The 115,343-nt window shown below is 47.4% G+C and carries 108 protein-coding genes and 1 tRNA gene (1 of these 109 running past the window's edge); 60 read left to right on the forward strand and 49 right to left on the reverse strand.

Annotated features, from left to right (window positions below; genetic code table 11):
* Window positions 1-61: 61 nt before the first annotated feature.
* The 4 genes from ACP7H9_RS10400 to ACP7H9_RS10415 are packed head-to-tail and all read right to left on the reverse strand — an operon-like array spanning window position 62 to window position 2,887.
* Window positions 62-466 carry a DNA-binding protein gene (locus ACP7H9_RS10400; protein ID WP_439222737.1) on the reverse strand — a complete coding sequence of 135 codons (405 nt, stop codon included), beginning with the start codon at window positions 464-466 and terminating at the stop codon, window positions 62-64.
* Between the two features lie 57 nt (window positions 467-523).
* On the reverse strand, window positions 524-1,438 hold the full coding sequence (locus ACP7H9_RS10405; protein ID WP_114981805.1) for a hypothetical protein: 915 nt from the start codon (window positions 1,436-1,438) through the stop codon (window positions 524-526).
* Window positions 1,439-1,488: 50 nt separating this feature from the next.
* Window positions 1,489-2,667 (reverse strand): tyrosine-type recombinase/integrase, encoded by a 1,179-nt coding sequence (locus ACP7H9_RS10410; RefSeq protein WP_114981806.1) that lies wholly within the window; start codon window positions 2,665-2,667, stop codon window positions 1,489-1,491.
* A complete protein-coding gene (locus tag ACP7H9_RS10415) occupies window positions 2,660-2,887 on the reverse strand; it encodes a hypothetical protein (protein WP_227016335.1) in 228 nt (75 codons plus the stop codon). The genes ACP7H9_RS10410 and ACP7H9_RS10415 overlap by 8 nt, the downstream gene beginning before the upstream one ends.
* Window positions 2,888-3,044: 157 nt before the next feature.
* Between ACP7H9_RS10415 and ACP7H9_RS10420 the strand changes: the two genes are divergently transcribed.
* The 3 genes from ACP7H9_RS10420 to ACP7H9_RS10430 all read left to right on the forward strand — a co-directional run bounded on the left by ACP7H9_RS10420 (window position 3,045) and on the right by ACP7H9_RS10430 (window position 6,159).
* A complete protein-coding gene (locus tag ACP7H9_RS10420; RefSeq protein ID WP_114981808.1) occupies window positions 3,045-3,248 on the forward strand; it encodes a helix-turn-helix domain-containing protein in 204 nt (67 codons plus the stop codon).
* 173 nt (window positions 3,249-3,421) lie between these two features.
* Window positions 3,422-5,044 carry an AAA family ATPase gene (locus ACP7H9_RS10425; protein ID WP_114981809.1) on the forward strand — a complete coding sequence of 541 codons (1,623 nt, stop codon included), beginning with the start codon at window positions 3,422-3,424 and terminating at the stop codon, window positions 5,042-5,044.
* A 206-nt stretch (window positions 5,045-5,250) separates the two neighbouring features.
* Window positions 5,251-6,159 (forward strand): HNH endonuclease signature motif containing protein, encoded by a 909-nt coding sequence (locus ACP7H9_RS10430; protein WP_114981810.1) that lies wholly within the window; start codon window positions 5,251-5,253, stop codon window positions 6,157-6,159.
* A gap of 215 nt (window positions 6,160-6,374) precedes the next feature.
* Here ACP7H9_RS10430 and ACP7H9_RS10435 read toward each other — a convergent pair.
* Window positions 6,375-6,451 (reverse strand) — tRNA-Arg (locus ACP7H9_RS10435).
* 82 nt (window positions 6,452-6,533) lie between these two features.
* On the reverse strand, window positions 6,534-7,478 hold the full coding sequence (locus tag ACP7H9_RS10440; RefSeq protein ID WP_439222738.1) for a helix-turn-helix transcriptional regulator: 945 nt from the start codon (window positions 7,476-7,478) through the stop codon (window positions 6,534-6,536).
* A gap of 126 nt (window positions 7,479-7,604) precedes the next feature.
* Between ACP7H9_RS10440 and ACP7H9_RS10445 the strand changes: the two genes are divergently transcribed.
* Window positions 7,605-8,243 (forward strand): glutathione S-transferase family protein, encoded by a 639-nt coding sequence (locus ACP7H9_RS10445; RefSeq protein ID WP_034819318.1) that lies wholly within the window; start codon window positions 7,605-7,607, stop codon window positions 8,241-8,243.
* A gap of 45 nt (window positions 8,244-8,288) precedes the next feature.
* Here the strand turns inward: ACP7H9_RS10445 and ACP7H9_RS10450 are convergent, their stop codons facing one another.
* The 5 genes from ACP7H9_RS10450 to alr all read right to left on the reverse strand — a co-directional run bounded on the left by ACP7H9_RS10450 (window position 8,289) and on the right by alr (window position 15,001).
* Window positions 8,289-9,848, reverse strand: a complete 1,560-nt coding sequence (locus ACP7H9_RS10450) for a serine hydrolase (RefSeq protein ID WP_286823874.1) — start codon at window positions 9,846-9,848, stop codon at window positions 8,289-8,291.
* A 27-nt stretch (window positions 9,849-9,875) separates the two neighbouring features.
* Window positions 9,876-11,234, reverse strand: a complete 1,359-nt coding sequence (locus ACP7H9_RS10455; RefSeq protein ID WP_286823873.1) for an amidohydrolase family protein — start codon at window positions 11,232-11,234, stop codon at window positions 9,876-9,878.
* 149 nt (window positions 11,235-11,383) lie between these two features.
* Window positions 11,384-12,385: a cytochrome d ubiquinol oxidase subunit II gene (gene cydB / locus ACP7H9_RS10460; protein WP_011233306.1), complete on the reverse strand. Its 1,002-nt coding sequence runs from the start codon at window positions 12,383-12,385 to the stop codon at window positions 11,384-11,386.
* A gap of 3 nt (window positions 12,386-12,388) precedes the next feature.
* Window positions 12,389-13,777 (reverse strand): cytochrome ubiquinol oxidase subunit I, encoded by a 1,389-nt coding sequence (locus ACP7H9_RS10465; protein WP_273025464.1) that lies wholly within the window; start codon window positions 13,775-13,777, stop codon window positions 12,389-12,391.
* Between the two features lie 132 nt (window positions 13,778-13,909).
* Window positions 13,910-15,001, reverse strand: coding sequence for an alanine racemase (alr, locus tag ACP7H9_RS10470; RefSeq protein WP_034819326.1), 1,092 nt, complete (start codon window positions 14,999-15,001; stop codon window positions 13,910-13,912).
* A gap of 139 nt (window positions 15,002-15,140) precedes the next feature.
* Here alr and ACP7H9_RS10475 point away from each other — a divergent pair, with 139 nt between their 5' ends.
* Genes ACP7H9_RS10475 through ACP7H9_RS10485 form a run of 3 tightly spaced genes read left to right on the forward strand, consistent with a single transcriptional unit; the run spans window position 15,141 to window position 18,648 of the window.
* Window positions 15,141-17,180: a S9 family peptidase gene (locus tag ACP7H9_RS10475; protein WP_439222739.1), complete on the forward strand. Its 2,040-nt coding sequence runs from the start codon at window positions 15,141-15,143 to the stop codon at window positions 17,178-17,180.
* Window positions 17,177-17,998, forward strand: coding sequence for a prephenate dehydratase (locus ACP7H9_RS10480; protein ID WP_286823868.1), 822 nt, complete (start codon window positions 17,177-17,179; stop codon window positions 17,996-17,998). The genes ACP7H9_RS10475 and ACP7H9_RS10480 overlap by 4 nt, the downstream gene beginning before the upstream one ends.
* Entirely contained in the window at window positions 17,998-18,648 is a 651-nt protein-coding gene (locus ACP7H9_RS10485; RefSeq protein ID WP_439222740.1) for an alpha/beta hydrolase, read from the forward strand. The genes ACP7H9_RS10480 and ACP7H9_RS10485 overlap by 1 nt, the downstream gene beginning before the upstream one ends.
* Before the next feature lie 36 nt (window positions 18,649-18,684).
* On the opposite strand, the gene ACP7H9_RS10490 is transcribed toward ACP7H9_RS10485, so the two are convergent.
* Together ACP7H9_RS10490 and purE are read right to left on the reverse strand one after the other, a co-directional pair.
* A complete protein-coding gene (locus ACP7H9_RS10490; RefSeq protein ID WP_286823866.1) occupies window positions 18,685-19,773 on the reverse strand; it encodes an ATP-grasp domain-containing protein in 1,089 nt (362 codons plus the stop codon).
* Window positions 19,770-20,261: a 5-(carboxyamino)imidazole ribonucleotide mutase gene (purE, locus tag ACP7H9_RS10495; RefSeq protein WP_439222741.1), complete on the reverse strand. Its 492-nt coding sequence runs from the start codon at window positions 20,259-20,261 to the stop codon at window positions 19,770-19,772. Before purE ends, ACP7H9_RS10490 begins: the two co-directional genes overlap by 4 nt.
* Before the next feature lie 199 nt (window positions 20,262-20,460).
* Here purE and ACP7H9_RS10500 point away from each other — a divergent pair, with 199 nt between their 5' ends.
* From ACP7H9_RS10500 to ACP7H9_RS10510, 3 genes are all read left to right on the forward strand, one after another.
* Entirely contained in the window at window positions 20,461-21,006 is a 546-nt protein-coding gene (locus ACP7H9_RS10500; RefSeq protein ID WP_034819335.1) for a hydrolase, read from the forward strand.
* Between the two features lie 183 nt (window positions 21,007-21,189).
* Entirely contained in the window at window positions 21,190-21,396 is a 207-nt protein-coding gene (locus ACP7H9_RS10505; RefSeq protein ID WP_011233297.1) for a cold-shock protein, read from the forward strand.
* Between the two features lie 168 nt (window positions 21,397-21,564).
* On the forward strand, window positions 21,565-23,136 hold the full coding sequence (locus ACP7H9_RS10510; protein WP_439222742.1) for a methyl-accepting chemotaxis protein: 1,572 nt from the start codon (window positions 21,565-21,567) through the stop codon (window positions 23,134-23,136).
* Here the strand turns inward: ACP7H9_RS10510 and cysE are convergent.
* The 4 genes from cysE to ACP7H9_RS10530 form a co-directional block, all read right to left on the reverse strand.
* Window positions 23,133-23,960: a serine O-acetyltransferase gene (gene cysE, locus ACP7H9_RS10515; protein ID WP_439222743.1), complete on the reverse strand. Its 828-nt coding sequence runs from the start codon at window positions 23,958-23,960 to the stop codon at window positions 23,133-23,135. The two genes, ACP7H9_RS10510 and cysE, sit on opposite strands and share 4 nt — an antisense overlap.
* A 9-nt stretch (window positions 23,961-23,969) precedes the next feature.
* Window positions 23,970-24,428, reverse strand: a complete 459-nt coding sequence (locus ACP7H9_RS10520) for a DUF2489 domain-containing protein (protein ID WP_439222744.1) — start codon at window positions 24,426-24,428, stop codon at window positions 23,970-23,972.
* Window positions 24,428-24,841, reverse strand: a complete 414-nt coding sequence (locus ACP7H9_RS10525; RefSeq protein WP_439222745.1) for a GTPase-activating protein — start codon at window positions 24,839-24,841, stop codon at window positions 24,428-24,430. The genes ACP7H9_RS10520 and ACP7H9_RS10525 overlap by 1 nt, the downstream gene beginning before the upstream one ends.
* 612 nt (window positions 24,842-25,453) lie before the next feature.
* Window positions 25,454-26,080 (reverse strand): c-type cytochrome, encoded by a 627-nt coding sequence (locus tag ACP7H9_RS10530; RefSeq protein ID WP_034819357.1) that lies wholly within the window; start codon window positions 26,078-26,080, stop codon window positions 25,454-25,456.
* Between the two features lie 195 nt (window positions 26,081-26,275).
* Between ACP7H9_RS10530 and yihA the strand changes: the two genes are divergently transcribed.
* Window positions 26,276-26,896 carry a ribosome biogenesis GTP-binding protein YihA/YsxC gene (gene yihA, locus ACP7H9_RS10535; protein WP_439222746.1) on the forward strand — a complete coding sequence of 207 codons (621 nt, stop codon included), beginning with the start codon at window positions 26,276-26,278 and terminating at the stop codon, window positions 26,894-26,896.
* Entirely contained in the window at window positions 26,883-27,794 is a 912-nt protein-coding gene (locus tag ACP7H9_RS10540) for a DMT family transporter (protein WP_439222747.1), read from the forward strand. Before yihA ends, ACP7H9_RS10540 begins: the two co-directional genes overlap by 14 nt.
* Window positions 27,795-27,921: 127 nt before the next feature.
* Here the strand turns inward: ACP7H9_RS10540 and polA are convergent, their stop codons facing one another.
* The 7 genes from polA to dprA all read right to left on the reverse strand — a co-directional run bounded on the left by polA (window position 27,922) and on the right by dprA (window position 35,444).
* Window positions 27,922-30,687 carry a DNA polymerase I gene (gene polA / locus ACP7H9_RS10545; protein ID WP_439222748.1) on the reverse strand — a complete coding sequence of 922 codons (2,766 nt, stop codon included), beginning with the start codon at window positions 30,685-30,687 and terminating at the stop codon, window positions 27,922-27,924.
* Window positions 30,688-31,086: 399 nt separating this feature from the next.
* Entirely contained in the window at window positions 31,087-31,926 is an 840-nt protein-coding gene (gene aroE / locus ACP7H9_RS10550) for a shikimate dehydrogenase (protein ID WP_439222749.1), read from the reverse strand.
* Window positions 31,923-32,837, reverse strand: a complete 915-nt coding sequence (gene hemF / locus ACP7H9_RS10555; RefSeq protein WP_439222750.1) for an oxygen-dependent coproporphyrinogen oxidase — start codon at window positions 32,835-32,837, stop codon at window positions 31,923-31,925. Before hemF ends, aroE begins: the two co-directional genes overlap by 4 nt.
* Window positions 32,830-33,390 carry an L-threonylcarbamoyladenylate synthase gene (locus tag ACP7H9_RS10560; RefSeq protein ID WP_439222751.1) on the reverse strand — a complete coding sequence of 187 codons (561 nt, stop codon included), beginning with the start codon at window positions 33,388-33,390 and terminating at the stop codon, window positions 32,830-32,832. The genes hemF and ACP7H9_RS10560 overlap by 8 nt, the downstream gene beginning before the upstream one ends.
* 27 nt (window positions 33,391-33,417) lie before the next feature.
* Window positions 33,418-33,930, reverse strand: coding sequence for a DNA topoisomerase family protein (locus ACP7H9_RS10565; protein ID WP_034819369.1), 513 nt, complete (start codon window positions 33,928-33,930; stop codon window positions 33,418-33,420).
* A complete protein-coding gene (locus ACP7H9_RS10570) occupies window positions 33,930-34,403 on the reverse strand; it encodes a DUF494 family protein (protein ID WP_439222752.1) in 474 nt (157 codons plus the stop codon). The genes ACP7H9_RS10565 and ACP7H9_RS10570 overlap by 1 nt, the downstream gene beginning before the upstream one ends.
* A gap of 3 nt (window positions 34,404-34,406) precedes the next feature.
* Window positions 34,407-35,444: a DNA-processing protein DprA gene (dprA, locus tag ACP7H9_RS10575; protein ID WP_439222753.1), complete on the reverse strand. Its 1,038-nt coding sequence runs from the start codon at window positions 35,442-35,444 to the stop codon at window positions 34,407-34,409.
* Between the two features lie 62 nt (window positions 35,445-35,506).
* On the opposite strand from dprA, the gene def reads away from it, so the two are divergent.
* From def to trkA, 4 genes are read left to right on the forward strand one after another with little or no spacing between them, the layout of a single operon-like run.
* Window positions 35,507-36,031 carry a peptide deformylase gene (gene def / locus ACP7H9_RS10580; protein ID WP_153849346.1) on the forward strand — a complete coding sequence of 175 codons (525 nt, stop codon included), beginning with the start codon at window positions 35,507-35,509 and terminating at the stop codon, window positions 36,029-36,031.
* Entirely contained in the window at window positions 36,031-36,981 is a 951-nt protein-coding gene (fmt, locus tag ACP7H9_RS10585) for a methionyl-tRNA formyltransferase (protein ID WP_439222754.1), read from the forward strand. Before def ends, fmt begins: the two co-directional genes overlap by 1 nt.
* Window positions 36,978-38,306: a 16S rRNA (cytosine(967)-C(5))-methyltransferase RsmB gene (gene rsmB, locus ACP7H9_RS10590; protein ID WP_439222755.1), complete on the forward strand. Its 1,329-nt coding sequence runs from the start codon at window positions 36,978-36,980 to the stop codon at window positions 38,304-38,306. The genes fmt and rsmB overlap by 4 nt, the downstream gene beginning before the upstream one ends.
* On the forward strand, window positions 38,303-39,679 hold the full coding sequence (gene trkA, locus ACP7H9_RS10595) for a Trk system potassium transporter TrkA (protein ID WP_011233279.1): 1,377 nt from the start codon (window positions 38,303-38,305) through the stop codon (window positions 39,677-39,679). Before rsmB ends, trkA begins: the two co-directional genes overlap by 4 nt.
* Here the strand turns inward: trkA and ACP7H9_RS10600 are convergent.
* From ACP7H9_RS10600 to ACP7H9_RS10610, 3 genes are read right to left on the reverse strand one after another with little or no spacing between them, the layout of a single operon-like run.
* Window positions 39,676-40,293, reverse strand: a complete 618-nt coding sequence (locus ACP7H9_RS10600; RefSeq protein ID WP_417438761.1) for a YigZ family protein — start codon at window positions 40,291-40,293, stop codon at window positions 39,676-39,678. The two genes, trkA and ACP7H9_RS10600, sit on opposite strands and share 4 nt — an antisense overlap.
* Window positions 40,286-41,644: a Xaa-Pro dipeptidase gene (gene pepQ, locus ACP7H9_RS10605; RefSeq protein ID WP_439222756.1), complete on the reverse strand. Its 1,359-nt coding sequence runs from the start codon at window positions 41,642-41,644 to the stop codon at window positions 40,286-40,288. The genes ACP7H9_RS10600 and pepQ overlap by 8 nt, the downstream gene beginning before the upstream one ends.
* 11 nt (window positions 41,645-41,655) lie before the next feature.
* Complete coding sequence (locus ACP7H9_RS10610; RefSeq protein WP_439222757.1) at window positions 41,656-43,605, reverse strand: transglycosylase SLT domain-containing protein; 1,950 nt, start codon at window positions 43,603-43,605, stop codon at window positions 41,656-41,658.
* A 135-nt stretch (window positions 43,606-43,740) separates the two neighbouring features.
* Between ACP7H9_RS10610 and fadB the strand changes: the two genes are divergently transcribed.
* The 3 genes from fadB to tusA all read left to right on the forward strand — a co-directional run bounded on the left by fadB (window position 43,741) and on the right by tusA (window position 47,591).
* Window positions 43,741-45,897 carry a fatty acid oxidation complex subunit alpha FadB gene (gene fadB / locus ACP7H9_RS10615; protein ID WP_439222758.1) on the forward strand — a complete coding sequence of 719 codons (2,157 nt, stop codon included), beginning with the start codon at window positions 43,741-43,743 and terminating at the stop codon, window positions 45,895-45,897.
* A 20-nt stretch (window positions 45,898-45,917) separates the two neighbouring features.
* The gene (fadA, locus tag ACP7H9_RS10620; protein ID WP_439222759.1) at window positions 45,918-47,081 is read left to right on the forward strand and encodes an acetyl-CoA C-acyltransferase FadA; all 1,164 of its coding nucleotides are present in this window, start codon (window positions 45,918-45,920) and stop codon (window positions 47,079-47,081) included.
* A gap of 270 nt (window positions 47,082-47,351) precedes the next feature.
* On the forward strand, window positions 47,352-47,591 hold the full coding sequence (gene tusA / locus ACP7H9_RS10625) for a sulfurtransferase TusA (protein ID WP_414019036.1): 240 nt from the start codon (window positions 47,352-47,354) through the stop codon (window positions 47,589-47,591).
* Window positions 47,592-47,609: 18 nt separating this feature from the next.
* On the opposite strand, the gene ACP7H9_RS10630 is transcribed toward tusA, so the two are convergent.
* Both ACP7H9_RS10630 and ACP7H9_RS10635 read right to left on the reverse strand, forming a co-directional pair.
* Window positions 47,610-48,101: a GNAT family N-acetyltransferase gene (locus ACP7H9_RS10630; protein WP_034819400.1), complete on the reverse strand. Its 492-nt coding sequence runs from the start codon at window positions 48,099-48,101 to the stop codon at window positions 47,610-47,612.
* 16 nt (window positions 48,102-48,117) lie between these two features.
* Entirely contained in the window at window positions 48,118-48,717 is a 600-nt protein-coding gene (locus tag ACP7H9_RS10635; protein WP_439222760.1) for a DNA-3-methyladenine glycosylase I, read from the reverse strand.
* Between the two features lie 93 nt (window positions 48,718-48,810).
* Here ACP7H9_RS10635 and glyQ point away from each other — a divergent pair, with 93 nt between their 5' ends.
* Window positions 48,811-49,731, forward strand: coding sequence for a glycine--tRNA ligase subunit alpha (gene glyQ / locus ACP7H9_RS10640; RefSeq protein WP_317498365.1), 921 nt, complete (start codon window positions 48,811-48,813; stop codon window positions 49,729-49,731).
* Window positions 49,732-49,743: 12 nt separating this feature from the next.
* Window positions 49,744-51,810, forward strand: coding sequence for a glycine--tRNA ligase subunit beta (gene glyS, locus ACP7H9_RS10645; protein ID WP_286823836.1), 2,067 nt, complete (start codon window positions 49,744-49,746; stop codon window positions 51,808-51,810).
* 90 nt (window positions 51,811-51,900) lie between these two features.
* Here the strand turns inward: glyS and gyrB are convergent, their stop codons facing one another.
* From gyrB to dnaA, 4 genes are read right to left on the reverse strand one after another with little or no spacing between them, the layout of a single operon-like run.
* Entirely contained in the window at window positions 51,901-54,318 is a 2,418-nt protein-coding gene (gene gyrB, locus ACP7H9_RS10650) for a DNA topoisomerase (ATP-hydrolyzing) subunit B (RefSeq protein ID WP_110012847.1), read from the reverse strand.
* Between the two features lie 15 nt (window positions 54,319-54,333).
* The gene (recF, locus tag ACP7H9_RS10655; protein WP_286823835.1) at window positions 54,334-55,398 is read right to left on the reverse strand and encodes a DNA replication/repair protein RecF; all 1,065 of its coding nucleotides are present in this window, start codon (window positions 55,396-55,398) and stop codon (window positions 54,334-54,336) included.
* A gap of 13 nt (window positions 55,399-55,411) precedes the next feature.
* Window positions 55,412-56,515, reverse strand: coding sequence for a DNA polymerase III subunit beta (dnaN, locus tag ACP7H9_RS10660; protein ID WP_011233266.1), 1,104 nt, complete (start codon window positions 56,513-56,515; stop codon window positions 55,412-55,414).
* 31 nt (window positions 56,516-56,546) lie between these two features.
* Window positions 56,547-57,911: a chromosomal replication initiator protein DnaA gene (gene dnaA, locus ACP7H9_RS10665; protein WP_114981832.1), complete on the reverse strand. Its 1,365-nt coding sequence runs from the start codon at window positions 57,909-57,911 to the stop codon at window positions 56,547-56,549.
* 405 nt (window positions 57,912-58,316) lie between these two features.
* On the opposite strand from dnaA, the gene rpmH reads away from it, so the two are divergent.
* Genes rpmH through ACP7H9_RS10695 form a run of 6 tightly spaced genes read left to right on the forward strand, consistent with a single transcriptional unit; the run spans window position 58,317 to window position 63,888 of the window.
* Window positions 58,317-58,451, forward strand: coding sequence for a 50S ribosomal protein L34 (gene rpmH / locus ACP7H9_RS10670; RefSeq protein ID WP_011235863.1), 135 nt, complete (start codon window positions 58,317-58,319; stop codon window positions 58,449-58,451).
* The gene (gene rnpA / locus ACP7H9_RS10675; RefSeq protein WP_110012843.1) at window positions 58,444-58,821 is read left to right on the forward strand and encodes a ribonuclease P protein component; all 378 of its coding nucleotides are present in this window, start codon (window positions 58,444-58,446) and stop codon (window positions 58,819-58,821) included. Before rpmH ends, rnpA begins: the two co-directional genes overlap by 8 nt.
* Window positions 58,773-59,084, forward strand: coding sequence for a membrane protein insertion efficiency factor YidD (yidD, locus tag ACP7H9_RS10680; protein WP_011235861.1), 312 nt, complete (start codon window positions 58,773-58,775; stop codon window positions 59,082-59,084). The genes rnpA and yidD overlap by 49 nt, the downstream gene beginning before the upstream one ends.
* Entirely contained in the window at window positions 59,081-60,742 is a 1,662-nt protein-coding gene (gene yidC, locus ACP7H9_RS10685; RefSeq protein ID WP_286823830.1) for a membrane protein insertase YidC, read from the forward strand. The genes yidD and yidC overlap by 4 nt, the downstream gene beginning before the upstream one ends.
* 55 nt (window positions 60,743-60,797) lie before the next feature.
* Window positions 60,798-62,174: a tRNA uridine-5-carboxymethylaminomethyl(34) synthesis GTPase MnmE gene (gene mnmE / locus ACP7H9_RS10690; protein WP_153849336.1), complete on the forward strand. Its 1,377-nt coding sequence runs from the start codon at window positions 60,798-60,800 to the stop codon at window positions 62,172-62,174.
* Between the two features lie 34 nt (window positions 62,175-62,208).
* Window positions 62,209-63,888, forward strand: a complete 1,680-nt coding sequence (locus tag ACP7H9_RS10695) for an FUSC family protein (protein ID WP_255801543.1) — start codon at window positions 62,209-62,211, stop codon at window positions 63,886-63,888.
* Here the strand turns inward: ACP7H9_RS10695 and ACP7H9_RS10700 are convergent.
* Window positions 63,871-64,122, reverse strand: coding sequence for a GIY-YIG nuclease family protein (locus ACP7H9_RS10700; protein WP_110012838.1), 252 nt, complete (start codon window positions 64,120-64,122; stop codon window positions 63,871-63,873). The genes ACP7H9_RS10695 and ACP7H9_RS10700 overlap by 18 nt on opposite strands.
* Window positions 64,123-64,198: 76 nt before the next feature.
* Here ACP7H9_RS10700 and gloA point away from each other — a divergent pair, with 76 nt between their 5' ends.
* Window positions 64,199-64,753, forward strand: coding sequence for a lactoylglutathione lyase (gene gloA / locus ACP7H9_RS10705; protein WP_153849335.1), 555 nt, complete (start codon window positions 64,199-64,201; stop codon window positions 64,751-64,753).
* A gap of 51 nt (window positions 64,754-64,804) precedes the next feature.
* On the opposite strand, the gene ACP7H9_RS10710 is transcribed toward gloA, so the two are convergent.
* Window positions 64,805-65,299 (reverse strand): serine/threonine protein phosphatase, encoded by a 495-nt coding sequence (locus tag ACP7H9_RS10710; protein ID WP_439222761.1) that lies wholly within the window; start codon window positions 65,297-65,299, stop codon window positions 64,805-64,807.
* 58 nt (window positions 65,300-65,357) lie between these two features.
* Between ACP7H9_RS10710 and ACP7H9_RS10715 the strand changes: the two genes are divergently transcribed.
* The 16 genes from ACP7H9_RS10715 (at window position 65,358) to glmS (ending at window position 80,872) form a co-directional block, all read left to right on the forward strand.
* The gene (locus tag ACP7H9_RS10715; protein WP_439222762.1) at window positions 65,358-65,807 is read left to right on the forward strand and encodes a flavodoxin domain-containing protein; all 450 of its coding nucleotides are present in this window, start codon (window positions 65,358-65,360) and stop codon (window positions 65,805-65,807) included.
* 393 nt (window positions 65,808-66,200) lie between these two features.
* Window positions 66,201-68,096 (forward strand): tRNA uridine-5-carboxymethylaminomethyl(34) synthesis enzyme MnmG, encoded by a 1,896-nt coding sequence (gene mnmG / locus ACP7H9_RS10720; RefSeq protein WP_287830269.1) that lies wholly within the window; start codon window positions 66,201-66,203, stop codon window positions 68,094-68,096.
* A 9-nt stretch (window positions 68,097-68,105) separates the two neighbouring features.
* Window positions 68,106-68,726, forward strand: a complete 621-nt coding sequence (gene rsmG / locus ACP7H9_RS10725; protein ID WP_034819462.1) for a 16S rRNA (guanine(527)-N(7))-methyltransferase RsmG — start codon at window positions 68,106-68,108, stop codon at window positions 68,724-68,726.
* A 48-nt stretch (window positions 68,727-68,774) separates the two neighbouring features.
* Window positions 68,775-69,566, forward strand: coding sequence for a ParA family protein (locus tag ACP7H9_RS10730; RefSeq protein WP_011235851.1), 792 nt, complete (start codon window positions 68,775-68,777; stop codon window positions 69,564-69,566).
* Between the two features lie 19 nt (window positions 69,567-69,585).
* The gene (locus ACP7H9_RS10735; RefSeq protein WP_011235850.1) at window positions 69,586-70,461 is read left to right on the forward strand and encodes a ParB/RepB/Spo0J family partition protein; all 876 of its coding nucleotides are present in this window, start codon (window positions 69,586-69,588) and stop codon (window positions 70,459-70,461) included.
* A 169-nt stretch (window positions 70,462-70,630) separates the two neighbouring features.
* Window positions 70,631-71,017 (forward strand): ATP synthase subunit I, encoded by a 387-nt coding sequence (locus tag ACP7H9_RS10740; RefSeq protein ID WP_011235849.1) that lies wholly within the window; start codon window positions 70,631-70,633, stop codon window positions 71,015-71,017.
* 12 nt (window positions 71,018-71,029) lie between these two features.
* Entirely contained in the window at window positions 71,030-71,827 is a 798-nt protein-coding gene (atpB, locus tag ACP7H9_RS10745) for a F0F1 ATP synthase subunit A (protein WP_011235848.1), read from the forward strand.
* A gap of 64 nt (window positions 71,828-71,891) precedes the next feature.
* The gene (gene atpE, locus ACP7H9_RS10750; RefSeq protein WP_011235847.1) at window positions 71,892-72,149 is read left to right on the forward strand and encodes a F0F1 ATP synthase subunit C; all 258 of its coding nucleotides are present in this window, start codon (window positions 71,892-71,894) and stop codon (window positions 72,147-72,149) included.
* A 37-nt stretch (window positions 72,150-72,186) separates the two neighbouring features.
* Window positions 72,187-72,657, forward strand: coding sequence for a F0F1 ATP synthase subunit B (gene atpF / locus ACP7H9_RS10755; protein WP_011235846.1), 471 nt, complete (start codon window positions 72,187-72,189; stop codon window positions 72,655-72,657).
* Between the two features lie 17 nt (window positions 72,658-72,674).
* A complete protein-coding gene (atpH, locus tag ACP7H9_RS10760) occupies window positions 72,675-73,208 on the forward strand; it encodes a F0F1 ATP synthase subunit delta (protein WP_011235845.1) in 534 nt (177 codons plus the stop codon).
* Window positions 73,209-73,222: 14 nt separating this feature from the next.
* On the forward strand, window positions 73,223-74,764 hold the full coding sequence (gene atpA / locus ACP7H9_RS10765; protein ID WP_011235844.1) for a F0F1 ATP synthase subunit alpha: 1,542 nt from the start codon (window positions 73,223-73,225) through the stop codon (window positions 74,762-74,764).
* Between the two features lie 54 nt (window positions 74,765-74,818).
* On the forward strand, window positions 74,819-75,682 hold the full coding sequence (atpG, locus tag ACP7H9_RS10770; RefSeq protein ID WP_011235843.1) for a F0F1 ATP synthase subunit gamma: 864 nt from the start codon (window positions 74,819-74,821) through the stop codon (window positions 75,680-75,682).
* A gap of 42 nt (window positions 75,683-75,724) precedes the next feature.
* The gene (gene atpD, locus ACP7H9_RS10775) at window positions 75,725-77,110 is read left to right on the forward strand and encodes a F0F1 ATP synthase subunit beta (protein ID WP_011235842.1); all 1,386 of its coding nucleotides are present in this window, start codon (window positions 75,725-75,727) and stop codon (window positions 77,108-77,110) included.
* Window positions 77,111-77,127: 17 nt separating this feature from the next.
* The gene (locus tag ACP7H9_RS10780) at window positions 77,128-77,544 is read left to right on the forward strand and encodes a F0F1 ATP synthase subunit epsilon (RefSeq protein WP_011235841.1); all 417 of its coding nucleotides are present in this window, start codon (window positions 77,128-77,130) and stop codon (window positions 77,542-77,544) included.
* 121 nt (window positions 77,545-77,665) lie between these two features.
* Window positions 77,666-79,036, forward strand: a complete 1,371-nt coding sequence (gene glmU / locus ACP7H9_RS10785; protein WP_286830339.1) for a bifunctional UDP-N-acetylglucosamine diphosphorylase/glucosamine-1-phosphate N-acetyltransferase GlmU — start codon at window positions 77,666-77,668, stop codon at window positions 79,034-79,036.
* 3 nt (window positions 79,037-79,039) lie between these two features.
* Window positions 79,040-80,872, forward strand: coding sequence for a glutamine--fructose-6-phosphate transaminase (isomerizing) (gene glmS, locus ACP7H9_RS10790; RefSeq protein ID WP_034819476.1), 1,833 nt, complete (start codon window positions 79,040-79,042; stop codon window positions 80,870-80,872).
* A gap of 132 nt (window positions 80,873-81,004) precedes the next feature.
* Here glmS and ACP7H9_RS10795 read toward each other — a convergent pair whose 3' ends face one another.
* From ACP7H9_RS10795 to ACP7H9_RS10805, 3 genes are all read right to left on the reverse strand, one after another.
* On the reverse strand, window positions 81,005-81,487 hold the full coding sequence (locus ACP7H9_RS10795) for a hypothetical protein (RefSeq protein WP_034819479.1): 483 nt from the start codon (window positions 81,485-81,487) through the stop codon (window positions 81,005-81,007).
* A gap of 71 nt (window positions 81,488-81,558) precedes the next feature.
* Window positions 81,559-82,029 (reverse strand): hypothetical protein, encoded by a 471-nt coding sequence (locus ACP7H9_RS10800; RefSeq protein ID WP_034819481.1) that lies wholly within the window; start codon window positions 82,027-82,029, stop codon window positions 81,559-81,561.
* Window positions 82,030-82,140: 111 nt separating this feature from the next.
* Complete coding sequence (locus ACP7H9_RS10805; RefSeq protein WP_011235821.1) at window positions 82,141-82,692, reverse strand: hypothetical protein; 552 nt, start codon at window positions 82,690-82,692, stop codon at window positions 82,141-82,143.
* Between the two features lie 200 nt (window positions 82,693-82,892).
* Between ACP7H9_RS10805 and ACP7H9_RS10810 the strand changes: the two genes are divergently transcribed.
* Window positions 82,893-83,795: a polysaccharide hydrolase gene (locus ACP7H9_RS10810; protein ID WP_011235820.1), complete on the forward strand. Its 903-nt coding sequence runs from the start codon at window positions 82,893-82,895 to the stop codon at window positions 83,793-83,795.
* 56 nt (window positions 83,796-83,851) lie between these two features.
* Here the strand turns inward: ACP7H9_RS10810 and ACP7H9_RS10815 are convergent, their stop codons facing one another.
* The 3 genes from ACP7H9_RS10815 to ACP7H9_RS10825 all read right to left on the reverse strand — a co-directional run bounded on the left by ACP7H9_RS10815 (window position 83,852) and on the right by ACP7H9_RS10825 (window position 88,994).
* The gene (locus tag ACP7H9_RS10815) at window positions 83,852-84,520 is read right to left on the reverse strand and encodes an HAD family hydrolase (protein ID WP_011235819.1); all 669 of its coding nucleotides are present in this window, start codon (window positions 84,518-84,520) and stop codon (window positions 83,852-83,854) included.
* A 26-nt stretch (window positions 84,521-84,546) separates the two neighbouring features.
* Window positions 84,547-86,586 (reverse strand): phosphocholine-specific phospholipase C, encoded by a 2,040-nt coding sequence (locus ACP7H9_RS10820; RefSeq protein ID WP_011235818.1) that lies wholly within the window; start codon window positions 86,584-86,586, stop codon window positions 84,547-84,549.
* A 62-nt stretch (window positions 86,587-86,648) separates the two neighbouring features.
* Window positions 86,649-88,994, reverse strand: a complete 2,346-nt coding sequence (locus ACP7H9_RS10825) for a TonB-dependent receptor (RefSeq protein WP_011235817.1) — start codon at window positions 88,992-88,994, stop codon at window positions 86,649-86,651.
* Window positions 88,995-89,259: 265 nt separating this feature from the next.
* On the opposite strand from ACP7H9_RS10825, the gene ACP7H9_RS10830 reads away from it, so the two are divergent.
* From ACP7H9_RS10830 to ACP7H9_RS10840, 3 genes are all read left to right on the forward strand, one after another.
* Window positions 89,260-90,015, forward strand: a complete 756-nt coding sequence (locus ACP7H9_RS10830) for a DeoR/GlpR family DNA-binding transcription regulator (RefSeq protein ID WP_034819484.1) — start codon at window positions 89,260-89,262, stop codon at window positions 90,013-90,015.
* Between the two features lie 91 nt (window positions 90,016-90,106).
* Window positions 90,107-91,408 (forward strand): DUF5690 family protein, encoded by a 1,302-nt coding sequence (locus ACP7H9_RS10835; protein WP_011235815.1) that lies wholly within the window; start codon window positions 90,107-90,109, stop codon window positions 91,406-91,408.
* Between the two features lie 193 nt (window positions 91,409-91,601).
* On the forward strand, window positions 91,602-92,831 hold the full coding sequence (locus ACP7H9_RS10840; protein WP_286825239.1) for a permease: 1,230 nt from the start codon (window positions 91,602-91,604) through the stop codon (window positions 92,829-92,831).
* Here the strand turns inward: ACP7H9_RS10840 and ACP7H9_RS10845 are convergent.
* From ACP7H9_RS10845 to ACP7H9_RS10855, 3 genes are read right to left on the reverse strand one after another with little or no spacing between them, the layout of a single operon-like run.
* The gene (locus ACP7H9_RS10845; protein WP_273025260.1) at window positions 92,828-93,187 is read right to left on the reverse strand and encodes a MerC domain-containing protein; all 360 of its coding nucleotides are present in this window, start codon (window positions 93,185-93,187) and stop codon (window positions 92,828-92,830) included. The genes ACP7H9_RS10840 and ACP7H9_RS10845 overlap by 4 nt on opposite strands.
* Window positions 93,188-93,204: 17 nt before the next feature.
* Window positions 93,205-94,350 (reverse strand): DUF1624 domain-containing protein, encoded by a 1,146-nt coding sequence (locus ACP7H9_RS10850; RefSeq protein WP_286825237.1) that lies wholly within the window; start codon window positions 94,348-94,350, stop codon window positions 93,205-93,207.
* Entirely contained in the window at window positions 94,340-96,421 is a 2,082-nt protein-coding gene (locus tag ACP7H9_RS10855) for a TonB-dependent siderophore receptor (RefSeq protein WP_286830271.1), read from the reverse strand. The genes ACP7H9_RS10850 and ACP7H9_RS10855 overlap by 11 nt, the downstream gene beginning before the upstream one ends.
* Before the next feature lie 121 nt (window positions 96,422-96,542).
* On the opposite strand from ACP7H9_RS10855, the gene ACP7H9_RS10860 reads away from it, so the two are divergent.
* Both ACP7H9_RS10860 and ACP7H9_RS10865 read left to right on the forward strand, forming a co-directional pair.
* Window positions 96,543-97,421 carry a cation diffusion facilitator family transporter gene (locus ACP7H9_RS10860; RefSeq protein WP_034819486.1) on the forward strand — a complete coding sequence of 293 codons (879 nt, stop codon included), beginning with the start codon at window positions 96,543-96,545 and terminating at the stop codon, window positions 97,419-97,421.
* Window positions 97,422-97,433: 12 nt separating this feature from the next.
* Entirely contained in the window at window positions 97,434-98,006 is a 573-nt protein-coding gene (locus tag ACP7H9_RS10865; protein ID WP_286825222.1) for a glutathione S-transferase family protein, read from the forward strand.
* Here the strand turns inward: ACP7H9_RS10865 and ACP7H9_RS10870 are convergent.
* Both ACP7H9_RS10870 and ACP7H9_RS10875 read right to left on the reverse strand, forming a co-directional pair.
* Entirely contained in the window at window positions 98,003-99,661 is a 1,659-nt protein-coding gene (locus tag ACP7H9_RS10870; RefSeq protein ID WP_255801549.1) for an acetolactate synthase large subunit, read from the reverse strand. The two genes, ACP7H9_RS10865 and ACP7H9_RS10870, sit on opposite strands and share 4 nt — an antisense overlap.
* Window positions 99,662-99,780: 119 nt before the next feature.
* The gene (locus ACP7H9_RS10875; protein WP_286825220.1) at window positions 99,781-100,158 is read right to left on the reverse strand and encodes a DUF4168 domain-containing protein; all 378 of its coding nucleotides are present in this window, start codon (window positions 100,156-100,158) and stop codon (window positions 99,781-99,783) included.
* Between the two features lie 168 nt (window positions 100,159-100,326).
* Here ACP7H9_RS10875 and ACP7H9_RS10880 point away from each other — a divergent pair, with 168 nt between their 5' ends.
* From ACP7H9_RS10880 to ACP7H9_RS10890, 3 genes are all read left to right on the forward strand, one after another.
* A complete protein-coding gene (locus tag ACP7H9_RS10880) occupies window positions 100,327-101,814 on the forward strand; it encodes a sensor histidine kinase (RefSeq protein WP_286825215.1) in 1,488 nt (495 codons plus the stop codon).
* Window positions 101,811-103,151 carry a sigma-54-dependent transcriptional regulator gene (locus tag ACP7H9_RS10885; RefSeq protein ID WP_153849311.1) on the forward strand — a complete coding sequence of 447 codons (1,341 nt, stop codon included), beginning with the start codon at window positions 101,811-101,813 and terminating at the stop codon, window positions 103,149-103,151. Before ACP7H9_RS10880 ends, ACP7H9_RS10885 begins: the two co-directional genes overlap by 4 nt.
* 63 nt (window positions 103,152-103,214) lie before the next feature.
* The gene (locus ACP7H9_RS10890) at window positions 103,215-103,901 is read left to right on the forward strand and encodes a type 1 glutamine amidotransferase domain-containing protein (RefSeq protein WP_011235804.1); all 687 of its coding nucleotides are present in this window, start codon (window positions 103,215-103,217) and stop codon (window positions 103,899-103,901) included.
* A 5-nt stretch (window positions 103,902-103,906) separates the two neighbouring features.
* On the opposite strand, the gene ACP7H9_RS10895 is transcribed toward ACP7H9_RS10890, so the two are convergent.
* Both ACP7H9_RS10895 and ACP7H9_RS10900 read right to left on the reverse strand, forming a co-directional pair.
* Entirely contained in the window at window positions 103,907-105,940 is a 2,034-nt protein-coding gene (locus tag ACP7H9_RS10895; RefSeq protein ID WP_286830269.1) for a TonB-dependent receptor family protein, read from the reverse strand.
* Between the two features lies 1 nt (window position 105,941).
* A complete protein-coding gene (locus ACP7H9_RS10900) occupies window positions 105,942-107,075 on the reverse strand; it encodes a PQQ-dependent sugar dehydrogenase (protein ID WP_286825207.1) in 1,134 nt (377 codons plus the stop codon).
* 131 nt (window positions 107,076-107,206) lie between these two features.
* Between ACP7H9_RS10900 and ACP7H9_RS10905 the strand changes: the two genes are divergently transcribed.
* A complete protein-coding gene (locus tag ACP7H9_RS10905) occupies window positions 107,207-108,718 on the forward strand; it encodes an FMN-binding glutamate synthase family protein (protein WP_286825202.1) in 1,512 nt (503 codons plus the stop codon).
* Window position 108,719: 1 nt separating this feature from the next.
* On the opposite strand, the gene ACP7H9_RS10910 is transcribed toward ACP7H9_RS10905, so the two are convergent.
* Window positions 108,720-109,634: a hydrogen peroxide-inducible genes activator gene (locus tag ACP7H9_RS10910; protein ID WP_034819509.1), complete on the reverse strand. Its 915-nt coding sequence runs from the start codon at window positions 109,632-109,634 to the stop codon at window positions 108,720-108,722.
* Between the two features lie 143 nt (window positions 109,635-109,777).
* On the opposite strand from ACP7H9_RS10910, the gene ACP7H9_RS10915 reads away from it, so the two are divergent.
* From ACP7H9_RS10915 to ACP7H9_RS10940, 6 genes are all read left to right on the forward strand, one after another.
* A complete protein-coding gene (locus ACP7H9_RS10915; RefSeq protein ID WP_011235799.1) occupies window positions 109,778-110,323 on the forward strand; it encodes a peroxiredoxin in 546 nt (181 codons plus the stop codon).
* Window positions 110,324-110,408: 85 nt separating this feature from the next.
* On the forward strand, window positions 110,409-110,936 hold the full coding sequence (locus ACP7H9_RS10920) for a carboxymuconolactone decarboxylase family protein (protein ID WP_011235798.1): 528 nt from the start codon (window positions 110,409-110,411) through the stop codon (window positions 110,934-110,936).
* Window positions 110,937-111,063: 127 nt separating this feature from the next.
* Entirely contained in the window at window positions 111,064-112,296 is a 1,233-nt protein-coding gene (locus ACP7H9_RS10925; RefSeq protein WP_286825196.1) for a Zn-dependent hydrolase, read from the forward strand.
* Between the two features lie 66 nt (window positions 112,297-112,362).
* Window positions 112,363-113,793, forward strand: coding sequence for a cytochrome c oxidase accessory protein CcoG (ccoG, locus tag ACP7H9_RS10930; RefSeq protein ID WP_286825192.1), 1,431 nt, complete (start codon window positions 112,363-112,365; stop codon window positions 113,791-113,793).
* A complete protein-coding gene (locus tag ACP7H9_RS10935; RefSeq protein ID WP_439222763.1) occupies window positions 113,786-114,790 on the forward strand; it encodes a serine/threonine protein kinase in 1,005 nt (334 codons plus the stop codon). Before ccoG ends, ACP7H9_RS10935 begins: the two co-directional genes overlap by 8 nt.
* Before the next feature lie 38 nt (window positions 114,791-114,828).
* Window positions 114,829-115,343, forward strand: partial view of a thiol:disulfide interchange protein DsbA/DsbL gene (locus ACP7H9_RS10940; RefSeq protein WP_439222764.1) — the 5' portion only. Its footprint extends 103 nt past the window's final position; the window shows 515 of its 618 coding nt (coding positions 1-515); the start codon lies at window positions 114,829-114,831; its stop codon lies beyond the right edge, outside the window.

Genomic DNA, 115,343 nt, shown 5'->3' on the forward strand with positions numbered 1-115,343 from the left:
CCTCGTTGGTTAGAACGTGGCGATAAATTAGGCTATCTGCAAAGTGGTGACTAGGCGTGGTTTATGTGACGCTTACAGAGCGTTCACTTTCCTTATAATGCTCTAGTGCCTGTTCGTGAGTCGCTTCAAGGCTTTTAAGGCGTCGCTCGAAAAGCTGCTGCGCATCGTGGTAAGCAGCAATTGCCATATGCTCCATTGCGTGAGTGACTTTACCGATTAAGGTCTGGACGTTTTCGGCATAAACATTAGGAAGCGAATCAAACGTTAAGTTCTCTCGGTTGCAGTCATAAAGTGGGTCATCTCGATTATCGCAGTACGCCTGCCAAATACTCTTAATGCGAGCGAGCCCGCCACGGTCGCCAAGCTCTTTGCGGATAGCGCCCGGATTCGGGCGCTTTCCTCGTTTTTCCAACGCTAAGCCAGCGTCGATAATTTCCTGCTCAGTAACTTCCGCGTGGCGAGCCATAACAGTCTCCTTTCAACGAAATTAATTTAATTAATGAAATTAAAGTTTCGTGAGCACTTAGACGAAAGCCGGTGTATCAATCTCGGCCTCAGCAAGAAATGCCATCGATTGCTGACTGATCACACTACTCTTGACTGATCGAGCCAGGACGTCATAGAGCAAGGCATGGTTTTGACTGCATGTGTGCTCGCGAAAAACGCCAGACGTCCAGATATGGCGCAGCTGATTAGCCAAAGATGGTGAGTGGCTTTCAAGGTTATGTAACGCATCAGCACATACCTCGAGGGTCAGCAGCTCAGGCTCAACCAGAGTACCCAGAGCGGTTTTCGTAGCACCAGCACTTAGCGTTCGCGTTTTACCGATACCATGTAATAGCGCAGCGACAACCGCAACATCACGCTCAATATCAGTCAACGCATGAACACCTGACACATTCCACGCAACCTCAACAGCATGCTCAAGTAACCCACCGACATAACTGTGATGGTCTCGTAACGTGGCTGGGCATTGCAGGAATGAGATTCCGACTTTTGGCTGGAGCAACACATCATCTACAAAGCTCCGCATTAACGATGACTGGATACGAGCATAAAGCACCAAAAAGGCTTGAAATACCGCGGGCTGAGGGCACTGAGAAATAGGGAGCACTGATAAGCTATTACCCAGGCGTTTGCTGGCAGCTGCGCAAGTTAAATTCTTACACACCCGGACAATTCCAACGCGAGTTGGTAGCGCTGCAACTTCAACATGAACCATGCTGTGCTCAAGAATCACCTCATCGGCAACTTGGTCATGTCGGGCAATAACAGTAAGGTCGCCAGAGCTATCAGATAGAGTCAGTTCAAACGCTTCGTTATCTCGTTCGGAAGACACCGGCGTTATCGTCGAAAGGTAATAACGTCCGATAAAACGTCGATAAATGGCAGCATCAATCAAAAGCGGCTGTACAGTTTCATGAGTTGTTGTATTCATAGTCATTCTCCAAGAAATATTAAATCGTTAACGTGACTAGAGCGAAGCTCTTACGCACCATCTGGCTTAAAGTCGTTGAAATTAGATTTGAGCAGCCGCTCGAAAGCTGAGCCGTCCTGGCGGGTCAGGTTCGGGACATAGCGCGAGTACACTCGAAACAGCATTTCGGTCGTCGAGTGGCCCATTTGGCGAGCAATCCATTCAGGGCTCTCCCCCGCTGCCAACCAAAGCGTGGCCGCCGTGTGGCGCGTTTGATAAGGTCGGCGTTTACGTAACTCCAAATGCCGTAGCAGTGGGTACCAGACGCGTTTGGTGACGTTGTTATGAGACAGTGGCGAGCCATTGCGGGTACAAAAGACAAACTTCATGTCTCCTGTTGCCTTCTGCTGTCGCTTAAGCGCATCAAGCACCAGCTGACTCATTTCAATCGCGCGGAACGAGCCATCAGTTTTGGTGCTCTGTATTTCACCGTTAACGATCGTGCTTCGAACCATGATTTGCCGACGCTCAAAGTCCACCGCATCCCACTGCAAGCCATCGATTTCCGCTGTTCGCATACCGGTGAAAAAGCGCACCGTGTAGTAGTCCCGAAAATCGGGACGTACCTTTTCGATGATGAGGCGAACCTCATCGATGGAGAATGGTTCAACATCCGTACGCGCAACTTTAAGCGATTTAATTCCCTGGTAAGGTGAGCTAAAATTGCAGCGGTTGGCTGCTTCATTCAAAATCATGCGCAATGGCGTCATGATGTGGTTTATCCGCGACGGCGATAACGGTTTTTTGCTTCGGGTTGTAACTTTGGCGAGTGAGGCCCGAAACTCAAGAACTTCCGCTTTGGTGATGCGGCCAACTTCCCTTTCCCCAAAGGCTGGTACTAAATACTTATCTAATGTATTTCGCACCGTGTCAGCGTGGGACGTTCGCCACTGAATACGCATTTCAGCGAACCAGGTATCCACAAACTCACTGAAAAGGGGCGTATCCAAATGCTGACTGCGCACTTGCATCTCCTTGAATTGCTGCGCCTTGGGGCTACCTGGGAAATGCTTGCCATAATCAAAGGTGCCGAGAGTGATTTCCGCTTCAATCCGATCGAGCAACTTCTGCACCCGTTTACGATTTTCCCGCGTATCCTCAAGCGAGGTTTGTTCGCGACAACGCTTGCCCTTGTAACGGAAGTCGATGAACAACTTACCGGTCTCAGGGCGTGCATTAACACTACCCATGAGCCATGCCCCCTTTTACCATCGGAATAGCAAGTGAACCTGACGATGCCTGACCTATGTCACGCTGAATGGCTTCCCACAGAAACAAGATCTTTCTGCCTCCAAAAGGACGGATATAGTGAATGCCCTCATGCAGCACCGAATCTTTCAGCTGTTCCCGAATAGTGCGAGGATCATATTTAATCCTCTCTGCCAGTTCGGCAGTTGTTAAAAGTGTCATGTCATTTAACATGGCAAACTCCCCAGTTGGTTGATACACTGAATGGCATAACGTATTCCTAAAGTTCAAATTGCCATCCTTAATGACATATTAACACGCAAAATATCATTTGCAATGTTTTTTTGTCATTTAAGATGACATTTCTTGAGAGGTAGTCATGATTAAGTGTCATTTAGCGCGAATGATGGGCGAGCGAAAGCTCAAGATAATGGACGTTGCACGCGATACTGGATTGAATCGCAATACCGTGACATTGTTGTATAAAGAAACCGCTCAACGAATTGATTTCGCTGCTTTGGAAGGGCTCTGTCGGTATTTTGATTGTGAGGTTGGTGATATGTTACAGGTTAGCGACGAGTGAACTCTCTCACCCAACTGAGTACGTTGCCCGTTGGAAGACCTCTGGTAGCTCAGTACTTCTCTTGCTTACGTTGGGTGTTCTAAAAAGGTGAGTAATAAAGCTTGTGAACTCAATATACATTAGCGAGCAAATCCGCGTAGCTTGACCCACCATGATGGAGACGAATATCTAATATGTCATTTAATTTATCAATTCCCACGACATCGAAAGTTCCTTTAGAGCTCACAGTAGACGCTGGAGAAATGCTTTTTATTCTAGGCGCAAACGGCACCGGTAAATCGAGCCTCATGCAAGCTTTTGCCTCTGCTAACAGCGACAAAGCCCGAAGAGTTACAGCTCATCGGCAAATTTGGTTTAGGTCGGGATCGCCAGAGTTCACAGGAAAGCAGCGTACAGACTATGAGGGAAGGATATTTCACCATGATCAGCAGGCAAACGCGCGTTGGATGGATGAGTACGCGGAGCAGCGCGCTCAGATGGCGATCTACGATTTAGTTAATTCGGAGAACAAGCGTTCTCGGAGTATCGCGCGAGCCGTCGACGAAAAGGACACAGCCGAAATCAATGACCTTTCAAATCAAGACGGAGCATTTAGGATACTGAACCGCATACTCCGGCTTGCTAATCTCGACATCGCTATATCTATCGAAGAAAACGACGAGATTGTGGCGACCCGAAGCGATAGCAAGCCATATAGTATCGCAAAACTCTCTGATGGAGAGCGCAATGCAATCCTGATTGCCGCTAATATTTTAACCGTGTCCCCGGGAACACTCCTCCTTATAGACGAACCAGAGAGACACTTGCATCGTTCAATCGTGTCTCCGCTCCTGTCGCTTCTACTCAAAGAGAGACCAGATTGCGCATTAATCGTATCTACACATGAGCCTTTACTTCCAGTGGACAATCCAGGCTCAAGCGTTCTCCTAACTCGTGCTTGTGTTTACGAGAGCAAGAGCGAGAACGAGAACAGCGCTTTTTACGACATTGATTTTCTCAAAAGCTCCGACGGCATTGATGATGACTTAAAAAGCAATATTTTAGGCGAGCGTCGGAAGATTGTGTTCGTCGAGGGGGTAGAGCATAGCCTTGATAAACCGCTTTACAGCCTTCTGTTTCCAAATGCATCAGTCGTGGCTAAGGCAAATTGCCGAGACGTTGAGAATGCAGTTGTCGGCATCAAAGGCACGTCTGAACTCCACTGGGTGAAACCGTTCGGGTTGGTGGACAATGACTCTTCAGAGCCAGAACGAATTATCGACTTACAAGCTAAAGGCGTGATTCCGTTGACCGTATATTCGGTCGAATCAATCTACTATCATCCTGAGCTGCAGAAACTGGCGGGTGAAAAACTTGCTGCAGTCGTCGATGGAAATCTCTCGGAAATGTTGGATAAAGCAAATCGAGATGCCATCAAAGCTATCCGTGCTAGCGCTGGACACCTGAGTTCAAAAATCGCTGAAAAGTCTGCGAGAGAGCAAGTATTTTCGCTTCTCCCAAAGAAAGGCGAAATAGCGAACGGCGGTAAGCGTTCCGTGGAAATAGATTTCGCTAAGTGTGCTGACGATGAAAAAGCACGTATTATGGCATTAATCGATGCGAACAACTTCACGGGTATTCTGCAGAGATACCCAATACGAGAATCGCCAGCCCTCGACGCCACTGCCAAGGCGCTTAACTACACAAATCGCACACAGTACGAGGCAGCAGTTAGAAACCTCTTAGTAAACGACTCGAAAGCGGTAAAGCTTGTACAATCTTTGCTCGGTCCGCTTCCAAGTGATCTGGTCGCGTAAACGATACAGTGGTCGCTTAACAAAGCAGCCCCAGAGAGGAACATGCACAAGCAACCTCATTATTTCGAAAGATCACAAGCCAGCGTGACACTTAAACATCTATGAATGAACAACGCGAAATGATTAAGTACCATGAGCTCGCTAAAGAAGCCAGAAGGAAACTGGCTCAGACATTAGACATACCTCACGAAGAAGAGACGCATTAAATGGCAATTAAGCAAAAAGATATAAAACTTCTCTGGGGGCGTTCGGGGAATCGGTGCGCAGTTTGTAAAGTAGAGCTTACCCAAGATAAAAATGCCGTAAACTCTTCTTTTGCATTAGGCGAACAAGCTCATATTGTCGGAGAGAAGTCTGGTTCGGCAAGGAGTCAAAGTTTACTTGACGTTGACAAGCGGAACTCTTACCACAACTTAATCCTTCTTTGCCCTAATCATCATACTGAAGTAGATAATAACGAAGACGATTGGCCCGTGGAAAAATTATTCCATATCAAGTCAAAACATGAGCTCTGGGTTAACGAAACATTAAGTGAAACGGTGAATCAAGCCAAGCTTGCTAGTGCAACAGCTGTTACAAGCATCATTGATGCTGCCGTTACTATGTGTCGACTCGAAGAATGGGATATTTGGACCAGCCATAGTTTAAGCGCCGACCCGAACTGGGATAGCAACTTTCCCTCTGAAATATTTGAATTCAGCCTCAGGGTAAAAAAAGCTATTTGGCCAGAAGAATTTGATGAGCTGAAAAGAGCTACAACTACTTTAGCTTTATCCTTAAATTTTGCAGCACAAACTTTTCTTAGACATGGCGAACTTCACGGCGAGAGATATTTCCCTAATAAGTTTTATAAGTCTGGTGGTTGGAACTCCAATTATAACAAAGATTTATCTCGGTATGAGGAATGGATTTATACATGTCATGATGCTATTCGGGAAAGCACAAATGCTGCTAATTGGTTTGCTGATGTCGTAAGGAGAGATATAAATCCAATGTTCTTCGCTGAAACAGGTAAGTTTCTAGTTGTTGAAGGAGATGTTATGGGATTTGAAGGGAAAATTTTGGAGTATACTAAAGAGGAAAAGGATTCTTTACCGCAATCAAAATTCGCTTGATCTCGCACCATCACCAAAAAACTTTGGCTAGAGGTCACAAAATAGCGCCAACGAAATCTTTCACGTATTTGCGGCCACAATCTGGACACAGAATGGACACAGCCCTGATCCGCAGCAAAATCAGCCACAACAGCTAACAGTCACACCGAAAAAGTATCAAAGAGAGGGCTTAAGAATAAATACGAAAGGGAGAAAATCGCTACAAGCCAAGGAAATGGCGCGCCCGACAGGAGTCGAACCTGTGACCTCCGCCTCCGGAGGGCGGCGCTCTATCCAGCTGAGCTACGGGCGCGTAGTTAGGAGTCTTCAGAGCAGGCGTGGATTTTAGGGAATATCCGCTGCAATGTCCAGTGCTGCAAACCGCGCATGTACCACTAACAATAACCTATAAGCTGCTCGGCTCGGCGCCGCAAGGCTTGTTTTAAGCTGTCGGGGCTTATAATGGTGAAGTCGAAAGGTAAGCGAACCAGCCACCAGGCAAACCATTCTGTGCTGTCTACCACGGTTTCAATAAATATCGCGTTGTCTTCCTGGGTTAAAATACTGGCGCTTGTGCCTAGCTCGCGGGTCGCTGTGTCCAGGTCCGTATGTAATAAAACTCGCACTTTCAGGTTGCCTGGCATGGCGCACAGGCTTTGTTTGAACTGCTCGGCAGCGTTGTAGTTTAAAGGCCTTTCAAAGGTTGCTTTAAGTAATGTCACTTCGGCTAAACGGTCTAATCGAAAGGTACGGAGCGCTTGGCGCAAATGGCAGAATCCGCCTATATACCAATGCCCGAGTCTATAGAACATACCATATGGGTCTAGCTTGCGCGGCTGCTCGGGCTCGGCTTTGCCCACATACACAACTTGTACCCGCCGCTGGCTCTCTATGGCTTCCATTAACGGCATCAATAACGACTGCTCCTGCGGCAGTCCAGAGTCGGGCAATAACAGGTTTGTATGCTGACTAATGGAACGAGCCCTTGCCTGAATATGCTCTGGCATAACGCGCTCAAGTTTCGCCTGAACGCTGGTCAGCGCAGGCGAGGTATCGGTCAGCTGAAGACTCTTCGCGGCCAACAAGCCTAGCGAGAGCGCCAGCGTTTCTTCATGAGTAAACATCATCGGCGGCAGCTTAAAACCGGCAACCAACATATAGCCTCCATGAGGGGCATGCTCTGTGGTAACCGGAATACCCAACTCCTCAAGCGCACTGATATAGCGCCTGACCGTGCGTTTATCCACGCCTAGCATTTCAGCAATTTCAGTGCCACTCAAACGTTTGTGAGACTGCAATAACTCCAGTAAGGCGAGTACTCGTGTTGTTGGGCCGGTCATAATTTTCCTGATAAAAGGCGATGAAAATAAATTTAGATAAATATTTTTATATAGGCCTAATTATGACCTATATAGCCAATATAGTTCTTATCAGAAATAAAACCCATAATAAAAAGGAGCTGAGCTATGAAAGAAAATATGTCTAAAAACAACAAAGAAATCGTTTTCTATACTAACCCTGAGTCCCGGGCACGCATTGTTCGTCGTATGCTGGAAGAGGTTGGCCAGCCGTATACGGTCAAAGTACTTAACTACAATGGCGAGATGAAAACGCCCGAGTATCTGAAAGTTAATCCGTTAGGAAAGGTGCCGGCAATACAACACGGCGATTTGGTTGTTACGGAAACCGCCGCCATTTGTGCCTACCTTGCCGATCAGTTTCCGGAAAAGAACTTAGCGCCACCGCTGGACAGCCCGGAGCGAGGAACTTACTACCGTTGGTTATTCTTTGCGGCCGGTCCGGTGGAAATGGCCAACAGCGCCAAAGCCTGTGGCTGGAACCTTGAAGATAACCTGCAAATGGTTGGCTCTGGTAGTCACGACGATGTTCTGAAAGCTCTTGAATTAGCCGTTTCTAAAGGACCTTATATTTGTGGCGAGCAGTTTACCGCGGCAGATGTATACGTTGGTAGTCATATTAGCTGGGGCATGCAGTTCAAAACGCTGGAGGAGCGCGACTCATTCAAACGTTATGTTGAACGAATTGAGAAGCGCCCCGCTTTCCAGCGAGCAACGAAACTCGATGACGAATTAAGTAAAGGCTAGAGCGTCTGAAAATAAGCAGCCAGAAGGCTCTGGCTGCTGACTCTTTTAATCACCGGTTTCCTGCTTCTGTTTTTTCAAATTCAGGTTATGGAAATCGAAGCTGAAATCGGTATAAGGCGCTACGGCTTCCAGCGTTGCACTGTGCACTTCATTATTGCGGTTCACGCTAAAGTCGATAAACGCATCAGCCTCCAGTAAAGGCTCGTCCCAGCGCACGATAAAAGTGTCGTCGTTATAATGCTCTAAGGTGCCTTGCAGCATAGGAGTGTGAGTAAAATTGATGCGCAGTTTGTCCTGCTCGTAGCTAATTTTTACGTCACCATACCAGGCGTCATTATAAGTACCGGCGTAGCTTTCCAGCGGCAGCGCGGCTCTTACTTTTTCAGGCTCTTCTACCTCGAACTCGGCTTTTCTTTTCATAAAGGCCTGATATTTTTGCTGCTCTTCCTCCACCCAGTCGCGGTCGGGCAAATCTAACAAGTCTTCTAGGGCTTCTTCGGTAATTGCGGTTAAACCACCAAAAGCCTGCTGGTTACTCAGAACTACCATGCCAAAGTTCTTTTCAGGTATCAGTGTGGTCAGCGACAACATGCCCAGAATGCCCCCGCTGTGATACACCCGCTTCACGCCCTGGTAGTCTTTTACGAACCAACCCATGCCGTAGCCACCAAAATACGTTCCTTGTTCAGCAGCTTCAGGTGATGTACCCAACGGTGTGGTTAACTGCCACATGGCCTGTTGCGAGTCTTCTGAAAAGAGGCGTTCACCCGATGGGCTCACGCCGCCCTGCAGCTGAGTGATCAACCAGTTACTTAAATCATCAACACTTGCTGCGGTCGCACCTGCTGCACCAAAATCTTCAAGAAAATCTAGCGGGAAACGATGCAGCTCACCGTTCATTTCAATAGTGCCTACCGCAACGTTGTCATTACTTTCAGGTATATGCGAAAAACCAATAACACTCTCGTCCATATTCAAAGGCTGAAAAAAGGTTTTCTCAACGTATTCTCTGTATGGCATGCCCGTAACCCGGTGGATAACTTCACCGGCCGTTACGAACATCAAGTTGTTGTAGGCGAAACGCTCGCGCAAACCGTGGTCAATAGGTACGTGCGCCAGCCCGGCAAGAATATCGCTGGTGGACTTATCGGTGTTAGGCCAGATCATTAGGTCGCCCGCTCCCAGACCAAGGCCCGAGCGGTGACTCAGGATATCGCGAATTGTTAGAGATTGAGTAATAGCCGGGTCGGCCAAACGAAACTCAGGAATGTAGTCTATAACTTTGTCGTCCCAGTTGAGTTTCCCCTGCTCTACCAGCGTTGCCATAGCCGCTGCGGTAAAAGCTTTGGTGTTTGAAGCAATACCAAACAGTGTATTGGCATTTACCGGCTCACCGCTGTCTATATCACGCACGCCGAAACCCTCGGCTAAAATCACTTCGCCGTCTTTAACCGCAACAACGGCCAGGCCCGGAATGTTAAACGCCTCCAGCGTTTCCTCGGCGGTATTGCGAATGCTGTCTGCGCTTTGCGCCCAAACAGGTGCACTGGCCAGCAAAGTAACGCCAAGCGAAACTGAACTTAATATTTTAAATAACGGTTTCATTTATCGGTTCCTTATTATCAATAGCCCTTAGTCAGCGTAAGCCGCCCGAATTTCCTCAACTTTTTTATCAATAGCTTCACGACTAAGCCACTGTCCGCGCACCATAACCCCTTGGTTCTCACGCAGGGTATCGGCGTTCTCCAGAGGATTATCCTTTAACAAAATAAAGTCAGCCCGGTGCCCGGCAGCAATGCGTCCAAAGGTATCCTCATCAGCAAAGTAATCACCTGCCGCTACCGTGGCGGAACGCAGAATATCAGCCATAGGTATACCCGCTTCTGACATCAGCTGTATTTCGTGGTGTATGGAGTAACCCGGAACACTGAATAACTGGGGTGCGTCGGTTCCAAAAATGATTTCCGCGCCGCCTTCGTGCAGGGCGTGCAACAGCTTTTGCCTATTTTCCTGCTGCACTTGCGCCTGTTCCTTATTAAAGTAACTGCTGGGGTTATCGTAATAGTTTAGCCAGCCTTCACGAACCGCCTTTGGTACCAACTGAATTTCCGGGTAGTCTTTCAGTTTGTCGGGATCAGCCGCACCTATCAGGGTTTTCCATAAGGCCTGGGTGGGCACAACCGCAACGTCTTTTTCCAGCGTCATAGAAACCAGCAAATCGAGTTCATCCTGCGTTATTTCTCTGTTCATAGCATCAACGTAAGCGAGATAACCGTCCAGGTGATCAATGGTTCTCTGGCCTGCCTCCATGGCGCGTTTTAATCCGACATCTGCCGGCACATGTCCGGCAAAGTCCATGCCCGCCTGGCGAGCCGTACTTGCCATGGCCTCATACTCTTCAAGGGTTAACCCGGGGTGCACTTTCAGTAAGTCCCACCCTTCATCGCGTTGTGCAATGACCCGCTTCGTCACCTGCTCAACCGACTCAATGGTATTGCCACTGAAGCTGGGGCCAGCTAAATACAACGTTGGACCCTGGCGCTTGCCCGACTCAATATCGGACTTAAGCTGCAACTGGTGCGGATAACCCAGCATGCCACGCACCGTTGTTACACCATTGGCAACGTACAAAAACAACATGTCGTCGGCGTAGCGTTTGGGGAAGTCACCAAAGTCTGTTGCCGGCGGCACATGACCGTGCATTTCTGCCATGCCTGGCAAAACGTATTGCCCTTCGGCATCAATGACCTGCGTATTGTCGTCAAAAGCAGGGGCTTCAGCGTTCGCAAACACACCGCTGATGTATCCGTCATTAACCACTAACGTCTGCTGCTCACTAACATTGGGCTCGCCCTTAAGCCAGTCAACAAGGGTCACGTTTTTAATGACATAATCAGCACTACGAGTTTCATTGTTCTGGGGCTCTGCATTGTTACACGCAGATAAAAATAAGGCCGCAACAGTTGCGGCCAGAAGGTGAGTCAATTTCATTTTGGTTGCCTCCGGCGTCAAGTCTGCCTTTAGCCTAGCGCAAGCTTACAATAAAGCCCAGCGGATAAGGCCGCCAACTAAAGTGACGGCCAGAACACCCAGACACCATAAGCCAACAAACCACAACCACTTCTTAAGTACAGCTTTCATCAGTCGTGGTATCCGCTGTCAGGGTCAACCTTGCCTCGGAACACCCAGTAGGTATAGCCGGTGTAAGCGAAAATTATCGGCAACAGGAACACGGCACCCACGAGTAAGAACTTCAGGCTGTTGTCCGGTGCGGCGGCTTCCCACAGGGTAATGCTGCGGGGCACCAAATAGGGGAATATGCTGACTGCAAAGCCGGTGTAAGCCAACAGGAACATACCCAAACCCCAAAGGTAGGGCCGTCCTTCCTGTTTTCTATGCAGCGAACGCAGCAAACCAATGGTCATCACCGCCAGCAGTATTGGCAAAGCCCACAGGCCAACAGAGGCCGGGTAAGTGAACCAACGCTCGGCAATAAACATATCGACATAAGGTAAGTAAAGGCTCACAAACGCAATGCAGGCCACCAGCAATATCGTGGTGTACCAGCCGGCACGGTAGCTTTGACGCTGCAGATCGCCGCTGGTTTTCATCACCAGCCAGGTCGCGCCCAGCATCATGTAGCCAATAACTACCGCCACACCACAGAAAATAGTAAATGGCGTCAGCCAGTCGAACCAACCTCCGGAATAAGCGCGGTCTGTTACCTGAATGCCCTGCAGCATAGCGCCCAGCATAATGCCCTGACTCATTGCCGCTATCAGCGAGCCGGTAATAAAGGATAAATCCCAGATACCTTTGGCGCGTTTGGTTTTAAAACGGTACTCAAAGGCCACGCCGCGGAAAATAAGCCCCAGCAACATGGCAATAACAGGCATATACAGCGCCGGCATCAGCACCGAGTAAGCCAGCGGGAACACCGCCAGCAGACCACCACCGCCCAACACCAGCCAGGTTTCGTTACCGTCCCAGACCGGCGCCACGGTGTTCATCATCACGTCACGGTCTTCTTCTTTTTTGAACCAGGGAAACAGCAGCGCTATCCCCAGGTCAAAGCCATCAAGTGCGACGTAAGCAAATACGGCGACCGAAATTAATATTGCCCAAATCAGTGCGTAATCCATAGCTTACACCTCCTCATCGTAGATGCGCTCAGCGGCCATAGTGGGCTTGTGTTTAGCGTAATCGGGAATGGCGACCTGTTCAGGGTTCCCCGCCATTTTGCGCAGAATGTAGAAGGTACCCGCACCAAAAACGAGGAAGTACACCACAATAAAGGCTATCAGGCTGCCCGCCACACCGGCTTTGTCGATGGGCGATGCCGCATCGGCGGTGCGCAGCAGGCCATAGACCACCCAGGGCTGACGCCCCACTTCGGTGACAATCCAGCCGGCAATGACCGCGACAAAGCCCATAGGTCCCATAAATAAACTGAAACGTAGCAAGGTTCTATTGTCGTACAGTTTGCCGCGCAGGCGCTGGAAGCCTGACCAGAGTCCGGCAAGTACCATCAGCATGCCCACGCCGACCATTATCCGGAAGGCCCAGAATACGGTAGCCACCGGCGGCCAGTCTTCCCGTGAATATTGATCAAGACCGGTCACTTCTGCGTCTATGTCGTGTTTCAGAATGATGCTGGCAAGACCGGGAACTTTCAGAGCATAATCCACTTCCGCAGTTTCCTGGTTCGGCACCCCGAATAAATACAGCGGTGCCCGGGCTTCAGTATGGAAGTGCCCTTCCATTGCCGCGACTTTCGCCGGCTGATGCTCCTGCGTATTTAGTCCGTGGAAGTCTCCGACAAGAACCTGCAGCGGAGCGACAATTAACGCCATCCACATGGCCATGGAGAACATTTTACGAGCTGCGGCGTTGGTTTTGTCTTTCAGCAAATGCCAGGCACCCACTGCGCCGACCACAAAAGCCACGGTTAAATAGGCTGCCAGCAGCATGTGCGCCAGCCGATAAGGGAAAGACGGGTTAAACACCACCTCAAACCAGTCGGTGACCACGAACTGCCCTACGTCATTCATCGCGTAACCGGCGGGCGTCTGCATCCAGCTGTTTACCGATAAAATCCAGAAGGCAGAAATAGCAGTGCCCACTGCCACCATCAGGGTAGCGAAGAAGTGCAGTTTCTCGCCCACCTTATTCATGCCAAACAGCATGACGCCAAGGAAACCTGCTTCAAGGAAGAACGCAGTGAGAACTTCGTAACCCATTAGCGGGCCAATAACCGGACCGGCTTTATCGGAAAATACCGACCAGTTAGTGCCGAACTGGTAGCTCATAACAATACCGGAGACCACGCCCATACCAAAGGCCACAGCGAAGATCTTCACCCAGTAACGGAACAGCTGCTGGTAAACCGGGTTGCGGGTTTTGAGGTACAGGCCTTCGAGAACCGCCAGGTAACTAGCAACCCCGATAGTAAAGGCAGGAAAAATAATGTGAAACGCGATGGTAAACGCGAACTGGAAGCGCGCTAAAAACAGTGCGTCAAAACTTTCAAACATAGCAAGCACCCTTAATTAAGGTTTGTCTCAAGTATACGCTTTTGTTGACAAAGATCAGGGGTGCCGATGTAAAACTTGTAGGATAAATACTAATAAATGCCATACTTTTTGTATGGCTAATGAACGAAAAACCTATACAAGTACTCTGGGAACCCGGCCGCTAACGCCGGTCAGCAAGTGCCAGGAAATAGTATCAGCACAGGCGGCGACTTCTCGCACGTCAATATTAGGGCCCCAAAGCTCGACATCATCGCCTAACTGCAGATTTTCAATACCGGTAACATCAATCGTCAGCATGTCCATAGAGACTCGTCCGGCCAAACCCACACGCTTTCCACGAACCATTGCCGGTGTGCCATTTTCCGCCTGCCTTGGGTAACCGTCAGCGTAACCCATAGCAACTGTCGCTATAACACTGGGTTTATCGGCACTCCAGCCGCTGCCGTAACCTACCGACTCGCCTTTTTCCAGCTGGTGCAATGCAATAACCGGAGCAACTAAGCGCATTGCAGGCTTCAGTTCTGCCTGCACTTCAGTCACCGTAGACGGATTCACACCATAAAGCAGTAAACCCGCTCTGGCCCAGTCATTATCCTGAAGTGACCACTGAGTATCCGGGTTTAAAAGTCCGGCTGAGTTGTGGAAGCTCCGTGCCTGATAGTCTTTAAGGGTTTCCGACAACTGGCAGAACTGCTGTTTTTGACGGGCGTTTAAACGATGCTCGGCATCGGCGTTGGCTAAGTGCGACATTAAGGTCACACCGGCGACATTCTTGCTCGCACGCAGGCGCTTTAATGCTTGCGGAGCCTGCTCTTCAGACCAGCCAAGCCGGTGCATACCGGTGTCCACTTTTAACCAGACCCACAAAGGGCTAGTCAACTGCGCTTGCTCAATACTCTCAAGTTGCTGTTCGCAATGCACCACCGGGCTCAGCTGATGTTCACAACACAGGTTCAGTTCAGTAGCTGAGAAGCAGCCCTCCAGTATTACCAAGGGCCCTTTATAACCGCTTTCCCGCACCGCCAAGGCCTCTTCCATAAAACCCGCAGCCATACCATCAACCAACTCTGTCAACGCCTGAACGGCGGGAGCTACACCGTGTCCGTAACCGTCAGCTTTCACTACACCCAGAAGTTTTCCACCCGCCATTTTACGACGTACCCACTTAGCGTTGTGCTGTATAGCGGAGGAAGAAATCTCAGCGCGAGTTTGCCGGTAATGCATGGGGTTTCCTTTTTAATTTTCGTCCAGCCTTTGGAAAAGGCCTTCAGTTTACCGTATTTTCCAACAACTTGAACGGAACTCTTTGCATCGCTCCGCAAGCTTGAGTAACGTAAAGCCATAACCCAAAAGGAGAATAACAATGTGGTTAAAGCACTCAGTCATTGCCGGTAGCTTAGCGCTACTTTTCACTTCCGTTCCAGCCTTATCACAAGAAACATTCCAGGCGGACGATATTTTCCAGCTTGAATACGCTAATCAGGTCAGTATTTCACCCGACGGCAAATACATTGCGTATATCCGCAACAGTTTTGACGACATGAAAGACAATACCCGGCGCTCATTATGGCTAATTGATACCGAAACCGGTCAACATTTACCGATTTTTGACGATCAGTTTAACTACGGCAGCCTCGCCTGGTCGAATGACGGTACTCGCCTTGCCTTTGCCTCTAACCGTTCTGAAAAAAACCAAATTCATGTGCACTGGATTAAAGAGCAACGCACCGCCAAAGTCACTCACGTAAGCGAAAGCCCCGGCAGTATTAGCTGGTCTAACGACGACACCCAACTGGCTTTTACTATGTCGGTTAAAGCCGAGCCTACGCCTTTTGCTAAAAGTGTGAAAAAGCCAACAAAACCTAAAGGCGCTAAGTGGTCTGACTCTCCCATTATTGTTCAGGAAGCCTATTATCAACGCGACGGCACCGGCGTTTTAGAGCCTGCGCACACACAAATTTTTGTCGTACCTGCAGACGGCGGTAGCGCGCGCCAGTTAACCGACGGCCCTTACCGACATGGCGGCCCACTTACCTGGGCAGCCGACGATAAGCATTTGATTTTTTCTGGCAACCGCTCTGAAGACTGGGCCTATCAGGTGAATGAAAGTGACCTTTACAGCGTAAGCCTGAGTTCAAAAGAAGTGACTCAGGTAACTAACAAACCCGGCCGCGAGTCATCACCACAGTTCTCACCAGACGGCGAACATTTAGCTTACTTACACAGCTCTAACGAGCCGGTGCCTTACCATAAGTCACAATTATGGATAATGGACTGGAGTGAGAGGTCGGAAACAGAGTTACAGGCTGACTTCGATCGTTCTTTCAGCTCGCCACAATGGACAGGCAATGAGTCGCTTGCGGTTTCATACGCCGATCAGGGCAAAACCGTAGTTGCTGATGTCACCTTGAGCAATGAGCTGACGAATCGGGTGGATGATGTTTCCGGTGTTTACGTCAGCCGTCCTTATACCATGGGCTCTTTTACGGCCTCAAAAACCGGTGCTATTGCCTACACAAAAGGGTCTGAATATCGCCCCGCCGATGTCGGTTATCAGCCACAAGATGGCGAAGCGGTTCAGTTTACTCAGCTTAATGAAGACCTGCTAGGTCACCGTGAGCTGGGTGAAGTTCACGAGATTCGCTATGAGTCGCGCTATGACGGCAAGGAGATTCATGGCTGGTACATTACTCCGCCAAACTACGATGAAAACAAAGAGTACCCGTTACTGTTAGAAATACACGGCGGTCCTCACCTGTCTTACGGTCCGCATTTTGCCGCAGAACACCAGCGCTATGCAGCCGAAGGCTATGTGGTGCTTTATGTAAACCATCGCGGCAGTACTTCATACGGTAAAGACTTTGCCATGCTGCTGGACGGCAACTACTCGTCACCTTATGACTTTGCTGACCACATGACTGGCATTGATTTACTCATTGATAAAGGCATTGCCGACTCAGACAACCTGTTTATTGCCGGCGGCTCGGCAGGCGGTATCGCCACAGCCTATGCAGTCGGACTGACCAATCGCTTTAACGCCGCGGCAGCCACTAACCCCGTTATTAACTGGGTGAGTAAAGTACTGACAGCTGATAGCTCTATTGGTCAAATTACTAACCAGTTCCCGGGTATGCCATGGGAAGAACTGGAGCATTACTGGCAACGCTCCCCGCTGTCTATGGTGGGTGACGTTGAAACACCGGTATTGTTGTTCACTGGTGAAGAAGACCGCCGTACGCCAATATCGGAAACCGAGCAGTTCTATCAGGCGTTGAAGCTGCAAAAAGTCGACACCGCTATGGTACGTGTTCCAGGCGCTTTTCACGGTGTTACGGCTCGCCCTTCTAATATGATAGCCAAAATTGAACACGCGCTGGCGTGGTTTGAGCAGTATAAGAAATGAGAATAGCGACACTGGGCCCTGCCGGCACCTTTTCCGAGGTTGCGGCAGGGCTTTATCAACCCGAAAGGCAACACCAAATTCAGTTACTGGACAGTCTGGTGAGTTGTCTGGACGCAATTGGTAATGACTGCGACGCTGCAGTTGTGCCTATTGAAAATTTAACCGAGGGCTTTGTCTCTCCTGTTGTGGACTACCTGGTTCAGCGCCCACTACATATTCAGGCGGAAATTCGCATTCCGGTTGGTTTTCAGTGCCTGGCCAACAGTGCTGAACCGCAGCAAATATGGGCACAGTTCGTAGCCGCCGGTCAATGCAATCAGTATCTGAATGGATTGGGGCTTCCGGTTATACACACTGCGAGTAATGCGTTGTCGCTCGATGCGTTGCTGGCCACCGAAAAGCCATCTGCGGCGGTGGTTCCCAAGCACGTAAGCTGCCCCGCTTCATTACAGATTCTGAACAGCAACATCGCTGACAACCCACGTAACGAAACGCGCTTCGTGGTATTATCCGCAACATCTGAAACGCCGGAATTTGATAAAAGTACGCATTGGAAAAGCAGTTTGCTGCTCATTGACGACAACGATCACCCGGGCTTATTGGTCGACAGCTTACAGGTTTTTGCAAAACAGCAAATTAACTTAACCTCCATTGTTTCAAGACCGGCGGGAAGTCAGTTTGGTGACTATCATTTCTTTATTGATTTTGACGGGCACCTCAGCGAGCCAGGTATAGCAGCCGCTTTGCAGGAACTGGCGAAAATGAACAACATTCACTGGCTGGGTTCGTACCCGGCCGCAGCTATAGGGAATCAGTAATGTCTCTGGAAGTTATTAAACATGAGCCTGCGGGTAACGCCGATGCGGTTATTATTTGGCTTCACGGCTTAGGTGCGTCGGGTAACGACTTTGTACCCATGACAGAACACATAAAAATTAATAACGCGCAGATTCGCTTTTTATTTCCGCACGCTCCGCAAATGCCGGTCACCATAAACCAGGGCATGGTCATGCCAGCCTGGTATGACATTACCGACATGAGCATTGACCGCCAAATTGACAGCCAGCAGTTGCGCGAGTCAGTAGCGAAAGTGCACGCTATGATCGACGAACAAGTTGCTCAGGGCATCGACAGTAAGCGCATTATTATTGCCGGGTTTTCACAAGGTGGCGCAGTGGGTTATGAAGCAGCTTTGACTTACCCTAAACCACTGGCCGGTTTAATGGCGCATTCCACTTATTTTGCCACCGCGGGTGACATTGAGGTAAATGAAGCCAACGCGCAACTGCCTATTTTGGTTCAGCACGGCACACAGGACCCGGTTGTGCCGGAAGTTCTGGGACAAAAAGCCTGCGCGGCATTAAAAGAGAAAGGTTTTAAAGTGACATATCAGACCTACCCAATGCCACATTCACTGTGTATGGAGCAGGTTCAGGATATGCAGAAATGGCTGAATGAGCGGTTCTAGCCGCTCATTCACAGAATTGTGACCGCTCTAAAAAGTTTAGCCAGCCAGCAGTTGCAGCTTTTCCGCCCAGCTGCTGGCCAGATTCTCGCCCCGTTCAAACGAGTCAATCATAATGTTCACGTGACCCACTTTACGCCCGGGACGTGCCTCTTTACCGTACCAGTGACAGTCGGCAGCGGCGGCTTCCCACAAGGCTTCAGGGATTCCGGCAACACCAATTACATTAACCATTAGCGTTGGCGCAATCAGCAAGTCCGGTAATGGCAAGCCGGTAATAGCACGTATATGCAAATTAAACTGATCGCAGTTAGCACCGCTCATGGTCCAGTGACCGGAGTTATGAACCCGCGGCGCCACTTCGTTCACCAGCAAGTGTTGGTTGTCTCCTTCACCGACTACAAAGAACTCAATGGCTAATACACCGACGTAGTCCAGCGCATTCGTCAGTTTCTGGTGGTGTTCTTTGGCTAAGGCTTCCAGTTCTTTAGAAAAGTGCTCAGCACCCGCCAGGCTATACGACAAAATGCCTTGGGTATGCACGTTCAACGTCAGTGGGAAGCAGCGCTGCTCACCTTTATGTGAACGCGCACCGACAACCGACACTTCATCGGTAAAATCGATCATATCTTCAACAATACCCGGACGCTGTCCGGCGTCTTCTGCAACGGTCGCAATGTCGTCACCCGGGCGCCAGCGCCACTGGCCCTTGCCATCGTAACCGCCTTTTGCCGATTTAATGACAACTGCATGGTCGCAGGCGTTTAAAATAGCGCTTAACTCAGCTGCGTTTTCGTATGCCTTCCAGGCCGATGTTGGTATATCCAGCTCATCGCACAGGGCTTTTTGAGAACGACGGTCAACCAGTTGATTAAAGCGTTCAGGTTGCAACAGAAACTTGTCGGCAGCTTTAGCCACCAACTCTTCACCTAAGTGCTCGTGTTCCCAGGTAGTGACATCAGCCCATTCATTCGCTTCCGCTAACGTAATCGATAACGGCTGCTGGCTACCCAATGCCATGACCTGATCTTGTCTGTCGCTGTATAAAACGCATTCATGACCCTGCTGAATAACCGCTTTACCCAGCATTTGCCCTAACTGGCCGTTACCAAGGATCAGAATTTTCATTTTGGTAGTTCCAGGTCTGAGTTAGCCATCACTTTTTCTTTTTGCGCTATGCGGAATTCGTGTACTCGTTTGCGCACATCGCTGTCAAAGCTGCCAATAACCTGTGCCGCTAGTAAGCCTGCGTTTGCCGCTCCGGCATCGCCAATAGCCAGAGTACCAACAGCCACACCCTTAGGCATTTGCACAATGGACAACAAGCTGTCTAAACCTTTTAACTGCTTGCTCGGAACTGGCACACCAAACACCGGTATGGCCGTATAAGCCGCCAGCATACCCGGTAAATGAGCAGCACCACCGGCTCCCGCAATAACCACAGGTACACCATCTTGTTCCGCTTGTTCCATGGTGGATTTAAGTAAGTCCGGCGTGCGGTGTGCAGATACCACTTTAGCCTGCCATTTAATGCCCAGAGACTCGAGCATTTCTGCCGCTTTTTGCATTACCGGCCAATCGGACTGGGAACCCATTAGAATCAATACCGGAGCCATGGTGTCACCTTTTATTTACTGTTTGGATGTGCGTGCGCATTTGGAAAGGCGGGGATTGTAGCCATTGACCGCCTTAACTGCAAATTTCACGCATAATTATTAACCAGATTTATTAACTCAGTTTAGACTTTTTGCTGATGGTAGTGTTAATCAGCTAGAGTTAGTATCTGTTATCACTTAGTACCAACAGGAATACATCATGCTACTTTCTGCGAAAGACTCTTTACTACTGATTGTTGATGCTCAGGAGAAGTTACTGCCAGCCATTCACCAACGCGATGTGGTTACTTCTCGTATGCGCTGGCTAGGCGAAATTGCCATGCAACTGGATTTGCCTATTCTTATTACCGAACAATATCCGAAAGGTTTAGGCTACACCGTTGATAGCCTGCAAGATATTATTGAAGCGGCACGAGTGGTTGAAAAAACGCACTTTAGTGCGCTGCGTGACGACACTTTCCGTGATGTGCTCTCCGAGTACAATAAAAAGCATGTGGTTATTATGGGCATGGAAACCCACGTCTGCGTTTTACAAACCGCAATAGAGCTTCAGGCTTCGGGTTATCAGGTCTTCTTACCCGCTGACACAGTAGGCTCGCGCCGCCCCACAGATAAAGACAGTGCCATTGAGCGAATGCGAAACGCCGGCGTTGAAATTATTACTTCCGAAATGGCCGCTTTTGAATGGTTAGAGAAGTCAGGAACCGATACTTTCCGCCATATCAGCCGTAACTGGTTAAAATAACGCAAGGTATTGTTGACTCGGGTTATATTAAGCGTATACTCGAAACCGCTGAGAAAATTTCGGCTATTGATTTGAGATTTTTTACGAAGTCCTTTTTGCTGTACCTCGTTTTGTAAGTCCAAGTAATACCTAAGTTTTTTGAGCAATACATTGATTTCAACATGCACTACGAGGAATATCAGCATGTCTACTACTACTGGTAAAGTAAAATTCTTTAACGAAGCTAAAGGCTTCGGTTTCATCGAACAAGAAAACGGCGCAGACGTTTTCGTACATTTCAGCGCTATTCAGTCTGACGGTTTTAAAACTCTGGCAGAAGGCCAGCAGGTTTCTTTCACCGTAGCTCAAGGCCCTAAAGGTCCACAAGCTGAAAACGTAGTTCCTATGTAAGGAACCTTCGTTGCCCTTTCGGGTACCGAACGTTTACACAAAGAATTTCAAAAACGTCGCTTTTAGCGGCGTTTTTTTATGCCTAAATCCCTGCTTCGCTAAACTTTTTCTAGAAAATCACGATAACCTTACTAATATTGATGTTAATCAAACAACTTAAAGGCGCTTATGAAAAATAACGGTCCGGTAACAGGAAAGGAGAGCCGCTTTCCCGACCACTATCGGTTGATATCGTCAACCGACCTAAAAGGGGTCATCAGACATTGTAACGACGACTTCGTTAATATTAGTGGTTATACCCGTGATGAATTAATTGGTTCACCGCACAACCTCTTACGTCACCCCGATATGCCGGGCAGTGTTTTCGAGCATATGTGGAAAACCATTAAACGCGGCAAACCCTGGATGGGCTTAGTTAAAAACCGCTGTAAAAATGGCGACCATTATTGGGTCAGTGCTTATGTCACACCAATAATGGAAAACGATAAGCCAGTGGGTTTCGAGTCCGTGCGGGTTGCCACCTCAGATGAGTTAAAACAGCGCGCACAAGGCGTTTATGACAGGCTGAATGCCGGAAAACATGCCATTCCATTCGGCAAACGTGTATGGCTGGGCTGTAAAGATTTAATACCTGTAATAGTTCCCGGTGTGGTAGCCAGTGCCATTATAGCCGCGCTAGGTGAACCCGCAGCGGCACTTATCACTTTAGCAGGTACCGCAATATCAACTCTTGCTTATGGCGCCTACGTTGGTCGTATGCTGCAAGGGCTATTAACTTTGCGCACTGATGCTTTCGACTCTGAGTTAGTCGGCATGACTTATTTCAACAAGCAGGGTCGGGAAGCCAGGCTTGCTATGCAGCTCATTAGCGAAGGCGCACGTAACCGAACCGCTTTAAGTCGCATGAAAGACGCGGTCGGCGGTCTTCTGAAAGTCACCGAAGATACATACAATCAGGCGCAGCTAAGCAGTCAGTATGTTGATAAACAAACAGCCTCTACTCAGCAAACGGCAACCGCAATGAACCAGATGGCGACCGCCATTCAGGAAGTAGCCGACACAATAGAGCGTAATGCGGAGCAGGCCGAATCAGCCAAGGCCAACATTGACGAAAGCGTCGGGCTGGCAAGAGAAGCCAGTGAAGTTATTATCAGACTGCATGACGCAGTAAAAGAAATCGCCAAAACGGTCGAAGAGCTTGATCAGTCTACCGGAGCTATCGGCGAAGCCGCCGATTTAATCTCTTCTATTGCGGACCAGACCAATTTATTAGCATTGAATGCCGCAATTGAAGCAGCTCGTGCCGGTGAACATGGCCGTGGCTTTTCCGTGGTCGCGGACGAGGTCCGCTCGCTGGCCTCAAGAACCACTCAATCTACCGAGGGTATTCATAAAGTTATTCAGCAACTGCGCGATCGTGCCCGTAATGCTGTAGAAGTATCGAAACAAGGCGAGCAGGCAGCATCTGAAGGGGTTGAGAAAGTTCGCCTGGCAGACAGTGCGTTGGGTGAAATATCAGTGGCTATTCAGGAAATTTCTGATATGTCAGCGCAAATGGCATCGGCTGTCGAAGAACAAAGTGGCGTTGCCGACCATATCAGTGAACAGATTACTCAAATTGCTGATACCGCTCGCGAGACTCAGAAAACGGCAGAGCAAACTCAGCACTCAAGCAACGAACTGCAAAATACCAGCAAAGAGCTGTATTCATTGATTGAGCGCTTTAACTTAAAAAGTTAATGGTTTTGCTCATCTGATGCAGAAGCATCATCTTTGTGGGTGCGCCGTTTAGCGGCGCGCTCGCTTTCTTCCAGAAACTCGACGTCGTCCATATCAACTTCGGGGATCTCGCCGCAGACATCGCCACCGAGCTTATTAACCGCCTGGCATAGGTCAGAAACCTTGTTATCCAATACCTGCACATGATCCAACATTCGACCTATTGCGGTTGCCACCGGGTCAGGATTATCTGCCGAGATAGCGTAAGCGTCGAAACCATATTCCTGAGCCATTTTCTTGCGTCGCTCAGTCGTTTCTTTATCAACACCAGACTGAGCCACACGAGCCGGAATGCCTACAACCGTTGTTAACTCAGGTACGTCGCGGACAACAACAGCGTTAGAACCAATGCGGGCAGACTTTCCAACCGTAATGGGACCCAGTACTTTAGCGCCGGCACCAATAACCACACCGTCCTTTAATGTCGGGTGTCGCTTACCTTTATGCCAGCTTGTACCACCAAGAGTGACACCATGGTAAAGAGTAACATCGTCACCAATTTCCGCAGTTTCACCAATAACCACACCCATACCATGATCGATAAAGAATCGACGGCCAATTTTAGCCCCGGGATGGATCTCAATACCGGTAAGCCAGCGTGAAATATTAGAGACAAAACGGGCAAGCCAGTACAGTTTCCAGCCCCAAAGCTTATGGCTTACGCGATGAAACCAGGTAGCATGAAGCCCGGGATAGTGAAATAACACTTCCATGGTATTGCGCGCAGCCGGGTCTCTTGCAAAAACGCTGGCTATATCTTCTTTTACACCTTTAAAAAACGCCATGCCGCCTCCTCAGGCCGCCGGAAATTGCTTTAATAGCTTATCAACGTCAGCAAGAATAATATCGCGCATGGACTTCTCATAGCCTTCTCGCTCGTCGTCCATTTCCTTCACTTTCTTCTTAGGAAACTTCTTACGCGATTCATGCGTTGGCATATGTTTAATTTTCTCATACATACCGTGCATTGCAGGGTAGTCATTAGAGTAATCGTAATCGACCGCTTCGGGTCGATGATCAAGCAATACCACGATTCTCAGGCATCCTTCAGACAGCGGACATTGCTCCTGCTGCATTGCTTTAGCTATGGTAATAATGCTTTCATCAATACGGTCAACGCGCTTTTGCACCGCTGCTTCGCGAACTTGAGTCTGAGTACGCAGGCGCAACAGTAAAGTCGAAGCGTACCAACCCAGAGCGACAATAATCAATACGCCTACAATGGCGATAATCCAATAGAGTTCGCTGGACATTAGCTCTCCTCGTCGTCCCATTCTTCATCGAGTTCATAACCCAGTTTGGCAATCAGCTGCTCGTAACGCTCAGATTTCTCGTCAAGGTAGCTTTGCTCTTCTGCTGTCAGAGACTCATCGTTTTCAAAGCGTTCAGCCAGTAGCTGCAGTTTGCTATCTTCCTGCAACTGCTTCAGCTCCTGCTCAGGTGTCATTACCAAAGCTATTTTACGACGACTTCCATGGCGGGGATCTTTCTCATCTCCTTTTGTTTTGCTTTGTTGCAAAACTTTAGCCGATGAATGTCGCTGACCAGGCGCTTGTCCCTTTCCTTTTTTCTTGCCCTTGGATGCCGCATCTGTTGCGCGTGCATCTCTCGGAGTTTTAGGCTGTGCCAATGGTCCGGCTTTACGTGTCTTTTTCTGGCGAGTCATGGTCGCTCCTGAATAACAACTAATGTGGTCTATTGTAACGCAATAACGTGGATTACGTCAGTGGGGAGCAACGAATTACAAGTCTGAGATGATTTTTAGGCAAGAAAAAAGGCGATGCTTTCACATCGCCTGATTCTCTCATAACATTGGCAGCGCACTGCAACTATGAGAATGGTTGTCACTGTTTCCGAGTTTTTATTGCGGTTTTCCGTAACCTGTTTGCTTTTTATTATTGTTATTATTAAGTGGAGCAACCGCGAGCCTGTTGGCTTTACTCCCTGGATTATCGAGAAATAAGATAACATCTGACTTTTCGATAACCTCTCGACCTCTTGTTATTTTTTTGTGTCGAGTCAGCTGTATTTTTACAGTCTTTTTATTATTTTCTCAAGGGCTTTTAACATCTTTTTTTTTATTTTTTTCTGTCTGGAAGCTCCCCGAGCGTTGTTAAGACTACTTGAACCAAATATTAATTCAATGATTTTATTGATCTAAAAAAACACTTTTTTATTACTTTTTGTTAACAAGGCATGAAAAGATACGTTACTCATAACATTTTTCATAGCTATAAAAAAAGCGGCCGAAGCCGCTTTCCTATTCGCAAATACGAATTTAATACAAGCCACTCAAGAACTTAGACAGCAGCTCAATTTCTTCATCTGTCATTTTCTCTGTAACGCCCTGCATCATTCCATTCGGGTCGTTTGCACGCTCCCCACTACGGAACATTTCTAGCTGAGACTTGGTGTATGCGGCATGCTGACCTGAAATGTCAGGAAAAGCAGCTAACCCCATACCGTTTCCACGAGGGCCGTGACAACCCGCACATGAAGGCATATTGGTTTCAGGGTTTCCACGGCGGAACAAGTCTTCACCTTTGGCAATAAGATCTTTAGGTGTTTCGCCTTTCGGTGAGTCCTTCGATGCATAAAACGCGGCAAGATCGGCCATGTCTTGTTCTGACAATGAAGCGACCTGCCCCATCATAATCGGGTTATTACGGCCTTCTTCACCGCCTGTTTCGGAGGCCCGTTTGAAATCTTTCAGCTGTTTCAACAAATATTTTTCGTGCTGACCGGCCAAATGCGGGTACATATCGGTCGGAGATTCACCATTGGGTCCATGGCAAGCCGCACAAACTTGCGATTTCTCTTTTCCGGCTTCAGCGTCGCCGCTTTGTGCTACTGCGATACCGGCGGTACCGAAGAAAAGTCCCAAAAAGATTGCGAATTTTTTCATGTTTGCTTCTCTTCTGTTCTGGATGGCGCCACGCGCCCCAATAAATCACCTTAAGCAGGTTGCTATTTTACACAAAACTTGTGTGGATTAAATGATTAAAACCGAATCAATTGCTAAATGATCATTGGAGATACTGTCCGGATACTTCATAATGCGCGTAGATGTTCCGTTTTTTCAATAAAAGTGACCTTAATAGTGGCAGATCAGCAATTAGATTACGCATCGGCAAAATTTGTGACCAGTGCACCAGATATCAGCAAACTGCCGCCGGACTCAGGCATTGAAGTTGCTTTCGCCGGCCGTTCTAACGCAGGGAAATCCAGTGCGTTAAACACTCTGACGCGTCAAAAAGCGTTGGCCCGCACCAGTAAAACGCCCGGACGGACTCAGTTAATTAACGTTTTTGAACTTACCACAGGTCAGCGACTGATAGATTTACCCGGCTACGGATTCGCTAAGGTTCCATTAGCTGTCAAAGAAAAGTGGCAACGCTCTTTAAGCGAGTACCTTCAGCAACGCGACAGTTTAAAAGGTATCGTGGTATTAATGGATATCCGCCACCCGTTCCGCGAAACCGATCAGGAATTAATATACTGGGCGGTTAACTGTGACCTGCCGGTACTGGCTTTATTAACTAAGGCAGACAAACTCAAACAAGGCGCTCGCAAATCAACCGTTTTAAAAGCTAAGCAAGCGGCAATAGCCTTCAACGGCGACGTCCAGGTTGAAGCCTTTTCCTCATTGAAGCGCATAGGTGTCGAGCAAGTCGAAGAGAAACTCAACCAGTGGTATAGCAAAGAGTATGACGACGAATAACACGCCACCGCTTAGTGCCTGGTTATTATTAGGGTTACTCGCATTAATTTGGGGTAGCTCTTTTTTGTTGATTAAAAAAGGCTTACTGGCCTTTGGTCCAATGGAAGTTGGCGCGCTACGCATTAGCTCAGCAGGGCTTGTACTTGCCCCTTTCATTGCCCGCCGACTGAATAAAATTACCCGCAAACATTGGTTAAAGCTTGCCAGTGTCGGGCTGGTTGGCAGTCTTATTCCGGCTTTTATGTTTGCCATTGCCCAAACACAGCTGGAAAGCGGCGTTACCGGAGTTCTAAATGCGTTAACCCCTATCGCAACACTGGTTATCGGTGCGCTGTTCTTTCATCAGAAAGCGCGCATAGCACAGGTTATTGGCGTAGCCATTGGCTTGTTTGGTACTTTGCTTCTGGTTACGGCTTCGGCTAATGGCAGCTGGGACTTTAATCTGTACGCCTTGTTAGTCCTGGCCGCAACAGTTTGTTATGGCCTCAACCTGAACCTCATTAAACACAAAATCAGCGACTTATCGCCGTTAACCATTACCGGCATATCGTTGCTTATGGCTGCCGTTCCGGCAACAATCTACTTGTTTGCAGGAACGGAGTTTATTACTCAGGTTCAGCAGCCAGGCGCAATGTTGTCGCTGCTTTCTGTTCTGGCTCTGGGTATTGCAGGAACGGCAGGCGCCTTGGTTATTTTTAACCATGTCGTGCAGCTCACCAATACCGTTTTTACCAGTTCGGTCACCTACCTCATTCCCATTGTCGCTCTTATACTAGGGATACTTGATGGCGAAGAGTTTTGGTTGCAACAGGGAGTTGGAATGCTCGCCATTTTAGTTGGGGTTTGGTTCGCTAACCGCAGAGGCCGCTCCGGTATGGCTGGCATACCACAGAAATAGACAGAAAAAAGCCCGACTAAAAAGTCGGGCGAAAAGTAATCCAGGGAGAACAATTTTTTGAGGGAGGATTAATGCCCTCACCTGTTGTGACTAGACCCTTTATAAAAAGTTCAGACAATTCTTAAAATTAATGAGCTTCGTCCCAGTTATTGCCTTTACCAGCTTCCGCTATTAAAGGCACATCAAGGCTTGCAGCCTTTTCCATTACTTCAGTTAATTGTTCAATATAATCCGTTAATTTCGACTCTTTTATTTCAAACACCAGTTCATCGTGAACTTGCATTAGCATACGCACATCATCCTGACAGTTATTACTGTCAATCCAGTCGGCAACTTTCAGCATAGCTTTCTTAATGATATCCGCTGCAGTGCCCTGCATTGGCGCATTGATAGCTGCACGTTCCGCCCCTTTTCTACGGGCTCCGTTACTGGCTTTTATATCCGGCAAGGGTAAACGACGTCCAAACAGGGTTTTAACATAGCCCTGCTCTTTTGCCTGCTTGCGAGTATCTTCCATGTAACGCAAAACTCCAGGGAAGCGTTCAAAATACTTGTCCATATAGTGCTGAGCTTCATGACGGGCAATACCCAGTTGCCGCGCCAGCCCAAAGGCTGACATACCGTAAATTAGCCCGAAGTTCACCGCTTTTGCCTGACGGCGCTGGTCATTACTGACTTCATCAGCCTTACAGCCAAACACTTCGGCCGCTGTCGCACGGTGAATATCCAGGCCTTCGGCAAAAGCTTTAAGCAAAGACTCATCTTGCGACAAGTGCGCCATAATGCGCAGTTCAATCTGGCTATAGTCGATAGCGACAATCTTATAGCCTTGCTCAGGAATAAAGGCCTGACGCACTCTACGCCCTTCGGCGGTGCGAATTGGAATATTCTGCAGGTTCGGGTCTGTTGAGGACAAACGTCCGGTTGCGGTAACCGCCTGCTGATACGAGGTGTGTACGCGCCCTGTATCGGGGTTAATCATCTTCGGTAACTTGTCGGTATAGGTTGATTTAAGCTTCGACAAGCCGCGGTGCTGCAGTATCACATCCGGCAAGGGGTAGTCATGTGCCAGCTCGTGCAAAACTTCCTCAGCCGTTGACGGCGCGCCTTTTGGCGTTTTCTTCACAATTGGCAACTCAAGCTTTTCGAAGAATATGCGTTGCAGCTGTTTCGGCGAGCCCAGGTTGAACTCCTCGCCGGCAATTTCAAAAGCCTTTTTTTCCAGGGCATCGAGCTTTTCCGCAATTTCCTGGCTTTGCTTACCCAGCAAGTTTGCGTCAATACGCACACCGTATTGTTCCATATCGCACAAAACAGGCACTAACGGCACTTCAATGTCGGTAAGAACACTTTGCAGCTCGCTGCCGGTTTCTTTTACTTTATTCCAGAGCACATCATGCAATCGGTAGGTAATGTCAGCATCTTCAGCCGCGTAGGGCCCCGCCTGCTCTAAAGCAATCTGGTTAAACGTCAGTTGCTTAGCACCCTTACCTGCAATGTCTTCAAAACTAATGGTTTTGTGATTCAGATAATGCAGGCTTAAGGTATCCATATCATGCCGCGAACCAACACTGTTAAACACGTAGGAGGCAAGCATGGTGTCATTTAAAATCCCCGCCAGACGAATTTTATAGCGACGCAGGATATGCGAGTCGTATTTCAGGTTTTGCCCCACTTTTTGCGGCTTTTCAGCTTCAAGTAAAGGCTTTAACTGCTTTAGTAACCAGTCCCGGCCAACCTGGTCCGGCGCTTCCATATAATCATGCCCGACAGGTATATACACAGCTTCGCCAGGTGCCATGGCTAACGACACACCAACCAGTTCAGCTTCCATATAATTAAGGCTGGTTGTCTCGGTATCAAAAGCAAAGTAATCACATTTATTCAGTTGCGTTATGTAATCGCTGACGTCTTTTTCAGTCATCAATACACGGTACGAGTCTCTGTTTATATCGCTGGTCGGTTTTTCGCCATCGGTTTCACCCAGCGCCTGATCCGTTGCCGCACCAGTTTCCATCAGCTCACCAAGCCACCGGCGGAATTCACAACGACTGTAGAGCTCCTGCAGTTTTTCGCTGTCTGCCGTCTGTATTTTCAACTCTTCCGGTTGTAAGTCCATTGCCACATCGAGCTTAATGGTCGCCAGCTCACGCGACATCAGCAGCTGTTCTTTATATTCATTAAGCTTAGCCGGCATAGACTTCGCACCACGAAAAGAGAGCTCAGTTACTGCATTCACATTTTCGTAAATAGCGTCAATGCTGGGAATACTTTGCAGCAGCGCCTGTGCTGTCTTTTCGCCCACTTTGGGCAAGCCTGGAATATTGTCAGAGCTGTCACCCATAAGCGCTAAATAATCGATAATTTGGTTTGGCTTAACCCCGAACTTTTTCTCAACCCCTTCAGGATCCATTAAAGTATCGGTCATGGTGTTAATGAGCATGACATGTTCATTGACCAGCTGAGCCATGTCTTTATCGCCGGTACTAATCAGCGTAAAGCGCCCCTTGTCGCCGGCCTGGCGCGCCAGCGTGCCAATAACATCATCAGCTTCAACATCGTCAATGCAAAGCAGCGGTAAACCCATAGCCCGGACAATGTCATGCAAAGGTTTGATCTGGCTTCGCAGATCGTCTGGCATAGGCGGACGATTTGCTTTGTAGTCCTGGTAAATGTCGCTACGAAAGGTTTTGCCTTTGGCATCAAAAACTACGGCCATATGGCTGGGTTTATAGCGCTTTAACAGGCTTCGAAGCATATTAACGACGCCGTAAATAGCTCCGGTCGGTTCACCTTTTGAGTTGGTTAAATGCGGCGGCGAATGAAAAGCGCGGAACAAATAAGAAGAACCATCGACAAGGATAAAAGGATTTTCTGGAACAGATGTGGCCATAGTTAAGAACCTAAATTAAGCGTTACCTATAGGATGCCACAGAACGGCAATTCAGGCCACTGAACAGAGTGTGCATAACCTGTTAATAACTCTGTTAACAACGGTTCATGCCACAGCCGGAAATTTAAATTTCCCCGTGTCTAAAATTTACTTAAGTTATTGATAGTATGGGATTTAAAACGGCAGGTTTCCCGAAATACCTAGTACTTTTTATTATTATGTTTCACTGTGGAAACTATTCTGCTTTTGTCCTGAAATGGAAGGAAATGCCTCAAAAGCAGGTCAGACAGATTACCATAAAATCAGCAATGATCTACTGACAAATTCAGTTTTTTTATAACCTTTTGTTCCTCATTTTTCTTTACTTATAAAAAGCAAAGAAAACCCCTTTTCAATCAATCAACTAGGAGTTCGCATTTCAGCCATAACAAATGCGGTATCGGGGCGTTCATCTCCCATCCAAAGTTGGTAAGAGGACGCAGCCTGCTCAATCAACATGCCAAATCCATCGCTGACATTTTTGCAGCCAGCCTGCGTCAGTTGCTCCATAAATACCGTGGGTTGGTCGGCATACATTAAGTCATAGCCAGAAGCATTTTCGGACAGCAGCGGAGGGAGCGTTAAACGCTGTCCATTCAAACTGCTGCTGGTGGCGTTAATTAACAGATCTATGGGTTCGTCAATTGCAGACGCAGACGAACGTATCTGAATTCGGTTGGCTGCAACCAGTCCCAGTGTTTCTAGCTGAGATTTAAGCATTTCAGCTTTCTTTGCCGTTCGATTAATCAAATACAGACACCGCGGCTTTTGCTCCAGCAGAAGAGGTATTATCCCCCGCGCTGAACCTCCGGCACCAAAGACAACAAGTGAGCGCTTACTCACTTCGAGTCCTTTATTTCTAAGGTCGATAATTAAACCTTCGCCGTCAGTATTATCACCTAACAGCTGGCCATTGCCGTAAGGAATTAAGGTGTTCACCGCCCCCGCTAACCGCGCACGCTCGGACAGTTTAGTAACCAAGGATGCGGCCTGCTGTTTAAATGGCAAGGTGACATTGGCACCCTGCCCGCCATGGCGGAAAAATTCAGCAACCCGTCGGGAAAAATGCGCAGGCGTGGATAAATAGCGTTGATAGTTAATTGAGTCCTGCCGAGTCTGCGCAAACAACGCATGAATACGCGGAGACAGGCTATGCGCTATGGGATTCCCGAATACGCCCAGGCTGGTCACGGATTTCATACTGACAGCCAGTCTCTGGGTTTTAAATAATACTCGGTAAGCTGCTCTTCCGCAGAGCCCGGCTGAGCTTGCCAGTCGTATTCCCAACGCGCCAGCGGTGGCATCGACATTAGAATAGACTCGGTTCTGCCACCGGTTTGCAGACCAAACAAAGTTCCCCTATCCCAGACCAGATTAAACTCCACATAACGCCCGCGGCGATATAGCTGGAAGTCTCTTTGTTGCTGAGTATAAGCTAGGTTTTTGCGGCGTTCGACAATAGGCAGATAGGCTCGGGTGAAAGCATCACCCACCGCTTTTATAACCGAAAAGCACTCGTCAAATGAACGGTCGTTGAGGTCGTCAAAGAATATACCACCCACACCGCGCGCTTCGTCGCGATGCTTAAGGAAAAAGTAATCGTCACACCAGGCTTTATACTCCGGATAGAGCTTTTCATCGACGCTATCGAGCGCGTTTTTCGCCTGTTGATGCCATTCAATAATGTCTTCGTCAAAAGGATAAAACGGCGTTAAATCAAAGCCGCCGCCAAACCACCAGACAGGTTCTTCACCTTCTTTTTGCGCAATAAAAAAACGCACATTCATATGGACCGTCGGCACCATAGGGTTTTCCGGATGCATTACCAGAGAAACACCGCAGGCATTGAAGTCGCGACCTTCCAGCTCTGGTCGGTGTGCCGTTGCCGAGGCAGGCATCTTCTCGCCGTACACATGAGAAAAACCCACACCACCCTGTTCAAAAACCGCACCGTTTTTTATGATCCTCGAGCGACCACCGCCGCCTCCCGGCCGGTCCCAGCTGTCTTCCTGAAAGATCTGCTCACCGTCCGCCTGCGCCAGCTGCTGACAAATAGCATCCTGCAACGACATCAGGTAGCTTTTTACCTGCTTCAAGTAATCATTATGCATCGTCTCTGAGAACCTGATTATTTAATGGGTTTATGATTCGAGTCGGGTTCGCAGCTCCACCGGTGCTTTCATCCATTATCCAGTCCACACTGTCACCAAATTGCTGACGAACTTCTGCCGCAGTTCGGGCGGGTTCCTGCCCGGTTAAATTGGCGCTGGTAGAGACTAAAGCGTGGCCCAGTTCGCGGCACAACGCTCTGGCAGGTTCATGTGCAGTCACTCGCACAGCTATGGTATCGCGGCCGCCCGTCAATAAGGTTGATACGCCCTTTCTTACCGGCAGAATCAATGTAACGGGCCCCGGCCAATGTGACAAAACGCTGAATCGTTTGTCCTGCGCAATAGCGGAGTCTTCAACATAGGGAAGTAACTGACTGTAATCGGCGGCAATTAATATAAGACCTTTCTCGGCGGGTCGCTGTTTCAGGCTTAATAACTTCTGCACAGCCACTTCATTGCGGGGGTCGCATCCCAGTCCAAATACCGCCTCTGTCGGATAGGCAATAATGCCCGTTTTTATAGCGCTGTGCGCTGCTTCCCATGTATCTGCCATAATCACTCCTCAACTCAATGAGTCGGATTATAACGCGTCCGACTTATAGTCGCATTGCTTTTGCGGGCAGACTTTGCGAATTCCGGCGGCAGTTTTCTTTTTCACCAGCAGCGGGTACTGGCATTTGGGGCAGACTTCATCAACCGGAGGCTGATTCACGGTAAATTCACATTTCGGGTATTGGTCGCAAGCATAGAATACGGTACCGCGCCGCGATGTTTTTTGGTGTAACTGGCCTTTATCGCATTCAGGGCAGCGAATCGTCTCTTCTTCCTCAACGTTCGGTTCAGTAACGAACTCACATTCAGGAAAGCCGCTGCAGCCAACAAATAGGCCATAACGACCGCTCTTTAACTGCAATTCTTTACCACACTCAGGGCAAGGAACACCGAGATCTTCGGGCTCAATTTCAGATTGCTCCCGAAGGCCTCGCTTATAATCGCAGTCCGGGTAACCGGTACAGCCTAAAAAGCTGTTATGCCCAACATGTTTAATAACCAGTGGTCGCTCACAACGGGGGCAGCGCTCATCTGATGACATTAATGCAGGGGTCCTTCAGCTTCCTCAAACAGCAAACCTTCCATTTGGTCGTACGCAGCTTCCTGGCCGGGAACATTAAACAGCACCATAAGTACAACCCATTTCAGGTCATCCAGAGTAAAGTTCGGCGTTTCCAGTTCCATCACACGGTCAACAACCACTTCTCGTGTAGCAAAATCAAGTACACCCAGGTTTTCCAGGTACATCAGAAACCCCCGACACTGGCTGTCCAGACGAGTCATCTCTGCCGCGGTATAAATACGGGTAGACTGCTGCGGAGCAACATCCAGATAAGACTTGGTTTCCATTTGCTGCAAATCGGCCAGGCGTTCTAGCCACGCCAAAGCCTTCTGGATTTCCTGGTGACGGAAACCAGCCCGGGTAAGTTCATTGGTTAACTCATCGTGATCAACTACAACTTCCATTTCCGAATGAATGTAGTTTTCAAACAAGTACATGAGGATATCAAACATACTTTAGCGCCTCCCCACTTTGATATAACCGCCTGGTACGGCTGCTACTAGCCCTTCTAATTCGAGTAACACTACTTTCTCCATGACTTCAGCAACCTCGAGTCCGGACAATTGTACCATGTCATCAATTGTTCGTGGCTCTGAACTCAGACTAGCGAACAATCGATTGTTTGCCAAGCTTTCATCGCGACATTCTGTATCACCTTCTATGGCAACCTCAGTATCGTCAACCGAGAACCAGTCGAGAATGTCCTGCGGCGTATTAATTAGCTTCGCGCCCTGTTGGATTAACCAGTGGCAGCCCTGATGCTCCGGCAACAACACCGATCCCGGCACAGCTCCAACTTCACGTCCTTCGTTCAACGCGTGTATTGCCGTTGAAAGCGAACCGCTCTTGCGTGCTGCTTCAACCACTACCACGGCCTGACTGATACCACTAATAATACGGTTTCGGCGAGGAAAATGATCGACTCGTGCGGTTTGCCCCGGCGGAAATTCGGAAATCAGCAGCCCCTGATGCGCAATAAAATCCTGTAAGGCTTTGTTTCTTCTGGGGTAATACTGATCGATACCGGTACCTAAAACCGCTATGGTTTTTCCTTTATCGGCAGCGGTTTTATGTGCTTGAGCGTCAATGCCCATCGCCAGACCGCTAACCACCACAACACCCGCCGCGACTAAGCGCTCGCTAAACCAGTCAGCAATTTGTAAACCACTGTGAGTGGCTTTGCGGCTGCCAACAATAGCCACACTAACTCCTTGCAAAAGCTCTTTACGACCCCGGTAATAAAGTAACCAGGGCGGATTAGCTATGGCTTTTAACGCAGTTGGGTAATCTTCACTAAAGTAAGAAATAACGCCCTGATAGTCACTACGACACCAATTTTCAGCTGCATTTAACCAACGCGCCTCGACCGGTTTTAGCGATTGCCCCCATCGTTCAAAAATGGCCTCCCAGCCGGTACATTCCCGAGCAGCTTTCTGTACCTTGTTTGATGCGCGTGTCATCCCCATTAATACACATAGTTCCTGTGTGTTCACAGACTGTCCTTGACCTACCAATTTAAGGTAAACTAAGGGTAGATGAAGAATTGGAGGTTCTAATGGCAAAAATGACGGTTCTGCAATATCCGGACGAACGTTTGCGCAAAGTCGCACAGAAGATTGAAAAGGTAGATGACAATATCCGCTCGGTTATCGACGATATGTTCGAAACCATGTACGAAGAACAAGGTGTAGGCCTTGCGGCAACCCAGGTTGACGTGCACAGACGGCTGTTTGTTTCTGATTGCAGCGAAGATCAAAACGAACCGCTGGTGTTCATTAACCCGGAAATTACCGAAGCAGAAGGCCACTTTAAGAACGATGAAGGCTGTCTGTCATTTCCCGGCGTTTACGCCAAAGTTGAACGCGCCGAGAAAATTACCGTTACGGCACTGGATAAAAACGGCGAGCGTTTCAGCCGTTCCGCTGAAGGGCTACTGGCCATTTGTATTCAGCATGAAATAGACCACTTAGACGGTAAACTCTTTGTTGATTATTTATCGCCGCTGAAACGCGAACGCATTCGCAAAAAGCTTGAGAAAGAGCAACGTTTAGCCGAGAAGCAAGCGGCGGAAGCACAATAATGCGAATAGTCTTTGCCGGTACTCCGGACTTTGCAGCACAACACTTACAACAACTGCTTGATGGATCTCATCAGGTAGTGGGTGTCTATACCCAGCCCGACAGGCCTGCAGGACGAGGCAAAAAGCCACAACCCAGTGCAGTTAAGAAGCTTGCGCTCGAACACCAGCTTCCTGTTTGTCAGCCAGAGTCTTTAAAGTCGGATGAGGATCAGGCTGCACTAACCGAGCTAAAACCTGACGTCATGGTAGTGGTGGCTTATGGCTTACTGCTTCCGCAGGCAGTATTAGATATTCCTACGAAAGGCTGCCTGAACGTGCACGGTTCTTTATTACCCCGCTGGCGAGGTGCCGCTCCAATTCAACGCGCGATATGGGCTGGCGACTTAGAATCCGGTGTCTGCATTATGCAAATGGAAGCCGGCCTGGATACCGGCCCAGTGCTGCACGAAGAGCGCTGCGCCATCAGTCCGGACGAAACCTCGGCTTCGCTTTATCACAAGCTTGAAAGCCTGGGGCCTGAGGCGTTAACTAAAGTATTGAAAGATCTCGACGGCTATCAGAGCCAGGCTAAACCGCAAAGTGACGCCAATGCCACTTATGCGAAAAAGCTGACCAAGCAGGAAGGTAAAATAGACTGGACACAACCGGCGGCCTTTATCGAACGCTGCGTACGAGCGTTTAACCCCTGGCCAATGAGCTGGTGCCAGTCAGAAAATTTAAAAGCCGGACAGAACACACTCAAAATTCACGCGGCCGAACTTATTCAGGGCGCAAGTAATAAAGGTCCGGGAACTATTATGAATAGCACGCACGAAGGCATCGACGTGGTAACCGGGGACGGTATTTTACGTATAACTCAAGCGCAGATGCCGGGCAAAAAGGCTCAGCCAGCCAGTACCTTAGTAAACGGCTACAGTAATGTCTTTAGCCCGGGACTGGAATTACAATGAGCCGGCAGAAAAATTTAGAAAACGGTGGCCAGGGAGCAACTAGCCGGGCCGCCGCTGCAACCGCCCTCTTTCATGTGCTAGAAAAAGGCGAGTCGCTTTCCGCGGCCTTACCCCACGCCACCGGTAAACTCTCTGACGCAGATAAACGTCTTGCTAGTGCAATTAGCTATGGTGTTTTAAGGGTTCTGCCCAGCCTTAACAAAATGGTTGGGGCTAAACTGGATAAGCCACTTAAAGGTAAGCTTAAAGTATTGCACTACTTACTACTGGTAGGTGCCTATCAGCTTTATTGTCTTCGTATTAAAGACCACGCTGCCGTTAGCGCCACAGTAGAAGCCGCGCGTATTCTGGGCAAACGTAATCATAAAGGTCTGGTAAACGGTATACTGCGTCAATTACTGCGCGAAGCGCCTGCGGCAGATGAGTCACAGCAGCGCGAGCTACCTGTTGACGCGATGCAAAATCATCCGCGCTGGTTGTTTGAAGCAATTCAGGCAGACCACCCACAACAAGCCAGCGACATTCTCATTGAGAACAACGCACACCCACCCATGTGGTTACGCGTGAACCGTCGTTTTTTCAATCGCGATGACTATTTAAGACAACTGGAAGACAGTGGTATTGCTGCCGAAGGCGACACTCTGGCTGACGATGCTATTCGGCTGCATTCACCTGTTCCGGTTGAAAGGCTTCCGGGGTTTGACCGGGGACACGCATCGGTACAGGACCGCTCGGCGCAGCTGGCTGCGGATTACCTGAACGTAAAAGCTTCCCACCGCGTACTCGATTGTTGCGCCGCTCCGGGAGGCAAACTGCTACATTTGCTAGAGCGAAACGACTTTGAGCAACCGGTTCAGGCTATTGATATCGATGCTAAACGTCTTGAGCGAGTGGACGAAAACCTGGATCGCGCCGGTTTAAGTGCCGTAGTTCATTGCGCCGATGTTGCTTCAACTGCTGACTGGTGGGACGGCGAGCAGTTTGACCGCATACTTTTGGATGCCCCATGTTCTGCAACAGGCGTAATACGCCGCCACCCTGATATTAAATGGCTGCGGCGCGCTGAGGACATTAATGAGCTCGCACAATTGCAAAACCAGATACTAAATTCGCTTTGGCCTTTACTTAAAAACGGCGGAGAACTGCTTTACGCAACCTGCTCTATTCTAAGCCAGGAAAACCAAACTCAAATTGAGTCTTTTCTAAAACAGCAATCGAGTGCTAGTCTGATACCTATTAATGAAAAGCAGAAAACTCTGCAACTGCTCCCGGGTGAACATAACGGGGATGGTTTCTTTTACGCGAGATTGAAAAAAGTCGAATGAAAATTATCATACTCGGTGTTGGCCAGGTCGGCGGCACATTAGCGGAAAACCTGGTTGGCGAACGCAACGATATCACCATAGTTGATACCAATAACGATTTACTGGACGATTTGCAGGATAAGTATGACCTGCGGGTCGTCGTTGGTAACGGAGCCCATCCTGATGTTTTACGTCGCGCGGGTGCCGACGATGCCGATTTGCTCATTGCAGTAACCAGCAGCGACGAAACCAATATGATTGCTTGCCAGGTTGCTTACTCCATCTTTAATACGCCAAAGAAAATAGCCAGAATTCGCTCTGAAGAATACATCCGCTATAAAGATCAGCTTTTTCATAATCAGGATGCGCCAGTTGACCACATTATTTCACCGGAACAACTGGTAACCAGCTATATTCGCCGGCTTATTGACTACCCAGGCGCTCTGCAAGTTATGGAGTTTGCCAACGGACGAGCCAGCCTGGTGGCGGTAAAAGCCTACTACGGCGGAAAGCTGGTTGGTCATGCTATCTCAACACTGCGGGAGCATATTCCCAATATCGACACCCGGGTTGCGGCTATTTATCGTCAGGGTAAGCCTATACGCCCGACCGGAACCACAATCATCGAAGCCGATGATGAAGTCTTCTTCATTGCAGATACTCGCCACATCAGCACCGTAATGCAGGAACTACAAAAGCTGGAAGACAAGTACCGCAGAATAATGATTGTCGGTGGCGGGAACATTGGTGCCGGTCTGGCCAAACAACTGGAAGTTGATCACCGGGTTAAGCTAATAGAGCGCTCAGAAACTCGCGCGGAAGAACTTTCGCAAAGCCTTGAGCATACCTTAATTTTCCGCGGTGACGCGTCCGACCAAAAATTGCTGGAAGAAGAGCACGTTGAAGACATCGACGTATTTATCGCGGTTACCAACGACGACGAAGCGAACATTATGTCAGCCATGCTGGCTAAACGTATGGGCGCCCGTAAAACCATGGTGCTCATTCAGCGTAGCGCCTACGTTGACTTGGTGCAGGGAGGCGAAATTGATATTGCCATTTCACCGCAACGCGCCACAGTTTCAGCTCTACTAACTCACGTACGCCGTGGCGATATTGTTAACGTTTACTCACTGCGAAAAGGTGCCGCCGAAGCTATTGAGGCAATTGCACATGGTGATGAAGACACGTCCCGAGTGGTGGGTAAAGCCATTAAAGATATCAAGCTTCCGCCAGGAACAACCATTGGTGCGGTTGTTCGCGGACAAGAAGTGCTTATGGCGCACAGTGAAACCATTATTCACTCCGACGACCACGTTATTCTTTTCTTGCTGGATAAAAAGTACATTGATCAGGTTGAAAAAGTCTTCCAGCCAAGTGCGATGTTCTTTTAGTCCAGTTCTTTCAATTGCACCCGGCCACGGGTGGCAGCCTGTAGCTTCTTCTGCAACGCCCCAACATTCACGGGGCGTAGCAATACCTTAAGTCGCACACTCTCTTCATACTCCGAAGATTCCATTTCAGCATTAGCCTCAAGCAAAAGCGGTTCAACATCGCCCTGGTCAGTATAAGCAAAATTTAACTGAAAGCGTTGTTTAAAAACCCTTTGCTCTTTTTCAAGTTCAGCTAATGCGGCGACTGTCGCGTCAGTATAGGCTCGCTGAAGTCCGCCCGTTCCCAACTTCACCCCACCAAAATATCGCACGACTATAGCGGTAACCTCGCCTACGCCGCTATTTTGTAGTGCCATAAGCATAGGTCGCCCCGCCGTTCCAGAGGGTTCACCGTCGTCGCTGTAAGCCATACTCTGGCTGTTATTAGGTGCGGAAAAAAGCGATGCAGAGCAATAGTGAGACGCCTTGGGCCAGCGTTTTTTTACAACAGTCAGAAACTCAGCGGCGCTGTCGGCGTTTGGCGTATGTGCCAGGCACGCAATAAAGCGGCTGCCTTTAACTTCTATTTCGACTTCCGTTTCCGAAGCCGGAATGTCGTAATCCTGATCATGCAAGACGGGTAACCTTTTTCACGTAAGCATCTAATGCGGTTTGGCGTGTAAGGTTATCATTTCGCTCCCGGTAAACCACAATGTTATCCTCAACTCGCACGCCACCAAAGGGTTTAAACTCATCCACCCGGCGCCAGTTAATCAAATGCTTATTGCGCGAATTCGCCAGCTTCTGCAGCAAAGGCTCAATAAAGTAGATTCCGGGCTCAATGGTATAAACCTGTCGGGGCTCTACGGTACGAGTGGTTTTTAACGTAAGATGACCACTGGGTGGCGCTATTGGCGTACCCCTTTCATCAGCCTGCGCAGCACCAACGTCGTGTACCTGCAAGCCCAGAGGATGACCTAAACCATGCGGAAGGAATACCGTAGTTATGCCGTCTTCAATCATTTGTTCAGGACTGCAACTGACAAAACCAAAAGCAAAAAGCACATTAGCAATTTGTTCATGAGCCAACTGGTGCAGCGCCGGGAATTCGACGCCCGGCTTCATTTTATCAATTAACGCCAATGTAATTTGGTCAAGTGCAGCTATCAACTCTTCGTATTCATTGTGTTGTTTAGACCAGGTACGGCTAATATCTGCGGCATAACCGTAAACCTCAGCGCCAGCGTCAACCAGCATCGACTTGAGTGAACTAGGAGCTGTCTTATCGGGCATCCAGTGATGCAAAACACTGGCATTTTCATTTTGCCCAATAATATGGTTGTAAGGCACTTCATTCTGCCCTTGCCGAGTAGCTGCCATATATTTCAGCAGACAATCAAACTCCGACTCACCGTTAAAAAAGGCGTCAGCGGCCGCAACATGGCCTTCAGCCGCAATATGATTAGCCTGGGTCAAACAGGCAATTTCGTAATCGGTTTTAAACAAGCGATGATAATGAAAGAAATGAAGCACGGGGTCTGGGTTTATATTCTCAAAGCCCAAAGCCTTGGCAACCTCAATATGTTCACCAAGGTAAGCCGCATTTTTCTTATCGTAAGGAAGTAGTTTTTCAATGGCCTCTGGCGAACTGATGTGTTCCACGTGGAACTCTTCTAACCAGAGAGCTCCCTCTAGGCTTGTAGTCGTATGCCAAAAGTCCGGAGAACTTAATAAAACTAATGTCGGCCGCGTGTTGGGCCTTAAAATAACCCAGGCATTAGGCAACTGAGTTTCCGGGCACCAGGCTTTAAAATGAGGATTTGCACGGAAAGGATAATTCATATCATCCAAAAACCAGCGCTTTTGCTGGCCTGAATGAATAGCAACTAAATCTAAATTTTCTCGTTTAAAAAGTCGTTCAGCACGAGTCTGAAGCTGCTTTATATGGTCAGGAAACAACGGCCACAAATCTGCTATCGCAGTCATATTGGATCGCCTTATTCAGTATCAACAATTGTCATATCAACAACTTGCTCAAACAAATTATCCTCGTTACCACCCAACATCCTATAAATTTGCTGATAACTCAATACCGCTTTTACATAATCTCTGGTTTCATGGTACGGAATGGTTTCGACCCACTCATCGGCAGCAACAGACTCGTCGGGTAACCAGTCTTTGACTCTATAATAGCCTGCATTATAGCTTGCCGTAGCTAATAACCAATTATTCTCAAAGCGGTGTTTCAGTCGACTTAAATAGTCAGTGCCCAGACGCACATTAACAGCGGGGTCGTTCAACCGCCGCCAGCTATTATTCTTAGTATCCAGTTGCTTTGCAGTACCAGGCAGAATCTGCATTAGTCCCCTTGCACCAGCACTTGAATACGCATCGTGCCGAAAGTTACTTTCCCGGCGCGTAATAGCTAAAGCCCAGTTTTCATCGATTCCGGCGGCCTGTGACGCCCGCCCTAATATATCTTTATAGGCTAAAGGGAAACGAATGCCCACAGCGTCAAAATGCCCTATTTGCGCTAATGTCCATATTGCCTGATCGTGCCATCCCCACTCGCTGGCGAGATATGCCGCAACCTTTTGCTCCTCGCCATCAAGCTGCGTCAATAAATGGTTCCATTCGCGCCGGGCGTCGACCCAACGCTCCAGTTGAATCAGTTCATACGCACGTTGCACGCTAGGATGATTACGAATTTGTTCAAGCTGAACAACACTGACTTCAAGTTTCTCTTGTTCAAGGCTCACCGGCTTCTGCAACCGCGCTGCCGCCAGAAAACCGTAGTAATGCCGTTCGTCGGCTAAATCTTCGTACAGTTCCTGTGCGGCCAAAGCGTTACCGGTTATCTCCTGTGAGCGAGCCAGCCAGTAACGCCATTGATTACCCTGCCGGATGGCAACCGGCAAACTTTGAATCGCGTCTCTCAGGCCTTCGTAATCTTTGTCCTTAAGATAAATAGCCAAACGCCACTGTAAAACTCGTTCATTTAGCGCGTTTACCGGAACGCGATCATGCCAGACACGAGCTTCGGGATGAGAGTTTAAGCTTAACGCAACAGCAAATTCTTCGGCGATGCGGCCCTCTTGCTGTTCGGTAAAGGGCAGTTGTGAACTCAGCTTTTTATAGCTTCGCAGAGCAATGTTTTCATCACGCCAAACCAGCTTGGTTAAAGCATAGGTGACTATTTGTGCCTCTTTTCCAGGATAGCGCCCCTTGTACCAGGAGTCGTCCTCTATAGCGGCGGGTGAATACCTCACCTTGTGATAAAACTCACCCAGATACTGCTGTAACTCAGGCAATAAACCAGTTAAATACGGGAGCAGAGTCGGATTACCATGCTCAGCTGCCAACTCCAGTCTTTCCCAAACTTTGTCTTCGGTACGCCCACCCAATTCTTGCCATTCGTCCAAAATTGGATCGCAAGCCGAAGGAAGCGAGAACCCATGCTTCCAGATAGCATCAACCTGACGCCGGAAAGGCCCGTCGTCCAGACCCTTTTCACGCTGCGACTCAATAAATTGACAACGGTGAGTTAAGGTTCCCGGATGCCGGAAGTCCCGAATAAAACGAGAATACTCCTCCTGCCCTGCCAAATAAGTAAGCCAGGGCTGTCTTAGTTGCCAGTCGAGGGGCGTCTTTTCATATTTATCGAGAAAAGCCAGAACGCGGTCTTCATTGGCCAGGTATCCAATTTGCTCAAGTCGAGCCAATTCCAAGTACGGTAGCAACGGGTAATCTTTCAGCTTTTTAAGTAATAACCGGTACTCACCCAGACGACCACGCTTAGCCGCGTACTCTGCTTTTTTGAATAGCTCACGCTGCTGCTCCCGTTGCTTTGTATCAACAGGTTCAGACTGAACCGCACCAATGCTTAACAGGGACAACACGAAAAACAATGGCGCACTGTAACGTATGATAAACGACTGCTTTTTCATTAATTCAAACGCATGTTTAAATAACCGTTGAAAAATTGGCGTATTCGCGCCAAACTCTGTCTACCTTAACCCAAAGCTATAGCAGAATCAGTTTCTTTATAGCAACAAATTAATGGAAGTCGTGGGAGACCCAAGATGATCTATCAAGGTGAAAGCATTCGGGTCGATTTTATCGAACCAGGTTTCGCAGAATTACAATTTGATGCGAAAGGCTCGGTTAATAAATTCGACCAGGCGACATTAGAAGAATTCAGTGAAGCACTGACAAAATTACAAAACACTAACGACCTGCGCGGCGTCATTGTTACCAGCAGCAAGTCGACCTTTATTGTCGGCGCTGATATTACCGAGTTCCTGACACTGTTCTCTGATCAGGAGAAAACCCGCAGCTGGGTGGCAAAAGCCTCGCGCGTATTTGACCAATTGGAAGACCTGCCTGTACCAACGGTTGGTGCGGTAAAAGGTTTCGCATTAGGCGGCGGTTGTGAAGCATTGTTAGCCTGTGACTACCGTGTAGCGGACACCACAGCAACTATCGGCCTACCAGAAGTTAAACTGGGCCTTATTCCTGGCTTTGGCGGCACTATGCGTTTACCTCGCTTGATTGGTCCGGACAACGCGCTTGAATGGATAACCACAGGTAAAAATAACAAAGCCCTTGATGCATTGAAAGTCGGCGCAGTTGATGCCGTTGTTGAACCGGAAAACCTGACCAAAGCCGCTCTTAACTTGGCGAAAGATGCAGCCGCTGGTCAACAGGACTGGAAAGCGAAGCGTCAGCCAAAACTTGAGCCGTTAAAAGCTAACGACACTGAGTTGATGATGACTCTGGTGACCGCTAAAGGCTTAATTGCAGCGAAAGCAGGCAAACACTACCCGGCACCGCATAAAGCGTTAGAAGCAATTGAGAACGGTGCCCGCGAGCATCGTGAAGGCGCACTAACAGCTGAAAACAACGCATTTTTCGACCTCACCCAAACCGAGGCATGCCAGGCACAGGTTGGTATCTTCCTGGCGGATCAGGCAGTTAAAAGTAAGTCGAAAAAGTACGCTAAGGCAGCAACCAAAGAAATTAAGACAGCAGGTGTTTTAGGTGCAGGCATTATGGGCGGCGGTATCGCCTACCAGTCAGCGCTTAAAGGCGTACCGGCGGTTATGAAAGACATTAAGCAAGACGCTTTAGACTTAGGCATGAAAGAAGCCGGCAAGATACTGAAAAAAGGTGTTGAGCGCGGTAAGGTAAACAACGAGAAGATGATTAAAATCTTGTCTTCTATTACACCTACGCTGTTGAACGATGCAGTTAAAGACGTCGATATTGTCGTAGAAGCCGTTGTTGAGAACCCGAAAGTTAAAGGGTCGGTGCTGGCTGAAATTGAAGGGGTAATTGGCGATGACGCCATTTTGACTTCAAATACCTCGACTATTTCTATTACCGAACTGGCTAAGAACCTTAAGCGCCCTGAGAAATTCTGTGGTATGCACTTTTTCAACCCGGTCCACAAAATGCCGCTGGTTGAAATTATCCGTGGTGAGAAAACTTCAGATGACACCGTTAATGCGGTAGTCGCCTATGCGCTTAAACTTGGCAAAACCCCTATCGTTGTTAACGACTGCCCTGGCTTCTTAGTTAACCGCGTATTGTTCCCTTACCTGGCAGGCTTTGCCGGCATGGTTGATGAAGGCGTTGATTTCGTCGGCATCGACAAGGTTATGGAGAAGCAGTTCGGTTGGCCAATGGGTCCTGCGTACTTAAGCGATGTTGTTGGTATAGACACAGCTGATCATTGTACCGTTGTTATGGAAGCAGGCTTCCCGACCCGCATGAAACGCGACGAGTCCAGCGCCATTGCTAAACTGGCAGCTGCTGAGCGTTACGGTCAGAAAAACGGCAAAGGCTTCTACGTATACGGTACGGACAAAAAAGGTAAGCCAACCAAAGAAGCCGATCCGGCGACTTATGAGTTACTAGGCTGTGAACAAGGCAAAAAGCTGGACGCAGACGAAGTCATTGCTCGCTGCATGATCCCTATGGTGAACGAAGTGGTTCGCTGTCTGGAAGAAGACATTGTTGGTTCTGCTGCAGAAGCCGACATGGCGCTGCTTTATGGCTTAGGCTTCCCTCCATTCCGCGGCGGTCCTTTCCGTTACCTGGAAACGCTTGGCATGGACAACTTTATTCAACTGGCAGACAAGTACGCGCACCTGGGTGAAATTTATCAGGTTACCGACGGCATGCGCAAAATGGCTAAAGCCGGTAAATCTTACTTTGACACAACCAGCGCGAAGTAAGGCTTGAGGAGGTTATTAAAATGAAAGACATCGTCATAGTAGATTGTATTCGTACGCCAATGGGGCGTTCAAAAAATGGTGTTTTCCGCCATACTCGTGCCGAAGACCTCTCAGCTGCGCTGATGAAGGGCTTACTTGAGCGTAACCCGGAAGTTGACCCGGAAGAACTGGAAGACATTTACTGGGGTTGCGTACAGCAAACCCTGGAGCAAGGCTTTAACATTGCGCGTAACTCGGCGCTTATTGCTGGTATTCCGCATAAAGTGGCTGGTGTAACGGTTAACCGTTTGTGTGGCTCTTCAATGCAGGCTCTGCACGACGCAGCCCGCGCTATTATGAACGGCGACGGCGACATCTTTATGGCCGGTGGTGTTGAGCACATGGGTCACGTACCCATGACCCACGGAATCGACTTTCACCCGGGCATGAACAAGTCTGTTGCAAAAGCTTCGGGCAGCATGGGTATGACCGCTGAACTGTTATCTCGTAAGTTCGGTATTACCCGCGAACAACAAGACGAATTTGGTGCACGCTCTCACAGAAAAGCGCACGAGGCGACGGTTGAAGGCCGCTTTGCTAAAGAGATTTACGCAATGAATGGCCACAACGCCGACGGCGAGCTGGTGCGTGTTACTGAAGACGAAGTGATTCGTCCAGAAACCACTGCTGAAGGCTTGTCACAGCTTCGCCCAGTGTTTGACCCGGCCAACGGTACGGTAACCGCAGGTACCTCCTCAGCCTTGTCTGACGGCGCAGCAGCCATGTTGGTTATGTCTGCTGACAAAGCCAAAGAACTGGGTCTGACGCCACGCGTTAAAATCCGTTCAATGGCCGTTGCAGGCTGCGATCCATCCATTATGGGTTACGGACCGGTTCCGGCAACAGAAAAAGCGCTGAAGCGTGCTGGTGTGTCTATTGATGACATCGACGTTGTTGAACTGAACGAAGCCTTTGCCGCACAGTCACTGCCTGTACTTAAAGGTTTAAAACTGTTCGACAAGATGGAAGAAAAAGTGAACCTGAACGGCGGTGCTATCGCTCTAGGTCACCCATTAGGCTGCTCTGGCGCACGTATCTCAACGACGCTAATCAACTTAATGGAAGAGAAAGACGCGAAGCTTGGCTTAGCAACCATGTGTATTGGCCTTGGCCAGGGTATTGCTACTGTCTTCGAACGCATTTAAAAGAAACAGCAAAACTAGAGCGGTTTAACACTTTAACTGCTCTGAGGAAGGGGGGAGCGAAGGCTCGCCCCTTTTTATTGTCAGGAAATACTCAGAAACACGCCGTGAACCCATCCCTGGGGGCTTGACTGCAGCAATCCATGGCTGCAGACAGTTTCTAAGTATTTCCCGCCAACAAACAGCGGTGCAATCCATCACTCCCCCCTCACCTCTTAGTCGCGAAAGTGTTAAACTACTCGGTAATTTCGCTTAACATCTTTTAAAGAAGTCATGACCCAGATTAACTGCGACAAAGAACTCGATACCTTAGGCCTTAAATGCCCGGAGCCCGTTATGCTGGTGCGTGCGACTATTCGTAAAATGGATGTTGGTCAGGTTTTACTGATTATTGCGGATGATCCCGCAACAACCCGGGATATTCCGGGCTTTTGCGAGTTTATGGAGCATGAGTTGGTGGAGTCTGAGACCGAAGAAATGCCCTACCGCTACTGGGTTAGGAAATCTCATTAATAGCCTGACTTTTAGATGTCAGGCTTTGTCTTTATTTAAGTACATTTCCCAAAACTCGGCCTGACCTACGTCACCTAATTCATAAGGTGCGAAGCCGAAGTTCTCATAGGCTTTTTTCGCCCGGTCGTTGTTCTCAAGCACTTCCAGTGTCAGCTTCACGCAACCGCGAAATTCCGCCAGCGTTTTCACTTCTTCTAAAAGCTTTTTAGCAACGCCCTGCCCCCGATATTCGGGAATAACGGCTATGTCATGAATATTCATTAGTGGTTTAGCAGCGAAGGTTGAGAAGCCTTCTACACAGTTTGCAACGCCAACCGGAGTGTCACCATCGTAGGCCAGCAAAGAAAACACATGGTCTCGCTTTGCCATTTCATCTATCAGGCTTTCTTTAACTTCATCTGATATGCCTTCACCGCCACCCATTGGGTCTTTGGCATAAGCATCTAACATAGCAATAACGGCATTGCGGTGTTTGGGGTTGCTGTAATCCGCAAGAGTAATTTCTATCATTCTTCCTTCGCTCATTTTACAACGTAAACTGTTTCATTTGGTCAGCAACAGGCTGATAACAATGACAGCTAGTAACATGGTCGTTCACCATACCAACTGCTTGCATAAAAGCATAGCAAATGGTCGGTCCGACAAACTTAAAGCCTTCCTTTTTTAACGCTTTTGCCATGCTTTGGGAAGCTTCTGTTTCTGTTGGAATCTCACTTTGCGTCGAGTACGCATTAATAATCGGTGAGCCACCTACAAACTCCCACAGCCACCGCTCAAACTTAACGCCCTTTTCTTCTAACCTTATATACGCTTCAGCGTTAGTAAAAATGGCATCAATTTTGGCCTTGCTGCGGATAATATCACGGTTGCTGTACAACAATTCACGATCAGCGTCACTCATTGCCACAATAGCTTGTGGGTCAAAGCCTAAAAAGGCTTTCTCGTAACCACTCTGTTTGCGCAGAATAGTTAACCAACTGAGTCCCGCCTGCTGCCCGTCCAGACACAATTTAGCAAAAAGTTCTATCGGGTCGCTTACCGGACGCCCCCACACATTGTCATGATAAGCGCGGTAGTCGTCAGCAGATTCACACCAGGAACACCGTTCTGGCTGATTATTTGTCATGCCTTCCCCTATAACCAAGGCGATTCAGAGGGTATAATCTACGCATATTTTTCGACCTTCGGTCAACCACAAATAACAAAGCAGAGAATGCGTATGTCGACGTACGATGTGAAAACCTTTCAGGGGCTTATTCTTGCTCTTCAGGATTACTGGGCTCAGCAAGGCTGTGCCGTGGTTCAACCACTGGATATGGAGGTTGGTGCGGGTACCTTTCATCCAATGACCTTTCTGCGCTCATTAGGTCCGGAGCCAGCCAGTTTTGCCTATGTGCAACCCTGCCGCCGCCCGACCGATGGCCGGTATGGTGAGAACCCGAACCGCCTGCAGCACTATTATCAGTTTCAGGTCATTATGAAACCATCGCCTAAAGACATTCAGGAGCTTTATCTGGGTTCTTTAGAAATGCTGGGCTTTGACACACTAACTCACGACATACGCTTTGTAGAAGACAACTGGGAATCGCCTACTCTGGGCGCCTGGGGTCTGGGCTGGGAAGTCTGGCTTAACGGTATGGAAGTTACTCAGTTTACCTACTTTCAACAAGTCGGTGGTTTAGAGTGTCGCCCAGTGGCCGGAGAAATTACCTACGGCCTTGAACGTTTAGCTATGTACATTCAGGGCGTGGACAGCATTTATGACCTGGTCTGGACAGACGGCCCGCGCGGTAAAATCCTGTATCGCGATGTTTTCCATCAGAACGAAGTTGAGCAGTCGACTTACAACTTTGAATACGCTGACGTTGATGTGCTGTTCCGCCGCTTCGACGACTGCGAAAAAGAATGTGAACTGCTAATTGAAAAATCTCTGGCTTTACCCGCGTACGAGCAGGTTATGCGCGCATCTCACGCCTTTAACTTACTGGATGCCCGACACGCTATCTCTGTAACCGAAAGACAGCGCTACATACTTCGTGTCAGAACCATGGCGAAAGCCGTTGCCGAAGTCTATTACCAGGCGCGCGAAGCTCTTGGCTTCCCTTTAGCCGACAATAAAAACAAACCAGCAGCGAACTAAGGAGAGCGAGCCGTGCAAAAAGAAAACTTATTAATTGAGTTAGGTACTGAAGAGCTTCCTCCAAAAGCCTTAAAGTCGCTGCGTGACAGCTTAAAGTCGGGTATTGAGTCAGGCTTAAAAAGCGCCGAACTGAATTTTGATAATATTGAGGCTTATGCAACCCCTCGCCGACTGGCCGTTCTGGTAAAACAAGTTGAAACCGAACAGCAGGACAAAGAGGCGGAGAAGCGCGGGCCAGCAGTGAATGTGGCTTTTGACGACTCTGGTAAACCGACTAAGGCAGCTGAAGGCTGGGCACGTTCAAACGGCATTACGGTAGAACAGGCTGACCGCCTTAAAACCGAAAAAGGCGAATGGCTACTGCATAAAGCGACAGTAAAGGGTCAGGCGCTGGCTGACTTAGTTCAGGGTATTTTGGAGGCAGCAATTAAAGCCCTTCCTATTCCGAAGCCGATGCGTTGGGGCGACAGCACCGCGCAATTTATTCGTCCGGTGCACACACTAACAGTCATGCTGGGCAGCGAACTTATTGAAGCCGAAATTCTGGAAACGAAGAGTGCTCGTTTTATCCAGGGCCACCGCTTTCATTCGCCCCAAGGTTTTGAGCTCGATCATGTCGACAATTACTTATCTAAGCTGCTTCAAGCGAAAGTGATCGCTAACTTCGAAGAGCGTATTGAAACCATTCAGTCGGAAGTATCACGTCTTGCCTCAGAACTCGGCGGCCAGGTTATTCAGGATGACGAGTTAGTTGAGGAAGTTGCAGCCCTTGTGGAATGGCCCGTTGCTTTAACGGCAAGTTTCGATCAAGGTTTCCTCGCGGTACCAAAAGAACCGCTTATCGTTACCATGAAAGATGACCAACGTTACTTTCCGGTGGAAGATGGCAAAGGTAACTTACTGCCACAGTTTATTTTCATTACCAATATTGAAAGCCGTGACCCTCAGCAGATTATTAAGGGTAACGAGAAAGTCGTTCGCCCTCGCCTGGCGGATGCACAGTTTTTCTTTGAGTCTGATAAGAAAACGGCTTTAGAATCGCGAGTTGCTGCACTGGATTCGGTTCTATTCCAAAAACAACTGGGCAGTATTGGTGACAAAGCGCGCCGCATATCGGTGTTAGCCGGAAAAATTGCAAACCAGTTAACTGCCGACGTAAAAGCCTCAGAACGAGCCGGGCTGCTGTGTAAGGCTGACCTGGTTTCCGATATGGTTTCTGAGTTCCCTGAAACCCAGGGCGTTATGGGTAAACACTATGCGTTGAACGACGGTGAGAGCCCAGTAGTCGCCGAAGCAATAGAACAGCACTACTGGCCTCGTTTTTCGGGCGACGAGCTGCCTTTGACACGAGAGGCTTGTGCCGTCGCTTTAGCAGACAAACTGGATACGCTGGTTGGGATATTCGGTATTGGTCAGGTACCTAAAGGTGACCGTGACCCATTCGCTCTGCGCCGTGCCGCTCTTGGTTTGTTGCGTACTCTGGTAGAACGTAAGCTTTCATTAGACTTACATGAACTGTTAGCGGCATCCGTCGAAGGCTTTGGTGACAAGCTATCGAATAACACTGTCGCTACTGATGTTTTCGATTTTCTACTCGGTCGTTTTCGTCCCTGGTATCAGGATCAAGGCATTACCGTCGATGTTATTCAGTCGGTACTTGCCCGTTCCCCTTCTAAGCCAACGGACTTCGACCAAAGAGTAAAGGCGGTTCAGTCATTTAAGTCTATGGATTCTGCTGCCAGCCTTGCCGCAGCCAATAAACGGGTAGGTAACATCCTGGCAAAATCAGACGAAGAGATATCCGGTAACGTGGATGAAACTCTTCTACAGGAAGATTCTGAAACAACACTTTATCGTTTGGTTAAACAGACAGAAGACGCTGTTAAGCCACTTATTGCTGATGGTAAGTACAGTGACGCCCTCACGCATTTATCTGAGCTTAAAGAGCCTGTGGATGCGTTTTTTGAACATGTCATGGTCAATGCCGATGACGATAAAGTCCGTATTAACCGCCTGAACTTGTTGTTTCGCTTGCGTCAGCTGTTCTTGGAAATAGCGGATATTTCTTTGCTTCAGTAACTAACGCTTTGATTTTTAATAAAAAAGCCGGCTTCATTTTCATGAGCCGGCTTTTTTGTTGCCTGTTGCTTGCTAATGTCGCTGTTAAGCCTAGACGTCCAAGTTAGCAACCTTAAGAGCGTTTGATTCAATAAAGGCTCTACGTGGTTCAACTTCGTCACCCATTAACGTGGTGAACAGCTGGTCAGCGCCAATAGCGTCCTCAATAGTTACCTGAAGCATACGGCGAGTATCAGGGTCCATCGTAGTTTCCCACAGCTGGTCAGGGTTCATTTCGCCCAGACCTTTATAACGCTGAACGTATAAACCTCGCTTGGATTCACCAATAAGCCATTCCACAGCTTCAACAAAGTGTGTAACTGGCTGCTTCTTCTCACCGCGAAGCACATAGCCACCCGGCTCAACCAAAGAGTCGATCTCTTCGCCAAGCGTCACTATTTGTTCGTAGTCTTTAGACATTAAGAATTCATAGTTCAGCGGGTAATCTGTGTCGACACCGTGTTGACGAATCGTCGTCGAAGGTAACCACATCTTGCGTTCAGTATCTTCATGCAAAGAAACGGTATAAGTTGCCGAATTAATTTCACGGGCAGTTAGGTCATCGTTTAATGTTTTAACCCACTTCTCCATGTAATCTTTATCTTTCAAACGATCATCCGTTAAACGAGGCGCATAGAACAGACGCTGTAAGAAACGCTCAGGCATACGACGACTTAAACGCTTAATATTTTCCTGCGCCATCTGATAGCCGTTAACCAAAGTTTCGAGCTTTTCACCAGAAATACCTGGTGCGGTTTCGTTAACATGTAAAGATGCATTATCCAGAGCTAAACTGGTTAAGTAGCGAATCAACGCAGGGTCATCTTTAATATAAACTTCCTGCTTGCCCTTCTTCACTTTGTACAGCGGGGGCTGAGCAATATAGATATATCCGCGCTCGATAATTTCAGGCATTTGACGATAGAAGAACGTCAATAACAAAGTACGAATGTGTGATCCGTCAACGTCGGCATCCGTCATAATAATAATACGGTGATAACGTGTTTTATCCGGGTTGTACTCATCACGGCCAATACCACAGCCCATAGCAGTAATTAATGTACCAACCTCGACAGAAGACAGCATTTTGTCAAAACGCGCTTTTTCTACGTTAAGAATTTTACCTTTAAGTGGCAAAATCGCCTGGTTTTTACGGTTACGACCCTGCTTAGCGGAACCGCCTGCAGAGTCACCCTCCACAATATAAAGTTCAGACAGTGCCGGGTCTTTTTCCTGACAATCGGCCAACTTACCAGGTAAGCCCGCAATATCCAGAGCACCTTTACGGCGTGTCATTTCACGTGCTTTACGAGCGGCTTCACGAGCTCTTGCTGCATCAATAATTTTATTGATAATAAGTTTTGCTTCGCCCGGGTTTTCTAGTAAATAGTCCGCTAACTGCTCGTTCATTGTCTGCTCAACAGCCGACTTCACTTCTGAAGAAACCAGCTTGTCTTTTGTTTGAGACGAAAACTTAGGATCAGGAACTTTAACAGAAATAATGGCGGTCAGACCTTCACGCGCATCGTCACCCGTTGCAGAGGTTTTTGATTTTTTATTATAACCCTCTTTCTCCATGTAGGTGTTCAGTGTGCGCGTCAGAGCGGCACGGAAGCCGGCTAAGTGTGTACCACCATCACGCTGCGGAATGTTGTTGGTAAAACAATAGATGTTTTCCTGGAATGAGTCATTCCACTGCATACTGACTTCAACACCAATACCGTCTTCTCTTTGTATTGTGAAATAGAAAGCTTTTTGGTGAATTGGCGTTTTGTTCTTATTCAAATAATTAACAAAGGCAGCAATACCGCCTTCGTATTTAAATAAATCTTCGCGGTCGTCACGCTCATCGCGCAACCGTATACCAACACCTGAATTCAGGAACGAGAGTTCGCGCAGGCGCTTAGCCAGAATATCGTAGTGGAATTCAGTATTGGTAAAAGTTTCGTGGCTTGGCCAAAAACGCAGTTCTGTACCTGTTGTTTCGGTATCGCCAACAGGTTTTACATCGCTGTCAGGCTCACCCATATGATAAGTCTGCTCGTAAACCTGGCCTTGTCGACGAATGGTCAACTGCAGCTTTTCAGATAGCGCGTTTACAACAGAGATACCAACCCCGTGCAAACCACCAGACACTTTATAAGAGTTGTCGTCGAATTTACCGCCAGCGTGCAGTACGGTCATAATAACCTGAGCAGCTGAAACACCTTCTTCTTCATGTATATCAACTGGAATTCCACGACCATCATCTTTCACACTAACAGAACCGTCAGAGTGAATGATAACCATAATTTCTGAACAGTGACCCGCTAAGGCCTCGTCAATAGAGTTATCGACAACTTCAAAAACCATGTGGTGCAGACCAGTTCCATCATCCGTGTCACCAATGTACATGCCTGGGCGTTTACGAACCGCATCCAACCCTTTCAGAACCTTGATACTCGATGAACCGTAATTATTTTCTTCCATAGTATTATCTCGATATCATTCGTTTATTACCCCATGTTCCACGTGGAACATTCGGGGTGATTTTTGAAATTTATCCGACAACTGCTTTCCAGTAATTGCGGTGATAAACACTTGTGCGTCTAGATTTTCTAACTCACGACAGAGTAACGCTTGGTTTCTTGAATCAAGCTCTGACGTTAAATCATCGACTAAATAAATGCAGGGTTGCCTTTTTATTTTTTGGTAATGCTTCCCTTGCGCTAACTTTAAAGCGGTTATCGCGGTCTTTAATTGTCCGCGAGACAGGCGATGTTTTACTTCCACCCCGTCCGCTATCACTTTTATATCTGCCTTATGTGCCCCAACTGAGGTAAAGCCGTATTTCTTATCTTTCTCTGTATGGCTTTCTAAGGCGTCAAATAAGCTTTGGCTAGTATCCCAGCCCGATTTTAATCGAACCTCCATTGTAACATCGGAGAGAAAAGATTTCGCTAGTTCTTGTATATAATCATTCAGTTCTTCTAGGTATTTTTCGCGACTTTTACTAATGCGCTCGCCATAATAGGCTAACTGCTCTTTCCAATATCGATCTTCTCTTACAGGAAGCGAGCGCTGCTTGAGTAAACTGTTTCTTTGTTTTAGGAGCTGAGTGTACGCAACCCAGTCAGAATAAAAGGAGTGTTCCACGTGGAACACTCCCCAATCTATAAACTGTCTTCTCTGTCCTGGACCTTCCAACAATATATCGACGGATTCAGGTGTTAATAGTTGTACCGGCACCAAACGAGCAACATCAGACATGCGCTGAACGTTCGCGCCATTCAACCTAAGCGACTGTTCACCATCGGTACTGCGTTTTACACCTATAGCGTAATCTTGGGAACGGCAAAATACAGTAAAGCCCGGTTTCCCTTCTTTAATCAACTGACGAAAACCACCCGGCCGAAAAGAACGACCAAAACCGAGTAAATAGATAGCTTCAAGCAAACTGGTTTTTCCGGAACCATTATCGCCGGTTATGATATTAATTTTGGGGCTGGGAGATAGAGCCACTTCCGAGAAATTTCGGAAGTGGCTTAAATTCAACGTCTCAATGAACATTTACGAGGCAGGGTTACAAACGCATCGGCATAATAACGTAACAGCAAGACTCGTCATGCTGAGGTTCAATTAATGCACTACTATTTGAGTCAGACAGAGTAAAAGAAACTTGTTCGTCATCAATGTTATTTAAGACATCTAGCAAATAGCTAACGTTGAAGCCAATTTCCAGATCATCGCCTTGATAATCCACTTCTATCACTTCTTCCGCTTGTTCTTGCTCGGGGTTCGTTGCCGTAATGCAAAGTTCACCACTACTCAAATTCAAACGCACACCGCGAAACTTTTCATTAGAGAGAATAGATGCTCGCCCAAAGGACTGCCGCAACGCATCGCGATGGGCAACAATAACTTTGTCTCCACCGCTAGGTAAAACGCGACGGTAATCAGGAAAACGACCATCTACCAGCTTACTTGTAAAAACAAGCTCTGGTGTTTCCACGCGAATATGGTTGTTTCCTATCGACACTGACACTTCCTGGTCGTCGTCACCTAACAACCGAAGTAACTCGACCACGCCTTTGCGCGGAACAATAACTTGGCGTTGGGCCAAACCTGGCTGATCAATAGCACAAGTGCTCATGGCTAAACGGTGGCCGTCGGTCGCTACGGAACGCAACATGCCGTTATCAGTTTCGAACAACATGCCGTTTAAATAATAACGCACGTCCTGATTCGCCATGGAGAAATGCGTTTTCAACATTAAATCTTTTAATACCGCCTGCTCAGTTACCAGGTGGATATCGCTTTTCCAGTCGTCGATATTTGGAAAGTCATCTGAAGATAAGGTACTCAATTTAAATTTACTGCGACCAGATTTGACTGTGGCACTGTCTTCCTGCGAGGTAAACTCGATGGTCGAGCCTTCAGGCAGACTGCGCACAATATCCAGCAACTTTTTCGCTGGCACTGTAACAGCCGCATCCATATCCGCCGACTCGAGCGGTACAGCCGAAACCAGTTCAACCTCAAGATCTGTTCCGGTTAGTTTAAGCTGACCATTATCGACCTGAAGCAACAAATTCGACAAAATTGGTAAGGTATGCCGCCGTTCAACAGCGCCACTTACAACCTGCAGCGGCTTTAAAAAAGCATCGCGGTTAATTGAAAATTTCATGACTGAGTCCCCTGTTTATAACGACATACTTTTATGACGACAATGTACGAATTAGATTTCGATAATCTTCTTTAATGTCGTGCTGCGCATCTTTTAATTCTTGTATCTTCCGACAAGCATGCAAAACCGTTGTGTGATCACGACCGCCGAACGCGTCGCCTATTTCCGGTAAGCTATGATTAGTCAATTCCTTAGCTAATGCCATTGCTAACTGGCGAGGGCGCGCTACAGAACGGCTACGGCGTTTTGATAAAATATCGGCTAACTTAATATTGTAGTATTCCGCTACCGTCTTCTGAATATTATCAATAGTAACTAATTTTTCCTGGGCGGCAATTAAGTCACGCAAAGCTTCACGGACAAAGTCTATAGTTATAGGCCGTCCTGTGAGTTGCACATTAGCCACAACCCGGTTCAATGCGCCTTCCAGCTCCCGAACATTTGAACGCAAACGTTTAGCAATGAAAAACGCCACTTCGTGAGGCATATGCAAACCACGTTCATCAGCTTTACGCATTAAAATGGCCACCCGGGTTTCTAATTCCGGGGGCTCAATGGCAATGGTAAGACCCCAGCCAAAACGTGACTTCAACCGATCTTCTACTCCGTCTATTTCTTTCGGGTAAAGATCGCTGGTCATAATAATTTGCTGGTTACCTTCCAACAACGCATTAAAGGTATGGAAAAACTCTTCCTGCGAACCTTTTTTATTCGCAAAGAAGTGAATGTCATCAATCAATAACGCATCGACCGAACGATAGTAACGCTTAAACTCGTTGGTTGAACTGTTACGAATAGAGTTCACCATGTCCTGCACAAAACGCTCAGCCCGAATGTAAAACACCTTGGCGTCCTTTTTGTGCGCCATAATGCCATTACCAACCGCATGCAAAAGGTGAGTTTTACCTAAACCGGTACCACCATAAACAAACAGAGGGTTATAAACGCCGCCAGGATTCTCTGCCACCTGAATAGCGGCCGCACGCGCCAACTGGTTTGATTTACCCTCAACAAAGTTATCGAAGGTGTATTCCGGATGAATATTGCTTTCAAAAGGCACTTCCACATCGGTGTTACCTGATGAGAAGTTAGGTGTTTTTCTGCGGGTTGCAGCTGCGCGTTGCGGTGAGCCGCTGTCACGTTGTGTCGGCGACGCTTCCCCAACTTTTAAAACCACGTTAGGCACTTTGTCATCGCACAAAACTTCTAAATAGGTATTAATGGTTTTCAGGTATTTATCACGCACCCAGTCTACCGAATAAATATTCGGAGCAAACAAGGTTAATGTTTCGCCATTGAGTTTGGCTTGTAGGGGTCTGATCCACGTGTTGAACTGCTGTAACGGTAACTCCGATTGCAGTCGCTCTGCACATTGTTGCCAAAGCGAATTATTCACACTCTTCTCCTGGATCGTTTCTTTATAAACATAACCAAAGATTGTACTTCACTCAGCTAATATTCGCTAGCATAAACTGCCTGAAAACAGCGTCAATAAAGGAGTTAAAAAATAGCCATTGAAACCAAAACTGGCGCATAAATTGCTTAAAAGGCCACATTGCCTCAAAATCGGAAAATAAAGCAAATAGTGAATAACTGTTATTTTATCCACATTATTAATGTTATAATCTCAACAGATTGTGGATGATATTATTTTAGGATTTATTGCCTAAAAAAGCCTCTGGTCATTGACTCAACGAGAAAAGATCGGTAAGATCCGCGCTCTAAAAAATTCCGTTCACGTTTGGTTTCAACTTATTCGGCCAGCGTGGGAAATAGCAAACTGACCGATGGAATATTAGTTATGAAAAGAACATTTCAACCAAGCGTATTAAAGCGCAAGCGTTCACACGGTTTCCGTGCTCGCATGGCAACAAAAAATGGCCGCAAAGTACTGGCTCGTCGCCGTGCACGTGGTCGTAAAGTACTGAGTGCATAAAAGTATCTCATACGGAAGGGAGTTACGTCTGTTAACTCCCTCTCATTTCCAGACTGTATTCTCAAACCCTCCTGTAAAAGCCGTTACTGCTCATGTCACTATGTTGGCAACCCCCAATGAGTTAGGCCATCCACGTATTGGTGTTACCGTCAGCAAAAAGCGAGCTAAGCGCGCAGTTGACCGAAACCGCATAAAACGACAAATACGTGAAACCTTCCGTTTAAGCCAACATAAAATTCCCGCTTTCGACATTGTAATTATTGCTAAGCAGGGTATTGTCGAGCAGGATAACGCCGCATTACGGGATACGTTGAATTATTTATGGCGAAAATTAGCAAAGCGTTGCGAACAATACCAATCGCGTTCATAAAGGTTTATCAGTGGTTTATCAGTCCACTGCTGGGCCCGCGTTGTCGTTTTTATCCATCTTGCTCACATTATGCCTGTGAGGCCATACAAAAACACGGTACAATCCGTGGCATTGGCCTTGCTGCAGTAAGAATCAGTAAATGTCACCCAGCTCATGAGGGCGGCTACGACCCGGTTCCACTTGCTAAGCAAGACGCCAAGCCAGAAAATAACAGCGAATCCGAATCTTTACTAAATCAGCCAACAGAGACGAAATCACTATGAATTCGCCACGCACGATATTATTTATTGCCTTTTTAGTGGTGTCTTTCTTCCTATACCAGAATTGGATGGTGGAAACCGCACCCGGAACAAAAGCACCTGAAAACGTTACCTCAACACAATCGAGCAATAACGCTGAAAACAGCGATGTGCCCTCAGGCAGTTCAGCCGTTTCGGCAGACGTCCCGGAAAGTGATCAGCCGGTTGTAGCTCAGCGGGCTGAAACCACAGTTCACGTTCGCACCGACGTGTTAGATGTTGAGATAGATACCCGCGGTGGTGATGTTGTTTCGACTCACTTACTCAAGTTTGCGAAAACTCAGGGTTCTGAAGAACGCTTTCAACTTCTGCAAAACAGTTCAAACAACGTTTACGTCGCTCAGTCAGGCCTAATTGGCCCGGACGGAATTGATGGCAAAGACGGCCGCCCTTCTTATAACTACGTACAAGAAAGCTACGAGTCTACAAGCGAGGTTATTGAAGTTCCTTTAACCTATACGGCTGAGAACGGCGCTGTTTATCGTAAAGTATTTACCTTCACGCCAGGAAAATACACTGTTGATGTTCGGTACGAAGTAGAAAATAACACCAGCAAAACGCTTGAAACCCAATTTTACGGCCAATTAAAACGTTCCGTACACTCAGGCGAAAGTGGCAGTATGATCATGCCTACCTATTTTGGTGCAGCTTATTCCTACGATGAAGACAAGTTCGAAAAATACGATTTCGACAGCATGCAGGACAAAAAGCTGAACGTTACTTCGCAAACTGGTTGGGTCGGAATGCTTGAGCACTATTTCGTGTCAGCCTGGGTGCCGAAACAAGGTCAGCAAAATCGTCTTTATTCTCGAGTAGCCAATGGCAGCCAGGCAATTATCGGTGTCATTTATCCAATGACTGATATTCAGCCAGGCAGCTCCAAAACGATTGAGTCTCAAGTATTTCTGGGTCCAAAAGACCAAGACGCTATGGCTGAAGTCGTCGAGTATCTGGACTTAACCGTCGACTATGGTTTCCTATGGTGGTTAGCTCAACCGATATTCAAACTGCTGCAGTTCTTACAAAGCATCGTTATTAACTGGGGTCTGGCTATTATCCTGACCACAGTTATTGTTAAAGCGCTATTGTTCCCGCTAACTAAGGCACAATACGTTTCAATGGCTAAGATGCGCATGCTGCAGCCAAAAATGACGGCTCTGCGTGAACGTTATGGTGACGACCGACAGAAGATGTCAGGCGCCATGATGAAGCTCTACAAAGAGGAAAAAGTAAATCCTCTGGGCGGCTGTCTGCCTATGCTGTTGCAGCTTCCAATCTTCCTGGCGCTATACTGGGTGCTATTGGAAAGTGTTGAGCTGCGCCATTCTGCTTTTGTGTTCTGGATACAGGATCTGTCAACCAAAGACCCATACTACATCCTGCCTATTTTAATGGGTGCCAGTATGTTCTTAATGCAGCGACTGCAGCCAACACCGACGGCTGACCCAATGCAACAGAAACTGTTTCAGTATATGCCGGTTATCTTTACCGTATTCTTCCTGTGGTTCCCATCGGGTCTGGTACTGTACTGGCTGGTCAGTAACTTGATTACCATTGCGCAAATGCTGATCATTTACCGGGGCTTAGAGAAGAAAGGGATTAACGTTCGAAACAAGAAATAATCCAACATTAAGGCCCGGCTAATGCCGGGCTTTAGTCCTTTGGGGAGCAGCAAAAATGCAAACTGAAACAGATTTTGACGACACCATAGTAGCTCAGGCAACGCCTCCCGGACGCGGCGGTGTTGGTATTGTTCGCGTGAGCGGAAAAGCCTGTAAAGAGGTTGCAGAAAAGCTGTTAGGTCACTGCCCCAAGCCTCGTAAAGCAGAGTACCTGCCGTTTTACGATTTACAGAAACAACTGTTGGACGAAGGCATAGCGCTCTTTTTCCTGGGTCCAAACTCCTTTACCGGAGAAGATGTCTTAGAACTGCAAGGCCATGGTGGGCCGGTTATTATCGATATGATAATTCGAGCAATACTGGAAATTCCCGGTATTCGCCCTGCTCGTCCCGGTGAGTTTAGCGAACGAGCATTCTTAAACGACAAGCTCGATCTCACCCAGGCAGAAGCCATTGCCGACCTAATTGATACCAACTCAGAGCAGGCCGCAAAAGCCGCCTTACAAAGCCTAAAAGGTGAGTTTTCTCATAAAATTGATCAGTTGGTAGACGCCGTTATTCACCTGAGAATATACGTTGAAGCGGCTATCGACTTTCCTGATGAAGAAATCGATTTTCTTTCCGATGGCAAAGTATCCGGCGATTTAGCTGAAATTATCGACCAGCTGTTCCACATAGAACAGGAAGCCAAGCAAGGCACGCTCATGCGCGAAGGCATGCGCATTGTTATTGCCGGACGCCCCAATGCGGGTAAGTCCAGCTTGCTTAACGCGCTGGCGGGTCGTGAATCAGCTATTGTAACGGAAATAGCAGGAACCACTCGCGATGTTCTGCGGGAGCACATTCAAATAGACGGTATGCCGCTGCATATTATCGATACCGCAGGTTTACGCGAAAGCCCTGACCATGTTGAGAAAATTGGTATTGAACGCGCCTGGGATGAAATACGCCAGGCTGACCGCGTGCTGTTTATGGTCGACAGTCAGGAAACCTCTGCCATTCATCCCGACGATATTTGGCCAGAATTTTTCGCACAATTACCCGAGGACATGCCCTACACCGTTATTCGCAATAAAGTCGATTTATCGGAAGAGCCCACGGGTATAGATGAACACAACAACATTCCGGTTATTCATCTTTCCGCCAAAACAGGACATGGCATTGAATTGCTTAGAGAACACCTAAAACATTGTGTTGGTTACAGTGCAACCTCCGAAGGCAGTTTCATGGCAAGACGCCGCCATTTAGAGGCTCTGGCTAAAGCGAAAGTACATCTACTGCAAGGTCAGGAACAGTTAGAAGCCAATATGGCAGGTGAAATACTGGCAGAAGAACTTCGCCTAACTCAGCAGCACCTCAATGAAATTACCGGCGAATTCACTTCTGATGACCTCCTTGGCCAGATTTTTGGTTCGTTTTGTATCGGTAAATAAAGCTTTTTCTTAGTCGTACAACTAAGGAGCACCAGTGAAAGACAAGTTAGCGCAATGGGGGTTTGACTATGTTCGCCTGCGGTTTGGCTTTCGAACCGGCGTTGCTGCCTGCTTATCTCTTATTATTGCCTGGGCTATGGGCTTAGAGCATCCTCAATGGTCTGCTATGACAGTTTGGGCCGTTTCCCAGCCAACTCGTGGTCTTCTTATAGAAAAGGCCGCATACCGGGCGTTAGGCACTCTTTTAGGGACTATGTTCGGTATGGTGCTGGTGGTTTCTGCCAGTGGCGAAATCATTTGGCTGGTGGCGGGCTTAACTCTGTGGGTATCGCTTTGTGTCTACACGGGCAATTTACTGCACGGGCTTATTTCTTACGGCACCATACTTGCCGGGTATTCAGCTTCCATGGTGGTGTTGCTAACACAAAACCCTGACGCACTTATGCCCCTCGGAATTGACCGTCTACTCACGGTTTTTGTCGGCATTATGACATCACTCGTTATTGGCTGGGCTTTTACTTATAAAAGAGCGGAACAAAGCTTAATTAACCAACTTCGCCGACAAACCGCAGCTAACTTGCACGATATTAGTCGTTACTTCGCCGAACCGGATAATAACGATTTAAACCTTGCCGATAAGTTATCAAAACTGGCGGCCCTCGAAGCTCAACTGCTCGATCACGGCACCGGCTCTGTCAGTGCTCATGAATCGGCCAAAACGTTACGCTTGGTCATTAACAGCCAACTGGGGTTTCTGGCTGAACTGAATATTCAGGAGCCGGAAAAAAACCAAGAAGTAAGCGATTACTTACTCGAAGCGTCAAATAAATTAAATGCTTCCGCTAAACGTTCCGAAATTGTAGAACCTCTCAAAACTGCTCTGGAATCCATTAAAAACGCCGCACTGAAAAAACGCTTTAATGAATTTGTTGAAGCAACCAACGACCGATTATCTTTTCGTGATTCGGGCAAAACTGCCACTTCCACCTTACTCAGCAAAACCATTTTGCATCGCGACTGGTTGGGTGCACGCCAGGCGGCCATACGCACTTTAGTTATTATGGGGCTCATTGGCGCAAGCTGGTGGTATACCGGATTATTTCAATTCGCTTATTTAATGCTGGGTGCTTCGGTTATGTTGACGCTATTCTCCACCGCAGACAACCCGGCATTAACCATGAGATATGTGTTTTTCGGGCAGTGTGCCGGCGCGCTGACAGCGGTGCTTATACAGGCAACGGTCTGGCAGTACCAGGGCTCCATTTTATGGATGCTGGTTGCTTTAATGCCGGTTATTTTGCTGGCGGGTTTTCCTATGTCACATCAAAAAACAGCAAACGGCAGTATGGACTTCAATCTGGTCTTTTTGCTGTTAATGCAGCCCTCTATCGGTTATTCATTCCACCTTGGTCATTCAGCGAGTATTGCTCTGGCAGTCGTTGCCGCCCCCCTACTTTCGTTAATTGCTTATCGACTTATTTATCCGACCAATTTAAAAGCGCGTTATCAAAGCTTACTGCAAACTCTGACCGAAGAAATTGACCAGCTGAACAAAACAAAACTCACCGAAAGCCAGTACAACCGACGTAAAGCACGTTTCTACCATCGCGTAATAAAGCTTACCCAAATTAGCGACAAACTGGGAATGAAAGACAAAGACGCCATTCTCGGGCACCTTTTAACCGGCCAGAAGCGATTAAATTCCACCGGCTAACTCAACCTTTTTAGCGCGCGGCCAACGTTTAATTTCATATTCACGCTGGCATGCTTTAGTTCGGTTCGGGTGTTTCTCACTCCAGACAAGCACCACAGGACGACGAGCTCGTGTGTACTTAGCGCCTTTTTTATCGTCGGTATTATGCTCATTCACACGCCGTTCAATGTCCGTTGTGACACCGGTATAGAACGTATTGTCTGCACATTTAATTAGATAAACCGCCCAGCTCACGACTTGAACTCTCTCCTGCTAAACCCAATACACAGTGTAACAACAGTTACTCAATGAACCGACTAAGGATGACATTATGAGCAGACATTTTGATGAAGCCAAGGGTTTGTCTGAACAACACGACCCCGCAACACACGACTTTGTATTTAACCAGACCATGTTCCGCATTAAAGACCCGGAGCGCACTTTAAAATTTTACAGTGAAGTTCTGGGCATGACGTTGGTTAAACGATTCGACTTCCCGGAAATGGAGTTTACGCTGTATTTCATGGCTGCCATGTCGCCTGAACAACGAAAAGACTGGTCAACCGATAACGACAAACGCATTGAACAGACCTTTGGTCGGCCGGCCATGCTGGAACTGACTCACAACTGGGGCGACGAGAACGACGACTCGGTGTCTTACCACAGTGGTAACGAAGAGCCCAAAGGTTTTGGTCACATAGGTTTCGCCGTACCGGATATCGATGCCGCCTGTGAGCGTTTCGATAAAATGGGCGTAGAGTTTCAAAAACGCCCGAACGACGGGAAAATGAAGGGTATTGCCTTTATTAAAGACCCGGATGGCTACTGGATTGAAATATTCACGCCGGAACGCCAACCGGAATTGCTGAAAGAGCACTTAAAATAACGATGGCACAGTGAAAAAAGGCCAGTTCATTTGAGCTGGCCTTATTTTTTACTACTCTGAAAGCATCGACTTCACTTTACCCTCCAGAGACGTCATGCCATGTTCACGTCCAATTTCTAACGCTTTTTCTACCGGCATTCCATCTAGCCAACCGGCACGTAATGCCATTAACGCGCCGACTCTATTACTCGAAGCACAATGCACCATCGCCTTCTTATCGCTATTTTTCAGTAAAATACGGTCCACCATGCGAGCATTTTCAAGTGTCACTCCGTCTGCACCGTTAACCGGTACATGGTAATACGCCATGCCATTACGGGTAACCACTGCGGCTTCCTCACTGTCGGTCATTTCTTTTTGTGAAAGCAGATTAATAACAACCTCACCACCTTCATCAGCAAAGTCAGCCAACTGCTCATTTGATGGTGTGCCCATCACCCATAACTTATCTGACACCTGTTTGGGTGACTCAATGCCGGCAAAAACATTCGTTGAAACTATTGCTACACTAAAAGCGACTAATACATTAACCAGAGCTTTTACCATTTGGGTTCTCCTGTATGATTCTCGTGTTTTTAATAGTAGCAAATGAGTTAGAAATTTTATGACTGTTTTACATCTTTTAGTGGGTACAACCTCCGGAAATACCGAGTTTTTAGCCGATACTGTCAGCGAAAAGTTAAATCAGCAGGGCATTGAGACCGAGCTCCATTACGAACCGGAGTTTGAGAAGTTACCCAGCGATCAACCCTGGTTAATTTTTCTTGCCAGTCATGGTGCTGGCGATTATGCCGACTCCATGCTCGATTTCTACGACGAAATAAAAGATCCCCAAAGCCCAGATTTAGCCGGACTGAACTATGCCGTAGTGGCTGTTGGTGAATCCTGTTATGACACCTTCTGCGAAGCCGGTCGACATTGCGATAAACGCTTACAGGAATTAGGCGGAACACAAATGACCGATCGTTTAGAAATCGACATACTGGAAGACGATCCAGAAGAGAAGGCATTAAACTGGTTGCCCGCGATCGCTGATGCTGTAAAGGCTCTGTGATCATACCCACAGGCTTGTGCACAAGGATTTCAGCTTGTGACTAAGGTTGGAATAAGATCACTTAAGCACTGTCAGTGAAGTGGGTATAACACTGGGGATAAACTGATCTGTGTATAACTACCCTACTTATCCACGATCTATGATTCGGGTTCAAGGTCACTTATCTACAAAGAGTGATCTTGCTCCAGGATATATAAAAAAAGGGCTTCAGCGATCTATTCACAGAAAACCGCTAACTAGTAGTAATAGTAATAAAAGATCTAAATAAGATCCTTTACTGATCTTCTTTAAGATCTTTAACAGCACTGAACGAAATTTAACCATTTAGATTTAAGTGAAATCGCGTTAAAATAATCGGCTAACTTCCTATTCTTCAAACAAAGGTCACTTTGCATGTCACAACAGAGCCAACAACACTTTGACGTTATTGTTGTCGGTGGAGGACACGCCGGAACAGAAGCTGCGTTAGCCGCCGCTCGTTTAGGTGTTAAAACCCTATTGCTTACGCATAATATTGATACTTTAGGGCAAATGTCCTGTAACCCAGCCATTGGGGGAATAGGAAAAGGTCATTTAGTAAAAGAGATCGATGCACTTGGCGGCGCTATGGCCAAAGCAGCTGATAAAGCCGGAATTCAATTCAGAACACTGAATTCATCCAAAGGTCCTGCAGTGCGCGCAACCAGAGCTCAGGCTGATCGACAGCTTTACAAACAAGCGATCCGCTACGCACTGGAAACCCAGCCGAATCTGTCAATATTCCAACAAGGTTGTGACGATCTGACCGTCGAGAACGATCGCGTTACTGGCGTTGTTACCCAAATGGGTCTTAAATTCACGGCAAAAACCGTGGTGCTAACCGTAGGAACATTCCTCGGCGGACAAATTCATATTGGTCTGGATAACTACCAGGGCGGACGCGCAGGCGATCCTCCATCAAACGCATTAGCTAAACGCTTACGTGCATTGCCATTACGAGTTGAACGCTTAAAAACCGGCACACCTCCGCGTATAGCTAGTCACAGTGTCGATTTTTCTGTTATGCAGGAACAACCGGGCGATAATCCGACTCCGGTATTTTCTTACATGGGTTCTCGTTCCGATCACCCACAACAAATTCCGTGTTACATCACGCATACCAACGAAAATACCCACGAGATTATTCGTTCAGGGCTTGATCGTTCACCCATGTATTCTGGTGTTATTGAAGGCGTTGGACCACGTTATTGTCCGTCAATTGAAGACAAAATTGTGCGTTTTTCTGACAAAGGCTCTCATCAAATTTTTGTTGAACCAGAAGGCTTAGATACCTTCGAAATTTACCCTAATGGCATTTCAACCAGCTTGCCGTTTGATGTTCAGCAGCGTCTGGTTCAGTCAATTAAAGGGTTTGAAAACGCGCATATCACACGTCCTGGTTATGCGATCGAGTACGATTACTTTGATCCAAGAGATCTGAAACAGTCTCTGGAAACCAAAGTGATTAACGGTTTATTCTTCGCTGGCCAAATTAACGGCACAACAGGCTATGAAGAAGCCGGTGCGCAAGGACTTATTGCTGGTTTAAATGCCGCATTGCAGGCGCAGGATAAAGAATCCTGGGCTCCACGACGCGATCAGGCTTATATGGGCGTGTTGATCGATGATTTATCGACTCTGGGCACTCAAGAGCCCTACCGTATGTTCACTTCGCGTGCCGAATATCGTCTGTTGCTGCGTGAAGATAACGCCGATATGCGATTAACTGAAATTGGCCGTAATCTCGGTTTAGTGGATGATGAACGCTGGGCCGCGTTTAATAAGAAAATGGAATCAGTCGAGCAGGAAAAACAACGCTTAAAAACTACCTGGGTGCATAAAGATCATGCATCTGTAGAGCAAATTAACGCGCTGGTTAAAAGCCCTGTCACCAAAGAAGTCAGTGGCGAAGAACTATTACGCCGCCCGGAAATTCATTACAAAGATTTAGCCTTAACTGACTTTTTTGCGCCGGGGTTAGACGATCCTTTAGCGGCAGAACAAGTTGAGATCCAAATTAAATACGCGGGTTATATAACGCGTCAGCAGGAAGAAATAGCAAAACAACAACGTCATGAAAATACCTTGCTGCCCTCGCCTTTCGATTACGCTAAAATTAAGGGGTTATCGAACGAAGTGGTTGCGAAATTAAATGATCATCAGCCTGAGACCGTTGGTAAAGCAGCGCGTATTTCCGGAATTACTCCGGCGGCTGTTTCAATGTTATTGGTTCACCTGAAAAAGCAGGGTTTATTGCGTAAAAGTGCTTAAGGAAGAAATGTGAAAGAGCAGTTAAAGGGATTATTAGATCAGGCACAAATAAACCTGTCAGAAGCACAGATTGAGCAACAACTGGCGTTAGTAGGCTTACTGGATAAATGGAATAAAGCCTATAACCTGACCAGCGTGAGAAATCCGAAGGATATGCTGACCCGACATATTATGGACAGCCTGGCTGTTCGTAAGTATTTACATGGGCAGCGCTTCATCGATGTCGGTACAGGACCAGGGCTACCGGGTTTACCCTTAGCCATAGCCGAACCGGATAATGAATTTGTTTTACTCGATAGTTTAGGCAAGCGAATCCGTTTTATTCGTCAGGTTTGTCATGAGCTAAAACTAACCAATGTTACGGCTGTGCAGGCGCGGGTGGAAGACTATCAGGACGAAAAGCAGTTTGATGGTGTAATCAGTAGAGCCTTTGCCTCGCTTAATGATATGCTTTCGTGGTGTGAACATTTACCGGCTGAAAACGGTCGGTTTTATGCGTTGAAAGGGCTGTATCCGCAAGACGAACTGGAGCAGTTGCCCGAGCAATATAAAATTGAAAGTATTGAGCAAATTAACGTTCCCGGCATTGACGCGAGCCGGCATATCGTCATTATAAGCAAACGGTCATAAAACAACCGACAGTCGACTATCCGACAACAACAAGAGGTTATAAAACCCGTGGCTAGAACCATTGCTATTGCGAATCAAAAAGGCGGAGTAGGAAAAACAACCACAGCAGTTAACTTAGCTGCGTCCATGGCTGCTACCCGTCGCAAAGTGTTGTTGATTGACCTGGACCCTCAGGGTAACGCGACTATGGGCAGTGGCGTTGATAAGTACGATGTTGAAAATACCATTTACGAATTGCTGATTGAAGAAAAGCCAGTCGGCGACGTTGCCGTAAAAGACACCAACGGTAAATACCATTTAATTGCGGCTAATGCTGATGCTACGGCTGCAGAAATTAAGTTAATGGAAGTTTTTGCGCGGGAACTGCGTTTACGTAATGCGCTTAAAGCCGTTCAGGACAGCTACGACTATATCTTTATCGACTGTCCGCCATCGCTGAATATGCTGACCGTTAACGGCATGGCAGCAGCAGATTCTATTCTGGTGCCCATGCAGTGCGAGTATTATGCGCTGGAAGGTCTTACCGCGTTGATGGAAACCATTCGTCAGCTGGCCGACGTGGTTAATCCGGGGCTGGAAATTGAAGGTATTTTGCGGACTATGTACGATCCGCGTAACCGTTTAGCTAACGATGTTTCAGAACAGCTTAAAAACCACTTTGGTGAAAAAGTTTACCGGACCGTTATTCCACGCAACGTCCGTTTAGCTGAAGCGCCTTCATTTGGTGCGCCGGCTATGTACTACGACAAGTCATCCACCGGGTCAAAGGCCTATTTAGCCTTAGCGGGTGAACTTATCCGACGTTCTGAAAATCGTAAAGAAGTAGCAAAAGAATCATAACAAGGGAATAAAGCGAATCATGTCGGCAAAAAAACGAGGTTTAGGTCGCGGTCTGGATGCCTTACTGACCAGTAATCAGCAAAACTCTGACCGTCAATCAGAGCAAGTGACGGAAGAAGTTAAAGGTGAATTACAGAAGCTGCCGGTTGAGTTTTTAAAGCCTGGTCGCTATCAACCTCGTAAAGACATGTCACCCGAAGCTTTGGAAGATTTAGCCGCTTCGGTAAAAGCTCAGGGGATAATCCAGCCCATTGTTGTACGCCCTGTTGGCAAAGACGAATATGAGATTATTGCGGGTGAGCGTCGTTGGCGTGCGGCGCAACTGGCAAAGCTTGAACTGGTTCCTTGCCTGATTAAAGACGTACCTGATGAAGCCGCAGTAGCTATCGCGTTAATTGAAAACATTCAGCGTGAAGATTTAAACGCAATGGAAGAAGCCACTGCGTTACAACGTTTGTTGGTCGAGTTTCAGATGACTCACCAGGACGTTGCTCAGGCAGTGGGTAAATCACGGACTACGGTGACCAATTTGCTGCGCCTTAATAACTTGCAGGACGGCGTTAAAGTGTTACTTGAGCGTGGTGATATTGAACTTGGCCATGCCAAGTTGTTACTTGCGCTGGAAGGCGAACAACAAGCCGACGTAGCACAACAGATTGTCGCAAAAGATATGACCGTACGTGACGCAGAAAAACTCGTCAGACGTACAATAGACCCTCCCAAAGAAACCGAAAAACCAGAGCCAGACGCTAATATTGAGCATTTAGAAACCAAGTTGTCTGAAACCCTGGGAGCCAAAGTTTCCATTAACCATGGTCGTAAAGGAAAGGGTAAACTGGTTATCAGTTACACCAACCTGGACGAACTGGATGGAATTCTGACTCACATCAAATAATAATTTCCAATGCATTGATTGTTGTAGAACTTTTGTTAAATGGCATAGAAACCGTCGCCTACAGGCAAATTTGTTTGCAATTACATGGCAGATCTTTATACTAGCGCGAGTTTCGTTGTGGCTGCTTGAAAGCCTCAAAAAAATAGCCGCCAGTTAAAAGGTTTTAGTCGTGACACAGGCACTTAATGCGGTAGGTAAAAAGCTGGCAGGAAAAGTTGTAGGTACACAATTTATAGCGGTTTTGATAGCCGCACTTGTCACGATAGCAGTTTCAAATACACAGTCGGCTTTGGGTATTCTGTGTGGCGGATTAACCGTCGTAATACCAAGCGCTCTATTTGCACTTATCGCTTTTAGACACGCAGGCGCACGCGCTAATCAGAAAGTTGTACAAAGTTTCTTTTTAGGCGAAGGCGTTAAGCTACTGCTTACAGCAGTGTTGTTAACAATCGCATTGCTGGTAACAAATTTATATCCTGTGTGGTTATTGGTCGGTTTTGTCATCGCCGTCACCATGCAGTGGATAGCACCGGTTTTATTTTTAAAATCAACCTAACTGGGAAACAACATGATAAGTGGAGAACAAACTCCGACTCAGTATATCCAGCATCACCTCCAAAATTGGACGGTTGGTGAAGGGTTCTGGGCGGTGAACGTCGATACTATCTTCTGGTCCGTGTTACTGGGTGTGCTGTTTCTGTGGAGTTTCCGCAGAGTAGCGAAAAAATCCTCTGCTGGGGTACCTGGTAAATGGCAATGCTTTGTCGAAATGATTGTCGAGTTTGTTGACAACAGCGTCAAAGAATCCTTTCACGGTAAAGATAAACTGATAGCACCTCTGGCATTAACCATCTTCGTCTGGATATTCCTGATGAACCTGATGGACTTAATTCCGGTTGACTGGCTACCAACAGCTGCTATGTATGGCGGTTATTGGTTAGGCTTTGTTGAAGACCCGCATGATGTGTACATGAAAGTAGTACCAACAACTGACCTGAATACAACTTTTGCATTGAGTTTAAGCGTATTTGCGCTAATTATTATCTACTCAATCAAATATAAAGGTGTGAAAGGCTTCGCTAAAGAAATGACTTTCACTCCGTTTAATCACTGGGCATTAATACCAGTGAACTTTGTACTGGAAAGTATCACGTTATTAGCAAAACCAGCGTCACTGGCACTGCGTTTGTTCGGTAACATGTATGCAGGTGAATTGATATTTATTCTAATTGCAATGATTGGATTCTGGCAGCTACCGGCGCACTTTGCGTGGGCAGTGTTCCATATTCTGGTTATTACATTGCAAGCGTTTATTTTCATGATGCTGACCATTGTTTACTTAAGCATGGCGTCATCTGAACACTAGTGTTCGAAACAAAAGTTTTTAGCTTTACTTTTAACTTTAATCTACTGAAAAACTGGAGAAATCAATGGAAACTGTAGTTGCTTTTACTGCTATCGCTGTATCAATCATGATCGGTCTGGCTGCACTGGGTACTGCCCTGGGCTTTGGTATTCTGGGTGGTAAATTCCTGGAAGCTGCTGCTCGTCAACCAGAACTGGCACCACAGCTGCAAGTTAAAATGTTCATCGTTGCAGGTCTTATCGATGCTATCGCGATGATCGGTGTTGCTGTTGCATTGCTGTTCACGTTTGCGAACCCATTCTTAACCCAGGTAGCAGGCTAATCGTTATTCGACGGTCACCAACTGAAGGAGGTCCGTTGTGAATATCAACGCTACTCTAATTGGACAAACGATCGCGTTTATCGTGTTCGTGTGGTTCTGCATGAAATTTGTATGGCCACCGATCATCAAAGCTATCGAGGAACGTCAGAAGAAAATTGCTGACGGCCTTAATGCCGGTGAACGTGCTCAAAAAGATTTAGAGAAAGCCCAGCAAGAAATTGCCGAGCAGCTCAAAGAAGCGAAACAGCAAGCCGCTGAAATCATTGAACAGTCGAAAAAACGTGGTGCTAAAATTGTTGAGGAAGAAACTCAACGTGGCCACGAAGAACGTGAAAAAATCGTTGCGGCCGGACATGAAGAAGTTGCTGCTGAACGCAATCGTGTTCGCGAAGAGCTGCGCAAGCAAGTTGCCGTATTAGCGGTGTCTGGGGCTCAGAAAATCATTGAGCGTGAAATTGATAAAGACGCTCATAGTGACATTGTTGAAAAACTGGTCGCTGAACTTTAATAAAGGGGTTTGAGCTTATGTCAGAACTGACTACGGTCGCTCGCCCTTACGCAAAAGCAGCTTTTGATTTTGCTTTAGAACAGGGAGCGCTCGATAAGTGGGCAGAAATGCTTAGCTTCGCTGCTGCGGTGGCGCAAGACGAGACTATTGCCTCATTTTTGAGTAGCTCCTCGACTGTTGGGAAAACAACAGAGGTTTTCTTGGGTGTTTGCGGCGACGAGCTCGACGACAACGCTAAGAACTTCGTTAAAGTACTGGCTGAAAATGAACGTCTGCCAGTGTTACCAGCAGTTAGTGAGCTCTATCAGACGCTTCGTGCTGAACATGACAAAGAAGTCACTGTAGATGTTAAATCGGCAGTTAAACTGCTGAAAGCACAACAAACGGCTTTGATTAAAGCACTTGAGAAGCGCCTGCAACGCAAAATTAAGCTGAACTGCAGTGTCGACAAGTCCATTATTGGCGGACTTGTTATAGAAGCTGGTGATACCGTTATTGACGGCACCTTGCGCGGCAAGCTCGACAGACTTGCTTACGCACTGCAATCCTAATTGGGGACTTGAGCATGCAATTGAATTCAAATGAAATCGCAGAACTGATCAAACAGCGAATTGAGAAGTTCGAAGTCACCAGCGAAGCTCGCAACGAAGGTACCATCATGTCTGTTCAAGACGGTATCATTCGCATCCACGGACTTGCAGACTGTCTGCAAGGTGAAATGGTTGAGCTACCTGGTAATCGTTACGCTATCGCACTAAACCTTGAACGTGATTCTGTAGGTGCGGTTGTTATGGGCCCTTATGCAGACTTGCAGGAAGGCACCAAAGTAAAATCAACCGGTCGTATCCTTGAAGTTCCGGTTGGCGAAAAACTGTTGGGTCGTGTGGTTAACACACTAGGCCAGCCTATCGACGGTAAAGGTCCTATCGAAGCTGACGGCTATGAGCCAGTCGAGAAAATCGCACCGGGCGTTATTGAACGTCAGTCAGTTGATCAGCCAGTACAAACGGGTTACAAGTCAATTGACTCGATGATTCCGGTTGGTCGTGGTCAGCGTGAGCTTATCATCGGTGACCGTCAGACAGGTAAAACGGCTTTAGCAGTAGACGCTATTATCAACCAGAAAGATTCTGGTATTAAGTGTGTTTACGTAGCTATTGGTCAGAAGAACTCGACCATTTCAGCGGTTGTACGTAAGTTAGAAGAGCACGGCGCAATGGAAAACACCATTGTAGTTGCAGCTTCTGCTTCTGAATCCGCAGCCCTGCAATATCTGGCAGCTTACTCTGGTTGTACCATGGGTGAATACTTCCGTGACCGCGGTGAAGACGCTCTGATTGTATACGATGACCTGTCTAAACAGGCTGTCGCTTATCGCCAAATTTCACTGTTGTTGCGTCGTCCTCCGGGTCGTGAAGCATTCCCTGGTGACGTTTTCTACCTTCACTCTCGTCTACTTGAGCGTGCTGCGCGTGTTAACGCTGACTACGTAGAAAAATTCACTGACGGTAAAGTGAAAGGCCAGACCGGCTCATTAACTGCCTTACCTATCATTGAAACTCAGGCAGGTGACGTATCGGCATTCGTACCGACTAACGTTATCTCTATCACCGATGGTCAGATCTTCCTTGAAACTGACTTATTTAACTCAGGTATTCGTCCTGCGGTTAACGCTGGTGTCTCGGTTTCACGTGTTGGTGGTTCAGCACAAACGAAAATCATCAAGAAACTGGGTGGCGGTATCCGTCTTGCCCTGGCTCAGTATCGTGAATTGGCGGCGTTCGCTCAGTTCGCATCTGACCTTGATGAATCGACTCGTTCACAGTTAGAGCACGGTCAGCGTGTTACTGAACTGATGAAACAGAAACAGTACAAGCCTATGAGCGTGGCTCAAATGGCTGTATCAATTTATGCCGTTGAAAAAGGCTTCTTGAAAGACGTAGAAATCGACAAAATCATGGATTTTGAAGAATCTCTGCAATCTTTCATGGCGAGCGAATACGCCGAGCTAATGGCTGAGATTGATAAAACTGGCAACTATAACGACGACATCGATGCGCAATTGAAAGCTGCGCTTGAGAAATTCAAGCAAACGCAATCATGGTAATCGCACCTGGCCGCAATAGCGGCCATTTGTCGTTGAGTTAACAGGAGAATCGTCATGGCCAGCGGTAAAGAGATAAAAACTCAGATCTCGAGTATCGGTAATACTCAGAAGATCACCAGTGCTATGGAAATGGTCGCTGCGTCGAAAATGAAAAAGGCGCAGGAACGTATGGAGGCAAGTCGCCCCTATGCGGACACCATTCGCAAGGTGATTGGTCATGTGGCGCGCGGTAACCTCGAGTATCGTCATCCATTTATGGAAGAACGTCAGGTTAAGCGTGTGGGTTACATCATTGTGTCTACCGATCGTGGTTTGTGTGGCGGCTTGAACGGTAATGAGTTCAAAAAAGTCGTTAAACACGCTAACGAATGGAAAGAGCAGGATGTTGAAGCGGATTTTGCCGCTATAGGCAGCAAAGGAACCAGTTTCTTCAAGCGTTTTGGTAAGTTGAAAGCGCAGGTTTCAGGTATGGGCGATAAGCCAGAACTGAAGGAAATTACCGGTTCTATCCAGGTTATGCTGGATGCTTTTGAAGAAGGCAAAATCGATCGCTTGTACGTTGTATTCAATAAGTTTGTGAATACGATGACCCAGGAGCCGACCATTCATCAATTGTTGCCATTGCCGCAAGCAGGATCGGAAGAAGATGTGCAGACAGGTAGCTGGGATTACCTGTATGAGCCGAATCCGGAAAGTATCCTGGATACGCTAATTCGTCGCTTCGTAGAAATGCAAGTGTACCAAGGCGTAGTGGATAATTTTGCTAGTGAGCAAGCCGCTCGGATGATTGCGATGAAAGCTGCAACAGACAATGCCGAAGATATTATTGACCAATTACAATTGCGATATAACAAGGCTCGTCAGGCAGCAATTACGCAAGAAATTTCGGAAATCGTGTCCGGCGCCGAAGCGGTATAATGCGGCAACGGTTAACAGAATTGAAGAGTTAGAGGAAACGTCATGAGTCAAGGTAAGGTCGTACAAATTATCGGCGCCGTTGTGGATTTAGAATTTCCACAAGACGCTGTACCAAAAGTATACGACGCACTGAAAGTGACCGAAGGTGGCTTAGAAGGTTTGGTTCTGGAAGTTCAGCAGCAGCTGGGCGGCGGAATCGTACGTGCCATCGCAATGGGTACAACTGACGGTCTGCGTCGTGGTATCACCGCTAAAAATACCGGTGAATCAATCATGGTTCCAGTGGGTAAGAAAACCCTGGGCCGTATTATGGATGTATTGGGTAACCCAATTGATGAAGCGGGCCCTATCGGTGAAGAAGAGAAAATGTCTATTCACCGTGCGGCACCAAGCTACGAAGAACAGTCAAACACTAACGAACTGTTAGAAACCGGTATCAAAGTCATCGACTTGATTTGCCCGTTTGCTAAAGGTGGTAAAGTGGGTCTGTTCGGTGGTGCTGGTGTTGGTAAAACCGTTAACATGATGGAGCTTATCCGTAACATCGCTATCGAGCACAGCGGCTACTCAGTATTCGCTGGTGTTGGTGAGCGTACTCGTGAAGGTAACGATTTCTATCACGAGATGAACGATTCAAACGTTCTGGATAAAGTATCACTAGTTTATGGTCAGATGAACGAGCCACCGGGTAACCGTTTACGTGTTGCACTAACTGGTTTGACTATCGCTGAGAAATTCCGTGACGAAGGTCGCGATGTACTTTTCTTCGTTGATAACATCTACCGTTACACTTTGGCCGGTACTGAAGTATCAGCACTGTTAGGCCGTATGCCTTCAGCGGTTGGTTATCAGCCTACCCTGGCCGAAGAAATGGGTGTTCTGCAGGAACGTATCACCTCTACTAAGACAGGTTCAATCACGTCTGTACAGGCCGTTTATGTACCAGCGGATGACTTGACTGACCCATCTCCTGCAACAACCTTCGCTCACTTGGATGCGACTGTTGTACTTAACCGTGACATCGCGTCACTGGGTATCTACCCTGCGGTTGACCCGTTGGACTCAACGTCACGTCAGTTGGACCCACAGGTTATCGGTGATGAGCACTACGACACAGCAATGGGTGTTCAGGAAGTACTGCAACGCTATAAAGAGCTGAAAGACATCATTGCGATTCTGGGTATGGACGAGCTGTCTGAAGAAGACAAACTGTCTGTATCTCGTGCTCGTAAAATTCAGCGCTTCTTGTCGCAGCCTTTCTTCGTAGCCGAAGTATTCACTGGTGCTCCAGGTAAATACGTGTCTTTGAAAGATACTATTGCCGGCTTTAAAGGCATTTTGGATGGTGATTACGACGATATGCCAGAGCAGGCCTTCTACATGGTTGGTACCATCGAAGAAGCGGTAGAAAAAGCCAAAAACCTGTAACCGACCGGGAGGTTTGAATGGCAACACAAACATTAAATCTGGACGTTGTTAGCGCTGAAGACAAATTGTTCTCAGGCGTTGTACAAACGGTTCAGGTCACTGGTAGCGAAGGTGAGCTGGGTATTTACCCAGGTCACGCGCCCCTGCTGACTAAAATCAAACCAGGTATGGTTCGTTATGTCAGCGAAGCGGGCGACGAAGAGCTTCTTTATGTTGCCGGTGGTGTGTTAGAAGTACAGCCTGGTCACGTTATTGTTCTTGCGGACGTTGCTGTTCGTGGTGACGAGCTTGACTTGCAGGAAGCCGAAGCAGCGAAGAAACGCGCTGAAGAAGCCATTGCCGATTCAGGTTCTGATGTGACCTATGCAGAAGCTATTGCTGAGCTATCGCGTGCGTTAGCTCAAATCGATATTATTCGTAAGCTTAAGCGCTAAAACTTCTGCGTTAAAATACGTAAAAGGCCTTGTTGTTAGTGCAACAGGGCCTTTTTTGTCGTTACAATAAGCTAATGTCATAAGGCTTACGCTAGCGATACTGAATTAAGGATCCATTAATATGAAGTTACGCGTTGTTATTCTGGCCGCAGGAAAAGGAACCCGCATGCGATCGGAGCTGCCTAAGGTGCTACATAAGGTGGCGAATAAACCTATGGTAGAGCATGTTATTGATACAGCCAGGTCGCTAAAGCCTGACGCCATTAATTTAATTTACGGCCATGGCGGCGATCAGCTTAAACAGGCGATAGCAGGTGATGACTTAACCTGGGTTGAACAACGCGAACAATTGGGTACAGGACATGCGGTTCAGCAGGTTATTCCGCACCTGAAAAGCAGTGAAAAAGTCATTATTTTGTATGGTGACGTGCCGCTGCTGACCGAATCCACCTTAATTAAATTGGTAACCGCCAGCGCAAACACTTCGCTTGGCCTGCTGACTATGACGCTTGCGGAGCCTACAGGTTATGGCCGTATTGTGCGTAATGAACGCCGCAGCGTTACCGGCATTGTTGAGCAAAAAGATGCCAACGCGCAGCAATTAGCGATTAATGAAGTGAACACCGGCATTATGATTGCCGACAGCGATAAATTAAAAAGCTGGCTTGAGCAACTGAGCAATGATAATGCGCAAAAAGAATATTACCTGACCGATATTGTAGCAATGGCCGCGCGGGAAGGCGTTAATATTGCCACTGCACAGCCTGACAATGCGCAGGAAGTGGAAGGTGCCAATAACCGCCAGCAATTAGCCTCTTTAGAGAGAGCACTGCAGCAGCGTCAGGCTGAAGAGCTCATGACCCAGGGCGCCACCTTAATTGACCCCGCCCGCTTCGATTGTCGCGGTAAACTGAGTGCCGGCAGCGATGTCACTATTGATATTAATGCGGTGTTTGAAGGCAATGTGGTTCTGGGTGACCGGGTTGTCATTGAACCAAACTGCGTCATAAGAAACTCCGTTATTGGTGATGACACCGTTATTCGCGCAAATTCCCATATTGAAGACGCAAAAGTGGCGAAAGGCTGTAAAGTCGGTCCTTTTGCGCGTTTGCGCCCTGGTGCGGAACTTGCGGATGAAGCGCAGGTCGGAAACTTTGTTGAGATGAAAAAAAGCCGTCTGGGTAAAGGTTCTAAAGCCAGCCATTTAACCTATCTTGGCGATACACAGGTGGGTGAATACGCAAACATTGGCGCAGGTACCATTACCTGCAACTATGATGGTGTAAATAAAGCACTCACCGAAATTGGTGATGGTGCTTTTATAGGTTCAAACAGCTCTTTAGTTGCGCCTGTCTCCATTGGTAAGAATGCAACTGTTGGCGCTGGCTCGGTTATTACCCGGGCGGTAGCGGACGAAGAACTGGCTGTTGCCCGCGGCAAGCAGCGTAATATCAGCGGATGGCAACGTCCACAGTCGAAAAAAGGAAGTTAATTTATGTGCGGTATTGTTGGTGCCACGTCGGAACGTCGGGTAACAGGTATTTTGCTGGAAGGTTTAAAACGACTCGAATACCGGGGTTATGACTCGGCGGGTGTGGCTGTTATCGACGCTGATAATCACCTTAAAAGCGTACGCCGTACCGGCAAGGTACAGGAATTAAAAGACGCCATAGACAAGAACCCCTTAGACGGCACTATTGGTATTGCGCATACCCGTTGGGCAACGCATGGTGGGGTTACTGAAGCTAACGCTCACCCTCACCGCTCTGAAGATGAAATTGCGGTAGTGCATAATGGCATTATCGAAAACCATGAACGCCTGCGCGAAGAGCTGCAAGCAGAAGGTTATGTCTTTAATTCGCAGACTGACACCGAAGTAATCGCTCACTTAATTCATCATGAGCGTAAAACGCATGGTGATTTACTGGCTGCGGTTAAATCAGCAGTAAGTCAGCTGGAAGGTGCTTACGGCACCGTGGTTATGGATACCAAGTACCCCGAGCGTTTAGTGGTTGCCCGTTCTGGCAGCCCTCTGGTTATTGGTGTGGGTATTGGCGAGAACTTTGTAGCTTCAGATCAGCTCGCATTATTGCCCGTGACCCGTCAGTTTATTTACCTGGAAGAAGGCGATGTGGCGGATATTAACCGCACTGAAATCGACATTTATGACTCTGAAGGCAACGCCGTAGAACGTGAGATTGTTGAATCTGACGTAAGCTACGACGCGGGTGGTAAAGGCCAGTATCGCCACTTTATGCTGAAAGAAATTTACGAGCAGCCTATTGCCGTGCGTAACACGCTGGAAGGTCGTTTGTCTGAAACTACCGTGTTGGATAACGCATTTGGTGAAGATGCAGCGAGTATCTTAAAAGACATTGAACACGTTCAAATAGTTGCCTGCGGTACCAGTTACCATGCGGGCATGGTGGCGCGCTACTGGCTGGAGTCCATGGCAAACGTGTCATGCAATATCGAAATTGCTTCGGAGTTTCGTTACCGCAAGTCCTATGTTCATCCTAACAGCCTGTTGGTGACCATCTCTCAAAGCGGTGAAACCGCCGATACCCTGGCGGCACTGCGCCTATCCAAAGAGCTTGGCTACAAAAGCAGCCTGACCATTTGTAACGTGGGCTCCTCGTCTATGGTGCGCGAATCTGATCTGGCGTTTTTAACCCGTGCCGGCGCAGAAATTGGTGTGGCGTCGACCAAAGCCTTTACCACCCAGTTAACCGGCCTGCTTATGCTGACCTTGGGTATTGGCAAATACAGAGGCATGCCAGAGCAGCAGCAAGAAGCTGTTGTTCATGCCCTACAAGCGTTGCCAACTAAGCTGGAAGAAGCGGTATCCTTAGCCGATGAAATTGAAGAGTTAGCACAAGACTTTGCGAACAAAGAGCACAGCCTGTTCCTGGGGCGTGGTAACCAATACCCCATTGCTATGGAAGGCGCATTAAAACTGAAAGAAATTTCATACATTCACGCCGAAGCCTATGCCGCTGGTGAGTTAAAACACGGCCCGTTAGCGCTTATTGATGAAGAAATGCCGGTTATTGTCGTGGCACCGAATAACGACTTACTGGAAAAACTGAAATCGAACGTTGAAGAAGTGCGTGCCCGCGGCGGTCTGATGTACGTTTTTGCCGACAAAAACGCCCGCTTCAAAGGCGATGAGTCGTTAACCGTACTTAACGTCAGCCATTGCGACGAAGTGATAGCCCCTATTGTCTATACCGTTCCGTTGCAGCTGTTGTCCTATTACGTAGCTTTGATAAAAGGTACCGATGTGGACCAGCCAAGGAACTTGGCCAAGTCAGTTACTGTGGAATAAGGAAGGGCCGAAAGGCCCTTTTTTTTGTCGGCGTACATTAAAGTTCTTAATAAACATTAAAGATCTTAAATGAGACATTAAAGTCATTAAATTTTAATGTTTCAAGGATTAGAACCTGTAATTTAGTCATTTTTAGATTTTTTCTGAAATGTCAGGGTCATTCTCGTTTTCTTTGTAGACTAAGTAAACTTCCCCTTCAATGGCTTTAAGCTGTGCCTCGTAAACAACATCTTCTATTAAGCGTACTCTTTCAGGCTTCGTTATAATTTCATTATTAGCTTTATGAACACTCAAAAAGCTTGTGAAATACGAGCGCTCTATCCAATAGATTTTGGAATCTGATTTTAAAGTGCTGACGACAGAAATATTTTGTCTAACAGGTAAAAACATAAGAGCCAGTATAGCTAACGACAGTAATGGGGTGACGGCTTCTTTTAAACTGAAAGCGAGTAACGTTATGACGATAAAATACAGTGATAAGATGCCTGTTACTATCAACCCTATTCCGTTATTTCCAGTAACTTCATTTATGAAACTGAACTGAAAAAAGTAAGAAAGTAAACTAATAATAAAAGGTACAGCGTACAAAAATAGAGTGCTTTTTTTACTTAACATGCAGCTATACCTTAATTGATTTAAGAGGGGAATATTTCTTCTTTTTTAGATAACGCTACTAAACGAGAAACTCACAGTCCTTTAAAATTTTTGGCTGGCTGACTAGTACACCAGTCCCATACTAATTGAGACAGCTCCGGTGAGCTGTCGGCTTCGCCTCGGCCCATTTTCCAGTGTTCATAGCCTAAGGCTAATATTTTTTCGTTAATGGCGTCCTGGTAGGTACCGGAAGTCGTGGGAAAGAAGCGCTCCAGTTGTTTGCGGTTCTGCTCTTCGGTTACGTAGTAGTCGTCCGGGTTATCTTTAAGATCAGCCACTGTTTTGGCGACCATATTGGTTTTTAAAACCATACCAGAGCAACTTTTCCAACGGGCCTGCAGCAGCTTGCCATGCTCAGACTGGTCGTTGTCATAAGGTGTTTTACCTGGGTTTTCATACAAAGATTCCCATGGCTTATCCATCGACTGTTCAGGTGGTGTTTGTGCATTAGCGGAGAGACTTAAAGTAAGGGCGGCTGCAAACATTATTCCTGTTGATTTCATCAGTCATATTCCTGTGTTTAAGATAAACTTAAAGGTTTTTACTTCCTTACCTTAGTGATAATAACTTTATTGAAGCAGTGACAACGAGTCAACGCCTGGGGATTAACAGCTCTAATTCGTTTGAGCAATATTACCGGCTTTTATCCGACGTAATGCTTTGCTGGCTAAAATTTTGCTACCTTTTCGCTGAGGCTCTCCTCCTAAAAGCTGTATAGCCACGCTTTGTTCTTTATACCAGACCGCCAGTGTTGGCATTGCGCCTTGCATCCAGTGTGCTTCATCGCCAATGCCTAAGACTGGCTCACCTAATCGACGAGCTTGGGTTAATACATAGCCTCCCATGTTGTCACTTTCATGGTCGTGGTAGTCCCAGGATACAGTCAACTGAAATGGCTCTTTGGTGGCCAAGTCAGGATCCAGATCATTTCGTACCCAAACGCAGGTTGAATAACCTTGCTCAGCTCTTTCTTCTGCTATATGAACGCCTTCGCTGGTGGGAATATGATCCAGAACGTCTTTTTCTGTCAGAAGCTTACAAGCGGGTGTATTCGATTTATTGGGGAGCATATCGGTTTTCTGCGAAACTGACTGTGCTGTCGTCGATACCGATATCAGCAGCAAGCTAGCTGTTAAAAAAGGGGCAAAAAAAGCTTTGGTTAACATAGCGTCTCCTTCTGAAACTTCTCATTCCGTTGTGTCTGAATCAACTTTTCACCCAGTATATTAATTAACCTTTAAAATAATATCCAGATAGCGGGTTCGCGAACCTAAACTTAGTTTCTAGGGTCGGTTATTCAAATAAGGTTGCCGCCCATCCGGCAAAGCTCGATAATCTCTAAAGGATCACCTAAGGAATGACACCAATGTTTTACCGAAACTGTTTTGCTGCAAGTTTATTGGTTTTAGCCTGCTCGCAACTAACCGCTTGTAACTCTGATTCGTCTTCAGAAAGCTCGGATCACCAAGAATCCGGCATATGGCAACCCAAGCCAGGAACAAGCTGGCATTGGCAGCTGGAGAACTACGATAACCTGGATATAAGCAAGGACGCCGAGGCGTTCGATATCGACTTATTTGAAGGTGCCGAGGGTGGTGACGACAGTATTATCAGTTCATTAAAGGACAACGGTAAACGGGTTATTTGTTATTTTAGTGCCGGAACCCGTGAAGACTGGCGGCCCGATGCGACTGAATTTTCGGAAGACGCGGTTATTGCCAACGGTGAAATGGCGGACTGGCCGGGTGAAGTATGGCTGGACATAAACAATGAGGCTGTCCTGAATGAAAACATCAAACCCATTATGGAAGCGCGTCTGGACTTAGCTCAATCTGCAGGTTGTGATGCGGTTGAACCCGACAATGTCGACGGCTATATAAACACTGACGAGACAAAAGGCATTATCACTTACGATGATCAGCTAAATTACAATAAATGGTTAGCCAATGCCGCACACTCGCGAGGGTTAAGCATTGGTTTAAAGAATGATGTAGACCAACTGAATGAACTGGTTAATGACTTTGATTTTGCCGTAAACGAACAGTGTTATGCCTACGGAAATGAATGCGTGAGTTACGAGGACACTTTCCTGAAAAATAACAAAGCGGTGTTTGTGCAGGAATATTATGAAGACGGCTCAGAGGGTGAAATCAGCCAGCAGGAGTTTGAAAGTAATGCCTGCTCTTACTTCCTTGACGTTGGAATATCCGCTTTATGGAAAGAGGGTTTTAACCTGGATGGGGAAAATGTTCTGAGCTGCAGCGAATAGAATTTTAAAGCAAAGGTCAGTTTCATTAAAACAAGAAAACGAACTGACCTTTGAGCTTATATGCTCCACTCGTGAGTATGCCAGTCGTTTTCTTTCGCAATTGAGCGCATTTGTTCGTTACCATTTATAACATGGCTGTTAAGCGCGTAATCCAGTAATGGTACGTCGTTAATTGAGTCACTATATATGCAGCCTAACGGTAAGTCTTCTAAGTCGTGCTGTTTTTGCCACTGCTTTAAAAGAGCAACTTTTCCTTCTCCAAAGCTAAATGGCTCTATTAGGTTTTGTGTGAACTTATTGCTAGAGACCTCAATATCGATTCCAATAACATACTGAATACCAAAAAGAGCAGCAATGGGCTCTACTATAATGGTGGGGCTGGCAGAAATAACCAGAAGAATGTCTCCTGCTTTCTGATGCTCCCTGACTTTACGCATACCTTCTGTATAAATGCGAGGCTTAATATAGTGTTCAGCAAATTCGGCAGCCAGAGTTCTGATTTCAGTAACCCGTTTACCTTTTATGGGTAAAACCCATGCCTGCATATAATCCTTCATATTCATTCGTCCGCTACTGTAATCCTGCATGATTTCGCTGCAAATCTCAGTCGCTTCTTTGCTGTAAGGCCAAGAGTTTTTTCGTAAAAAGTACATCCAGTCCTGCGCACTATCTGAATCAACCAGGGTGCCATCAAGGTCAAATACAGTAAGCTTTGGTTTTGTCATTATTAAAGTACGTCCTTAAGTACACCTTAACGATTCAGGCGGCCGGCAAATTGTCTAAGAAAAGAATCAGATGAGGTGCTCGTCACTGAGACATCGTAGCGTTGATTACTGTCCGTCGGTATATGAACGACCTGTCCTTGAGGCAGCCTTTTTTTCGTATCAACGTCTTGTCCAAGATAGTAGGTAAAGCCGTCACTACGAGCCAATAGGCCGCAGTACTTGCCGTCACTGATAAAGCTAATATCTCTTCCGGGTTGTATTTCAGAATGTTTTCCTGCTAAGCGACGATGAAAACCTTCTGGCCCCATGACTTGCAAGTCATAAGCATCTTCAATTAGCGTCCACTCTCTGCTCGTTTTATTTTTGGCTTCGATAGTATATCGGTGCGGAATTGAGTCCAGATTCAGTCGGTTGTAAACATGGAATACAGCAGCGTGCTTGCCTTTATTAATGAAGGTCAGCTTCAATGTATTGGTTTCCGGCAGCTCATCCCACTCTAAATCCAGCTTATAGAGGCTAGGCCGGTGTGGACGCATACCCGGTTCCTGGGCAGGCATCGACTGTTGAATCGGAAGTTTAGGCGTTGTTCTTTTTGGCAGTGCCGCTGCCCTTTTTGCGTCAGCTGTGGGGTCAGGAAAAGCTAACGGCAAGTCCCTGTTTGGATTTACGAAGTCAAAAGCATTTGTGAAATCACCACAAACAGCCCGTCGCCAGGGGCTAATGTTGGGTTCTAAAACACCGAAACGTTGTTCCAGAAAACGAATAACCGAAGTATGATCGAGAACTTCCGAGTTAATGTAGCCGCCCCGACTCCAGGGAGAAATTACGTAGGCTGGAACGCGTGGTCCCAATCCGTAGGGTCTTCCCATGTAGTCTTGTACTTCCAACGACTCATCCGCTTCGGATCGATGAGTATGATACTCCCCTCGGGTAGACACCTGAGAATGGCCTGCATATCCGCCGGGTGATGCTGGATCTTCTGAAGGCGGTGCTGGTGGCGGTACGTGATCGAAAAATCCGTCGTTTTCATCAAACATGATAAACAATGCTGTTTTTGCCCAAACCTCAGGATTCGCCGTTAGAGCGTCTAATACCTCTGAGGTATATGCAGCCCCTTGTGCCGGGCTAGATGGTCCAGGATGCTCGGAACCTTCCGCTGTTGCTATAATATAAGATACAGAAGGCAACTTATTTTCCATAATATCTTCTCGCAGCTGGTCTAAAGCCTGAGTCGTTAACCCTCGTTTTGCGAGCTCTGGATTTGAACCTGGCTTACCTGCTACTGAGTTTTGAAACGCAGCAAACCCGACAAGCGGATTGTCCGTAAAATTATCCGACATATCCTGATAAATACGCCAATTTACACCTGCTTCCTGCAACCTTTCCACGTAGGTTGTCCAGGTGTATGGAATGGCTGCACCACCATCTTCAGGTAAACGGTCATGTGAGTTACCAATACTCGGCCCACCAAATTGGGCCTGCCCGTCGTTGGTTCCGGACCAGAGGAACAAACGGTTGGAGTTGGTTCCCGCATGCATAGAACAATGGTAAGCATCGCATAGTGTAAAGGCATCGGCTAAGGCGTACTGAAATGGCATATCCGCGCGCTCAAAGTAACCCATTGAGTGCAGATTTTTTGCTTCTGGCCAACGATCCATGTGCCCGTTATCCCAAGCCGCTTGCGCATCTGGCCAGGAATGAGGCGTGCCTTCTACACGCATATGTTCGAATGTTTGGCGTGTATTTAACGCAAATGGGGTGACAAATTTAGGGCCTATTTCAGTTTGGTTTAATTGCGTGAATATCGTACGGTCTTTGATTTGGTCAAACGATTTAGCTGGTGCAGGATAAGGGTCGGAAAAACCTCGTGCTCCTGACAAGGTACCGAAGTAATGATCAAAAGACCGATTTTCCTGCATCAGAATAACCACGTGCTCAATATCTTTTATCGTGCCAGTACGTACCGCAGCAGGAATAGCCAAAGCTCTTGATATTGCGGGAAAAGAAGCCATTACGCTGGCAGCTCCTGCCCCTAAAAGAAACCGACGGCGACTAATATCGACCATAGAAGTAACTCCTTGAAGAGGCATTAGATTTCGAAATCTAATGCCTCTTACCTAACATCTGGTTAAAAATCAGCACTAACAGAGAAAGTCACCGTTCTTGGTGAACCGGGATAAACACTGTTACTGCCAACAGCCGATATATACTCATCGTCGAGCAGGTTATTCACATTCAAACGCAGGCGAAGAGCCGATATGCTGGAGGAAACACCCTGAATATCAGTACCAATGTAGGCATCTACCACTTCATACCCAGGCGCGGTGGCTGAGTTCTCAAAGTTGATAAATCTATCCCCAATATGGCGCAGAGAGATTCCACTCGTTATGTTGCTACCGACATAATCAGCTGCGATGGTGAAGAAAGTTTTTGGTCCGCCGTATACTTGGTTCCCAGCCCGAATTTCTGCGTCTTGGTCAAGACCGGTATCACCTGTACTAAGGTACTCAGCATCATTATAGGTATAAGACCCAGAAACTCTCAGGCCGCTGGTAACTTGATATGAGGTGAGCAGTTCAGCGCCGCGACTCTTCTGACCACCAACGTTCACATAGCTGCCGTCGACTTCTTCTTTGTAATCGATACCATCCAATACACTAGTATCCAATTGTACAATTCGGTTATCGAATTTAATGTCGTATAAGGTAACCGCTGCGTTAAAGCCATTGTTGATATAACGGAAGCCTAACTCAATGTTCTCCGCCGTTTCAGGATCAATGCCACCCAGTTCTGAATTAGATAAACCGGAATCAATGATACCAGGAACAATGGATTTATAGTTTTCAGAGTAGCCGGCAAATAACTCTAAACCATTAACCGGTGTTGTATAGGTTAACCCTGCGTAGAGTAACGGATCTGAAGTGGAGTCTAATTGACCCGTTCTGTCATCGTTATAGAAGTGATCAACCGTAGTATCGACCTGATATTGTTTTACGCCGAGACTTGCGCTCAGCGGGCCTAAAACCGCTTTTTCCTGAGCGTAGTACATGAGTTCTTTAGTGTTTGCTTCGGTTTTATATTGAATCCAGTAAGGGGTTTCATTGAATTCCGGGCTAATTGCCGAGTTCTCAACTAAATGCCATGAGCGCGTTACATCGGCATCGTAGTTTTCATACCAAAACCCGCTGCGTAAGGTATGTTGTATGTTGCCAGTTTCAAAGTCGTAGGAAACATCCCCCGTTATGCCATAACGATGATTGGCATAATTTGACGTACGATATGAGCCAACCCCTTCGACATTGCCATCATAACAATTGGGATCTTTTTCAGCGTCTAAACCATATCGACCAGTGCAAGAGTCAATCAATGTACCTGGTACATTTGTACCGGCGTTAACGAAAAAGATATCGTCACCCTCGTAATCGCCATAAATTGTGTTACCGGAGCGTTCGTTATCCAGGTTTCCATCTCCATCGACATCGGTAATGTAGGGAGGGATCCAGTCACCACGGCCTTTCATTCTGTGATAATAAACGGCGGTATTGAATGAAAAGTTGCCAAAGTCTTTTTCGACCTGAAAACTATAAAATGAATTATCACGCAGTGCACGCCAGCCATCGCGATAGTTTTCATCAAGACCAGGAATTCCGGTCCAGTTCATGTGTAATCCGTCGTGACGAGGGTTTTCATAATAATCTTCTAAAGAAACATATTCATATTCGTTTTCATTAGCCGAATTGTAGGTAGCGAAGCCTGTAATATGAAACCCATCAATAATGGTTGTGATTTTACCCGTAAGATAATCTTTCTCCGTGATAGCTTCATTATCCCAAACGTCCTTATTTTGCGAAGATGAGCCACTGAGATAGAAGTAGGTATCTGGACTAATTTCACCTGAGTCGTAACGGAAACGGTACTTACTCGCGTCCTGGTCGCCTGCCATATAGAGTAAGCTTAAGTTTTCTTCCATTAATGGATCGGAAGTAATGAAATTCAGTGTTCCACCTAATGCCTCATTTGATCTCGAGCTGATATCCGCCGTTCCCTGACTGACTTCCACGGTTTCAAGATCGAGCACGTCAATAAATCTATTCGCTTTACTACCGCCGCCGTAGTTTGAGCCGCCGTTTGGTAAGCCATCAAGCGTTGTACCAATTTGCCCGTTATTGGTATTAAAGCCTCGCATTCGGATGTTAGTCATCCAGTCAGATGAACCGAAGGTATCAGCTTCCTGTACAATAACTCCGGGTAATTCCTGTACAACAGTGTTTACTGAAGCATTGGCTGGACGACGTGAAATCATATCCATTGAAACCGTGTTTGAGGCGAAAGTCTGTCTCTTACCTACAACAATGATTTCTTCCATTTGTTCGTCTTTTTTACTCGTTTCTTCTTTATCCTGATCAGCTATCGCTGATGCTGAGGCTATTGCCAGTATTAATGGTGAAAGTGCAAATCGTTTGTAGCCGTTCATGTGTATCTCCCCAGGTATGCTAAACGTGGAAGTAATAGGACCAAAATGACCTTTCACCTCCAGCTATGATTTTGAGCGAGGCCAATATAGAATTAAAATGTGACAGTGGTGTGATATTTTGTTGTATTAATTATTAATAATGTGAGTTTATGTGGTTTTTAATGTTGGAAGTGGATTAAGATTTACTTCTGCTCTAAAGTAGCAACTTGTTAACTCATTGAATTACATGCGCGCAACCAATAAACGTGTGGGGATGGATGTGAATATGTCTGAGCGTTTAATCACTATGTTGGAGTTGATTAGGCTTCATAGATCAATGTCTGTTGTCGATCTTTCACAGCGTTTTGAGGTGTCAGAAGAAACCATACGACGTGATATACGGCAGTTAGAAACTACCGGCAGAGTGGTTAAAGTGCATGGTGGAGTTCGTCTTTCCACTTCAACTCTAGAGCCCCCATACCAAGGGCGCGTAAGTTTGAATGCTGCGGCTAAAAAAGAAGTTGGAGAGAAAGCTACCGAATTAGTCGAAGATGGGATGACGGTTTTTATTGACTGTGGTTCAACCAGTTACTGGTTTTCAAGAATGTTGACCAAACCTAAGAAGTTACTGGTAGTGACAAATTCGCTGGATGTAGCAAATGAAGTCATTGGTCGCGATGATTGGCGGTTAGCATTTACTGGTGGACAAATTGATCCAGATTACCGGGCCGCTTTCGGGCGGGAAGCTATTATTCAGGCTCGGCAGTTCACACCCGATCTGCTATTTCTGTCTATCGGTGGTATTCATTCCGACATAGGGCTACTTGATTTCAGTATTGATGAGGCTAATTTTAAGCGTTCACTTCTTGATAGAGCTCGCCGAAAAGTCGTACTGACCGATTCTTCAAAGTTTAGTGGGGCTGGTTCCGTTCATCTGGCCGATTTTGACCAAATTGATACGATAGTTTGTGATAAACCGCCCGAAGACCCGTTGAAATCTGCACTCGATAATGCCCAAGTGGAGGTTATTTGTAGCCGTTAACCCGCTATCAGGTTAGCGTCGGGTAGTAACATAAATTCTTCATATTCTGCGCGTAATATTGGCCGTTCTCACAATGGTAGGAATGGCACTTATGGTTTCTCTCACTAAGAATACAAAGCGCAGTAACACCTTCTGGTTTATTCTCTACGCCTCAAGTGCCGCTTTCTCGACCTATTTTTGTATGTATGCGTTCCGGAAGCCTTTTGCCGTGGCAAGCTACGAACAGGCTCAGTTCGTTGCAGGGATCGATTTCAAAAGTGCATTAATTATTGCGCAGGTATTAGGTTACGCCCTATCCAAGTTTGTCGGTATTAAAGTCGTATCGGAAATGACGGCAAATTATCGCAGTGTTGCCATTCTCACGTTGGTAATGGCAGCACAGTGCTCACTTATGGCTTTTGCCGTTGCGCCGGGGAACTGGAAGCTAGTCGCGCTATTCTTTAACGGTTTACCGTTAGGCATAATCTGGGGCCTGGTCTTCAGTTACTTAGAGGGAAGAAGAACCACGGAAGTCTTGGGTGCTATTTTATCTATTAGTTTCATTGTGTCTTCTGGTGTCGTAAAAACCGTCGGTAAATACCTGATGCTGGACTTACAAGTCAGCGAATACTGGATGCCGGCTGCCACGGGCGCTATTTTTACTATCCCGTTATTCATTTCCGTATATTTTCTTTCCAGGATTCCCCCGCCGACACACCAGGATAAAGAGGAACGCCATAAAAGGGAGCCAATGACATCCGAAGATAGGATCCAATTAGTGCGGAAATACTCGATAGGTTTGGGCTGCATGGTCGTCAGTTATATATTACTGACCGCTATGCGCGACTTCAGTGACAATTTTGCAGCAGAAATATGGATAGAACTAGGGTATGGCGACAGACCCGCAATATTTTCTTCCGTTGCGCTGTATACGTCATTGACTGTTCTACTTTTGCTAAGCTCGATAATGTGGATTAAAAACAATTTTCGGGCATTTATGGTTAACCATCTGATGGTTATTGGGGGATTTCTTCTCTTAGGTGTTAGCAGCTTATTCTATCAAAGCGGTGGAATTTCAGGTTCATCATGGATGATAGCGCTAACTATTGGGATTTATCTGGCTTATGTTCCTTTTAACTGTCTTATTTTCGATCGCATGTTATCGATGATAAACGACAAAGCTAATGCCGGATTTCTTATTTATATCGCGGATGCTATGGGTTATGCGGGAACCGTCGGTATACTGCTGTACCGTAACTTCTTTGAAATAAAGCTAAGTTGGCTAAACTTTCTATTAGAGAGCGCTTACTTTACGGCTCTTCTGGGTAGCGTGTTGATGGTATGTTCCGCCTGGTTTTTCCGCCAGCGCTTCTATAAAGAACACTCAAAGACTCTTATTAAAAGCTCAGCTTAACTGGAAATGAAAAGGGGCTACACGAAAGCGGCTCAAAAGTGCTCTTTTAAGAAAACGTCACGAGACTGTCACGGAACAAGGCGTTTTGATCAATTTTGGACAGGCTTAACGTAAGCTACTATTTTGAATGTAGTCATATTTTTATTTTAATCTGCTGAATTCTAAAATAATTTAACCAGACCAAGGAGCCAGCATGGAGAATTTTCTATCGCTATGGGGTGAGTCGGCCTATACCAGCCTGGGTTTTTTCTGGATGGCGCTGTGGGCGTTTGTATTAGGTTATTTAATCAGTAGCTTAATCCAAGTGCTTATCACTAAGCGGCGAATGCGCAAGGCTATGGGCGGCAATGATCTTAAGTCTGTGTCGCTGGGTACTTTCTTTGGCTTTATCTCCAGTTCCTGCAGTTTTGCTGCGCTATCAACCACCCGGGCTTTGTTTAACAAAGGGGCTGCGTTCAGTGCTTCAATGGCGTTTATGCTGGCCTCCACGAATCTGGTTATTGAACTGGGTTTTGTTATTTCTATTTTCCTTGGTTGGCAGTTTGTAGTTGGTGAATACGTTGGCGGGTTGTTGCTAATTCTATTCGTCTGGCTCTTTATTACGCTAACCAACCCTAAAAACCTAATTAAGAATGCGCGAAAAGAAGACGAAGAGGACGACGAACATCAACACGAGAGCACATTATCGGATCTTTTCAGTAAGGATACCTGGCAGAAAGTTGGCCAAAAGTACGTAATGGAATGGCAAATGGTCTGGCAAGACGTACTCATTGGTTTTACCGTTGCCGGCGTTATTTCAGCCTTTGTGCCTAGTGCGTTTTTTGAATGGTTGTTTATTGGTGTGGGTACAGAGGGTGACCCGGGTTTCTGGTCGTTACTTCAACAAGCGGTAGTGGGTCCGGTGGCTGCATTTTTCACCTTTATTGGTTCTATGGGCAACATTCCATTAGCGGCCGTTTTGTTTGGTGAAGGTGTGGCCTTTGCAGGGGTTATGGCGTTTATTTTTTCCGACTTAATTGTACTGCCGGTGCTCAAAATTAATGCGCGGTATTATGGCTGGAAAATGGCTATGTACATCGCTTTAATGCTCTTTACCTGCCTGGTCGCGGCGTCTTTAGCTATGCATTATGGTTTACTGGCGTTCGATCTACTGCCGGATGCGTCGCAGTGGTCCTCTCCGGCAGAACAACAGCACTTTAAGCTGGACTATGGTTTTGTTCTGAACCTTATTTTCTTATTGCTGAGCGTGGTTATGGTTGTGCTTTGGCGGCAGAAGCAAAAAGAACACGAACACCACCATCATCATCATGACCATGGCGACTCTTCTTCGTTGAGCGACAAGGTCATGAATGGACTGTGCGGTATCAGTGTCCTTTGGTTATTAGGAGGAATGGGCTTTTATCTTACAAGTAGCGCCGGTTAGTCCTGACCGGCGCAGTGCTCGTGCTTTAAATGAAAAAAGTGACCACTAATTAAGGTAAGCGAGCCAATAATAGTGAGTAAGATTTCAATTGGGCCATGAAAAAACTGGGCGATAACGACCGCTAAACAACCAAGCGGCAGTAGTACCCGACTGAGCTTCGCCTGCGGGTTTTTCCAGGCATAATACCCCTGAAATATCGCCATGGTTAACACCGGCAGCAATAATAGCCGGTGGAACAAAGGCGTTTCCAGAACACTCGCTAACGAGTTTGTCCCCAGAAAAATAAGCAGTATTGGCGTTGCCAGACAATGGACAAAACACAGGCCAGAGAAAAACATACCGAGGCGGTCACTCATTCCTTTCTCCTTAACCATCATAAATATTTCACCCAGGCTTTATTGCTGCGACGTTTGTATCGGTTAAACACTTGCGTTGGCTTATACAGTAAGGCGGCCAGTACAATGGTGGTTAACCACACCCAATAAATGTTGGGCAGACTCATAAAGCCTTCCTCCGGCGCCCCTAAAACTGCGGTAGCCAGAGTATAAAGCAGCAATAAAATGTAAAGGTGGACTATGTAGAAAAACATGGGTGCGCCACCGAAAGCGGTCAGAACTTCCGTCCACTTTCCTTGTAAGCGCTCCATTAGGTAAAGCATGGCAAACATGCCGGCAAAGGTTATTTGCAGAAAATTCAGCGATGGCGGGTACTTGGTCACATTGAATATAGCCCGCGCGGTGGCGGCTAAACTCTCTTGCTGAGACCAGGCCTGTGTCTCGCCGTAGATATTAAAACCACGCAGCAACAGAAAGCCGGCGAGGCAAAACGTCGTTAGCCCTAATAACCAACAGGCTCTGCGCTCAGATGAGAAGGATTTGGAATACAAAGGTCCGGCCGCATAACCCAGCAAAATAACGCCTATCCACGGCAGTAACGGGTAGCTGGCTCGTATTGATAATGCGTCGGACTGTAAAATATAGCCGCGGTCATGAAGAATGGTCCAGGCTGTATAGCCCCACTCACCCGGGTTCAGTTGAATAAAGTCCAGTGCATTGTGCCCGGCAACAATAAGCAGACCCAACACAAACAGAAGCCGGTACGGTAAATTAACGCAGGCACCCAGAATGAGCATGCACAGACCAATAACCCATATTACTTGCAGGTACAGTGTTTCGTAGGCGCCAAACCATGAAAAGTTGATGACCGTAAGTTCCAATATCACCAGGAACAGTCCGCGCTTCCATAAAAACTCACGGGCGACGCTGGGCGAACCGTCATGCTTTTGCTGATACAACCAGGCTGAAAGGCCGGTTAGAAACACAAATATGGGCGCACAAAAATGTGCGGCAAAACGGCTCCAGAATAAGCCCGGCTCCGTAGTTTCCAGTATCATAGGGTCTGCAACCGGGTGGTTATAAAAAAAACGTTCCCGTACGTGGTCCAGCAACATCAATATAATGACCAGCCCACGCAACGCATCAATACTGTTAATTCTTTGCGTAATATTTTTAGAATTCATAAGTCAGGCTCACTGAAAACTGTCTTGGGGCTCCTGGTGTTGTCCAAAGCGCAGAGTAGGCGTTCGACATGTAATACTCGTCAAAAAGGTTATCAACGTTTATCTGTAATTCAGTGTTGTCGGTTAACCGGTGTGTATAGAACAGATCAAACACCTGATAACTGGGCAGACGATACGACTGATCGACCGTAGCGCCTAAACGGTCATCCACATATCGTGCGGTAAGCCCTATATCAGCATTAATTTGCCAGTGCCTGAGATCGTGTTTAACCATGGCGTTAAAGGTATTCTGAGGAATATTTACCAGGTCACTACCGGCAGGGACATTGACGCCCCAGTCGTAAACGGTAATATCATTTTTTGTTTCACTGTCTATGTAGCTGTAGGCAACCCGTAAATCGGTGTAACTGCCCAGCGACATGCCCCCATCTATTTCAAACCCTCTGCTGGTTGCAGCGCCCAGCGTGGCCGGGTAGCCTGGGTGAACCGGGTCATCCGTAAGAATGTTGGTTTTGGTGGCATCGAAAACAGCAGCGTTTAACCGAAAGCCGTTAGCGGAATATTTCATGCCCAGCTCTACTGAGTCGCTCTCTTCTGGCTTAAACCCCTGACCTTCGAAGTCGGTGCCGCTAATAGGAACAAAGCCTTCTGAATAACTGGCATAAAGGGTTAAGTTATCCGTTGGCAGGTAGCTCAGTGCCACGCGCGGGCTCACTCGGCTTTCATCCTGTTCAGATTCCGTACCTGATACCAGTTCTAAGGTTTCTTGCGTGTACTGATCCAGTCTTAAGCCCATTAGTAGATGCCACTGGTCATTAAGTTCAAGCTGATCCTGCAGGTACAAACCAAAACCTTTTTGATTCTCGTCGTTAATGTACTGGGTATGAAGTTCCGGTTTAGCTGCACCATACTGAGGGTTAAAAATATCCAGCTCGTAAGTACCTGGCTCCGGACGGACACGGTCTAATAAAGTGTATAAGTCATAACGGTATGCGTCGGTTCCCATCAGTAAGTGATGGGTCATGCCGAACAACTCTGCGTTACCGCTTAATTCGAGTCTTAATGATAAATCATCGGAATCGTAGTCACGACGACGGTGCTGACGGGTTAGAGTGCGACCGTCTTCAAATAATTTTTGGCGCGAGCCGGAAAGTTCGGCATCCGACGAGTAGCCGTCTAACTTTGTGCTTCTGGCATTAATACCACCGGTTAAAAACCAGTCATTTAGCAGGTAGTGCTCAAAGGTTAACTGGTGGCCTTGTGAAATGATTTCAGTAGGTTCATCACTTGGTTCGCCCAGAAAGCGGTCTCTTGGCACGGTTCTAATATTGTTATCTAAAACCACTATGCCACGGTCAAACAGCTGCTCCTGCTGCATGAATTCAAAGGCATAAAGTATGGAGGTGTCTTTACCCAGTTGCCAGCGCAGAGACGGGTTAACAACCTTTTTCTTGCTGCTGACATGATCCCGGAAACTGTCATCATCCTGTATCGCACCGTTTATCCGCGCGGATACGCTATCGCTAATACCGCCAGTGTAGTCACCTTCAATACGATAGCGGTCATCGCTGCCAAGCGAGGTTTTTAAGTATCCTTCTGGAGCGTACTGCGGTTTGCGGGTAACCACGTTAATCACCCCTCCCGGGTCCGAGCGGCCATACAGTGCAGAGCCCGGGCCTTTCAGAACTTCTACGTACTCAATATTGGAAACGTCCCGATGCCCGCCGAATCCGCGACCACTGGAGAAACCATTAACTAAATAACCAGTAGGTACATTTTCGTTGCCCGGAAACCCGCGCATGGAGTAGCTGTCCCATAAGTTACCGCCGTCGTTTTGCAAAGCAATTGACGGAGAAAACAGCAAAACATCGCGAAAACGGGAGATATTAATATCATCCACCAGGCTGCGGTCCAGCGTAGTAATTGCCTGAGGAATTTCTGAAACAGGAACATCTCCGCGGTAAGCCTGACGATAATTGACTTCAATGTGTTCGAAAGACTCCTGTTCTTGCGCGAACGAGCCCGTACTCATGATAGAGAGTAAACTTAGAGTAACTGCTTGGTATTTCATGGGGGCAACACAACTCAATTAAAAACGTAATGTTATATTATAACAATCGGTTTCTAATGTCGAATTCTGGTTCGCTTAGTATTAAGATGAATGAATACCGACATTGGTAATAAGGAGCTTTATGCACCATCACCATCATCACCACGAGAGTTCATCGGAGCGAATTGGTTGGGCGTTTTTCCTTAATCTGTGCTTTACCGTTATTGAATTTATCGGTGGGATATTAACCAATAGTACGGCCATTTTAGCTGACGCGGTGCACGATCTCGGCGACAGCATTTCTATTGGTATGGCCTGGTTGCTGGATAAATTCAGTCGTAAAGATGCCACGCAGACCTTTACCTATGGCTATCAACGCTTATCTCTGGTTGGCGCTTTTATTAACGCGGTTGTACTGACTGCAGGCTCAATCTGGATTTTATTTGAAGCCATTCCCCGTTTATGGAACCCGGTAATGCCAATGGCGGAGGGTATGGCGTTACTGGCGGTATTCGGCGTTATTGTGAATGGTTATGCGGCGTTTAAATTGTCGCATGGTAAATCGTTAAACGAACGCGTACTTAACTGGCACTTACTAGAGGACGTTCTGGGCTGGGTTGCTGTTTTAATCGTGTCGATTATCTTAATCTTTGTCGACTGGCCTATTCTTGACCCTCTGCTTTCCATTGGCTTCACTTTGTTCATTCTGGTTAACGTTCTTCGTCACTTGGGTTCTACCGTTAAGCTCTTTGTTCAGGCCTCACCAGACCCCGAAGTGTACCGGAAAATACGTGAACAATTGACCTCGCTGGAACTGGTTGATGACGCCCATCATTTGCATTTTTGGTCGTTGGATGGCGAGCGTCATGTATTAACCGCGCATATTGTGGTATCAAAAGAACTGGAATGTTCAGAGCGCGCACTTTTAAAGCAGCAAATATCACAGCAGCTGGCAGCGTTTGAATTAGCTCATACCACCATTGAACTGGAATACCCTGACGAAGCTTGTCGAGACCATTAACAGGAGAAGATCATGGAATTGTTCGGAAGTTATACCTCGCCGTTCGTAAGACATTGCCGTATTGCTTTACTTGAAACTAAGACAAAGTTTTCATTTACCGAAACGGATTTTGAAACCAGTGCCAAATTAAGTCCGGCGAAAAAGGTTCCCTTTCTTCACCACAATGATTTGCGCCTGCACGACTCTACCAGCATTCTCAAATACGTGCGGGACAAGGCGGATGAGCGCTTCATTGCCGATGTAAAAGATTTTGATCAGTACTGTCTGGTCAATACGGCGATGGACTCGGCAATTAACGTGTTTTTGCTGGAGAGAGAAGGCGTAACAGCTGACAGTGTTAAGTATGTTAAACGCCAACAGCAGCGTATTGATGACATACTGCAACTGATGGAAGATAAAGAGCATGCGGTGGCTTATGAAGGGCCTCATCCCTTTAGTGACGGAGAGCTACGTTTAGGTTGTTTCCTTAGCTGGGGGCTTTTCCGTGAGCGTTTTAACTTAGATAAGTATCCGCGACTTCAGGCCTTTGTCGATAAGTTAAACGACTACCCTTATTTCGCGGATACTGATCCGAACCGTTCTTAAATATCTTTAATGGCGCGGCTGCGTTCGGGGATTTCCTCGTTCAGCAGTCGGTCATTTTGTGAATAGTTCACGGGTACATCAATAAGGTGTACGCCGGGTTTGTTCAGGCAGTCTTTTAACAGCGGTATCAAATTTTCCGTTTTATCTAAACGGTAACCGTTAGCGCCGTAAGACTCTGCATATTTCACAAAATCCGGGTTATTGAAATCTAAGCCGTAGTCGCTCAGTTTCATATGCTGCTGTTTCCACTTGATCATGCCATAGCCGCTGTCATTTAAGATAACGACAACGATATCCAGCCCCATGCGCACAGCAGTTTCAAGCTCCTGAGAGTTCATCATAAAACCGCCGTCACCGCATATTGCCATGACTTTCTTTTCCGGATTAACCAGCTTCGCGGCCATGGCCGATGGTAAGCCTGCACCCATTGAGGCAAGGGCATTATCCAGTAGTACCGTATTTGGCTGACGAGCCGGGTAATTACGTGCAAACCAAATTTTGTAGATGCCGTTATCCAGTGCAATGACACCGTCATCTGGCATAGCTTCACGCACATCTTCTACCAGACGCTGGGGTAACACCGGAAAGCTTCCGTCATGAGCGCCTTCATCGGTATGGTCGCGCATGTGATCGCGAACTTTCAGCATAAAGTCGAAATCCCAGTGACTTTGCGGCTCAATCCCTTCTTTTAACTGCCAGATACTGTTACCAATATCGCCGATCATGCTGGCATGAGGAAAGTAAACCGAATCAACCTGGGCACCCTGAAAGTTAATGTGTACCACTTTACGATTGTCGTTGTCGCCGGTTTTCATCATAAAGGGCGGCTTTTCCACCACGTCGTGACCGACATTAAGAATCAGGTCAGATTTTTCGATGGCGCGGTGCGGGTAATCGCCGTCGGAAACCGCCGCATTACCGAGCCAGCGTGGGTGGTCTTCGTTAATAACGCCCTTACCCATTTGCGTGGTAATAAAAGGAATACCGGTTTTATCGACAAATGCGCGCAGCATTTTTGCTGTAATTTTCCGATTGGCCGCAGCCCCTATCAACAGTACCGGGTGTTTTGCTTCGCGCAGTAATTCCAGCACGTGGCGGACCGATTTATGCTCGGTAATGGGGCGGCGCGAATGACTGGCTTCTATCGGAAGGCTGCTGACCTCTTCGCGACTGATATCATCCGAGAGCTCCAGGTGAGAAGCGCCGGGGCGTTCATCTTCAGCGCGACGAAAAGCCTCACGGATGTGCGCCGGAATACTGCTGGCGCTAATAATCGCCTGAGTGTATTTGGTAATGGGAGTCATCATGTCGACCACATCAATGATCTGGAATTGACCCTGATGACGTTCCTTTATGGGTTTTTGTCCAGTAATGACAACCATAGGCATAGCGCCGAGTTGCGCGTAGGCCACCGGTGTAACCAAGTTGGTTGCCCCCGGGCCTAAGGTGGAAAGGCACACCCCGGGTTTGCCGGTCAGGCGACCATAAGTGGCGGCCATGAAACCTGCGCCCTGTTCGTGGCGGGTTAAAATTAGCTCAATGCTGGATTTTGAGAGCGACTCAAGTAAGTCCAGGTTTTCTTCGCCGGGAATGCCGAAAATGTACTTCACACCCTCGTTTTCAAGTGCTTTTACGAATAAATCGGATGCTTTCACTTCGCTTTCTCCTTGCGTTAAAGAATATTCTTCTAGTTAGGCCTACGTAAAGCATAGGAGAGATGATCAAAAAAGGCAGCCAAAAGGCTGCCTTCTTAAACTACAATCGAGTAAATCGATTAAGAGTTTTCGTCACCAGTCAGCTTTTCTAAGCGGCCACGAAGTTCTTCGTCGTTTTGCGCCTGCTGAATAATCATGTTGTACTCTTGCGGAGTCAGACCTGCGTTTTCAACTGCTGCAATCATTTCTTCCTGTGCAGATTGTTGAATCTCACGCGCTTCTTCCTGATTTTCAGCTTGCTGGAACTGGTCGCGGTATTTTTCAGTAACGCCCTGAACATCTTCCATAGCGGTTACAAACTTAACCAGCATGCCTTCAGAAATTTCCTGAGTTTGCTGCTGTTGCGCCATAGACTCCTGAGCTTGTTGTTCCTGAGCTACTGCTGCTGTGCTACCCAGTGCGAATACTGTTGCTAATGCGATAATTGTCTTTTGCATGATAATCTCCTAGATGAATTTATCAGTTTTACTTACGCTCTAACTAAAGCGAAGACTGTGCCAACTTTTCAATTGTCTGATTTTTATAACTTTTTGTTCTTGCGAAGTTTGCGCCGAGAAAACCAACCAAAAAATGTGTATCCTTAGTACACAATTAAAGGAGGTCGTGTGACAAAAAGATACAGTTGGCCACTATCCAGTCTGCAAAGGCGGCTTCTGGTTTATGTCGTTATGCCAATGTTATTGATTTCCGGTGTAGCAATAAGCGTTGGGTTACAGGTTGCCTCTGATGAGTCTAATGAGCGGCTAAAAAGTGACTTAGAACTTCTGGGGCGAGCCATTAGCTTGCCTATAAGCGACGCCTTGTTGAATAACGACTTGTCTACAGTACAGGCGAATCTGGATTCGGTGTTCAATATTGGTCGGGTTTATGGTGCGTCGGTTTATAACGTGTATGGCCAGCAGGTAGCGGAAGCGGGCATTACTGAAACCGACTTAAGCAACAGTCAGTTAGCGCTACAAACCGTTCAGACTGGAATAAAGCAAGACGATTATCGTCGGGTGGAAGGCCGCGATGTCTTCTCTCAATTCCTGCCTATTGTTGATCGCGGTGGTCGCATTATTGGTTTATTACAGATAAACCGGCGGGCGAGTGACTTTGATGAGTCTTTTGAAACTTTAAGCCAATACGCATGGCTGAGCTGGGCGGCGTTCGGTTTAATTACTATTGCGGTACTGGTTTTTGGTCATTATCGCGGTGTCGGTCGGCATGTGGTGGCACTTAAGGACGCCATGTTGCGGGTCGCTGAAGGGAACCGCAGTACGCGGGTTACACCTGCTGGCCCGTCAGAATTGCAGGAGGTTGCGCAGGGTTTCAACCGTATGCTTGATAGTATCACCGAGGCTGAACAAGAGCTGGAGCAGCGCCGAGAGCACGAGGCCTCTCTGCAGCAAGCTTTGCGAGAACAGGAAAAAATGGCGGCTATTGGGAGTGTCGCCAGTGGTGTTGCGCACGAGCTAGGTGCTCCGCTTACCGTTATTGACGGCCGCGCCAGCCGCTTATTACGCAACCATAAAGACGAAGACAGTCAGCGCCAGCTAAAAGCGGTAAGAGGCCAGGTGCAGCGGTTAACCGGGCTGGTAAACCAGCTGTTGGCTTTCTCCCGTACGCCGGTACAGCAGCGCGAAACCATTTCTTTACGTGAGCTGATAGCAACAGCCATGACCAGCATAGAGTTTGAGCAGGATAAGGGGTCGGCCAAAGTGGTAATTAAGGAGCTTGTCGATGTTATTCTGAAAGTGGATATCAAGCGACTGGAACTGGCCTTGGTTAATGTTCTTCGCAATGGTTTGCAGGCCGCTGAATCGGAAGTTGTGGTGGCAGCTGAGTACGCCGGTGAAGGTGTCATTATCACCGTTGATGACGACGGTGAGGGGTTGCCCGAGTCTATGAAAGATAAAGCTTTGCAGCCTTTTGAAACTAATAAACCTCAGGGAAAAGGCACCGGGCTTGGTTTAACCATAGTGAAACACGTATTGAATGACCATAACGGAGAGTTGTCTTTAACAAACAACCCCAATGGTGGCTGTCGGGTTACCTTGAGTTTACCTGCGCAATGCCTTCGGCAAGCCGTTATTAAAGGAGGTAGTGAATGACCGCAGCAAAAGCCATGATAGGCGTTATTGAGGATGATCCGGCTCTGCAGGAGTTGCTGGTTGAAGAGCTGGAGGCCGAGGGCTATAAAGTCACCGCGTGGGGAAGTATTGAAGCCTTTAAAAAATCGGTAACGCCATTGGATTTGGTTATCAGCGATATTCGCTTACCGGGGTTGTCAGGCTTGTCTTTACTGGAAAGTTTAAAAAATGAAGATAACTCCCCTGCGCTGTTATTGATTACCGCATTTGGTACGGTTGATCAGGCGGTTGATGCCTTAAAACAAGGGGCCGATGACTTTCTAACCAAGCCGCTGGATGTTGAACACCTATTGCTTAGCGTAAAACGGATATTAGAACATCGGTCACTGCAGCGTGAGCTTAAACGGTATCGTCAGCAACAAAAGGGCCCCGGGGGCTTAGTCGGCCAAAGCCCGTCAATGCGTAAACTGTATGACCAGATAGAGCGCATAGCTCCGGCAGACGGCAGCGTCTTAATTACCGGTGAAAGCGGTACGGGTAAAGAGTTGGTGGCAAAGGCACTGCATCAGTTAAGTGACCGCGCTGAGCAGAGCTTCCAGGCGGTGAACTGTGCGGGCATTCCAGCCGAGTTAATGGAAAGCGAATTCTTTGGTCACACAGCTGGCGCATTTACCGGTGCTCAGAAAAAGCGTCAGGGTCTGCTTAAGCAGGCCGACGGCGGTACTTTGTTGCTGGACGAAATTGGTGAAATGCCAATGGCGCTGCAGGCTAAACTGCTACGTGTATTGCAGGAAGGCACGATTCGCGCCGTGGGCAGCGACGAAGAAGAAACGGTGAATGTCCGGATCCTGGCTGCAACCCACCAGAACTTAGAGCAACAGGTAGAAGACGGGCGCTTCCGGCAGGATTTATTTTACCGTCTGGAAACCTTTAGTTTACGAGTACCACCGCTGCGGGAACGGGGAGAAGATATTGAGCGTTTAGCTAATTTTTTCCTACAGCAGCTGCAGAAAAACAGTGATAAACCGGTTCGCAGCATTTCTCCGGCTGCACTGGAGCAGCTTTATTGCTATCGCTTTCCGGGCAACGTACGTGAATTACAGAATGCTATTGAACGTGCCTTTACTTTCTCCAGAGACGATAAAATAGCGGTTGAAGATTTACCGCAAAGAATTTTGGATAGTGAGCATGAACCCGACGTGGATTATGGCACCGAGTGGCCGACTCTGGATGAATATCAGAATCAGTACATTCGTAAGGTATTGACGCATGCCGAAGGGAATAAATCTAAAGCGGCAGAAATTCTCGGAGTCACAAGGCGCACTCTATACCGTTGGCTGGAACAGCATGGCGAGTGATCAAACGCGCGTTTAGGCACGTAGTCTATACTAAGTTTTTGAATCATTTAACAGGAGTACTAAGTGAAAGTATTAATGGTATTAACCTCACACGATAAGCTTGGTGACACAGACCATAAAACGGGTTTCTGGGTAGAAGAGTTTGCTGCTCCGTACTATGTTTTTACGGATTCCGGTGTGGACGTGACTCTGGCATCGCCTAAGGGTGGCAAGCCACCGATTGATCCAAACAGCACCACACCAGATGCACAAACCGAAGCAACAGAACGCTTTGATAAAGATGAGACGGCTCAGCACAAATTAGAAACGACCTGTAAGCTTGATGAAGTTGATCCGGAAGGTTTCGACGCAATTTTCTATCCGGGTGGTCACGGACCATTGTGGGATTTAACCAATAACGAGCATTCAATTAAGTTGATTGAGCATTTCTGGAGTCAGGGTAAACCCGTTGCTGCGGTCTGTCATGCCCCAGCCGTGTTGTTAAATGCTAAATCGCCAAGTGGTGACCCGATTGTTCAGGGACGCACGGTAACTGGCTTTAGTAACAGCGAAGAAGCTGCAGTAGAACTGACCAATGTAGTTCCGTTCTTGCTGGAAGACGAGTTGACCGCCAAAGGCGGCCATTATCGTAAGGTGGATGACTGGCAGGCATATGCCGTTCAGGACGGTATGTTAATTACCGGTCAGAATCCCGGTTCATCTGAGCAGACGGCACAGCGCCTGCTCGATGTGTTAAGAGCCAGCCTGTAATTGGCTTAAAAGCGTCGGCGCCAGCTAATGCCGACGCTTGCCTGCCGGCCTACGGCGGGCTCAAATGAACGTCCACTGCCCTGATTAACCACAACAGCTCCTACGTAGTCTTTGTCGGTAATGTTATCAACCCGTACCCACACATCCAGCTCGCTCTTAGCCCATTGCCAATCGCGGCTTACAGCAATATCCCAGGTCGTGTAAGACGGGGCAAAGGTATCATTTGCATCATTAACCGGTGTCTCGTTACGGTACTGGCCGGCTAACTGAACTAGCCACTGCTCTGTGGGTTGCCAGTTAAGACGCAGATAGCCCTGACTTTTTGCTACGCCGGGCAACTGATTTCCCTGTAACGGACCATTATCAAAAGTCGCGTCTATATAGCTGTATGACAGTAGTAAATCTAACTGCTGGGTCAGTGCGCCGTTAATACTGAGTTCAGCACCTTCGCGCGAGGTTTCCGACGCGTTGCGGTAGGTTGTGCGACCGTCGTTTGACTGATCCACCAGTATTTCGTCCTCGCTTTTAATACCGAAGAACGCGAAATGCAGTCGCCAGTCTTGTGGTAGTTGGTGTTTGATACCCCATTCCCATTGATCATTCGTGGACGGACCCAGTTCGCGGTTCAGGCCCGAGCCCTGGTTACGGTATGCCAGCTCAGTCAGTGTCGGTGTTTCAAATCCCTGCCCGATGCTCAGATAAGTCGCCGAGGTAGGCAGAAACTGCCAGGTAAATGAAACAGCTGCGGTGGTCTCACTAAAGTCGCTGCTGCCGCTGTCATCGGAGTTATCCAGATCGGTAAAGTAGTCTTCTACTTCATAATTGATGTCGCTGTAACGAACTCCGCCGGTTGCTGAAAGCTCTTCCGATAACTGCCACTGAAAACGTAGATAAGCTGATGCATTTTCAATCCAGTTAAATTCGTTGCGGCGCAAATCACCTTTTTCACCGCTGTCATTCACATAACCAAAGCGATGATCCTGCTGGCGCTCTAATTGCGCTCCCAGGGTTGCTGACCAGTTAACTCCGCGTTGACGCCAGCGCGCATGAGCACCTTCAAATTGACGAGAGACATCAATGACGGCGCCCGAGCTTGTTGTGTCGTCACCGGCAAAAGGCAGAAACTGCTCTATATCGCGGTCACCCTGCCACAGCGAGAGTAACCCCTCACCATTGTTGCTCTCATGAAACCAGCTAAAAGACCCCTGACGGTGGTGAATATCTTTCCGCGTGTTGAAATCAATTGCCCGTTGTACTGTCTGAGTTGGGTCTTCGCGCCAGTCTTCGGGCGTTAGTGCGCTGGGGTCTTGCAATAATGGCGCATCGTTATTGTCGTAACGAATAACAAAGCGGTTCTGCTCGTCCCACTGATGATACCAGCGTATCGCCTGCTGTTGGCGCTCGGCTGAGTTATGCCTGCGCGGGCCGTCGGTCTGAAAATCTGAGGCTAAAATTTGCAGCTGATTGGTGTTGGTTGCCCACTGGGCATTAACATTGTACCGCTGAGTGTCATTTTCGCTGAACTGTCCACCCCATTCCAACGCGGTTTCTGTTGGCTTGCGGCTGAACCATTCAACCACACCACCGCCGGAGTTACCGTACAGCGTTGCTAATGGACCGCGCAATACTTCCAGCGAATCAATGCTGTCGAGAAAAATGCTCGAAGTTTGTGCCTGTCCGTCGGGCATAGATAACGGAATGCCGTCGACATTTAACTGCAAACCCCTTACTCCAAAGGCCGCACGCGAGCCAAAGCCCCGAACCACCAGGCGTGTATCCTGTGCGTAGTTGTAACGGTTGTCAGCCTGAATGCCCGCCACCCCGGCTAAGGCATCGCCAGCATCAATCTTCATAGAAGGTAAGGTGTTTTCCACGCTCACGCGGTCGATACTGGCCGCAGTAGTCAACCAGGGCGTCTCGCTTTGTGTCGCTGTAACAACAACGGTTTCGTCTACGTCTGCGGAGTGAACAACGAAAGAGGCCGCCAATAAAGGCAGCCCCGTGTAAGTGAGTTTTCTTAATACAGCTGAGTACAACATATTAATCCGCCGGTTTTATTTGAATGATGGCACCGTCAGGCTGGTCGGTTAATAAATAGAGGTAACCGTCAGGGCCTTGGTTAATGTCGCGAATACGAGCTTCAACAGCATCTTCAAATAAACGCTCTTCATGCATCATGCGACCTTCATACAAGTCCAGGCGAGCAACCAGTGAACTTTTCAAAGCTGCGACAAAGAAATCGCCTTTCCACTCAGGAAACGCATCGCCGTTGTAAAATGTGGCTCCGGCCGTGGCAATAGAGGGTACCCAGTAATAGAAGGGTTGCTCCATACCTTCTTTGACTGCGTCTTCGCTGATAATGCCACCGCCATAATCAACACCATAAGTAATTTCTGGCCAACCGTAATTTTTGCCAGCTTCCGGAATGTTTACTTCGTCACCGCCTTGTGGGCCATGTTCAACAGTCCAGAGCTCGCCCGTTTCAGGATGAATATCGGCACCCTGCACATTGCGGTGACCGTAAGACCAGATTTCGTCCAGAGCGTTATCATTGTTAACAAAAGGGTTGTCTTTCGGGATGCTGCCATCAGGCCATATGCGTATCACTTTACCGTGATGGTTATCCAGTGTCTGTGCGTCATCCATACGTGAATAGCGGTCACCTAAAGTAATGTATAAGTGCCCTTCAGGTGAAAAGACTAACCGGGAACCAAAGTGGTTATTGCTTTCGTACTTAGGTGCCTGACGGAAAATAACTTCCTGCTCAGTAAATTCTTTATCGTCAAGTTTCGCCCGCATAACGGCCGTACTATTCCCTTTCCCACCGTCCTGTGCTGCTTCAGAGTAGCTAATATAAACCCAGTTATTCTCAGCAAAGTCAGGGTCAGTGGTAATATCCAGCATACCGCCCTGGCCTTGTGCTACGACCTCTGGCGTTCCGCTTATCTTTTCGCGATAACTGCCGTCGGCGGATACCCAGTAGATGTCGCCGGAGCGCTCGGTAACTAAAATGCTTTTGTCAGGAAGAAAAGTCATACCCCAGGGGTTAGTAAAGCCATCCGCAAGTGTGCTGACACTGACTTTATGGCGTTCGGTTTCGACATCTTCGGCTGTGGCCGTCACGCTTACTGAAGCTGCCAATATTGCCGTTAAAACAAACTTTGGATTGAACATAGGTCTCTCCTTGTTATTGAATTATTTAGAGTATACGTCATTCTTCAAAATTTTGATGACACTGCGCTTGATCTGTTTGTCGCTTTAACCGTTAATACTCTTATCAATTACTAGAAATGTATTAGGTACCCATGAGCGGCAACGTTTTTAGCACGGATTCCTTACTTACTTTAGCGCAGTGGTTAGCCGCCATTTTTGTTTTGGCTATTATTACGCTGGTGATTTCTATTGGCGTTATGTATGTCGTCGATAAAACCCAGAATAAGCATACTATTCGCCATAACTATCCGGTTGTGGGGCGCTTTCGCTATTTATTCGAGCGTATGGGGGAATTCATGCGCCAGTATTTCTTTGCTATGGATCGCGAAGAAATGCCATTTAATCGTGCCCAACGAAGCTGGGTCTACCGTGCCGCAAAAAATGCGGACCGTAACGTGGCTTTCGGCTCCACCCGGGATTTAAGCCGCACGGGTACCATTATTTTCAGCAACGCTCCTTACCCACCTATGGCTGAGCAGGCTACATCGCCGGAGCCGGTTATTATTGGTCCTTATTGTCAAAAGCCCTATTCTCCGGTTTCGTACTTTCATGTGTCCGGGATGAGCTATGGTGCCTTGTCACCGGTTGCGGTTAAGTCATTGTCTCAGGGGGCGGCGAAGGCCGGCTGCTGGCTGAATACCGGCGAGGGCGGTTTATCGCCTTACCACTTGATGGGACATTGCGACATTGTTTTCCAAATGGGCACCGCGAAGTTTGGGGTACGGGATAAAGAAGGGCGGCTTGATGAAGATCGGCTTGCTGAGCTGGGCCGCCACGACAATGTGAAAATGTTTGAAATAAAGCTGAGTCAGGGCGCTAAGCCGGGTAAAGGTGGTATTTTGCCGGGCATAAAAGTGAATAAGGAAATTGCACAAATTCGAGGTCTTGTGGAGGGCGAAGATGCCATTAGCCCGAACCGGCACCCGGAAATCAGTAACAATGAAGAACTGCTCGATTTCATTGAAAAAGTTCGCAAAATTACTGGCAAACCTACCGGCTTTAAATTTGTTATGGGTGACCCGTCCTGGATTGACGAGTTGATCGACTGCATCCTGACCCGTGGAGAAGAATACGCCCCAGACTTTATTACGCTGGACAGCGCTGATGGTGGAACCGGCGCAGCACCACAGCCGTTAATGGATTATGTTGGTCTGAGAGTGACTGAAAGCTTACCTATGCTTATTGATAAGCTCACCGAAGCTGGGTTGCACGGCCGTGTTCGCGTAGTTGTCTCCGGTAAAATGATCACACCTGCAGATGTTGCCTGGGCTATTGCTATGGGAGCCGACTTTGTTACTTCTGCACGTGGTTTTATGTTCTCGCTGGGGTGTATTCAGGCTATGCAGTGTAATAAAAATACTTGCCCAACAGGAGTCACTACCGACGACCCTAAGTTAATGCGAGGGCTTGATCCAGAAGATAAATCGGTGCGTGTCGCCAACTACCACAAGTATATGGAATATGGTGTAAATATCATTGCGCACTCTTGTGGTGTGACCGATCCGCGTCGGTTGAATCGTCGTCATGCCCGGGTCATTAAACCCGACGGGGAGAGCATTAGTCTGGCCGAGCGTTATCCGTTGCCGCCGGCCAGACGGCGTTAGTTTAATTCAGCGTATTGACTGGCAGCAGCCTGGCAACCTCTTCCGCAATTTTTCGGAAGGTTTGTCGGCGGCTGGTGGTTGGGCGGTATACCAGGCCAATATCGCGGGAGGCTTCCTGCCCGGTGGGCTTTAATGAAACAAGGTCGGTATTTTCCAATATGCCCTGGTCAATGGCCATTTGTGGAATAAAGGTAGCGCCTAAGCGGGCGTCAGCCATTTGTACCAGGCTGTGCAGGCTGGTTGCTGTAAACGGGTTCATCTTAATCGAGTCCGTTAACTGGCAGGCTGCGACCGCATGCCCGGTCATGCAGTGTTCTTTTTCCAGCAGGAAAATGCTGCGATCAGGCAGTTTATCGTAATCGACTGGTTCGCCGACGGTTTCTGCCAGATCTTTATGCACCACTAGTTTGAATGGGTCTCGACCCAGTATCCACTTCTGATTCCCCTGAATATCCATAGGCAGAGCCAGCAAAAGAATATCCAGTTCGCCGTTACGCAGGCGGTGCAGTAAGTTTTGCGTGGTATCTTCGGAAAGCTGCAGCAGCAGTTTAGGGAACTTGTTCTGTAAGTTTTTACTGAGCTCACCAATAACAAACGGGGCTATGGTCGGAATAATGCCGAGTCTTAACGGTCCTTCCATAATATTGCCCTGCCCCTGAGCATAATGCAGTAATTCTTCTGAGGCGCTGATAATGTCCCGCGCTTTCTCCACAATTTCCTCGCCTAAGGCAGTAAAGAGGAAGGATTTATGGTCGCGTTCAATAAGTTGGCAATCGAGTTGTTCTTCCAAATTTTGAATGCCACTGCTCAGTGTTGACTGGCTGACATTGCATTCCGCTGCCGCACGATTAAAGTTTTGTTCCTGGTGCAGTGCCAGTAAGTAGCTCAGGTTTTTCAGGCTCGGTAATTTACTCATAGGTTATCCGTCGCGTTTTAATTGGTATTTCCGATTATCATAATCCGTTTTATTCGTTTTATCCAATCTCTCTCCGTCCGTACACTAGCTCTCGACTCGTTAAGGAACGAATACATTTTAAATCTCAATCAAGGAGACAATTTATGTTAACAGTAGGCGATAAACTACCAGAATTCAGCGTAATTGCGGCAAAACCTAAGTTCAACATGCCGGAAGAAAACGGCGAAAGCGCTTTTGAAACTATCGACAACAACAGCTTTGAAGGTAAGTGGAAAATCATTTTCTTCTACCCGAAAGACTTCACCTTTGTTTGCCCAACTGAAATTGTTGAGTTCGCAAAACTGAACGAAGACTTCGCTGACCGCGACGCCGTTGTTATGGGTGGCAGCACCGACAACGAATTTGTGAAATTGGCATGGCGCCGTGAGCACCCTGACCTTGACCGCCTGAACCAGTACTCTTTTGCTGACGACGGTTCTTTGGTCGACGGATTAGGTGTTCGTGACAAAGCTGAGAATGTTGCTCTGCGTGCTACGTTCATTGTTGACCCGCACAATGTTATCCAGCACGTATCGGTAAACAACCTGAACGTAGGTCGTAACCCGGCAGAAATCGTTCGTATTTTAGATGGTTTGCAGACCGATGAACTGTGTCCTTGTAACCGCGCGTTGGGCGGCGACACCCTTTAATTGGTGGTTACTCCCCTAAACTAAGCGCTGATGGTATTGCCATCGGCGCCTGTTCCCCACTTTCAGAGGATTTCAGGAGTAAAGTATGGCAATTGCAGATTACAAACAGTTATTGGGTGATCACAGTAAAGACACCAAGCTTAACCTGTCGAGCTTGTTTTCAAATGTTGAGCAGTCAGGTTTAACCAACGACCAGTTCTATGGCACAGCACTTTCGCTGGTTTACACCTTGTCGGACGGCGAGCTGACTCAGGCAGTGGAAGAAGAAGCCGAAGGCAAAATTGAAGAAAACGTTAAGGCAGCAGCGAAAACGGCAGCGTCGTTAATGGCAATGAACAACATTTATTATCGCTTCCTGCACTTATCTAGCGATAAACAATTTTCTAAGCTTCCTGCGGGGCTCCGCATGAATGCAATGGCTAACCCGGGTGTGGACAAAGCAGACTTTGAGCTGTTCTCACTGGCGGTGTCGGCCCTGAATGGTTGTGGTATGTGCATTGATTCGCACGTACAAACTTTGCTGAAGCACGAGGTCTCAGCGCAAGCGATTCAATCGTCAATTAAGTTGGCGGCGGTACTTAATGCAGCCTTAACTGCACGCAAACTGTCGTAAACCCTCTAGGGGCTCCCCTTTGCCCCGTGCAACCTTTGCCCGTACTTTTTGGTGCGGGCTTTTTTTACGCCTTTGGTGCTCCTTAGTTTATGTCCTACGCTTAATAATAAAAGCAAAGGAGGTGACTATGCTGAGTATTAATGCTGACCGCTTAAAAAAATCCGTGCTGGAGCTATCCAAAATTGGTTATAACGAGACCGATCATGGTATGTACCGTTGGGGTTTTACCGATGCCGATATGGAAGCCCGCCGCTGGATGATGGAGCAAGCTAAAGCCGAAGGTTTCAAGACCTTTATGGATGGTGCCGGTAATGTGTTTTTTGGTATTGGCGACTACAGCAAAAAGCCAGCTATTCTTACCGGTTCACATCTCGATACCGTTCCCGCCGGGGGGATTTTCGATGGCGCGCTCGGGGTTTTAGCGGGCTTCGAAGTTTTGCGCTCGATCAAAGAAAATGACGTCAAATTAGCGCATCCTGTATGGGTGGTTGGTACAGCCGAAGAAGAAGGTCGATTTGGCGGCATGATGGGGTCTCAGGCTATTGCGGGAGTACTTAATCCGGACTGGCTTATGTCGGCTCACGATGCTGATAATGTGTACTTAAAGGACGCAATGGCTGCCCATGGCATGGACGTTATGGATGCGCTGGACGCTGCCTGGCCTCCGGAGCGGTTAAAAGCCTTTTACGAGTTGCATATTGAACAAGGGCCGGTGCTGTTCCAAAAAGAGATAACCATTGGCGCAGTGGAAGGTATTTCCGGGGTGTTTAAATGGATAGTTCACTTAAAAGGTAAAGCCGACCACGCTGGTACAGCACCAATGAATATGCGCAGTGACGCTTTTATGGGGCTGGCAGATTTTGCTCACGAAATTGAGCGCATTATTGCTGAAGACGGTACCGATAAAACGCGTATTACCGTGGGTAAAGTGGACTTGAAGCCCGGAAGTCCGCATACCGTGCCGGGTGAAGCTGTGTTTACTATTGTTGGTCGCGACATGAGTAACGATGTAATGAAAGAGCTGGCTGACTCCTGCAACAAGGCGTTGTCAGCAATAGCGCGTAAGCACCGTTTGAAGTTTGAATACGAACAAGTGAGTTGGCTGAACCCTCAGGCCTGTTCAGAAAAGCTGACAAAACAAATAGAAGAGAAAGCTAAAGCCCGAAATTATTCGTGTCTTAAAATGCCCAGTGGCGCAGGACACGATGCTCAATTTTTTACAGAGATTACGGAGTCTGGGCTAATATTTATCCCGTCTGTAAATGGGGTCAGTCACGCACCCGATGAGTGGTCGCACTGGCATGACGTGGAAGCTGGTTGTAACATACTTTTTGATTGCATCATTAATTCAGCCCAGTGAGCTGCGCAAACAGTTAAGATCCGTTATACTGTGCGCACCTCGCCGTGACACTATGTGGTATTGCTCATGGAACAAAAAATAACGGTTCAGTCCGCCGACAAAGTCAAAATTCAACGTCCAGACGGACAGAAACACAACGATAACTATTCCCCCCGCAGCCGAATTTACGTGCGTGATACCAAAGGTGCCATGGAGTATTTTAGGCGTGGATTTGGTTTTCTATTGCTGGCTGTCTTTGCTCTCATTCCCTGGCTAACTTATCAGGGCGAACAAGCGGTTCTGCTCGATATTATGGATCAGCGTTTCCGTATTTATGGCTTAACTTTGTGGCCGCAGGACTTCACTGTAGTTGCCTGGTTCGCGATTGTGGCCGCCGTTGCGTTATTTTTTGTGACAACCGTTTTTGGCCGGGTCTGGTGTGGGTTTATGTGCCCGCAAACCACCTGGACCTTTATTTTTATGTGGTTTGAGAAAAAGTTCGAAGGGCCGCGCAATAAGCGTATAAAACTGGATGAACGCAAAATGGACTTTGACAAGTTCTGGCGTAAAACCGGTAAACAGACCGGCTGGATTCTGGTGTCCTTATTAACCGCAATGACCTTTGTGGGTTATTTTACCGACATACGCGAACTTTTTCTGAACTTCTTTACTCTGGACGCCGGCTTCTGGGCAACCTTCAGTGTTCTTTTTTTCGCATTCTGTACCTATGGCAACGCCGGTTATATGCGAGAAATTATGTGTACGCACATGTGTCCCTATGCGCGCTTCCAGTCGGCTATGTTCGATAAAGACACTTACACCGTGTCTTATGATGCTGAAAGGGGCGAGCCCCGAGGCCCACGCTCGCGTAAGGCTGACCCCGCTGAAAAAGGCTTAGGTCACTGCATTGACTGCTATATGTGTGTGCAGGTATGCCCTACCGGTATCGATATTCGAAACGGTCTGCAATATGAGTGTATCGACTGTGGTGCTTGTATTGATGCTTGTAATGACGTTATGGATAAAATGAATTATCCAAAAGGACTTATCCGCTTTACCACCGAACGTAACTTAGCCGCGAAAAACAAAAAAGAGAAAACCAATCCGTGGCGGATGAAGAGCATCGGCTACTTTATTATGGTTCTGGTGGTGAGTAGTGTAATGGTATGGGATGTCGCAACTCGTGTGCCCCTGGAGGTCGATGTATTACGTGATCGTAACCAGCTGTTCAGAGAAAACATTGAAGGGCAAATTGAAAACGTCTTTACCTTAAAGCTGGTCAATAAGTCGCAACAGGACATGACTTACCGCGTGGAAGTTAGAGGCTTTGACGAGTTCGAGTTAATTGGCGATTCTACAAAACAGGTTTCTGCGGGTGAAGTCGGAACATTGCCGGTAACCGTAGCGGTTCCACCTTCATTATTAGAAGGTCAGGTCACAGAGTTTTACTTCGTGGTCACAGCGGTTGATAATGCGGATATAACTAATACGCATCAGAGCCGCTTTTTATATGAATGATTCTACAGAGAACGCGTCGGACTTTGCTTTTCAGGGACTGACGCCGGATCTGGTTGTTAATGCCTTAGAAAGTGTCGGTTTGTATCCCGCATCGGGCTTGCTGGCACTTAACAGCTATGAAAACCGGGTTTATCAGTTTGCTGACGATGATCGCAAACGTTACGTGGCAAAGTTCTATCGCCCGCAGCGCTGGCGCACAGAGCAAATTAACGAAGAACTGGAGTTTGTTGAGGAGCTGGCGCAAGCCGAGGTTCCGGCGGTTTCGGCTCTGGAGCTGCAGGAAAAGCGCCTGCACGAGTTTGAAGGCTATCGTTTTTGTGTGTATTCAAGCATTGGTGGCAGAGCCTTTGAGCCTAATGACCTGGACGAACTGGAGCGGCTGGGACGTCAAATAGGCCGTATGCACGCGGTGGCTCAGGCGGGCAAGTTTAAAGTCCGGGAAACCATTGACTACGAAGGTTTTGTGGAACAGTCCGTTGCCGAGCTACACCAGTCCGCCTTATTACCCGCTGAATTAAAAGACGCCTTTTTTGCCATTCTTGATCCCTTAAGTGAGCGCTTACGTTCTACACCTTTGCAGGACTTTGAGTATCAGCGTCTGCATGGTGACTGTCATATTGGTAATATTTTGCAGTATGAAGAACAACTGACTTTTGTCGATTTTGATGATTGTCGCTCGGGCCCTGCGGTTCAGGACTTATGGATGATGCTGAACGGATCGCATCAGGAGCAAACATTACAGATGGATGCCCTGCTGACTGGTTACGAAGATTTCTGCGAATTCGATACGGCGCAATTGATATTAATTGAACCTTTGCGCAGTTTCAGAATCATTCAATATATGGCATGGTTATCACGCCGGTGGCAAGATAGTGCCTTTCAGCGCGCGTTTCCCTGGTTTGCAGAAAGCCGATATTGGGAGCAGCAGATTCTGGCACTGAAAGAACAATTGGCGGGGCTGGATGAAGCGCCGCTGAACCTTGGCTTTAATGGCTAATTTGAATAGATAGTTTTAACGGATAACAGGAAATGACAATGAAAAAGTGGTTAATGGGTTTTGCGGCAGCTTTAATGGTAGCCGCCGGTTTCGCACAGGCACAGGATTTTGAAGAAGGTGTTCACTACGAAGTGATAGCCGACGAAGCAACCAGTAAGCCGGAAATTGCAGAGTTTTTCTCGTTTTACTGCGTGCACTGCTACCGCTTTGAACCTATTGCAAAAGAAATCAAGTCTGAATACCCGGATGCTTTTAAGAAGGCTCACGTGTCGTTCATTAGTCCTCGCGGTAACGTGGGCGAGACCATGACTCAGGCTTTTGTCGTTGCGCAAAAACTGAATAAGGAAGAAGAAATTGCCGCGGCTATTTTTGATTACAACTTTAATAAAAATAGCATGCTGACCAGCAAGCAGGACATTCGTAATGTGTTTATTGTTAACGGTGTTTCCGGTGATGAGTTTGATAAAGCTATGGCGAGCTTCACTGTGCGCGCTGCGGCGTCTAAAATGGATCGCCGGGCAAGCAACTTAGGGGTTAACGCAACGCCAACTTT

Origin of the sequence: Idiomarina sp. ST20R2A10 (genome assembly GCF_051842345.1) — a bacterium.
GTDB classification, from domain to species: Bacteria; Pseudomonadota; Gammaproteobacteria; order Enterobacterales; family Alteromonadaceae; genus Idiomarina; species Idiomarina loihiensis.

What these genes read in the sequence shown, in the direction of transcription:
- ACP7H9_RS10400 (WP_439222737.1), bottom strand. Translation starts at nt 466, where the DNA reads ATGGCTCGCCACGCGGAAGTTACTGAGCAGGAAATTATCGACGCTGGC.
- ACP7H9_RS10405 (WP_114981805.1), bottom strand. Translation starts at nt 1,438, where the DNA reads ATGAATACAACAACTCATGAAACTGTACAGCCGCTTTTGATTGATGCT.
- ACP7H9_RS10410 (WP_114981806.1), bottom strand. Translation starts at nt 2,667, where the DNA reads ATGGGTAGTGTTAATGCACGCCCTGAGACCGGTAAGTTGTTCATCGAC.
- ACP7H9_RS10415 (WP_227016335.1), bottom strand. Translation starts at nt 2,887, where the DNA reads ATGACACTTTTAACAACTGCCGAACTGGCAGAGAGGATTAAATATGAT.
- ACP7H9_RS10420 (WP_114981808.1), top strand. Translation starts at nt 3,045, where the DNA reads ATGATTAAGTGTCATTTAGCGCGAATGATGGGCGAGCGAAAGCTCAAG.
- ACP7H9_RS10425 (WP_114981809.1), top strand. Translation starts at nt 3,422, where the DNA reads ATGTCATTTAATTTATCAATTCCCACGACATCGAAAGTTCCTTTAGAG.
- ACP7H9_RS10430 (WP_114981810.1), top strand. Translation starts at nt 5,251, where the DNA reads ATGGCAATTAAGCAAAAAGATATAAAACTTCTCTGGGGGCGTTCGGGG.
- ACP7H9_RS10440 (WP_439222738.1), bottom strand. Translation starts at nt 7,478, where the DNA reads ATGACCGGCCCAACAACACGAGTACTCGCCTTACTGGAGTTATTGCAG.
- ACP7H9_RS10445 (WP_034819318.1), top strand. Translation starts at nt 7,605, where the DNA reads ATGAAAGAAAATATGTCTAAAAACAACAAAGAAATCGTTTTCTATACT.
- ACP7H9_RS10450 (WP_286823874.1), bottom strand. Translation starts at nt 9,848, where the DNA reads ATGAAACCGTTATTTAAAATATTAAGTTCAGTTTCGCTTGGCGTTACT.
- ACP7H9_RS10455 (WP_286823873.1), bottom strand. Translation starts at nt 11,234, where the DNA reads ATGAAATTGACTCACCTTCTGGCCGCAACTGTTGCGGCCTTATTTTTA.
- cydB (WP_011233306.1), bottom strand. Translation starts at nt 12,385, where the DNA reads ATGGATTACGCACTGATTTGGGCAATATTAATTTCGGTCGCCGTATTT.
- ACP7H9_RS10465 (WP_273025464.1), bottom strand. Translation starts at nt 13,777, where the DNA reads ATGTTTGAAAGTTTTGACGCACTGTTTTTAGCGCGCTTCCAGTTCGCG.
- alr (WP_034819326.1), bottom strand. Translation starts at nt 15,001, where the DNA reads ATGCATTACCGGCAAACTCGCGCTGAGATTTCTTCCTCCGCTATACAG.
- ACP7H9_RS10475 (WP_439222739.1), top strand. Translation starts at nt 15,141, where the DNA reads ATGTGGTTAAAGCACTCAGTCATTGCCGGTAGCTTAGCGCTACTTTTC.
- ACP7H9_RS10480 (WP_286823868.1), top strand. Translation starts at nt 17,177, where the DNA reads ATGAGAATAGCGACACTGGGCCCTGCCGGCACCTTTTCCGAGGTTGCG.
- ACP7H9_RS10485 (WP_439222740.1), top strand. Translation starts at nt 17,998, where the DNA reads ATGTCTCTGGAAGTTATTAAACATGAGCCTGCGGGTAACGCCGATGCG.
- ACP7H9_RS10490 (WP_286823866.1), bottom strand. Translation starts at nt 19,773, where the DNA reads ATGAAAATTCTGATCCTTGGTAACGGCCAGTTAGGGCAAATGCTGGGT.
- purE (WP_439222741.1), bottom strand. Translation starts at nt 20,261, where the DNA reads ATGGCTCCGGTATTGATTCTAATGGGTTCCCAGTCCGATTGGCCGGTA.
- ACP7H9_RS10500 (WP_034819335.1), top strand. Translation starts at nt 20,461, where the DNA reads ATGCTACTTTCTGCGAAAGACTCTTTACTACTGATTGTTGATGCTCAG.
- ACP7H9_RS10505 (WP_011233297.1), top strand. Translation starts at nt 21,190, where the DNA reads ATGTCTACTACTACTGGTAAAGTAAAATTCTTTAACGAAGCTAAAGGC.
- ACP7H9_RS10510 (WP_439222742.1), top strand. Translation starts at nt 21,565, where the DNA reads ATGAAAAATAACGGTCCGGTAACAGGAAAGGAGAGCCGCTTTCCCGAC.
- cysE (WP_439222743.1), bottom strand. Translation starts at nt 23,960, where the DNA reads ATGGCGTTTTTTAAAGGTGTAAAAGAAGATATAGCCAGCGTTTTTGCA.
- ACP7H9_RS10520 (WP_439222744.1), bottom strand. Translation starts at nt 24,428, where the DNA reads ATGTCCAGCGAACTCTATTGGATTATCGCCATTGTAGGCGTATTGATT.
- ACP7H9_RS10525 (WP_439222745.1), bottom strand. Translation starts at nt 24,841, where the DNA reads ATGACTCGCCAGAAAAAGACACGTAAAGCCGGACCATTGGCACAGCCT.
- ACP7H9_RS10530 (WP_034819357.1), bottom strand. Translation starts at nt 26,080, where the DNA reads ATGAAAAAATTCGCAATCTTTTTGGGACTTTTCTTCGGTACCGCCGGT.
- ACP7H9_RS10540 (WP_439222747.1), top strand. Translation starts at nt 26,883, where the DNA reads ATGACGACGAATAACACGCCACCGCTTAGTGCCTGGTTATTATTAGGG.
- polA (WP_439222748.1), bottom strand. Translation starts at nt 30,687, where the DNA reads ATGGCCACATCTGTTCCAGAAAATCCTTTTATCCTTGTCGATGGTTCT.
- aroE (WP_439222749.1), bottom strand. Translation starts at nt 31,926, where the DNA reads ATGAAATCCGTGACCAGCCTGGGCGTATTCGGGAATCCCATAGCGCAT.
- hemF (WP_439222750.1), bottom strand. Translation starts at nt 32,837, where the DNA reads ATGCATAATGATTACTTGAAGCAGGTAAAAAGCTACCTGATGTCGTTG.
- ACP7H9_RS10560 (WP_439222751.1), bottom strand. Translation starts at nt 33,390, where the DNA reads ATGGCAGATACATGGGAAGCAGCGCACAGCGCTATAAAAACGGGCATT.
- ACP7H9_RS10565 (WP_034819369.1), bottom strand. Translation starts at nt 33,930, where the DNA reads ATGTCATCAGATGAGCGCTGCCCCCGTTGTGAGCGACCACTGGTTATT.
- ACP7H9_RS10570 (WP_439222752.1), bottom strand. Translation starts at nt 34,403, where the DNA reads ATGTTTGATATCCTCATGTACTTGTTTGAAAACTACATTCATTCGGAA.
- def (WP_153849346.1), top strand. Translation starts at nt 35,507, where the DNA reads ATGGCAAAAATGACGGTTCTGCAATATCCGGACGAACGTTTGCGCAAA.
- fmt (WP_439222754.1), top strand. Translation starts at nt 36,031, where the DNA reads ATGCGAATAGTCTTTGCCGGTACTCCGGACTTTGCAGCACAACACTTA.
- rsmB (WP_439222755.1), top strand. Translation starts at nt 36,978, where the DNA reads ATGAGCCGGCAGAAAAATTTAGAAAACGGTGGCCAGGGAGCAACTAGC.
- trkA (WP_011233279.1), top strand. Translation starts at nt 38,303, where the DNA reads ATGAAAATTATCATACTCGGTGTTGGCCAGGTCGGCGGCACATTAGCG.
- pepQ (WP_439222756.1), bottom strand. Translation starts at nt 41,644, where the DNA reads ATGACTGCGATAGCAGATTTGTGGCCGTTGTTTCCTGACCATATAAAG.
- ACP7H9_RS10610 (WP_439222757.1), bottom strand. Translation starts at nt 43,605, where the DNA reads ATGAAAAAGCAGTCGTTTATCATACGTTACAGTGCGCCATTGTTTTTC.
- fadB (WP_439222758.1), top strand. Translation starts at nt 43,741, where the DNA reads ATGATCTATCAAGGTGAAAGCATTCGGGTCGATTTTATCGAACCAGGT.
- fadA (WP_439222759.1), top strand. Translation starts at nt 45,918, where the DNA reads ATGAAAGACATCGTCATAGTAGATTGTATTCGTACGCCAATGGGGCGT.
- tusA (WP_414019036.1), top strand. Translation starts at nt 47,352, where the DNA reads ATGACCCAGATTAACTGCGACAAAGAACTCGATACCTTAGGCCTTAAA.
- ACP7H9_RS10630 (WP_034819400.1), bottom strand. Translation starts at nt 48,101, where the DNA reads ATGATAGAAATTACTCTTGCGGATTACAGCAACCCCAAACACCGCAAT.
- ACP7H9_RS10635 (WP_439222760.1), bottom strand. Translation starts at nt 48,717, where the DNA reads ATGACAAATAATCAGCCAGAACGGTGTTCCTGGTGTGAATCTGCTGAC.
- glyQ (WP_317498365.1), top strand. Translation starts at nt 48,811, where the DNA reads ATGTCGACGTACGATGTGAAAACCTTTCAGGGGCTTATTCTTGCTCTT.
- gyrB (WP_110012847.1), bottom strand. Translation starts at nt 54,318, where the DNA reads ATGGAAGAAAATAATTACGGTTCATCGAGTATCAAGGTTCTGAAAGGG.
- recF (WP_286823835.1), bottom strand. Translation starts at nt 55,398, where the DNA reads ATGTTCATTGAGACGTTGAATTTAAGCCACTTCCGAAATTTCTCGGAA.
- dnaN (WP_011233266.1), bottom strand. Translation starts at nt 56,515, where the DNA reads ATGAAATTTTCAATTAACCGCGATGCTTTTTTAAAGCCGCTGCAGGTT.
- rpmH (WP_011235863.1), top strand. Translation starts at nt 58,317, where the DNA reads ATGAAAAGAACATTTCAACCAAGCGTATTAAAGCGCAAGCGTTCACAC.
- yidD (WP_011235861.1), top strand. Translation starts at nt 58,773, where the DNA reads ATGGCGAAAATTAGCAAAGCGTTGCGAACAATACCAATCGCGTTCATA.
- yidC (WP_286823830.1), top strand. Translation starts at nt 59,081, where the DNA reads ATGAATTCGCCACGCACGATATTATTTATTGCCTTTTTAGTGGTGTCT.
- mnmE (WP_153849336.1), top strand. Translation starts at nt 60,798, where the DNA reads ATGCAAACTGAAACAGATTTTGACGACACCATAGTAGCTCAGGCAACG.
- gloA (WP_153849335.1), top strand. Translation starts at nt 64,199, where the DNA reads ATGAGCAGACATTTTGATGAAGCCAAGGGTTTGTCTGAACAACACGAC.
- ACP7H9_RS10710 (WP_439222761.1), bottom strand. Translation starts at nt 65,299, where the DNA reads ATGGTAAAAGCTCTGGTTAATGTATTAGTCGCTTTTAGTGTAGCAATA.
- ACP7H9_RS10715 (WP_439222762.1), top strand. Translation starts at nt 65,358, where the DNA reads ATGACTGTTTTACATCTTTTAGTGGGTACAACCTCCGGAAATACCGAG.
- mnmG (WP_287830269.1), top strand. Translation starts at nt 66,201, where the DNA reads ATGTCACAACAGAGCCAACAACACTTTGACGTTATTGTTGTCGGTGGA.
- ACP7H9_RS10735 (WP_011235850.1), top strand. Translation starts at nt 69,586, where the DNA reads ATGTCGGCAAAAAAACGAGGTTTAGGTCGCGGTCTGGATGCCTTACTG.
- atpB (WP_011235848.1), top strand. Translation starts at nt 71,030, where the DNA reads ATGATAAGTGGAGAACAAACTCCGACTCAGTATATCCAGCATCACCTC.
- atpE (WP_011235847.1), top strand. Translation starts at nt 71,892, where the DNA reads ATGGAAACTGTAGTTGCTTTTACTGCTATCGCTGTATCAATCATGATC.
- atpH (WP_011235845.1), top strand. Translation starts at nt 72,675, where the DNA reads ATGTCAGAACTGACTACGGTCGCTCGCCCTTACGCAAAAGCAGCTTTT.
- atpA (WP_011235844.1), top strand. Translation starts at nt 73,223, where the DNA reads ATGCAATTGAATTCAAATGAAATCGCAGAACTGATCAAACAGCGAATT.
- atpG (WP_011235843.1), top strand. Translation starts at nt 74,819, where the DNA reads ATGGCCAGCGGTAAAGAGATAAAAACTCAGATCTCGAGTATCGGTAAT.
- atpD (WP_011235842.1), top strand. Translation starts at nt 75,725, where the DNA reads ATGAGTCAAGGTAAGGTCGTACAAATTATCGGCGCCGTTGTGGATTTA.
- ACP7H9_RS10780 (WP_011235841.1), top strand. Translation starts at nt 77,128, where the DNA reads ATGGCAACACAAACATTAAATCTGGACGTTGTTAGCGCTGAAGACAAA.
- glmU (WP_286830339.1), top strand. Translation starts at nt 77,666, where the DNA reads ATGAAGTTACGCGTTGTTATTCTGGCCGCAGGAAAAGGAACCCGCATG.
- glmS (WP_034819476.1), top strand. Translation starts at nt 79,040, where the DNA reads ATGTGCGGTATTGTTGGTGCCACGTCGGAACGTCGGGTAACAGGTATT.
- ACP7H9_RS10795 (WP_034819479.1), bottom strand. Translation starts at nt 81,487, where the DNA reads ATGTTAAGTAAAAAAAGCACTCTATTTTTGTACGCTGTACCTTTTATT.
- ACP7H9_RS10800 (WP_034819481.1), bottom strand. Translation starts at nt 82,029, where the DNA reads ATGAAATCAACAGGAATAATGTTTGCAGCCGCCCTTACTTTAAGTCTC.
- ACP7H9_RS10805 (WP_011235821.1), bottom strand. Translation starts at nt 82,692, where the DNA reads ATGTTAACCAAAGCTTTTTTTGCCCCTTTTTTAACAGCTAGCTTGCTG.
- ACP7H9_RS10810 (WP_011235820.1), top strand. Translation starts at nt 82,893, where the DNA reads ATGTTTTACCGAAACTGTTTTGCTGCAAGTTTATTGGTTTTAGCCTGC.
- ACP7H9_RS10815 (WP_011235819.1), bottom strand. Translation starts at nt 84,520, where the DNA reads ATGACAAAACCAAAGCTTACTGTATTTGACCTTGATGGCACCCTGGTT.
- ACP7H9_RS10820 (WP_011235818.1), bottom strand. Translation starts at nt 86,586, where the DNA reads ATGGTCGATATTAGTCGCCGTCGGTTTCTTTTAGGGGCAGGAGCTGCC.
- ACP7H9_RS10825 (WP_011235817.1), bottom strand. Translation starts at nt 88,994, where the DNA reads ATGAACGGCTACAAACGATTTGCACTTTCACCATTAATACTGGCAATA.
- ACP7H9_RS10830 (WP_034819484.1), top strand. Translation starts at nt 89,260, where the DNA reads ATGTCTGAGCGTTTAATCACTATGTTGGAGTTGATTAGGCTTCATAGA.
- ACP7H9_RS10835 (WP_011235815.1), top strand. Translation starts at nt 90,107, where the DNA reads ATGGTTTCTCTCACTAAGAATACAAAGCGCAGTAACACCTTCTGGTTT.
- ACP7H9_RS10840 (WP_286825239.1), top strand. Translation starts at nt 91,602, where the DNA reads ATGGAGAATTTTCTATCGCTATGGGGTGAGTCGGCCTATACCAGCCTG.
- ACP7H9_RS10845 (WP_273025260.1), bottom strand. Translation starts at nt 93,187, where the DNA reads ATGAGTGACCGCCTCGGTATGTTTTTCTCTGGCCTGTGTTTTGTCCAT.
- ACP7H9_RS10850 (WP_286825237.1), bottom strand. Translation starts at nt 94,350, where the DNA reads ATGAATTCTAAAAATATTACGCAAAGAATTAACAGTATTGATGCGTTG.
- ACP7H9_RS10855 (WP_286830271.1), bottom strand. Translation starts at nt 96,421, where the DNA reads ATGAAATACCAAGCAGTTACTCTAAGTTTACTCTCTATCATGAGTACG.
- ACP7H9_RS10860 (WP_034819486.1), top strand. Translation starts at nt 96,543, where the DNA reads ATGCACCATCACCATCATCACCACGAGAGTTCATCGGAGCGAATTGGT.
- ACP7H9_RS10865 (WP_286825222.1), top strand. Translation starts at nt 97,434, where the DNA reads ATGGAATTGTTCGGAAGTTATACCTCGCCGTTCGTAAGACATTGCCGT.
- ACP7H9_RS10875 (WP_286825220.1), bottom strand. Translation starts at nt 100,158, where the DNA reads ATGCAAAAGACAATTATCGCATTAGCAACAGTATTCGCACTGGGTAGC.
- ACP7H9_RS10885 (WP_153849311.1), top strand. Translation starts at nt 101,811, where the DNA reads ATGACCGCAGCAAAAGCCATGATAGGCGTTATTGAGGATGATCCGGCT.
- ACP7H9_RS10895 (WP_286830269.1), bottom strand. Translation starts at nt 105,940, where the DNA reads ATGTTGTACTCAGCTGTATTAAGAAAACTCACTTACACGGGGCTGCCT.
- ACP7H9_RS10900 (WP_286825207.1), bottom strand. Translation starts at nt 107,075, where the DNA reads ATGTTCAATCCAAAGTTTGTTTTAACGGCAATATTGGCAGCTTCAGTA.
- ACP7H9_RS10905 (WP_286825202.1), top strand. Translation starts at nt 107,207, where the DNA reads ATGAGCGGCAACGTTTTTAGCACGGATTCCTTACTTACTTTAGCGCAG.
- ACP7H9_RS10910 (WP_034819509.1), bottom strand. Translation starts at nt 109,634, where the DNA reads ATGAGTAAATTACCGAGCCTGAAAAACCTGAGCTACTTACTGGCACTG.
- ACP7H9_RS10915 (WP_011235799.1), top strand. Translation starts at nt 109,778, where the DNA reads ATGTTAACAGTAGGCGATAAACTACCAGAATTCAGCGTAATTGCGGCA.
- ACP7H9_RS10920 (WP_011235798.1), top strand. Translation starts at nt 110,409, where the DNA reads ATGGCAATTGCAGATTACAAACAGTTATTGGGTGATCACAGTAAAGAC.
- ACP7H9_RS10925 (WP_286825196.1), top strand. Translation starts at nt 111,064, where the DNA reads ATGCTGAGTATTAATGCTGACCGCTTAAAAAAATCCGTGCTGGAGCTA.
- ccoG (WP_286825192.1), top strand. Translation starts at nt 112,363, where the DNA reads ATGGAACAAAAAATAACGGTTCAGTCCGCCGACAAAGTCAAAATTCAA.
- ACP7H9_RS10935 (WP_439222763.1), top strand. Translation starts at nt 113,786, where the DNA reads ATGAATGATTCTACAGAGAACGCGTCGGACTTTGCTTTTCAGGGACTG.